92 protein-coding genes and 1 pseudogene (1 of these 93 cut by a window edge) are annotated in these 113,892 nt (G+C 44.5%); 59 read left to right on the top strand and 34 right to left on the bottom strand.

Going from position 1 to position 113,892, the window contains the following annotated elements:
* The first annotated feature begins 809 nt into the window (after positions 1 to 809).
* Entirely contained in the window at positions 810 to 1,340 is a 531-nt protein-coding gene (locus C7H79_RS00650; RefSeq protein WP_106705359.1) for an FxDxF family PEP-CTERM protein, read from the top strand.
* A gap of 327 nt (positions 1,341 to 1,667) precedes the next feature.
* Here the strand turns inward: C7H79_RS00650 and C7H79_RS00645 are convergent, their stop codons facing one another.
* The 3 genes from C7H79_RS00645 to glk form a co-directional block, all read right to left on the bottom strand.
* Positions 1,668 to 1,898 (bottom strand): VOC family protein, encoded by a 231-nt coding sequence (locus tag C7H79_RS00645; protein WP_242447065.1) that lies wholly within the window; start codon positions 1,896 to 1,898, stop codon positions 1,668 to 1,670.
* 170 nt (positions 1,899 to 2,068) lie between these two features.
* Positions 2,069 to 4,621 carry an alpha-glucan family phosphorylase gene (gene glgP, locus C7H79_RS00640; RefSeq protein ID WP_106705358.1) on the bottom strand — a complete coding sequence of 851 codons (2,553 nt, stop codon included), beginning with the start codon at positions 4,619 to 4,621 and terminating at the stop codon, positions 2,069 to 2,071.
* 81 nt (positions 4,622 to 4,702) lie between these two features.
* On the bottom strand, positions 4,703 to 5,701 hold the full coding sequence (gene glk, locus C7H79_RS00635; RefSeq protein ID WP_106705357.1) for a glucokinase: 999 nt from the start codon (positions 5,699 to 5,701) through the stop codon (positions 4,703 to 4,705).
* Between the two features lie 167 nt (positions 5,702 to 5,868).
* Between glk and C7H79_RS00630 the strand changes: the two genes are divergently transcribed.
* From C7H79_RS00630 to C7H79_RS00525, 24 genes are all read left to right on the top strand, one after another.
* Positions 5,869 to 7,368 carry a helicase HerA-like domain-containing protein gene (locus C7H79_RS00630; protein ID WP_106705356.1) on the top strand — a complete coding sequence of 500 codons (1,500 nt, stop codon included), beginning with the start codon at positions 5,869 to 5,871 and terminating at the stop codon, positions 7,366 to 7,368.
* 40 nt (positions 7,369 to 7,408) lie between these two features.
* On the top strand, positions 7,409 to 7,978 hold the full coding sequence (locus C7H79_RS00625; RefSeq protein ID WP_106705355.1) for a Pvc16 family protein: 570 nt from the start codon (positions 7,409 to 7,411) through the stop codon (positions 7,976 to 7,978).
* Between the two features lie 163 nt (positions 7,979 to 8,141).
* Positions 8,142 to 9,002, top strand: coding sequence for a hypothetical protein (locus C7H79_RS00620; protein ID WP_106705354.1), 861 nt, complete (start codon positions 8,142 to 8,144; stop codon positions 9,000 to 9,002).
* A gap of 249 nt (positions 9,003 to 9,251) precedes the next feature.
* The gene (locus C7H79_RS00615) at positions 9,252 to 10,760 is read left to right on the top strand and encodes a phage tail sheath family protein (protein WP_106705353.1); all 1,509 of its coding nucleotides are present in this window, start codon (positions 9,252 to 9,254) and stop codon (positions 10,758 to 10,760) included.
* Positions 10,761 to 10,831: 71 nt separating this feature from the next.
* The gene (locus tag C7H79_RS00610) at positions 10,832 to 11,290 is read left to right on the top strand and encodes a phage tail protein (protein ID WP_106705352.1); all 459 of its coding nucleotides are present in this window, start codon (positions 10,832 to 10,834) and stop codon (positions 11,288 to 11,290) included.
* A 31-nt stretch (positions 11,291 to 11,321) separates the two neighbouring features.
* A complete protein-coding gene (locus tag C7H79_RS00605) occupies positions 11,322 to 11,792 on the top strand; it encodes a phage tail protein (RefSeq protein WP_106705351.1) in 471 nt (156 codons plus the stop codon).
* 18 nt (positions 11,793 to 11,810) lie between these two features.
* Positions 11,811 to 11,975, top strand: coding sequence for a DUF5908 family protein (locus tag C7H79_RS17790; protein WP_172592314.1), 165 nt, complete (start codon positions 11,811 to 11,813; stop codon positions 11,973 to 11,975).
* On the top strand, positions 11,976 to 12,680 hold the full coding sequence (locus tag C7H79_RS00600) for a CIS tube protein (RefSeq protein WP_106705350.1): 705 nt from the start codon (positions 11,976 to 11,978) through the stop codon (positions 12,678 to 12,680). It abuts the gene before it with no gap.
* Positions 12,681 to 12,689: 9 nt separating this feature from the next.
* The gene (gene vgrG, locus C7H79_RS00595; protein WP_106705349.1) at positions 12,690 to 14,480 is read left to right on the top strand and encodes a type VI secretion system tip protein VgrG; all 1,791 of its coding nucleotides are present in this window, start codon (positions 12,690 to 12,692) and stop codon (positions 14,478 to 14,480) included.
* A 49-nt stretch (positions 14,481 to 14,529) separates the two neighbouring features.
* Entirely contained in the window at positions 14,530 to 14,829 is a 300-nt protein-coding gene (locus C7H79_RS00590) for a PAAR domain-containing protein (protein ID WP_106705348.1), read from the top strand.
* A gap of 22 nt (positions 14,830 to 14,851) precedes the next feature.
* The gene (locus C7H79_RS00585) at positions 14,852 to 15,271 is read left to right on the top strand and encodes a GPW/gp25 family protein (protein ID WP_106705347.1); all 420 of its coding nucleotides are present in this window, start codon (positions 14,852 to 14,854) and stop codon (positions 15,269 to 15,271) included.
* Between the two features lie 30 nt (positions 15,272 to 15,301).
* Entirely contained in the window at positions 15,302 to 19,120 is a 3,819-nt protein-coding gene (locus C7H79_RS00580) for a baseplate J/gp47 family protein (protein WP_106705346.1), read from the top strand.
* A gap of 2 nt (positions 19,121 to 19,122) precedes the next feature.
* The gene (locus C7H79_RS00575) at positions 19,123 to 19,950 is read left to right on the top strand and encodes a hypothetical protein (protein ID WP_106705345.1); all 828 of its coding nucleotides are present in this window, start codon (positions 19,123 to 19,125) and stop codon (positions 19,948 to 19,950) included.
* 5 nt (positions 19,951 to 19,955) lie between these two features.
* Entirely contained in the window at positions 19,956 to 20,282 is a 327-nt protein-coding gene (locus tag C7H79_RS00570) for a hypothetical protein (RefSeq protein ID WP_106705344.1), read from the top strand.
* Complete coding sequence (locus C7H79_RS00565) at positions 20,269 to 23,382, top strand: baseplate wedge protein (protein ID WP_106705343.1); 3,114 nt, start codon at positions 20,269 to 20,271, stop codon at positions 23,380 to 23,382. The genes C7H79_RS00570 and C7H79_RS00565 overlap by 14 nt, the downstream gene beginning before the upstream one ends.
* On the top strand, positions 23,366 to 28,774 hold the full coding sequence (locus C7H79_RS00560; RefSeq protein ID WP_106705342.1) for a contractile injection system tape measure protein: 5,409 nt from the start codon (positions 23,366 to 23,368) through the stop codon (positions 28,772 to 28,774). The genes C7H79_RS00565 and C7H79_RS00560 overlap by 17 nt, the downstream gene beginning before the upstream one ends.
* A 3-nt stretch (positions 28,775 to 28,777) precedes the next feature.
* A complete protein-coding gene (locus C7H79_RS00555) occupies positions 28,778 to 30,154 on the top strand; it encodes an ATP-binding protein (RefSeq protein ID WP_197714562.1) in 1,377 nt (458 codons plus the stop codon).
* A gap of 7 nt (positions 30,155 to 30,161) precedes the next feature.
* Entirely contained in the window at positions 30,162 to 32,798 is a 2,637-nt protein-coding gene (locus C7H79_RS00550) for a class III extradiol ring-cleavage dioxygenase family protein (protein ID WP_106705341.1), read from the top strand.
* Between the two features lie 20 nt (positions 32,799 to 32,818).
* On the top strand, positions 32,819 to 33,445 hold the full coding sequence (locus tag C7H79_RS00545; RefSeq protein WP_172592313.1) for a class I SAM-dependent methyltransferase: 627 nt from the start codon (positions 32,819 to 32,821) through the stop codon (positions 33,443 to 33,445).
* A gap of 36 nt (positions 33,446 to 33,481) precedes the next feature.
* Positions 33,482 to 33,700, top strand: coding sequence for a hypothetical protein (locus C7H79_RS00540; protein WP_106705339.1), 219 nt, complete (start codon positions 33,482 to 33,484; stop codon positions 33,698 to 33,700).
* A 23-nt stretch (positions 33,701 to 33,723) separates the two neighbouring features.
* Positions 33,724 to 34,278, top strand: a complete 555-nt coding sequence (locus C7H79_RS00535) for an eCIS core domain-containing protein (protein WP_106705338.1) — start codon at positions 33,724 to 33,726, stop codon at positions 34,276 to 34,278.
* A gap of 568 nt (positions 34,279 to 34,846) precedes the next feature.
* Positions 34,847 to 35,308, top strand: coding sequence for an eCIS core domain-containing protein (locus C7H79_RS00530; RefSeq protein ID WP_197714561.1), 462 nt, complete (start codon positions 34,847 to 34,849; stop codon positions 35,306 to 35,308).
* Complete coding sequence (locus tag C7H79_RS18295; RefSeq protein WP_197714560.1) at positions 35,272 to 37,263, top strand: glycerophosphodiester phosphodiesterase; 1,992 nt, start codon at positions 35,272 to 35,274, stop codon at positions 37,261 to 37,263. The genes C7H79_RS00530 and C7H79_RS18295 overlap by 37 nt, the downstream gene beginning before the upstream one ends.
* 181 nt (positions 37,264 to 37,444) lie before the next feature.
* Positions 37,445 to 38,305, top strand: coding sequence for a transposase (locus tag C7H79_RS00525; protein ID WP_106705371.1), 861 nt, complete (start codon positions 37,445 to 37,447; stop codon positions 38,303 to 38,305).
* Between the two features lie 60 nt (positions 38,306 to 38,365).
* Here the strand turns inward: C7H79_RS00525 and C7H79_RS00520 are convergent, their stop codons facing one another.
* Entirely contained in the window at positions 38,366 to 41,278 is a 2,913-nt protein-coding gene (locus tag C7H79_RS00520) for a S8 family serine peptidase (protein ID WP_106705337.1), read from the bottom strand.
* A 486-nt stretch (positions 41,279 to 41,764) separates the two neighbouring features.
* Positions 41,765 to 42,649 (bottom strand): DUF6279 family lipoprotein, encoded by an 885-nt coding sequence (locus tag C7H79_RS00515; RefSeq protein ID WP_106705336.1) that lies wholly within the window; start codon positions 42,647 to 42,649, stop codon positions 41,765 to 41,767.
* Between the two features lie 308 nt (positions 42,650 to 42,957).
* On the opposite strand from C7H79_RS00515, the gene sdhC reads away from it, so the two are divergent.
* The 9 genes from sdhC to C7H79_RS00470 all read left to right on the top strand — a co-directional run bounded on the left by sdhC (position 42,958) and on the right by C7H79_RS00470 (position 53,437).
* Positions 42,958 to 43,347: a succinate dehydrogenase, cytochrome b556 subunit gene (gene sdhC / locus C7H79_RS00510; protein ID WP_106705335.1), complete on the top strand. Its 390-nt coding sequence runs from the start codon at positions 42,958 to 42,960 to the stop codon at positions 43,345 to 43,347.
* A complete protein-coding gene (gene sdhD, locus C7H79_RS00505) occupies positions 43,341 to 43,694 on the top strand; it encodes a succinate dehydrogenase, hydrophobic membrane anchor protein (protein WP_106705334.1) in 354 nt (117 codons plus the stop codon). The genes sdhC and sdhD overlap by 7 nt, the downstream gene beginning before the upstream one ends.
* A 1-nt stretch (position 43,695) precedes the next feature.
* Positions 43,696 to 45,459 (top strand): succinate dehydrogenase flavoprotein subunit, encoded by a 1,764-nt coding sequence (gene sdhA, locus C7H79_RS00500; protein ID WP_106705333.1) that lies wholly within the window; start codon positions 43,696 to 43,698, stop codon positions 45,457 to 45,459.
* Positions 45,460 to 45,528: 69 nt separating this feature from the next.
* The gene (locus tag C7H79_RS00495) at positions 45,529 to 46,215 is read left to right on the top strand and encodes a TIGR04211 family SH3 domain-containing protein (RefSeq protein WP_106705332.1); all 687 of its coding nucleotides are present in this window, start codon (positions 45,529 to 45,531) and stop codon (positions 46,213 to 46,215) included.
* 1,163 nt (positions 46,216 to 47,378) lie between these two features.
* Positions 47,379 to 48,671, top strand: a complete 1,293-nt coding sequence (locus C7H79_RS00490; RefSeq protein ID WP_106705331.1) for an alpha/beta fold hydrolase — start codon at positions 47,379 to 47,381, stop codon at positions 48,669 to 48,671.
* 117 nt (positions 48,672 to 48,788) lie between these two features.
* A complete protein-coding gene (locus C7H79_RS00485) occupies positions 48,789 to 49,127 on the top strand; it encodes a cupin domain-containing protein (protein WP_106705330.1) in 339 nt (112 codons plus the stop codon).
* 9 nt (positions 49,128 to 49,136) lie between these two features.
* Positions 49,137 to 49,511 carry a Spx/MgsR family RNA polymerase-binding regulatory protein gene (locus C7H79_RS00480; RefSeq protein WP_242447063.1) on the top strand — a complete coding sequence of 125 codons (375 nt, stop codon included), beginning with the start codon at positions 49,137 to 49,139 and terminating at the stop codon, positions 49,509 to 49,511.
* 174 nt (positions 49,512 to 49,685) lie between these two features.
* Positions 49,686 to 52,214 carry a 3-hydroxyacyl-CoA dehydrogenase/enoyl-CoA hydratase family protein gene (locus C7H79_RS00475; RefSeq protein ID WP_106705328.1) on the top strand — a complete coding sequence of 843 codons (2,529 nt, stop codon included), beginning with the start codon at positions 49,686 to 49,688 and terminating at the stop codon, positions 52,212 to 52,214.
* A gap of 23 nt (positions 52,215 to 52,237) precedes the next feature.
* A complete protein-coding gene (locus C7H79_RS00470; protein WP_106705327.1) occupies positions 52,238 to 53,437 on the top strand; it encodes an acetyl-CoA C-acyltransferase in 1,200 nt (399 codons plus the stop codon).
* Positions 53,438 to 53,528: 91 nt separating this feature from the next.
* Here the strand turns inward: C7H79_RS00470 and C7H79_RS00465 are convergent, their stop codons facing one another.
* Complete coding sequence (locus C7H79_RS00465) at positions 53,529 to 54,542, bottom strand: COX15/CtaA family protein (RefSeq protein ID WP_106705326.1); 1,014 nt, start codon at positions 54,540 to 54,542, stop codon at positions 53,529 to 53,531.
* 53 nt (positions 54,543 to 54,595) lie between these two features.
* On the bottom strand, positions 54,596 to 55,039 hold the full coding sequence (gene smpB, locus C7H79_RS00460; RefSeq protein ID WP_106705325.1) for an SsrA-binding protein SmpB: 444 nt from the start codon (positions 55,037 to 55,039) through the stop codon (positions 54,596 to 54,598).
* An 88-nt stretch (positions 55,040 to 55,127) separates the two neighbouring features.
* Between smpB and C7H79_RS00455 the strand changes: the two genes are divergently transcribed.
* From C7H79_RS00455 to xth, 4 genes are all read left to right on the top strand, one after another.
* Positions 55,128 to 55,565: a type II toxin-antitoxin system RatA family toxin gene (locus C7H79_RS00455; protein ID WP_106705324.1), complete on the top strand. Its 438-nt coding sequence runs from the start codon at positions 55,128 to 55,130 to the stop codon at positions 55,563 to 55,565.
* The gene (locus tag C7H79_RS00450; protein WP_106705323.1) at positions 55,562 to 55,864 is read left to right on the top strand and encodes an RnfH family protein; all 303 of its coding nucleotides are present in this window, start codon (positions 55,562 to 55,564) and stop codon (positions 55,862 to 55,864) included. Before C7H79_RS00455 ends, C7H79_RS00450 begins: the two co-directional genes overlap by 4 nt.
* A gap of 189 nt (positions 55,865 to 56,053) precedes the next feature.
* The gene (gene yoaA, locus C7H79_RS00445; RefSeq protein ID WP_106705322.1) at positions 56,054 to 57,982 is read left to right on the top strand and encodes a DNA repair helicase YoaA; all 1,929 of its coding nucleotides are present in this window, start codon (positions 56,054 to 56,056) and stop codon (positions 57,980 to 57,982) included.
* Positions 57,983 to 58,048: 66 nt separating this feature from the next.
* Complete coding sequence (gene xth, locus C7H79_RS00440) at positions 58,049 to 58,816, top strand: exodeoxyribonuclease III (protein ID WP_106705321.1); 768 nt, start codon at positions 58,049 to 58,051, stop codon at positions 58,814 to 58,816.
* Between the two features lie 681 nt (positions 58,817 to 59,497).
* Here the strand turns inward: xth and C7H79_RS00430 are convergent.
* From C7H79_RS00430 to glnA, 3 genes are all read right to left on the bottom strand, one after another.
* A complete protein-coding gene (locus C7H79_RS00430; RefSeq protein WP_106705320.1) occupies positions 59,498 to 59,947 on the bottom strand; it encodes a DUF4124 domain-containing protein in 450 nt (149 codons plus the stop codon).
* 1 nt (position 59,948) lies between these two features.
* Positions 59,949 to 60,488 carry a DUF4124 domain-containing protein gene (locus tag C7H79_RS00425; RefSeq protein ID WP_242447061.1) on the bottom strand — a complete coding sequence of 180 codons (540 nt, stop codon included), beginning with the start codon at positions 60,486 to 60,488 and terminating at the stop codon, positions 59,949 to 59,951.
* 99 nt (positions 60,489 to 60,587) lie between these two features.
* A complete protein-coding gene (glnA, locus tag C7H79_RS00420) occupies positions 60,588 to 61,997 on the bottom strand; it encodes a type I glutamate--ammonia ligase (protein WP_106705319.1) in 1,410 nt (469 codons plus the stop codon).
* Between the two features lie 276 nt (positions 61,998 to 62,273).
* Here glnA and recQ point away from each other — a divergent pair, with 276 nt between their 5' ends.
* Together recQ and C7H79_RS00410 are read left to right on the top strand one after the other, a co-directional pair.
* Positions 62,274 to 64,073: a DNA helicase RecQ gene (recQ, locus tag C7H79_RS00415; protein WP_106705318.1), complete on the top strand. Its 1,800-nt coding sequence runs from the start codon at positions 62,274 to 62,276 to the stop codon at positions 64,071 to 64,073.
* A 128-nt stretch (positions 64,074 to 64,201) separates the two neighbouring features.
* Positions 64,202 to 64,384, top strand: coding sequence for a hypothetical protein (locus tag C7H79_RS00410; protein WP_106705317.1), 183 nt, complete (start codon positions 64,202 to 64,204; stop codon positions 64,382 to 64,384).
* Positions 64,385 to 64,799: 415 nt separating this feature from the next.
* On the opposite strand, the pseudogene C7H79_RS00405 reads toward C7H79_RS00410, so the two are convergent.
* Positions 64,800 to 65,132, bottom strand: a pseudogene (locus tag C7H79_RS00405) (hypothetical protein); the annotation flags it as partial.
* Between the two features lie 994 nt (positions 65,133 to 66,126).
* Between C7H79_RS00405 and C7H79_RS00400 the strand changes: the two are divergent.
* Positions 66,127 to 66,699 (top strand): NADPH-dependent FMN reductase, encoded by a 573-nt coding sequence (locus tag C7H79_RS00400; RefSeq protein ID WP_242447060.1) that lies wholly within the window; start codon positions 66,127 to 66,129, stop codon positions 66,697 to 66,699.
* Positions 66,700 to 66,735: 36 nt separating this feature from the next.
* Here the strand turns inward: C7H79_RS00400 and C7H79_RS00395 are convergent, their stop codons facing one another.
* The 3 genes from C7H79_RS00395 to C7H79_RS00385 all read right to left on the bottom strand — a co-directional run bounded on the left by C7H79_RS00395 (position 66,736) and on the right by C7H79_RS00385 (position 70,016).
* Positions 66,736 to 68,346: an MFS transporter gene (locus tag C7H79_RS00395; protein WP_242447059.1), complete on the bottom strand. Its 1,611-nt coding sequence runs from the start codon at positions 68,344 to 68,346 to the stop codon at positions 66,736 to 66,738.
* A 583-nt stretch (positions 68,347 to 68,929) separates the two neighbouring features.
* Positions 68,930 to 69,730, bottom strand: coding sequence for a carbonic anhydrase (locus C7H79_RS00390; protein WP_106705313.1), 801 nt, complete (start codon positions 69,728 to 69,730; stop codon positions 68,930 to 68,932).
* Between the two features lie 31 nt (positions 69,731 to 69,761).
* Positions 69,762 to 70,016, bottom strand: coding sequence for a hypothetical protein (locus C7H79_RS00385; protein ID WP_106705312.1), 255 nt, complete (start codon positions 70,014 to 70,016; stop codon positions 69,762 to 69,764).
* A 709-nt stretch (positions 70,017 to 70,725) separates the two neighbouring features.
* Between C7H79_RS00385 and C7H79_RS00380 the strand changes: the two genes are divergently transcribed.
* The 5 genes from C7H79_RS00380 (at position 70,726) to C7H79_RS00365 (ending at position 76,658) form a co-directional block, all read left to right on the top strand.
* A complete protein-coding gene (locus tag C7H79_RS00380; RefSeq protein ID WP_106705311.1) occupies positions 70,726 to 73,260 on the top strand; it encodes an acyl-CoA dehydrogenase in 2,535 nt (844 codons plus the stop codon).
* An 80-nt stretch (positions 73,261 to 73,340) separates the two neighbouring features.
* Complete coding sequence (locus tag C7H79_RS00375; protein WP_106705310.1) at positions 73,341 to 75,173, top strand: AMP-dependent synthetase/ligase; 1,833 nt, start codon at positions 73,341 to 73,343, stop codon at positions 75,171 to 75,173.
* A 200-nt stretch (positions 75,174 to 75,373) separates the two neighbouring features.
* Entirely contained in the window at positions 75,374 to 75,523 is a 150-nt protein-coding gene (locus tag C7H79_RS17785) for a hypothetical protein (protein ID WP_172592312.1), read from the top strand.
* 202 nt (positions 75,524 to 75,725) lie between these two features.
* Positions 75,726 to 76,079, top strand: a complete 354-nt coding sequence (locus C7H79_RS00370; RefSeq protein WP_106705309.1) for a YajD family HNH nuclease — start codon at positions 75,726 to 75,728, stop codon at positions 76,077 to 76,079.
* A 147-nt stretch (positions 76,080 to 76,226) separates the two neighbouring features.
* Complete coding sequence (locus C7H79_RS00365; RefSeq protein ID WP_106705308.1) at positions 76,227 to 76,658, top strand: helix-hairpin-helix domain-containing protein; 432 nt, start codon at positions 76,227 to 76,229, stop codon at positions 76,656 to 76,658.
* Here C7H79_RS00365 and sixA read toward each other — a convergent pair.
* Positions 76,653 to 77,165, bottom strand: coding sequence for a phosphohistidine phosphatase SixA (sixA, locus tag C7H79_RS00360; protein ID WP_106705307.1), 513 nt, complete (start codon positions 77,163 to 77,165; stop codon positions 76,653 to 76,655). The genes C7H79_RS00365 and sixA overlap by 6 nt on opposite strands.
* A 65-nt stretch (positions 77,166 to 77,230) precedes the next feature.
* Between sixA and ppx the strand changes: the two genes are divergently transcribed.
* On the top strand, positions 77,231 to 78,715 hold the full coding sequence (ppx, locus tag C7H79_RS00355; protein WP_106705369.1) for an exopolyphosphatase: 1,485 nt from the start codon (positions 77,231 to 77,233) through the stop codon (positions 78,713 to 78,715).
* Between the two features lie 10 nt (positions 78,716 to 78,725).
* On the opposite strand, the gene ppk1 is transcribed toward ppx, so the two are convergent.
* From ppk1 to C7H79_RS00320, 7 genes are all read right to left on the bottom strand, one after another.
* Entirely contained in the window at positions 78,726 to 80,804 is a 2,079-nt protein-coding gene (ppk1, locus tag C7H79_RS00350; RefSeq protein ID WP_106705306.1) for a polyphosphate kinase 1, read from the bottom strand.
* A gap of 119 nt (positions 80,805 to 80,923) precedes the next feature.
* A complete protein-coding gene (locus tag C7H79_RS00345; protein WP_172592311.1) occupies positions 80,924 to 82,036 on the bottom strand; it encodes a PQQ-dependent sugar dehydrogenase in 1,113 nt (370 codons plus the stop codon).
* 63 nt (positions 82,037 to 82,099) lie between these two features.
* Positions 82,100 to 83,260, bottom strand: coding sequence for a glycosyltransferase (locus C7H79_RS00340; RefSeq protein WP_106705305.1), 1,161 nt, complete (start codon positions 83,258 to 83,260; stop codon positions 82,100 to 82,102).
* A 36-nt stretch (positions 83,261 to 83,296) separates the two neighbouring features.
* Positions 83,297 to 84,109 carry an aldolase/citrate lyase family protein gene (locus C7H79_RS00335; RefSeq protein ID WP_106705304.1) on the bottom strand — a complete coding sequence of 271 codons (813 nt, stop codon included), beginning with the start codon at positions 84,107 to 84,109 and terminating at the stop codon, positions 83,297 to 83,299.
* 49 nt (positions 84,110 to 84,158) lie between these two features.
* Entirely contained in the window at positions 84,159 to 84,671 is a 513-nt protein-coding gene (locus C7H79_RS00330) for a cupin domain-containing protein (protein ID WP_106705303.1), read from the bottom strand.
* A 212-nt stretch (positions 84,672 to 84,883) separates the two neighbouring features.
* Entirely contained in the window at positions 84,884 to 86,944 is a 2,061-nt protein-coding gene (locus C7H79_RS00325; protein ID WP_242447058.1) for a TonB-dependent receptor family protein, read from the bottom strand.
* A gap of 211 nt (positions 86,945 to 87,155) precedes the next feature.
* Positions 87,156 to 87,632, bottom strand: a complete 477-nt coding sequence (locus C7H79_RS00320) for a PepSY domain-containing protein (protein ID WP_242447057.1) — start codon at positions 87,630 to 87,632, stop codon at positions 87,156 to 87,158.
* A gap of 357 nt (positions 87,633 to 87,989) precedes the next feature.
* Here C7H79_RS00320 and C7H79_RS00315 point away from each other — a divergent pair, with 357 nt between their 5' ends.
* From C7H79_RS00315 to C7H79_RS00290, 6 genes are all read left to right on the top strand, one after another.
* Entirely contained in the window at positions 87,990 to 88,781 is a 792-nt protein-coding gene (locus C7H79_RS00315; protein ID WP_106705300.1) for an SGNH/GDSL hydrolase family protein, read from the top strand.
* A 413-nt stretch (positions 88,782 to 89,194) separates the two neighbouring features.
* Positions 89,195 to 90,292, top strand: a complete 1,098-nt coding sequence (locus tag C7H79_RS00310) for a D-alanine--D-alanine ligase family protein (protein ID WP_106705299.1) — start codon at positions 89,195 to 89,197, stop codon at positions 90,290 to 90,292.
* Between the two features lie 8 nt (positions 90,293 to 90,300).
* On the top strand, positions 90,301 to 90,780 hold the full coding sequence (locus tag C7H79_RS00305) for a GNAT family N-acetyltransferase (protein WP_106705298.1): 480 nt from the start codon (positions 90,301 to 90,303) through the stop codon (positions 90,778 to 90,780).
* Positions 90,781 to 90,802: 22 nt separating this feature from the next.
* On the top strand, positions 90,803 to 91,639 hold the full coding sequence (dapF, locus tag C7H79_RS00300) for a diaminopimelate epimerase (protein WP_106705297.1): 837 nt from the start codon (positions 90,803 to 90,805) through the stop codon (positions 91,637 to 91,639).
* A gap of 117 nt (positions 91,640 to 91,756) precedes the next feature.
* On the top strand, positions 91,757 to 92,053 hold the full coding sequence (locus C7H79_RS00295) for a hypothetical protein (protein WP_106705296.1): 297 nt from the start codon (positions 91,757 to 91,759) through the stop codon (positions 92,051 to 92,053).
* Between the two features lie 571 nt (positions 92,054 to 92,624).
* Positions 92,625 to 92,822, top strand: coding sequence for a type I restriction-modification enzyme R subunit C-terminal domain-containing protein (locus C7H79_RS00290; protein ID WP_242447056.1), 198 nt, complete (start codon positions 92,625 to 92,627; stop codon positions 92,820 to 92,822).
* Between the two features lie 60 nt (positions 92,823 to 92,882).
* Here the strand turns inward: C7H79_RS00290 and ahr are convergent, their stop codons facing one another.
* Positions 92,883 to 93,887, bottom strand: a complete 1,005-nt coding sequence (gene ahr / locus C7H79_RS00285; protein ID WP_106705294.1) for an NADPH-dependent aldehyde reductase Ahr — start codon at positions 93,885 to 93,887, stop codon at positions 92,883 to 92,885.
* Positions 93,888 to 94,377: 490 nt separating this feature from the next.
* On the opposite strand from ahr, the gene coxB reads away from it, so the two are divergent.
* The 5 genes from coxB to C7H79_RS00260 all read left to right on the top strand — a co-directional run bounded on the left by coxB (position 94,378) and on the right by C7H79_RS00260 (position 99,755).
* A complete protein-coding gene (coxB, locus tag C7H79_RS00280) occupies positions 94,378 to 95,376 on the top strand; it encodes a cytochrome c oxidase subunit II (protein ID WP_242447055.1) in 999 nt (332 codons plus the stop codon).
* Positions 95,377 to 95,382: 6 nt separating this feature from the next.
* Positions 95,383 to 97,383: a cytochrome c oxidase subunit I gene (gene ctaD, locus C7H79_RS00275; RefSeq protein ID WP_106705293.1), complete on the top strand. Its 2,001-nt coding sequence runs from the start codon at positions 95,383 to 95,385 to the stop codon at positions 97,381 to 97,383.
* A complete protein-coding gene (locus tag C7H79_RS00270) occupies positions 97,380 to 97,979 on the top strand; it encodes a cytochrome c oxidase subunit 3 (protein WP_106705292.1) in 600 nt (199 codons plus the stop codon). The genes ctaD and C7H79_RS00270 overlap by 4 nt, the downstream gene beginning before the upstream one ends.
* Positions 97,980 to 98,031: 52 nt before the next feature.
* On the top strand, positions 98,032 to 98,418 hold the full coding sequence (locus C7H79_RS00265) for a hypothetical protein (protein WP_106705291.1): 387 nt from the start codon (positions 98,032 to 98,034) through the stop codon (positions 98,416 to 98,418).
* 86 nt (positions 98,419 to 98,504) lie between these two features.
* Complete coding sequence (locus tag C7H79_RS00260) at positions 98,505 to 99,755, top strand: c-type cytochrome (RefSeq protein WP_242447054.1); 1,251 nt, start codon at positions 98,505 to 98,507, stop codon at positions 99,753 to 99,755.
* A gap of 67 nt (positions 99,756 to 99,822) precedes the next feature.
* Here the strand turns inward: C7H79_RS00260 and C7H79_RS00255 are convergent, their stop codons facing one another.
* A complete protein-coding gene (locus tag C7H79_RS00255) occupies positions 99,823 to 100,647 on the bottom strand; it encodes a cytochrome c oxidase assembly protein (protein WP_242447053.1) in 825 nt (274 codons plus the stop codon).
* A 90-nt stretch (positions 100,648 to 100,737) separates the two neighbouring features.
* Complete coding sequence (locus tag C7H79_RS00250) at positions 100,738 to 101,331, bottom strand: SCO family protein (protein ID WP_106705365.1); 594 nt, start codon at positions 101,329 to 101,331, stop codon at positions 100,738 to 100,740.
* A 432-nt stretch (positions 101,332 to 101,763) separates the two neighbouring features.
* On the opposite strand from C7H79_RS00250, the gene C7H79_RS00245 reads away from it, so the two are divergent.
* Entirely contained in the window at positions 101,764 to 104,115 is a 2,352-nt protein-coding gene (locus C7H79_RS00245) for a glycoside hydrolase family 15 protein (protein ID WP_242447052.1), read from the top strand.
* A 12-nt stretch (positions 104,116 to 104,127) separates the two neighbouring features.
* On the opposite strand, the gene tkt is transcribed toward C7H79_RS00245, so the two are convergent.
* The 9 genes from tkt to C7H79_RS19190 all read right to left on the bottom strand — a co-directional run.
* Positions 104,128 to 106,191 carry a transketolase gene (gene tkt / locus C7H79_RS00240; RefSeq protein WP_106705288.1) on the bottom strand — a complete coding sequence of 688 codons (2,064 nt, stop codon included), beginning with the start codon at positions 106,189 to 106,191 and terminating at the stop codon, positions 104,128 to 104,130.
* Entirely contained in the window at positions 106,184 to 107,005 is an 822-nt protein-coding gene (locus tag C7H79_RS00235; RefSeq protein ID WP_119983654.1) for an ROK family protein, read from the bottom strand. The genes tkt and C7H79_RS00235 overlap by 8 nt, the downstream gene beginning before the upstream one ends.
* 43 nt (positions 107,006 to 107,048) lie before the next feature.
* Positions 107,049 to 108,473, bottom strand: a complete 1,425-nt coding sequence (gene zwf, locus C7H79_RS00230) for a glucose-6-phosphate dehydrogenase (RefSeq protein ID WP_106705287.1) — start codon at positions 108,471 to 108,473, stop codon at positions 107,049 to 107,051.
* 2 nt (positions 108,474 to 108,475) lie between these two features.
* Positions 108,476 to 109,498: a phosphogluconate dehydrogenase (NAD(+)-dependent, decarboxylating) gene (gnd, locus tag C7H79_RS00225; protein ID WP_106705286.1), complete on the bottom strand. Its 1,023-nt coding sequence runs from the start codon at positions 109,496 to 109,498 to the stop codon at positions 108,476 to 108,478.
* Between the two features lie 1,104 nt (positions 109,499 to 110,602).
* The gene (locus C7H79_RS00220) at positions 110,603 to 111,949 is read right to left on the bottom strand and encodes an ATP-binding protein (RefSeq protein WP_106705285.1); all 1,347 of its coding nucleotides are present in this window, start codon (positions 111,947 to 111,949) and stop codon (positions 110,603 to 110,605) included.
* Positions 111,946 to 112,632: a response regulator transcription factor gene (locus tag C7H79_RS00215; RefSeq protein WP_106705284.1), complete on the bottom strand. Its 687-nt coding sequence runs from the start codon at positions 112,630 to 112,632 to the stop codon at positions 111,946 to 111,948. The genes C7H79_RS00220 and C7H79_RS00215 overlap by 4 nt, the downstream gene beginning before the upstream one ends.
* 72 nt (positions 112,633 to 112,704) lie before the next feature.
* On the bottom strand, positions 112,705 to 112,977 hold the full coding sequence (locus C7H79_RS00210; protein ID WP_242447051.1) for a PepSY domain-containing protein: 273 nt from the start codon (positions 112,975 to 112,977) through the stop codon (positions 112,705 to 112,707).
* A gap of 111 nt (positions 112,978 to 113,088) precedes the next feature.
* Complete coding sequence (locus tag C7H79_RS00205; RefSeq protein ID WP_106705282.1) at positions 113,089 to 113,424, bottom strand: hypothetical protein; 336 nt, start codon at positions 113,422 to 113,424, stop codon at positions 113,089 to 113,091.
* A gap of 445 nt (positions 113,425 to 113,869) precedes the next feature.
* On the bottom strand, positions 113,870 to 113,892 hold the 3' end of the coding sequence (locus C7H79_RS19190) for a hypothetical protein (protein ID WP_258577617.1). The gene runs 103 nt beyond the window's last position; 23 of the gene's 126 nt are visible here — the last part of the coding sequence; the start codon falls outside the window, past its right edge; it ends in the stop codon at positions 113,870 to 113,872.

Here is a 113,892-nt window from a genome sequence, read left to right as displayed (position 1 = left end):
TTAAATGGTAGTCAGAAACAAATACTTATATAAGTTACAATTGAACTTTTTTTCTGGGCTTTTTGTCCTGAATTTGTCCCTGTAAGAAATGAGCAAAACTCGATTTTGTGTGCGAGCAAGGTGATATATTTAATTTTTTGGCCAGGAAAATCCATCAAGCCAGTTGATGGATAATATTTCTGGGTTAGGTAAGCAGTATTAATCAAGCAGAAAAAAACTCTAAAACGTGAATCTGTTTTCAGTCAGACAAATGACTTACGTTCAGAAAGTTTTTAATTGGCGTGAGTCAGTGTGAAGTTTCAATTTTGATGAGCTTAATTATGATTAGGGATCGTCAGAGTATTAGAGATAACCTCCTGGCAAGTTTCAGTCTGAGCTAACCAAACGCTGTAGCCCGACGAGTTATGCGGTACTGGGCTATCTCACGGCATAAGATCAAATTGAAATCTGGCCGCGTTTTCGTTGAAAAGATAATTCAATACGTTACAAAATCATCATTGATTGGCAAGAAATAACAATCGGAGTTGTAAATGCCAGAGTGACTGTTAATATTATTTGATGATTATTGATTCCAACAACTCGTTGAACGATATTTTGTATCTGATTGATTAATCTAATATAGACTAATAAAGTCAGGATGATTGTACTAAACAAGACTATACGGATATAGTAGTAAATAAGGAAGAACTTCCTATAGATTCAATTAAATAATGAACCTAGAATGGCATCTGTGCTGCATTAAATTCTAAGTAAGTCCAAGACGGTTGATTTCTTAATATATTTCTTATTTTACTCTATTGGAGATTCAAATGAAAAACAGCTTTAAACTGAAACTATTAGCAGCTGCAGCTCTGATGGCTAGTGGTGTTACTCACGCAGCACCGACTGTGATGGGCAATTGGGGTGTTCACGACGATCCTGTTGAGCATGCAAGCGTACTGCTGGGATCCAGTGCTGGTTCGTTTGATCACATATTTACCTTTAACTTGGTTAGCTGGAATGATCTCGTGTCTATTGCAGTCACTAATGATTTCGGAAAATTTAATATTAATGGCTCTTCCTTACAGTTATGGAAGGAAACCAGTGTAGATGGTAACTACACTAATGACGCCTCTTTAGGTTCTTTTACATTTGACTCTTCATCAGTAGGTATGGATTTTGGCAGTCTGGGACCCGGTAACTATTATTATGAAATTACAGGCACTGTTTTAGGATCGAAAGGGGGCTCCTATACAATAGATTCCTATATTTCCCCAGTTCCAGAACCTGAAACCTATGCGATGTTATTAGCCGGATTAGGGTTAATTGGCTTTTCATTGCGACGCCGACAACCAGTATAATAATTATAATTAGTTTCTAACTCGTAATTTTGAGTCACAGGTGAAGTTTTTCCTGTGGCTTTTTTATTGTCGGGATCGTGATTCGAATACAACTAAGCAATATTTATCGGAATGGGTTAAATATCCTGCCATTGCAATGGGTTGCGCATTGGTAGGGATTGATGGGCTTAGCTCGACAATGCTGAATTTCAATAAATCGGAAGAATAACTGATCGGACACAATGAAAATGCCACTTCGTAAAAGCAAGATTTGGTGATCAGAAGTCATATCCTTGCAGTCTGATTATGCGATTATCATTGCATGAAGTACAAGCCGATCTTATTGCCTTACGTATCAAGAATCAACGCAATAAAACCATATTGTCCAATCGGCATTTTCACACGCACAATGTGCCCGCCGGTAGCGACTGCGCGTTCAGCTTCAACATTACAATCCGCACCGGTAAAATAGATGAGTACGCCGTTTCCACCACCGGGGCCATTTTTCATTTTAACCAGCGCTCCAGGCGCTCCCATCTGGCCATTTTCATCGGAAAGCTCCACAGCTCTATTTTTCATCTCTGCAGCGCTGTTTAAACGTTTCAACTTTACTTGAAAAACCTATACATAAAAATGCTTGGCCCGGTCCATATCTTGCACATAAATTTCAAGCCAGTCGACGGGGTTATGATTCATCATGTTTGCTCATAAAGAATCTAAATGGCAAGTAAATGCTTTGAATTAACATCTTACAGCCATACCATCAAACCCATTTCGAGGGGGTGAGTGAGCAACGAATGGTAAGGGTGAATGCGAATGAAATATTCCTGTTTGCCACATAATTCCGGAGTCAGTTTAAGTTCGAATATATGTTCGTGCGAATCCTTAGTGCCCGTGAATTCAAACTTGAAATGATTGAAATTGCCTAGCTTGGTCGTTTTAAATTGGCGACATATCAGCAGCTCAACGACGACGTCATCCGGGGACAGATCGTGAAGATTTGCGGCTACCTTGAAATTCAGATTTTCATTAAAATGAATGCGCTCACAAGGCGTGTCCAGACGGCGTAATGTAACACCATGCCATGCATGTTTTATTTTGGTCTTCCACTTGGCTAATATTTTTGCGTCTGAAAAGTCGTTTGCTGCATAGGACATGCCCTTGCGACTGGCCGAACGATAAAATTTTGTCACATATTCGTCGACCATGCGAGTTGCGCTGTAACGAGGTAGTAGAGACATCATCGAATGCTTGGCCATTCTTACCCACTCTGGCGAATAGCCGAGCTTGCCATGGTTGTAATATTGAGGAATTACCTGGTCCTGGAGGATTTCATAGAGTGCCCGGCTTTCTTCCTGATCACGCAATGCTCCTTCCATATTTTCGAGTCCCGGTTTGATTGCCCAGCCATTTTTTCCATCGTAGCCTTCTCCCCACCAACCATCCAGTACGCTAAGGTTAATCGCACCATTAATTCCGGCTTTCATGCCGGAAGTGCCGCTGGCCTCCAATGGATATATTGGGTTGTTAAGCCAGACATCGACTCCGGAGACCAAGCGTCGGGCGAGGCGCAAATCATAACCCTCTATCAATAAAAGACGTCCTTCAAATTCAGGAGAATGTGCAATCTGACTGATGTCCCGGATCAGGTCCTGTCCTGGAACATCTGCGGGGTGTGCCTTGCCAGCAAACAAAAGTAGTACGGGTCGTTCCTGATCATGAATAATTTTTCGCAGCCAATCGAGATTATGGAATAACAATGTGGCGCGCTTATAGGTGGCGAAACGTCGTGCAAAACCTAATGTCAGAATGTTCGGATTGATGGGGTCGACAAATTTCAACAGCCGATCAAGATGCGCATCTGAGCCGCGATTCCTGGCGTTCTGCTCGCTAATACGTGAACGGATGCCATAAAACAACTGCGATTTCAATGATTGTCGTACGCTCCAGAACAAATGATTCGGTATTTCGTCAATGCGCGACCAGTAGTCAATATCGCACAATTTGTTGCGCCACTCATGGCCCAGATATCGATCAAACAAATCAGACCATTCCTGCGCAAGAAAGGTAGGAACATGAACACCATTGGTAACATAGGAGATCGGATTTTCTTCCGGCTCAATTTGTGGCCACAAATCCCGGCAAATGTTTGCAGAAACATCTCCGTGTATCTTGCTGACACCGTTATGAGTACGTGAGCCGTGGATTGCCAGCGCTGTCATATTGAAATCCGGACTGCCGGGTATATGGCCCAGCGCCATGAATTCTTCATGTGTAATATTGAGGCTGCGGTAAAAATTGTCAAAATAGGTATGCATCATTTCTTTGCTGAAATGATCATGGCCTGCAGGTACCGCTGTGTGAGTCGTGAAAACCGTATTGACTGCGACACTTTCCAAGGCGCTGGCGAAGTCGAGTCCTTGTTGTACCAGTGAGTGAATGCGCTCCAAAATCATAAAAGCAGCGTGACCTTCATTAATATGCCATATCGTGGGTTTGATCCCGAGAGCTTGTAGAATGCGCACTCCACCCATACCCAGAATAATTTCTTGCTCTATACGCATGACTTTGTCACCGCCATAGAGGTTGTGCGTAATATAACGGTCCTGTGGAGAATTTTCCGGCAAATCGGCATCCATCAGAAATAATGTGACATGACCTATTTTTGCCTGCCATACTTTAAGAGTGACATCGCGATGCGGCAAGGGAACTTTGATTTGCAAACTCGAGCCATCCTCTCGCGATACCGGGGTGACTGGAAAATCATCAAAGTTCGAAACAGTGTAGGTGACTTGCTGATTACCCAGACTATCGATAGTTTGAGAAAAATATCCTTGTCGATACAGTAAGCCAATCGCTACAAATGGAAGGTGTAAATCACTGGCTGCCTTGCAATGATCGCCTGCCAGGATACCCAGGCCTCCCGAATAAATGGGCAGGCTTTCGTGAAAACCGAATTCAAAACAGAAATAGGCAATCTGTTCTTGCGGATCTAATCCTTCATTACTGGGTGCTGTCGATGCATCGTGATAAGAGTCATATGAGGACAAAATGCTATTGTAAGTAGTAAGAAAAGAACGATCTTCTGCGGCCTTGATGAGCGCTGATTCGTCCACGCGCTTTAGAAATGCTTTTGGATTATGGCCGACGGCTTCCCATAAATGCGGATCAAGTCGGGAAAACAGTGTACGCGTGGACCGATCCCAGCTATACCAAAGGTTATTGGCCAATTCTTCCAGACGTTTAAGGCGCGGTGGAATTTTAGGATTGACAGTGATGGTAAAAGCAGTACGCGGAAACATTTATGTTCTCCTTAAAAAGAATTATCTTTGTGTTGATCAGCAGAATCTGGAAGTTAAAATAAACCTGAAGCTGTAAAAATTTCAACTATGACTATTGAGCAAGCGACGAGCCTCCTGTTTTGCACCAAGCAAACTGACTTCCGGGTTTGTAATTATAAACACAGGGAATTCGAGCATTAAATCAGAAAATCTACCCTTGGCCCGGAATGCCTGCATAAACCCGTCAAGCTTCAGAATACTGATAATCTTAGGAGCAATGCCGCCAGCAATATATACGCCACCCCGGGTGAGTCCTGCCAATGCCAGGTTACCCGCATAAGCGCCATAAATCTCGGCAAATAGCTGGATGGATTTTATCGCGATTGGATGATGATGGGTGAGTGCGAGCGTTGTGATCGTGGCGCCACTATCATCTTCAAGATGGATAGGTGCAAGGTTTGAAGCTGTCGGAGAACTCAATTGCAGAAATTTGAAAATATTTGTTAGTCCTGACCCTGAAAGCAATCGTTCTACGGATACATGGCCGAATTTGTTGTGCAGTGTTTCAAGTAATTGAATTTGTTGTTCGCTGGTTGGAGCAAAATCCATATGTCCGGCCTCAGTAGGCACTGCAAAATAGCGACCTTCCAACCAGGTAAGCCAAGCGACACCCATCCCGGTACCCGCGCCCAGTACTACACGCATCGAATGTGCAACTGACTGGCCCGCTTGCAGTGTTGCCATATCGCCAGATGACAGGCTCTCAATGCCCAGAGCGGCAGCCTCAAAATCATTAATCAGCTTGACAGAAGGGATTGAGAATTCGGTGGAAATGTCATTGCTACTGATTTGCCAGGGCAAGTTTGTTAGCTTTGCCTGCTGTGTAACAACGGGTCCAGCTACCGCAAAGCATGCTGAAAGCAGAGAATTTCTCTCTCCAGTTCGGTTCAGAAAGTCTTGTAAAATTTCAGAGAAGGTTGCAAACTTGTGATTGTCATAACGGCGAGAGAATAACTCCCGTGCTTGACCATCACGTATTTCTGCTGCTTGCAGAAGAGTTTTAGTGCCGCCGATATCACCACAGATCAATTGCTTGTTCAAGTGTTTTTTATCTGGAAATTAATCAGAAGACTTGTTACGAAGCTGACAAATAATTTTAGCCAACTAATATGACAGTATACATCGATACGCACGTTTCCAATTTCTTTCCCATTAATTGACATACAATAAGTCATTCAATGCTTATTTCCGGTATTTCTTAATTAAAAATGATAGAACCGTTGATTATTGCCAAAACTAACAGAGTTGACATAGCGCTTTTGCCTGAAATGTCTACGCGGCATGGCTGTATTACAGGTGCCACGGGAACAGGTAAAACGATTACTTTACAGAAGTTGGCAGAAAGCTTCTCGAATATCGGTGTGCCGGTATTTATGGCCGATGTCAAAGGCGATTTAACTGGCATCAGTAAGCCCGGTTCGTTAACAGACAAAGTAAAAATCCGTCTGCATATGATGCAAACGGATGTTCCGGAATGGCAAGGCTTTCCAGTAACGATGTGGGATGTGCTGCAGAAAAATGGACATCCACTGCGCGCAACAATTTCCGACATGGGACCGCTGCTACTGGCTCGTCTGTTGAATCTCAATGAAACGCAAGAAGGTGTATTAGCGCTGGTTTTTAAGGTAGCCGATGATTATGGATTATTGTTGCTTGACCTAAAAGACTTACGCGCATTGCTGCAATTTGTAGGCGAAAACGCTGATAAAATTAAAACTCAATATGGTAACGTTTCATCTGCATCAATCGGTGCCATTCAGCGCAGTTTGTTACAGATAGAAGAGCAAGGCGGAGACCGATTCTTTGGTGAGCCCATGTTGAACATTGAGGACTTATTGCAGACTATTGATGGTAAAGGTGTTATTAATATTCTGGCTGCTGATAAGTTGTTAAACTTTCCGAGATTGTATAGTGCCTTTTTGCTGTGGATGTTATCCGAGTTTTACGAAAATTTACCTGAAATCGGAGATCGTGCTAAACCTAAACTTGTATTCTTTTTCGATGAAGCGCACTTATTGTTTAGCACAGCGTCCTCGGCTTTATTGGAGAAGATCGAACAGGTTGTGAGATTGATACGTTCCAAAGGTATCGCTATTTTTTTTGTAACGCAAAATCCCTTTGATATTCCGGAGAAAGTATTAGCTCAACTGGGTAATCGCATTCAGCATGCATTACGTGCATTTACTCCGCGTGATCAAAAAGCAGTGAATTCTGTGGCTGAAACTATGCGACCTAATCCGGAACTGAATATCAAACAAGCTATCCTTGAGCTATCCGTGGGCGAAGCATTGATTTCTTTTCTTGAACGCGACGGTGCTCCGGGTATAACTGAGCGCGCTTATATACTTCCGCCGATGAGCCAGATTGGACCGATTACTCTGAAAGAACGACAGCAGCTATTGCAATCTTCTATTGTGGCTGGAGTGTATGAGCAGGAAATTGATCGTGAGAGTGCGTTTGAATTATTGCTAGCGCGGACTGGCACTGGAAACATGCCTGATAATGAGAGCTTGAAGCGACCGGCAGAAGCAGGTGTTCTGAAAGATTTGGTTGATTTATTCTCGAGTTCGCCGGCAGTACGGGGAGGGCGGCGCGAAGGGGTAATTGATGCCATGGCAAAAAGTGCTGCTCGTTCAATTGGATCGTCTATCGCACGCGAAATTACTCGTGGTCTGCTTGGATCGTTATTAGGTAGAAAGCGACGCTAGCAGGCCAAATACATCAAAACATACCGGATCATTATCTTCCATGATTAATCTAGCCGTTCAACTTCTTGCAACCCAATTAAATCAATATCTGCGGCGTACATACAATTTGGGAGAAGATGTGGTTGTGGTGTCCAATTTACTGGAAATGGATGGCAGCATGGCCGCGAATGTCAATAACAAGTTGGTTATTTTTCTAGTTAATATCGAAAAGGATGCGATTCCTTTTCGGCAAGTAAAATCGCACGAAGTGCGTCAACTTGAGATGCAGAGCGTTGCACCGTTTTATTTCAATTTGTACTTGATGATGACCGCTAATTTTACCGGCAACCATTATTCTGAGGCACTTAAATTCCTATCAAGCACCATTAGTTTCTTTCAAAGGAACTATGTGATTAATCGTCAAATAGCGCCGGAAATGGATGCTCGGATTGAGAAACTTATTCTGGATATCGAAAATCTTTCGATTCAGGATTTGAGTAATTTATGGGGTGCTTTGGGAGGGAAATATCTGCCCTCGATCCTATATCGAGTGCGAATGGTTGCATTTGACGCAGAAGATATCGCTGGTCGCATTCCACTCGTGAGCGAACCTAAACCTTCGGTGCAGTAAGCTCTTGTTCGCAAAAACAAGTAACTTGAGGGTGTTGAACATTTCTTATAGTTTATGGATGTGAAGCGGTTTTGTGGCGACGCTCACTTTATCGGTCTGAATTGTGTGTGACGTAATCACTGAGCCTTCAAGGTGCCTCGATAAAAAATTGGATTGATTAAATATGGGTGCGTATCGATTGTTATTCAGTGTTTCAGTGGAACATGCCTACTTTTCAGGTCAGGTTTGCAAAACACTCGAATTTATTCCTGCAGGACCTTCTGTTGCTGTACTGAATAATGCTGGGTTGCTGGTAAAATTTTCCGAAAGTGGCGTCTCGGTTTTTTACCAAGAAGGCACTCTGAGTCGATTGCGTCTTTATGCTGAGGACGGTTTGTCTTTAGTATTTAAAGTCTTTTCCAAAGATCCTAATTTTTTTCGCTATACAGTGCCCGGCGTTCCCGCAGAAAACAATCAGCTTTATTTTAACAATCAGTCAGTGACGAGGGATGCAATAGGCAAACAAATGCTGCATAGCGATCCCAGTGTTACTGATCAAGCATGGGCTTATACTAATGCTGACCCGTTTCAAGGAATGTTGGATCGCAAAGATTATTTTGCGAATGTGGCTTTTGTGTTGCAAATGTTCATTGCCGATGACGAGCAAGGTTTGTGTTCTGAAAGACTGGCTGCATCAGCCCGGAAGTTTTATATTCGCTTCTCAGCCAATCAAACCTATTGGAAATATTACATTCTGGGTGAACTGTCGAAACGCAATGTGTACATTGCCGATTTGGACAATACAATCCAGTTCAACAATGCAGGGAGCATCCTCATGCCAGGAAACCGTGCAGCAGTCCTACTTCAGTCGTCAACAGCTATTCCGATGGAAGAACAATCTTCCTGCTGTCTGCAATTACGCGAATCGGGCAGCATGGGAGATAAAGTGCTCATCAAACGTTTGCCGAATGCAAGCATTAATCAGATAGTTGGAGAAATGATGAATGGAAAGATGGAGAATATTTCGGAGATTTTTATTAACTAAGGCGGTATTCCTGGCATCAGAAACGAAATAACTAGCTTACTCGGCGCTGTCGGAGTTCTTGCTTCTCAGTTTTTTCCGAATTTTCCTACATACTCGCTTTGTAATTCTCGGTATGCTGCATAACAATCGAAGAAACTTTATTTAATCTGCTATATATCAATTTTAAACAGGGTAATAGAAAGCTTTGTTAAAGTTAATTGGTAAGATCGCTGTTGACCGCTGTTGTTTCAATTTTAAGGGGAACTGATTATGGGGCAATATAAAACGCCGGGTGTGTACATTGTTGAAAAAAATGCATTCCCTAATTCTGTTGTAGAAGTAGCTACCGCAGTACCCGCATTTATTGGCTATACAGAAAAGGCCAGCAATAAAGGAAAAACTTTATTGAATAAGGCGTGGCGCATATCATCCATGTTGGAATTTAACGATTTCTTTGGTAGACCGCCTAAAACGCAATATGAAATTGCTGATTTTGACTCGACCAATAAAGATGATGAATCTGACTTCTCCAGTAATAATAAGGAATACACTCTAAAACCCGAGGGATCAAGATATTATTTATATCACAGCATGATGCTTTTCTTCTCGAATGGCGGAGGTGCTTGTTATGTTGTCTCAGTGGGTAGCTATGAACAAGCTATTGATAAAAATATACTGAGCACAGGGATTGATGTTTTGTTAAAAGAGCAGGAACCAACCATGGTTGTGATTCCTGATGCCATGTCTTTGAAGGATTCTGATTGTATCGCTTTACAACAGGATGCACTGCGCCATTGTGGACAGGTGATGAGGAATCGCTTTGCAATCCTGGATATTTTTAATGGCTATAAGGAAGCGCAGGATAGTCAGTGCATCGAGAATTTCCGCAATCAACTTGGGACCAATAACCTTGACTTTGCGGCGGCATATTATCCTTGGCTTAATACGTCTATTGTGCAAGCCGGTGATCTTAGTTTTGCTAATATTTCAAATCTAGATAAATTACAAGAAGTATTGAATGAAGAAATAGGCACTGCCGATTTGGATGAAAAGAAGAAAACTGAAATTACTGGCAAGATTAAAGAAATCAATGTGACTCCAAAGACGGAGGAAATGTCTACAGATGATGACCTGCACAAGATACTAACGGCAGTTTCTCCTGTCTATAAAGCTATTATTGAAAGTATCAAGCTCAAACTCAATTTACTACCACCGAGCGGTGGCATGGCTGGTGTTTACACTACGACTGATAATTCGCGCGGAGTATGGAAAGCGCCAGCCAATGTGAGCTTAAATGCGGTTATTTCCCCTTCGGTGGAAATAACACATGCACAACAGGAAGACTTGAATGTGACAACCGCAGGTAAGTCGATTAATGCCATTCGTACTTTTATTGGGGAAGGCACGCTGGTGTGGGGTGCACGTACATTGGATGGAAACAGCTTGGATTGGCGATATGTGAATGTGCGTAGGACCATGATTATGTTGGAAGAATCTATCAAGCTGGCAGCCAAAGCTTCTGTTTTTGAACCTAACGTGTCAACGACTTGGGTGACCATCAGAAGCATGATCAGTAATTTTCTGACCAGTATCTGGAAACGCGGTGGTTTGGCTGGTGCATCTCCAGAAGATGCTTTTAGTGTGTTCGTGGGTCTAGGTGAGACTATGACACCACAGGATATTCTGGATGGTGTTCTTCGGGTAACTGTGATGGTGGCATTGAGCCGTCCTGCAGAATTTATCGAAATTACATTCCAGCAACAGATGCAGAAATCCTAACTTGAGAATTTGTGCAACTAAATGAGGTTGGTAAAGGCGTTTGTTTCTTAATCATATAATCGAGGTAAGTTATGGCAGATGATGGATCAAGTCAATCAACGACAGTTTGGCCCGTACCCAAGTTTTATTTTGAGGTTAAGTGGGATTCTCAAAAGATGTCATTTCAAGAAGTAAGTGGACTAGACATTCAGTCTGAGGAAATAAAATATCGTCATGGCGATAGTCCGCAGTTTTCGGTTATCAAAATGCCAGGAATGAAAAAATTTGGTAATGTCACCATGAAAAAAGGTGTCTTCAAAGACGATAATAAATTCTGGGATTGGTTTGATCAGATCAAGATGAATAAGATCAAACGGTTGCCGGTTACTATCACATTGCTGGATGAAGGCGGTGGTGCAGTGATGGTGTGGAAGCTGGCAAATGCCTGGCCGACAAAGATTACCGGTACGGATCTAAAATCAGAAGGTAATGAAGTGGCGATTGAAACCATAGAAATCGTGCACGAAGGTTTAACAATTGCCCTTAAATAAAACAATTTGCAAACAGAAAGACCGGATTTAAATGACTGATAATGAACAATTAGCAGGAATATATCCACCTTCAGCATTTTATTTTAAAGTAAAGTTTGGAGACTGTAATGAAACAGTCGATACTTCCTTTCAAGAAGTGTCGGGGATTTCTTCTGAAATCGAAGTGGAATCGGTGATTGAAGGCGGAGAAAATAGATTTGTTCATCAATTACCTAAAGGTGTGAAGCACCCAAATCTTGAAATGAAACGTGGTATAGCTTCATTGACATCGCCATTGGTTAAATGGTGCAAAACTGTTATGGAAATGGATTTCATAGAGTCAATTGAATCAAAAGCCATTCGAGTTTTTTTGATGAATGAAAATAAAGAAGTTATTCGTGGGTGGTTATTTGATTCGGCGTATCCGGTGAAATGGGAGATTGAGAGCTTTGGTTCCACTAAGAATGAAGTTGCCATAGAAAAAATAGTTTTCAGTTATACATTTTCAAAGCGTATTGTTTAGGATATTAAAGAGTATGAAATGACAATAGAAATCAAGCAATTATTAATTAAATCAAATATTGTGCAGCGCGCATGCCAAGAGGAACTGGAGTTGTCAGAGGGCCGTGATGTATTAAAAGTAGAAGTTCTGGCAGAGTGTCGTCGTTTGATAGTTGATATTTTGCAAGAAAAAGAGGAGCGCTAGATGGCAGCTAGGGGTGGTGCTAAAGCTCTGCTAACAATTTCTCCTTGCTCCGTCAACAATGGAAAAATAAGTATTGATGGCTCGAAGAAGCAGTTTAAAGCATTAATAAATCCTGCGGGATATGAGCACGCATTTCAGTTGTATTATTCTAAAAATAAAGTCCTGGGTCAGCCCGGAGCCGAAACTAAATATGATGTAAGCCTCCCTGAAAAAATTACTCTAAAAGATCTGGTTCTGGATGGAACCGGTGTTGTCAAATCAGGCAGGAGTTCTTCTAATAGCATTCCGATGTCTGTCAAGGATCAGATTGAATTATTAAAAAATGTCGTTTATACCTATCTGGGTAATAAGCATGAGGCACCAATCGTTCAATTAAAATGGGGGAAATTGTTATTTTACGGCCGGCTAGAGTCGCTTAAATTTGACTATACCTTGTTTAAGCCCAATGGTGCACCATTACGAGCAAAGGTTGCACTTTCATTTATTGAATATCAGAGCAGTGAAGAAATATCCAAAGAAGCAGCAATGCAATCTCCCGATTTGACCCATTTGGTTGAGGTGAAGGCTGGAGATACTTTACCTTTGCTGTGTTATCGGATTTATCAGGACAGTACTTATTATTCTGAAGTTGCAAAGATCAATAATCTGACAAATTTTCGTGATTTAAAACCAGGGATCAAGCTTCAATTCCCTCCATTACGCTAAGGCTTGTCTATGGCAGATTCCCCCTTGATGGGTAGCACGGGCGTGTTATCAGTGATCATTTTGAGCAATGGTCAAACCATTGCCGATACGATTCAAATAGTTTCGATTGAAATCTTATATGCAGTTAACAAGATCCCCAGCGCCAAGATAATTCTGCTGGATGGGGATATGCCTAACGCGGATTTTCCAGTGAGTAATAAAAATGATTTTAAGCCGGGCGCTGAAATTACCATTAACGCAGGTTATGCAAATCAGACGGTTGAGGTTTTCAGAGGCATTATTATTAAACATGGCATAAAAATAGATGGTGATAATTTTTCCCGTCTGATCATTCAGTGTAAAGACAGTGCCGTTGCTATGACAGTTGGTCGGAGGAACGCCAACTTTATCGACTCAAAAGACAGTGACATTATCGATAAAATAATCAGTACTTATAGCAAATTATCGGTTGATGTGGATGCTACAACGACTCTCTACAAGGAATTAGTGCAATACTATTGTACTGACTGGGATTATGTTGTTACCCGAGCAGAAGCAAATGGGTTTTTGGTGACTATTCATGCGGGTAAGGTCAGCGTCAAAGCACCTCAGGTAAGCGGGGAAGCTGTGCTTTCGTTAACCTATGGTACTGACTTGATGGCTTTCAGTGCAGATCTTGATGCGGCATCGCAATTTTCGACGGTCAAAGGTGTCTCGTGGAATCTTGCCGAACAAGCTGCACAAACAGAAGAAGCGGGTCCGAAACATTTAACCGGACAAGGTGATCTTGATGCCGCAGATTTGTCTAGTGTCATTGCGCCCAGCTATTTTCGCTTGCAGACGCATGTGCCTGTAGAAAGTGCGGCGTTAACGGATTGGACTAATAGCCAACAAATTAAATCAGGGTTGGCGAGAATCAGAGGTTATGCTACTTTTCAAGGAAGTGCCAAAGTAAAAATCGGCGACTTGGTTGAACTGAATGGCGTAGGTAACCGGTTTAATGGCAATGTGCTAGTGACTGCGGTAAAACATGAAATCAAGCATGGAAATTGGGTGACAGAGATTGAGTTTGGTTTGGCATCGCAATGGTTTACAGAGCAACACCGAACCGAAGCACCGCTTGCGTCAGGTCTGGTTCCGGGAGTGAATGGACTTCAGATTGGGTTGGTTAAAAAATTGGACGCGGATCCAGATGGTCAATACAAAATTCAGGTATCCGTTCCGATTATGCAATCAGAGGCGGATGGTGTTTGGGCTCGACTTGTCAGTTTCTATGGTTCAAAGGAACTGGGTGCTTTTTTTATTCCAGAAATTGGTGATGAAGTCGTGCTGGGGTTTTTTAATGCGGATCCTTCATATCCGGTTATTTTGGGTAGTTTGTATAGCAGCAACAAGAATCCTGCTTATGAATTGACAGCAGATAATTTTATCAAAGCAATCGTAACGCGCAGTAAGCTTAAGCTTGAATTCGATGATGAGAAGAAAGTGGTTACGCTGATAACACCAGATAACAACAAAATCGTAATAAGTGATGATCAGAAATCGATTTTACTGCAAGATCAAAATGCCAATAAAATTGAGCTTAATCCCAATGGTATTGTGATAGATAGCCCTAAAGACATCAAAATTAGCGCTAAAGGCAAGATAACTTTTGATGCGATTGGAAACATTGAATTGACGGCGCAGGCAGATATTAAGAATCAGGGTTTGAATATTAATCAGCAGGCAAATGTTGGTTTCAGTGCAAAAGGCAATGCCACAGCCGAATTGTCCGCAAGTGGGCAAACAATGGTTAAAGGCGGCATTGTAATGATTAATTAAACTGCAGCTTGTACTATTAAGTTTTTGATATTTTCTCAGGAATTTAGCTATGCCCCCTGCAGCAAGAATTACCGATATGCACATCTGTCCGATGCAGACACCCGGCATTCCGCCCATCCCTCATGTGGGCGGGCCGATTAGCGGTCCTTGCGTGCCCAATGTATTGATTGGGAATTTACCGGCGGCAGTTATAGGGGATATATGTGTCTGCGTTGGGCCGCCTGACAGTATCGTCAAAGGATCTGCGACCGTCATGATCAGCGGCAAACCAGCAGCCAGAATTGGCGATACAACGGCACATGGAGGAACAATTGTTGTCGGTTTTCCGACCGTGATGATTGGTGGATGATGGTGCAATAGCCTAAACAATAATGAATGATAAATCTTTTCTTGGCACTGGGTGGGGGTTTCCACCAGAGTTTGATAATCAGGGATTGGTGAGGAAAGTTTCTGCGGAAGAAGATATTCGTGAAAGTTTGTATATCTTGCTGTCGACTAACCCTGGAGAGCGGGTGATGCAACCCACCTATGGCTGCGATCTGAAGACTATGGTTTTTGAAGAACTTAGTGAAACAAATGTAACCGTCATTGTTGATTTGGTAAAACGCGCCATACTGTTTTTTGAACCCAGGGTCACGGTGGAAAAAGTCAGTGTAAATTCAGATGATCTTGAAGATACCTTGTATGGCCTGATTAATATTGAAATCACCTATATCGTGCGAGCAACAAATAATCGTCATAATATCGTCTACCCTTTTTATTTTACGGAAGGCACTAATGTTGAATTGTAAGATTTTTCTGATATATAGAAGATATTCAGCATGCACTTGCCAGTAAATTGCCTTCTGCATATTAGTGACGGGAAGAGCCAGACAAAAAGATTATTGCAACCGTTGGAAAATGATTATTTCAATTTGGCGGATATGCGCTTTCATACCTTGTTGACGATGGTGATTGATTATGCGCAGATGATGAAGTTTTATAATTTGAGAAATGAAGAAGAGGGTACCTGTGAGAAATTCTTTTCTCTTGATGAAACAGTTGTTATCGCAGCAATATTAGCAATAGATCTAAGTAAATTAATGGCCGGCGGTGTGGTATACAAATCTTATGCTACAGATCCCAGTAGTCGACTATTTGAAGCATTGTACGCAGCAACTTCCAAAGAGATTGGTCAGCATATGGTTTCTGCCTGCACCGTGATCAGCTTACTGGATAGATGGCTTCAATTGCTCGCTCATTCAAAAAATGAAATAGGAACAGAGTTACGCAAAGTATTAGAAAGTGTAATTATTGGCCTCAGAAAAGATTTAAACACACTCTGGAAATATTTTTCCGAGCATCTTGCTCCCGAGACGTTGAAAGAGGTTTTTCCAAATGTTTTTGCTTTGCCCGTTGAATCGTATGTCGACAAAACAGAATCCGCCTTTACTAATGTTGAGATCGATACAAGTGATGCGATGCCGATTCAATCAAGTTATTACGCACTTATTAAAGCCATAGAAATGATGCAAACTAGTGCGGCAAGGCTATTAGCCGCGTCTTTACTCAGCAAAAAACATGACCCTGCTGCAGGGTTATTATTTGCTTTTTTGCAGTTATTTCAAAAACTACAAAATAAAATTAATCGCTTTACTCTGAATTATGTGGATTTTTATTATGATCAGGTGTTAAAAGCTCAGACACTCGATTTAGTCCCTGATCATGTCTATTTAGTAATTGTTCCAGCCCAAAAATATCATAAGGTATTGATACCGAACAATACGGAATTTCTCGCAGGAAAGGATCAAAACAAGCAAGATATTGTTTATGCTTCGCTTCATGACACTTTAATTAACGATGCCAAAGTGAATCTGATTTATACCCTATTTTTCAAGCGAGATGCATTAAGTTTTCCAGAAAATAAATTAAATGCACCAATGGTGTTGAATGATCATACAGATAACCCGGAGCGTCAATTTGCTAGTGGTTGCTGGCAAAATGTTGTGCCCATTCAGACTGAATTGAGCGCGGATGATCAAGAAAGTATCCAAGATAATCCGCTATTTGGCGCCTCGCGAGAAGGCGAACAGAACATAATAAAGCAACATGCACGCATGGGATTTGCGGTTGCCAGCAAGGCATTGTGCTTGCAAGAAGGGCTGCGGACAATCAAGATTACGATAAAATTTGTAGATTTTGCGGACGGTGATATCCCGATTACTTTGGAACAGTGTATCCAGAGAATTGCTGGCGTAATGCTATCAATCGAACCGAATGAAGTTGCAAAAGAAATTCAGCAACAGCAGATCTTTTTAAAGATCTTCAAAGAAATGTTTATTATAAGCGTGACTACTGAAAATGGCTGGCTCGATATAGCGGAATATCTTCCATCCTATAGTGGTATGGATGCGCAACAGGAAACCAATAGTTTATCCATTATATTTATTCTGCCTAGAAACTTTCCTCCGGTCACCTGCTATCATCGAGATATTCACGGTGATGGATATGAAACACGATTGCCGGTCGTCAGATTTATTTTGAATCCCAGAAATTATCTATACGCTTATGACTTCTTGAGCAAACTGGGATTGGCATGGATTAACATAGAAGTAGCAGTAAAAGGTTGCAGAACGTTACAGTTGCACAATAACAATGGTCAATTATCAGCCGCGACTCCATTCGCACCTTTTGGCCCGTTACCGGAAGTAGGGTCCTATCTGATTGTAGGTTCCCCGGAAGCTGCGAATAAGCAATTGACAGATTTTGATATTGAGATTCAATGGAGTGGTCTGCCGCCAGGTATTGGCGGTTTTAAAACGCACTATCAAGGCTATGAAGGATTCGAGAATGCCGATTTTTTAGTCAGCACCTCGGTTTTAAACCAGGGCAAATGGCAGCCCAAGCAAGTTAAATCAGCAGCGATAAATTCACTTTTTCAAATAAAATCAGGATTGGAAGGTGGTAATGCATTAAGTGAATACAGCACACTGTCTTGCTATTCAGTCATGCCTTATTGGAATTCCTTGGATTGCCAAAAACTTGGCACAGAACTAAACTTCACGCCAGCAACAACCGAAGGGTTTTTTAAATTTACACTTATTGCGCCAACCCAAGCATTTGGTCATCGTGATTATCCGAGTGCATTAACTGAAGCGCTGACTTTCAATGCAAAACAGAAGCACATCAAGTTGTTTAGGAAACTACCGAATCCTCCTTACACGCCGATCATTAGCTCGATTTCAGTCAACTACAAAGCAAGATCGAAGATAGCTCTTGGTCGATCGGAAGCTAACTGCATTGCTGCAACACAAGAGAAAGTGATTTATCTTCATCCGTTCGGTTGGGAAGAGCTGACTCAGAATGTAGCGCAAGTCAACACTTTACTGCCGAAATACTTGTATTCCGGCAACTTATTTGTTGGATTGAAAATGTCGCAGCAAGGGGGTGTTATAACGCTCTATTTCCATTTACGTGAAAATTCCTTACCGATCGAACGTTTTGATCTTAAAACGATTCGGTGGCATTATCTAGCTAATAATCATTGGGTAGCTTTAAATGATAAACAAATTCTAGCAGATTCTACTCAACGATTTATGAAGTCGGGTATTGTCACTGTGGATGTTCCAGCAGATATCACACAAGACAATACAATCCTACAAAAAGGTTATTGTTGGCTGAAAGTGTCTGCTGACCATGATTTAGAGAAATTTTGCAGTGTTTATTCTATCTATGCACAAGCAATTGAGGTCGGTAGATCTTCAAGAAATATTTTGACCGGTGATACCATAAGACTGCCTGTTGGAACGATAGTGCGCGCACGCAAATCAATTCCTGGCATCCAGGTGATCAAACAAATTCAACCATCTTTTGGAGGCAGACTGGCAGAACAGCGTAATCATTTGCGTATTCGTATGAGTGAGCGGTTAAAACATAAGAATCGTGCGCTTCTACCCGCTGATTATGAATTATTGATACTGGAACAATTTCCGCAGCTCTATAAAGTTAAATGCTTTCCTAGCATGGATCCGGGTTTCGTTGCCACCCAGAGATTTTCACCTGGCCATTTGCTGATTGTCGCTGTTCCCTATTTAACCCAAGATAAAATAAACACCCAGAAACCGTTGATAAATGGGTATTTAATCAATGAGATAAAAGATTTTTTGAAAAAACTTGTATCTTCATTTGTGACTATTCATGTGATAAATCCTGTTTATGAAGTAGTCCAGGTTCGATGCACAGTTAAGTTAAAGAACGCCTTGCTTGGTGGCATATACTTAAATCGTTTGAATCAGGCTATTTCCGATTTCTTATCACCTTGGAAAGATACGATAGGTTATTCCCGTCACTTTGGTTGGACTATCAATAAGTATGATATTGAATCCTTTATCCAGAATTTGGATTATATCGATCAAGTTACTAATCTTTCGATATTGCGGATTGCACCCAAGAGTGAAGGCTACTTTGATTTATTTGATAGTGCGGATAAGCAGGAGCTTAATACGGATGTCAAGGTTATTGCGCCTCTATATCCTTGGAGTATTGTGGTGCCTATCCGGCAGCATTTTATCGAACTCTATGATGGATATTATCTTATCAAGCCTGAGATTACTGGAATTGGGGAATTAGAAATAGGTAGTAATTTTATAGTTTCTGAATAAGAATGGCGAAAAAAAATAGAGAAACATTAAAGGCCAGATTTAAGAAAGGCAGAATGCCATCAGAAGATGCGTTTGCCGACTTAATTGATTCGGCGCTGAATTTGTTTGATGATGGGTTTGAGAGAACTCCGGAAGATGGATTTAAAATTTTTCAATTGGGTGATGGCAAACTGATAAGTTTTTATCAGAAAATATCGACGCTCAGTCCAATGTGGTTTGTGAGGATAGATAAGACAACAACCAACTTGAATTTTGGCAATGAAAATAACCCTTATATCCTGACACTAAAAAGTGTTGAAAATGTAGATACCGGATCTGATGAGCCATCCAAAGTGGGAGTGGGCATCAATATAAATAACCCGCAATTTGAACTGGATGTTGCAGGCACAATTGCTTCTTATGGAAGAATAGGGCGTCGTGGACAACTGGCGGTACCTGCGGATGGGGAGTGGCATGCGATTACCGAAACGTTGACGGGTTGCGAAGCATTTGAGGTTGTTGCAGGCGTCGGCGGTAAAGACGCAGATGGTAAGTTCGCACTGATGCATGCATTTGCGTTGAATGCTTATAACGCCAAGAATCATATTACTTATCATCAGGCGCATTATGGTGCGAAATGCAATCGCCTGGAATTGCGTTGGGAAAACGCAGAGAACACAGAAAACTTCGAATACACACTGCAATTACGTGTTGAATCATTCTACGGCGACAATATTTGGGTTAAATATCACGTCACCCGACTATGGCACGATCCCATGATGTTTGAGAGTGAGAAAGAGCCGGAATCTACTTATCCGAAAGTCCTGAGAAAAAGACAGGTAAAGAAATAAAGAAAATGTCGGCACAGATATTAACGATTCATTTAAATCTAAAAGAAGGTAATTTATTGCTTGAAGCCCTCGCTGAGTGTCCATTTAAATCTGTGTTTGAGTTGATTGGAAGTTTAAATCAGCAAGCCAATGATTTATTTGTGACCGGAATCGCAGCGAATGAACGACAACCATTTGTTTTTACTGAATCTGAGCTTTCGCTCGCCATGCAGGCGTTAAGCAAAATGCCTTACCATCGAGTAAATCAATTGCTGACAGAAATAAATCAACAAATACACCACCAATTGAATCTCCATTTGGCGGTGGTTCCAACAGAGCATGTCGACATCTGAGCACATTCAACGCATCAAAATCGATCCTGATGGGCTTGATTTTGAAACGCTAAGACAAGAAGCGATTAGTAAGATCCAGGGTTTATGTGGGGATGTCTGGACCGACTATAATTTGCATGATCCTGGAGTTACCATTTTGGATCAGCTCTGCTATGGATTAACAGATTTATCTCATCGATCCGAATTTGAAGTCCCAGATTACTTGACAAATGAAAAGGGTAGCATTGATTATCAGCGGCATGCTTTATTTTCACCCGAGGAAGTTTTTCCTAGCTCTGCGGTTACAGAGATTGATTATCAGAAAATTCTTTACGATGAGATTCCCGAGATTGATTATGTCTGGCTTGAGTCCTGCTCAGCAGAAGAAAATACGGCAATAAATTGTTTGTATACCGTATTTGTTAAGATTGATGATGAACTGAACCAGAATCATTCGAACAATTCAAAGCGCCATGGAAGTCTGGATCGATTATTCAGCAGACTGAAACAAATAAGTCGTGCCTCGGATCAAGTTCGCGGCCTTTTTGATCAGCTGGGCGATCGTTTGAATATATGGCACGAAAACTTGGAAAAAGAATGTGAGATTGTTGAAAATGACAGTTTGCCAAGATCAGAGCCAGAGGTACTCATTGATCAAGTAAAAAGAACTCTGCGCCTATTAGTCACGAATTTATCGTATGTGGATAGTGTCTGGAGCCAGATTAACGCTATTTGGTCTATCATTCACGACTCATCACCTAATGCAGAACTCAGCTCTAGATTGAGCGAGATTTTGTTTAAGCTGGAAGCAGTATTTAGTAATGCAAATCTGAAGAGCTCGGTAACATACATTTTAACAGCGATAGGCTCTGATCCTGCTGACAAAGTATCTATCGAAACAGATTGCCTGACTAGATTGATCACTTCTATGACTGGATTTGAGCATGCATTACAGAAGCTGAATTACGTAATGCTTGAGATGGGAAACGGGCTGTTTTCGCCAATTGTCACTACAGACCAAAGTACAGAGAAACTCAATGATACGGCTATTAAACAAAAAATTCTGTCGGTTTTCTTGAAGCATCGCAATCTTTGTGAGGATATTCACCGTATTGAGATTATTCAAACAATACCCTATTTTCTGGGGGGGGAGGTCGAAATTCAGCCTTCTTATAAGAAGGCTAAGATTTATGCGGAAATTTTTCTAAAATGCGCTCACTATATTTCTTCCGGAATTCAGATTGATCGCTATGAATCTGTGTTTAATCAAACGGGTAACTATGAGCAGATTTTTTCAGGTCCTTTAACAAGGCATGGGTATATCAGCGATCAATGGTTCGAATCAGCGCAAGAAGTAGTATTGAGTGTAGTCGATTTAATTACACTGGTGAATCAAATAGAAGGTGTTATCCAAGTACGCGATCTGTATCTGATTGATCAATATAACAAGAAATCTACTGCGATTGAATACAATTCATTAAAATATATTTTTCCTGATTTATGTTTTCCAAGACCTGGAAAACCACAGCAAATTTTGCAACTGGTGCTATCACAGAATGCAAGTCGTAAAGATTCTGATCGGCATGCCACAAGTTTTGTGCCACCCAAATATCCACAAGATGAGGCATTGTTAAAAGAAACTTACTTGGAACTCAAAAAATTAATTTTTGAATACCGCGCTTTTAGAAATAACGATCAATCGTTTTCGCAATTCATTCGGTTACCCAAAGGGCGGCAGCGCGCATTAGCCGATTATTTTTCAATCCAGAATCATTTTCCTGATGTTTACGGAATTAACCGGTATGGTATTTCTCATTCAGAATCAGCAGATGTCAAAGCAAGAGCGAAGCAATTAAAAGCATATTTGTTTCCTTTTGAACAGTTAATGGCAGATTATTTGCAAAATCTGCAAGAGATTCCAAGGTTATTCTCGTTGGATTCTGAACTCAAGCAATCTTATTTTGCTCAATTTCTCAGTGACCAGAATATCCCAGGCATTGAATCACTCTATGTAATTGGCAAGGAACATTGTAAATCCTTACTGATTGAAATTCAGGCGCATTATGATCACTTTGCTGAGCGGAGAAATCGCATCTTGGATACATTGTTGGCGCTATATGGAGAAGAATATCCGCAAGATCTGCTATTACAATTCGATTGTTACCGGCGTTCGGATTTCGATCATTGGATTATTGAAAATAAAATTAATTTCCTGAAATGTATCAGGGAGATTACACGTGATAGAGCGGCAGGTTTTAATTATTTACAGCCTGCGATGTCGGGGCATCATGAGGTAAAGGCAGGAAATATTGCGGGTGCTCATAAACGAATAAGCATTTTATTGGGCTGTAGTCAGTTTCATAGCATTCCATCCATCACTGATATATTAATTAAAAGAAACAGCCGTCTGATCCCTGACCAAACGCTGATCCAGGAAGATTTGACTGAAGAAATGCAGCACGCAGCGATTTCTGTAATTTTCGAAAAAAATAAATTTGAAAGCATTACCATTCCATTAGAGCTTCCGCCTTTTGGGTACTCTCTCTTTAAAAAAGGGACTGACTTAAAAAACTATAGGCTTATCACTTCCGGTGATAAAACGGTTGTATATATAAAGACCGAGCAGGATAAAATATTTTGGCCGCTCGGTAGCAAACAGAGTGTGAATGAAGCAATAAGATATGCACATGATTATTGCAGCGTAATAACACAACTGAATATGGCATGTGAAAATTTCCACATGATTGAACATGTGCTATTACGGCCTCGAGGGCAAGGCTCATTTGATAATATTCCGGAATCCAAGTTTTCTTTTGATTTCCGCATCAGCGTGATTTTTCCATCCTGGACAGCAAGATTCTCAAGTGCTGCGTTTAGGAAATTCGCGCAAGAAACGGTGCTCAAGAATCTCCCGGCACATGTGTTTGCGGAATTCTATTGGCTTGATTTTGGTTATATGCGGGATTTTGAACAGTGCTATAAAATTTGGTTGTTCCGTATGCGACATGCGAGCCAGAATCCTGATCACAACGACTTTGAAAAACTCAATAGAGCATCTGAACGAGTGATTTCCTGTTTGCTAAAGAACAGAAGGGAAGCTGTGAATGAGCACTGGATTTAACAACATGTCGATAGTGCATCGCATTGATGAGCTCATCTTTGATTGGTCTTGCAATTCCATGATAATGGTTCAACAGCACGAAGCGGAAATGAGTAACTGGGTAACAGAAAAATTGCTGCCTGCGCTGGATGAAATCCTAAACGAGTTTGATGAAAAAGGTTCAGTGTGGCGTATAAATCAAATTGAGATTGATCTGGGAGATATTCTAGATAGTGATTCTTATATTGAGTTGATGCAATGTTTTCAAACGAAACTTAGTGATGAGCTTCGGGCGCTGCAACAAAAATATCAATTCTCCGGATCAGAGCGCACGGGTAATTTACCCATACAACAATTCAGTAAAACACAATCTGATTTGATGAATTTGTATGGTTTTCTGAGAACAGGTCGTATGCCCTGGCATATAGATGCAACAGACAGCTACGCACATGAAAAAATGCTGCTGCAGGTATTGCAAGAAGAACTGATCGCTGAAATCGCGTTGGCTAGGATGCTTAGAAGCCTGCCTGCAACTGACAGAACTGCAATTATCAAACGACTGGTATCTCAATTCTCGCAACAGCACCTGGAAAAAATCTTACTCAAAATTGAATCCACTTATGGACATTTGATACTGGAATTTCTGGTGATATGTCATCAGGTGATTCTTAAGACAGATGCTATTTTAGGTACTCAAACTGAGAAAAGAAACTCGATCTGGATACAGTTGCTTGAAATTTTGTTTGAAGATGCTCAGCCTCTAAATAATCCTGCGCGACTGATTGACCAATTAATCAATCGGCAGCAGATGTGTGCGCCGCATTTTCTGTTACAAAACATTTTGCGCACTGCCGAGCAACATCAGAATGAGGGAAAGATCAGTAGCGCACTGTATGATTTGTTGAGAAAATGCAGTGAATTCTTGCTCGAGCCTCATTTGATTTCCGAAGAAAACTCGATTGCAGCGATACATCGGAAGGAGGGTAGCAAATCACTAGGCGACAAGGCCAGTAGTTTAGTAGAAGAAAGCGAAGAAGCGAAAATAATATACATTCCTCCGATCATGCAACAACTCAAGCCGGTGTTATTGAGGCATGGATTGTTATATCAGAGGATCTTCAAACAGCTACGTAAGGCAAAGTTAACAGAAGAAAGTGTTGCGCTTGTGGCGACTGAGAGGAAACCGGATGAATTCAGGCAACAACTGAGAGAATTGCTGCGATCGCCGGCAATGCTTGCCCGGTTGATTGATTTGCCGCAATCGACCCTGCTGGAAATCACGTACTTATTGACACCACAGGCTGCTTTTCTGATGGAACGCGTACTGGCTCTAGCAGATCACCTGTATCGATCATCCAGTTCAGATCGACGCGATACTCAAGCGCAATGGCAGCAAAGATTATGGACGAGCAGTCTGGCATATTTACTGACGGAAACGGACGCTGAATTTGAACCTGCGACGTATTTGTTAGCCTTGGTTCGTGGCGTATCCGATGAAGCGGATTTGCAGAGCAGTCTCCGATCCTGGCATGACCAACTGAGTCAAAGCAAAGCCTATGGCACGCTATACACCCTGCTGCAAACACTTATTATTGGCACCCCTGAAAGAAACCCAACAATCGGAAGTGCGGCAGATTCTACAGATGAAGTATTTGAAGAAAGCATTGCATCCCAGAGATTACGTCGGCATTTTACGGCAGGTAAATCTGAGTTGGACTCCGGACAGCAGGATTTGCAGACAATTCTGGAGGCGTTGGCTGCGGACAATCCAACTGAACTCAAGCGCATCTATCAGAATTTGCGTGACGGACGATACGCTTTAACAGTCGCGCAGTTGCAAGCCCATGAACTGCGAAATCTGGTTGAAATGCTGCTAAAGACAAAAACTTCCATTACTGGCAGCGACCGGATGATTTTCCAGCAAGCAATAGAAAATCAGGCAAGCCAGGCAACGGATCAGAAAATTTACTACCGTCGATTGCTGGACGACTTGTTGCATGATCGCGAAATTGACCTGGAAGCGATTGCAACAGTGACGCGACGAACCGAATTCCGAAATGTTAGTGATGGCGCGGCCGAGCACGAAGAGACGAAATCAGAATCGATCGACACGCAATCGGTGGATAAATCGAAAGAGCCGCGGCAGCTATCCGATGAGATGCAATATGAGCGGATATTAACCGCCCTCAGAAAAGCTCAGCTGGTAGAAGCAGGTACGGGAACAGTTCGCAGCGGAATGCGCCTGGATGAACTCAGGCAACAGCTGTGCGAAGTGCTGCGAATGAAAGAATTACGAATATTTGTGGATAGGCTTCCGCAATCAGTGTTGTTTGAGATGGTTTGTTTTTTATCGCCACAAGCGGCTTTGCTGATTGAACACTTGTTGATACATGCGGATAAGCTGCATCGAACATCCCAAATTACCGCATCTGATTCACAACAACAATGGATAAATCGTCTATGGTTAGCCGGATTGGATTATCTGCTGACTAAAACAGACTCCGATCTTAAATCCACAACCTTTTTGCTTATCCTGGTTCGTGGCGTATCCGATGAAGCGGATTTGCAGAGCAGTCTCCGATCCTGGCATGACCAACTGAGTCAAAGCAAAGCCTATGGCACGCTATACACCCTGCTGCAAACACTTATTATTGGCACCCCTGAAAGAAACCCAACAATCGGAAGTGCGGCAGATTCTACAGATGAAGTATTTGAAGAAAGCATTGCATCCCAGAGATTACGTCGGCATTTTACGGCAGGTAAATCTGAGTTGGACTCCGGACAGCAGGATTTGCAGACAATTCTGGAGGCGTTGGCTGCGGACAATCCAACTGAACTCAAGCGCATCTATCAGAATTTGCGTGACGGACGATACGCTTTAACAGTCGCGCAGTTGCAAGCCCATGAACTGCGAAATCTGGTTGAAATGCTGCTAAAGACAAAAACTTCCATTACTGGCAGCGACCGGATGATTTTCCAGCAAGCAATAGAAAATCAGGCAAGCCAGGCAACGGATCAGAAAATTTACTACCGTCGATTGCTGGACGACTTGTTGCATGATCGCGAAATTGACCTGGAAGCGATTGCAACAGTGACGCGACGAACCGAATTCCGAAATGTTAGTGATGGCGCGGCCGAGCACGAAGAGACGAAATCAGAATCGATCGACACGCAATCGGTGGATAAATCGAAAGAGCCGCGGCAGCTATCCGATGAGATGCAATATGAGCGGATATTAACCGCCCTCAGAAAAGCTCAGCTGGTAGAAGCAGGTACGGGAACAGTTCGCAGCGGAATGCGCCTGGATGAACTCAGGCAACAGCTGTGCGAAGTGCTGCGAATGAAAGAATTACGAATATTTGTGGATAGGCTTCCGCAATCAGTGTTGTTTGAGATGGTTTGTTTTTTATCGCCACAAGCGGCTTTGCTGATTGAACACTTGTTGATACATGCGGATAAGCTGCATCGAACATCCCAAATTACCGCATCTGATTCACAACAACAATGGATAAATCGTCTATGGTTAGCCGGATTGGATTATCTGCTGACTAAAACAGACTCCGATCTTAAATCCACAACCTTTTTGCTTATCCTGGTTCGTGGCGTATCCGATGAAGCGGATTTGCAGAGCAGTCTCCGATCCTGGCATGACCAACTGAGTCAAAGCAAAGCCTATGGCACGCTATACACCCTGCTGCAAACACTTATTATTGGCACCCCTGAAAGAAACCCAACAATCGGAAGTGCGGCAGATTCTACAGATGAAGTATTTGAAGAAAGCATTGCATCCCAGAGATTACGTCGGCATTTTACGGCAGGTAAATCTGAGTTGGACTCCGGACAGCAGGATTTGCAGACAATTCTGGAGGCGTTGGCTGCGGACAATCCAACTGAACTCAAGCGCATCTATCAGAATTTGCGTGACGGACGATACGCTTTAACAGTCGCGCAGTTGCAAGCCCATGAACTGCGAAATCTGGTTGAAATGCTGCTAAAGACAAAAACTTCCATTACTGGCAGCGACCGGATGATTTTCCAGCAAGCAATAGAAAATCAGGCAAGCCAGGCAACGGATCAGAAAATTTACTACCGTCGATTGCTGGACGACTTGTTGCATGATCGCGAAATTGACCTGGAAGCGATTGCAACAGTGACGCGACGAACCGAATTCCGAAATGTTAGTGATGGCGCGGCCGAGCACGAAGAGACGAAATCAGAATCGATCGACACGCAATCGGTGGATAAATCGAAAGAGCCGCGGCAGCTATCCGATGAGATGCAATATGAGCGGATATTAACCGCCCTCAGAAAAGCTCAGCTGGTAGAAGCAGGTACGGGAACAGTTCGCAGCGGAATGCGCCTGGATGAACTCAGGCAACAGCTGTGCGAAGTGCTGCGAATGAAAGAATTACGAATATTTGTGGATAGGCTTCCGCAATCAGTGTTGTTTGAGATGGTTTGTTTTTTATCGCCACAAGCGGCTTTGCTGATTGAACACTTGTTGATACATGCGGATAAGCTGCATCGAACATCCCAAATTACCGCATCTGATTCACAACAACAATGGATAAATCGTCTATGGTTAGCCGGATTGGATTATCTACTGACTAAAGCTGAACGCGAATTTGAGTTAACCTCCTTGCTGCATGCACTGATTAGGCATGTTTCAGTGGAGGCACAGCTATCTGCGGCCTTGCACGTATGGCATGCGGCGCTGATGCAAAATAATGCTGAAGGAACGTTATCTACTCTTATAGAGACAGCTATTTTTGATGCAGTCGTTTCGGAATCGATTCAAGCTGAGAAAAATGTGTTCGATGCAAAGCAATCTATGCCTATAAAAGCGGCGCAATCTTTGATTGATTTGAATACGTTATTTAACAGACTGGAGTCCGATTTGGAGGCAAACCAGGAAATCTATATCGAGAATGCTGGGCTGGTTCTTGCAGCGCCATATTTGCCTCGGCTTTTTTCGCTACTCAATTTGATCGAAGAGGGGCAATTTGTTGATTATCGTGCGGCTGAGCGGGCAGTACATCTGTTGCAGTTCATGGTCAATGAGCAGATGTCATCTCCTGAATATCAGTTGACGCTGAATAAGATTTTATGTGGAATATCTATCGGGACTCCAATTTGCAGCCAGATTGAAATCAGTGTGCATGAACAGGAAGCAATTGAAGGTTTGATTCATGGCATGATTCACAACTGGAAAACAATTGGTAACACATCGATCAGTGGTTTGCGTGAAACATTCCTGCAACGCAAAGGTCGTTTACAATTAACTGAGGAGGGAATGTGGTATCTAACGATTGAGCCCGGAGTTTTTGATATGTTGCTGGATGGTTTGCCGTGGAGTTTTTCGGTGATTAGGCATACTTGGATGGATCATCCTGTTCATGTATCTTGGCGGTGATCCGTGGATAGTTCAGATGCGCATTCAGTAATGACAGAAAGTGCCACTAACGCGGCAACATTGATGCAGGAAATTATCTGGTTTAAGGCGGTTCTGGCTGCGCGTTTGGATATTTATTTCTGCAGAGAAAGTGCTATCGATGATATTCGTAAAATAACTGCGCCAGATCTGACTGCGGACTCATCAGAATATGCACAGTTGATGCGTCATCACACAATGGGTTTTGATGAGCGCATAATAATTATCCTGGCGCTATTGCCCCATATCCAGCCTCATGTATTGGACACTTTTCTGCTGAATAATCAAAATACCGCACGCGGATTTACCGAATTTGGTGGATGGAAGGGAAAAGGGCATGGCGGATTTCTGCCTACTTGTGAAACAGCTGTTTTTATTCTGGCCGGAGATGATCTTGTCAAACGTTTTGAAGTATTACGCTTGTTTCAAACCGATCATTATTTGCTGCAACAACAGATTATCAGGATCGAGCACAATGCTAGCGGCGAACCTTTTCTAAGTGCCATGTTGCTAATATCATTCGAGTATCTGAACCGATTGACGCTGGGGCGATGTGATAAACCCGATTATGGTATTCATTTTCCGGCAAAACTGATAACTACATCCTTGACATGGAATGATTTGGTGCTTGATGCGGAGGTGATGGATGAAATCGAGAACATTAATACATGGTTGCAACATTCACAAACAATCTTGCACCAGTGGGATTTGGGTAGAAATATTAAGCCTGGTTATCGCGCGTTATTTTATGGCCCGCCTGGGACGGGAAAAACGCTGACGGCAACATTGATTGGTGTAAGCATCGGTGTTGATGTTTATCGTATTGACTTGTCAATGGTGGTATCGAAATACATCGGTGAAACCGAAAAGAATCTCGCCAATGTTTTTGATCAAGCGGAGAATAAAAATTGGATTCTGTTCTTTGATGAAGCCGATGCTCTGTTCGGTAAAAGAACACAAACCAGCAGTTCGAATGATCGCTATGCTAATCAGGAGGTTTCATATTTATTACAGAGAGTTGAGGATTATTCCGGTGTGGTGATTCTAGCAACTAATTTGAAAGCTAATATCGATGACGCTTTTGCCCGGCGGTTTCAAACCTCCATACATTTTGCCATGCCCGATGCTGCGCAACGTTTAAGATTATGGCAGGGTATGTTTGCCAACAACCCGTTGTTGTCGTCGTCAGAGGTTGATTTGGTAAGGTTGGCAGAACGCTTTGAACTTTCAGGGGGGGCGATTACCAACGCCGTGCGATACGCGGCGATTCAAGCAATCCGCATGAAGCGAAACAAGATTATTCAGAATGATCTGATAAAGGGTGTGACCAAAGAGCTACTAAAAGAAGGACGAACATTGTGAGCGCGCGATGAAAAAAAGTTTTCTCATGTGGATGGTGCTTGTTTTTTACTGCTGGTGCATTTCAGCGGTATCGGCACGCGATTACTACTACGATCGATTATTGAATCCCAATGAATTCAAAAAACTGGATAATTACACCGTTTCTCAAATGCAGCAGAATTTGGCGACAATTTATCAAAATAACCGGCATTGGATGCGTGATGTTGCACAAAGCCGACATCCATTGACCGATGGCAGGATGGGACCGGTAACACTATTCTGGTTGCAGCGGTTTATCAAGGATTTCAAGATTGAACCAATTGGTTCGTATGTTCATGAAACAATTCTACGATTGGAGGATATAGCATCGTTTGCAAATATGTTCCCGGAGGAGACGAAGATACTGATCAGTCATGATTTCTCTTATTGGAACGATGATCGACCTGAGTTACAAATGTACCATTATTACAGCGTGCGACGTGATGGTACACACCAGGCATTATTGGATCTGGTGCATCTGTACCAGCAGATAATCGATCCTTTGCCGGATAGCGCAAAAATTAATAAAAATAAGTTCATTACCTACTATTATCAATTAACTGCTGAAGATTTCAAGGTTTTACAAGATAAAAATCAGATTCATGAGCAATTATCAAAATTGGAAAATAAACAATTTGATAACATCTCGGCACTGAAAGAAGCAGTAAGTGCGGCGTTGAAAGATTATCCTGATCAATTGGATCAATTGATGTCAGTGATCCAGCGCTACTATCGCTATGCAGATCCCGTAATTAGTCAGAGTTTTATCGATGTGCTCAAAGGGGACCCGCTGTTTACTTCTCTGAATAGTGTACTTGCGGATTTATTGGATAAAACGATAAGCGATGTGGCGTATCCTGATAAGCATTTGTTCGAGCAGGCGGTGAAGTCAAAAATTTACGCAGGGATCGGTGCTTGTCAACACGATGATCAACAGAACGATTATGTGTTGAATTTGAAAATCAATGATAAAAATTTCAAGAAATTGATTGAAGATTTGCTAACAGGTCCTTATGAAGGTATTCATGATTTTTCAAATCGATTAAAAATAATTGATCAGTTGCGCATGCCCCAGAAAGACAAATGTAAGGAAGCCGATCTCGAAAGCATCGACAAGTTTGTTACCGATCTGTATGTAAGTGTCGTGCACCCAGCAATTGCATCTTTATATAAGAAGAATCCTATCTATAGTGAAGCAATGCCAGTGCAGTGGGATGGTCGCGGTTGTGGTTGCGTGCTGAATGATTTATCCGGTACGGTGTATGGTTTCTATCCATTCTGGCTGGCAAACGGGGAAACGCAAACAGTTAACTTTAGTGTGTTGTCAAGAGTGGCTTATTATGGACTTTCGTTTGATGAGAATGGCGCGATTATGCAAGCGAATAGCCAACATAACCAAAAAACGGTGTTATCGACCGACGAGACGATCAGAGCATCTCAGATTGCATTTGTTCAGGTGGCTCGAAAATATACCAGCAAAGTGGATTGGGTGATTCATAATGACAAGCCGTATTGGAACTGGTGGAAAACGCAGTCCATCGAAACTAAAGCCACTATTTTGAAAACTTTGACCGAAGACATCGTGCACTTGCTGAATCGTCAAATAACCAATCATTTTTCCCAAATCGGGCAAAATATAACATTCGGCGCTGTGACTGCGCCCACGCAAGGCGATGGCATAACACTCTACTTTAACGATTTCCCCGGTGATCCGGACTCGATTGCGATTTTTAACCGTTTCTTCGCCGACTTACAGAAACGATTATTTGCAGCAAAGCACGATTACTTTGTCAATATTCTGGTTCCTCAGTCCGTGCTGGGTAAGGGCTTATACCGTTATTCCAATATTCTTTCATGGGTTGATGATACGAAAATATCTTCTGTTAACGCCGGTTCTTTGCTTTCAAGCAGTCAGAATGAAAATTTAAAAACTAAAATTCTGGTTTTGATCGAAGAGCCCACAACCAATGCTAAAAAGAAGTTACGGTTCGATATCGAGCATAGTGAGCTGCATGGCGTCGAGCGTGGTCTGTTACTAAGGAATATTATTCCAGTAATCCAATTCGATGGCAGGAACTGGAAACAACTGGAAGATGATGTGGTGTATTTCAAGGATAACTTTGGTGGAATCGGTTTCTGGCCTTTGATGATCGATAAACCGGAGACCGCTGAAAAAATGCCGTTGCGATATGATGATATCAAATCTGTCAGCGGTTACGTGGTTAGATTTTTTCAGGCATCTACTTGGCGTGGTGATGGTGATTCCTTTATCGATAAATTCGTATGCGAAAATCGCATCTATTTTCGCATGTCATTGAATTTTATGACTATTGTGTGCGTGCTGCTGGCGGGTCTTTATTTCTATTCTTGCCGGATTCGTTATCGAATCAAAAATTATTATGTGTTGTATCTGAGCATTCTGATTATTCCAACATTGATAATTGCCTTACTGTTATTGACTTATGATCCCGTATTGGAGCCTATTTCAAAGGGTAATTTACCTCTGATCCTGATTCTTTTTGGAGGTGCAGCCATTAGTATCATTTTTTATCAAAGTTGGAAGAAACAAATGAAGAAACCTTCGCGTCCTCGCATGCAGCTCTCATCAAATGGTCAGGTTGACTGACCCGTATCAATGATATGGACTTGATTGAAAAAGCGACGGTGATGCATTATCACCGCCATCGCATAACAGAATTTAAGCATGGCACGGTTGAATCACTCGGATGGCGCGGGGAGCATAGTCAGCAGGCTCGTTACCAGGCATTGATCAAAGTCGCAAACTTAAATGGACAATCGATACTGGATGTTGGCTGTGGATATGGCGACTTAAAAGCTTTTCTGGATCTGCATTTCTCGGATTTTGATTATCTTGGCATTGATCAAATGCAGGAATTTATCGCAGAAGCAAGGAACCGCTACGAAGGGATTGCGCGAACAACTTTTTTTCAATCCGATTTCAGCACGGCAGAATTGCCTCTGGTGGATATTGTTTTTGCCAGCGGTGCGCTGGGTTATCGTTGCAGAAACAAGAGCTTTTATATAGACATGATCTGCAAGCTGTATAACAGTGCGCAAGTTGCATTGGCTTTTAATATGTTGGATAAACGCCATTTCCCGCAGCATGATTTATTAGTTGCGCATGACCGTGAAGAAATTCTGGCATTTTGTCAAGTGTTGTCGTCTCGGGTAGAATGTATAGAAGGTTATCTGGAAGATGACTTTACGGTATTGGTACATCGGGATATAGTGAATAGCGACTTATCGGTATAAGGCTGTCAAGTCTTATCTCATAAAACGGAGGTTTGCATGAAGCAATCTGTATCGACTCAATTGGACCCGCAACAAACCCGACCATCACCAACCGTTAGTGGCAGCACACCGCAAAATGCCCGTGACAACCGCCCTGAAACCATCGCACAGCTGCAGCTCATCCACGCAATTCAGGCAAGTTCGCCGTTGATTACCCAACACAAGCTGGCGGAGTCAATGCATAACAGCCCACAGATGGTCGCGCAAAGAGCATAAGCCACTCGCTGCAAACCGCCAGTATGCGATTGCAGGCGAAACCCGGGGAGAAATTGCTGCAAGGCAGATTCGAGGCTACGCAACGGGTTGAGGAAGAAGAACCTTTGCAGGGTAAAGGAATCGCTCAGCGAGTGGAAGAAGAGCCTTTGCAAGGAAAGTTTGCAACTGCTCAGCGTGTTGAAGAAGAGAAACTGTTGCAGGGCAAATTTACTTCCGAATCCTCTATTCAACGAGAGCAAAAAAACGCCGTAGTACCCAACAACACCGGTCTGCCCGATAACCTCAAGTCCGGTATCGAGTCCCTTTCCGGCATATCCATGGACAACGTCAAGGTCCATTACAATTCATCCCAGCCCGCACAACTCAATGCCCTGGCTTACGCGCAGGGAACCGACATTCATGTCGCACCCGGGCAGGAACAGCATCTGCCGCATGAAGCCTGGCATGTGGTGCAACAGGCGCAAGGAAGGGTGAAGCCTACAATGCAGATGAAGGACGGGGTGTCGGTCAATGATGATCAGGGTTTGGAGCATGAGGCGGACGTAATGGGGGCGAAGGCGGTTGCCAGTGTTCCGTAAGCATTGAGGCATACGCAAGATCTGAAAATGCCATGAGCATTTCAGTTGGGTGAAACGTTGAATGGCGGTCATGACCAAAATTTTCAGAGTCGAAAAGACAGTGCATAGAAATCAGTCCCGCTTGAAACTCATATTTGATCCGGATGACAAGTTGAATCAACAAGTACGAGGAATCAGCGACTGCCGCTGATTAAAGGGAACGTGCCATCGACAAAACAAAGAAGACCGTTATCCCTCATCTACTACGAAGGATCTCTAAACCAACAGGGCGCTACAAAACGAGAAAAATATCTGAAGTCTGGGAACGGGAAGATCTACTTGAAGAACTTGTTAGCGAACTATCTGAATAACATGAAAGATGATGGTGGTTGATTGTTATTCGAGGGAAGTATTATTTTTTCGTAATATCAAAGAAGGTAGTGGATGAACGTTATAGGACGGGGTAAACGCGCCAGTGTTGTTAGCTGGTATTATTATAGTTCACCCTGTAGGTTGTTTATCCCGTAGCTCAGCGAGCATCGGGGAAAACCAACAGGGGCAATAGACTAAAACTGAAAAGAAATAAATTATGAATACTCACGCTGATAAAGCACAAGAAAATAAAGGCCAGTCGGTGGCGAATGAGCTTTCTCAAAAGCAAAGTGGTAGTGAGTCTTCTTTTAAGTTTGTGGATAATCGACCTGAAGCTATAGCGCAAAGAAAGCTTCAAGAAATGGCAAATAGTAGTCGGCAAGCTAAACAAGCTGCTCAATTACAGGCGATAGCTGCTAGTTATTCTGCTCAACGACAGCAGCCCATCCAAAAGAAAGAAAACAACACGGGTTTACCTGACAATCTAAAATCAGGAATAGAAAATCTTTCTGGTTATTCTATGGATGATGTAAAAGTGCATCGTAACTCTGATAAACCGGATCAATTGCAAGCTCATGCTTATGCGCAAGGCACTGATATTCATTTAGGGCCAGGACAAGAAAAACATTTGCCACATGAAGCTTGGCACGTGGTGCAGCAAAAGCAAGGGGGGGGGTAAAGGCTACCATGCAAATGAAGGGTAAGGTGCATATAAATGATGACGTAGGATTGGGGAAAGAGGCAGATGTGATGAGAACCAAGGCATTGAATATGAATAATGAGGATTTGGTTGTTCAAGGTGCGTTCTTTAATCAATTGAGTAGAGCGATTCTTTCCAATCAGGCCATAAGGCAATTGGTAAAAGAAGGCAAGACGCCCGGTATCAGCGTTGATAAAAAAGCGGTTAAAACTGCTGAAGGCCATGCTGACAATCCTGTAAAAGACGAATTACTGGAACATAAAGGTTTTAGGAAACTGAATCGAATTTGTGGACAGATCAATGTCATTCCTCATCTGGAAACTGTTGCCGCGTTACTAAATGCGGCCATTGTAAACATTAATCTCGAAGCCAATCCTGCAAATTATGCTGGAATTGGTGACAAGTACGACCCTATAAAAGCGGCTTCCGTTACCCGATTGGATGCCGCCATTGCTTTAGATCCACTTCCGCCTAAGATAGGAGATGAATGCTTACTACTCGGTACTTTGGATTATTGGGCTACAAATTGTAGCCAAAGTGATGAAATTAAAAAAAGAATTGAAGCGCTAAGATTGAAAATGCAGAAAAGAGCGAGAATGTCTATTATAGCCCATAGAGGGATGGGGGCAACCAACAAGTCATTTGGCGGGTTGATCCCTGATACCGATCCCGCACGAGGGAGGCCAACCGAAAACTCTCGAGCAGCATTTGCATCTGCCTTAAGTCATGCATCCACACCGACCAATCCATGGGGTTTGGATGGAATAGAGTGCGACGTTTTCCTATCACAAGATGGCGTTCCCATAGTTAGTCACGATAGAAACATTTCTGAACAAATGTCAGAAGTTAAAAGAGCTGCATATGCCAATGCCGATGCGACCATTGGAGCCACCAATTCTGACGTTCTTATGGGGCTGGCAAGGAAGGCTGCAGATGATCTCTCTCTTGCTCCTAAAGAATTATCAGAGCATACCGTTTTTATGAGCCTTCGACAACTTTTGGATATGACCGCACCTGTGGCCACTGTTTATGCCGCACAACATCATAAAGGGTTTAGATTTGAGATTGAAATGAAAGGAGGAGATGAAGGAGTCCATAACATCGTTGACATTACCGCAAAAACCGTGAGCAAATTTAAAAAAGGTGACTTAGCACTTCAGGCAGCAGATATGGAAATTGTAATGTTTAATGGAGATTCGGGTCAAGTAGCAGCACATCTTCGAAAACGAATGACCAAGACAAAATTAGGAGGTTTGGTTGTTGGATTAGGGGCACCGCATCCTACTGCAGCGAAAGTTGCGGGAGTGGATGAATACAGAATGTCACTCTCTGATTCAAAGCAGATCAAAGCTCCAGGGGCGCTTACGGACAACTATCTTTCAACCTATGTTTTAGGAGGCGAACAACACATTCTAACGGGTGTTGCACCTACTCTATTAGAATGGGGCAAAGGCCCTGAACTCCAGAGCTTTGTCGCGGCAAATGTTGGCGCTGCACAAAGTGTAAATAAATTATGGGCCGCCTTTCAGCGTGCCCATCCAGTAGCAGCCAAAGCTATGGACAAACGGGATTTTACTTATCCCATGGAGGTGGAAAAAAAGCGGGCCGATACAGCGGGTTACAGAACAGCACAAGGGCAACTTCATGTAGCCGACGGGACTAGAACACACCTCTTAACAGATTACCCCGAGCATGTTCATACTACACGAGGCGAATTGGGTCCTGAAGGAGATCGGATTGCCACTGCCATTCAGCATCTTCTAATGAACCATGACTGGGCAGCCAATCCTACGAAGGGAAACAAAAATAAAGCGGCCTGGACAGCACTACTGGCTACCGTTCAATCACGTGATACTTTTAGCGATCGTGGTGTTAGGCTCAATGCCACTCCACTAGAGATTATCACAGATTTGGGCGCACAAATTCGAGCGTAATATTTCGTTAAAAACCAATAGAAAAAAGCCTATGAAGGGAGTCAAGCATGAGTATTGACTTATTGTAGCCGAAGAGGACCCCATAGCCGCACATCCAATAGCAGTAAACACAAGCAATACGTGAAGCAATACGTGGGGTCAGGTCTAGATAAGATGCTTCATGTTTGCTATTATCGGGCTCATGAGTAGACCGATAAGAATTGAGTTTCCTGGTGCTTTTTATCATGTAACCGCTCGCGGCGACCGGCGTGAGAATATTTATGATGATGATATTGATCGAGAAAAATTTCTTGCCATTTTGGGGCAAGTCATTGAAGACTTTAATTGGATTTGTCATGCTTATTGTCTGATGAGCAACCACTATCATTTATTGATTGAAACGCCAGATGGCAATTTGTCGAAAGGTATGCGCCAGTTGAATGGCGTGTTTACCCAGGCATCGAATCGTCGCCATCAACGCAGTGGTCATTTGTTCCAGGGGCGATACAAGGCAATTTTGGTTGATGCGGATACTTATCTGATGGAATTGATGCGTTATGCTGTCCTCAATCCGGTAAGGGCGGGGATGGAGGATCACCCAGGGAAGTGGCCATGGAGCAGCTATAATGCAACGGTAGGGAAAACTTCGGCGCCGCCATGGTTGGCAACAGACAAACTACTTGCACAATTTGCAGGTAAACGAAATGAAGCAGTGCAAGGATTTAGTCAATTTGTTGCGCAAGGCATTGGACAAGAATCAATATGGCGATATTTAAACCAGCAGGTGTTACTTGGTGATGATTATTTCGTGCAACAGATGCAACAGAAAAACAAAGCATTGTCTGAAGATCTCAATATACCCAAAGCCCAGCGCCGCCCACCTGCACCGCCGCTGGAAAAATTAGCGCAGGCTCATGCCAATCGTAATGAAGCCATTGTGGCGATGTATATGACTGGCGAATATAGTTACTCACAGATTGCTGCGTTCTTTAACATACATTTCACAACCGTTGGTAAAATTGCTAGAGAAGCGAAAGCAAATAATGGTAAAAATTGTGGGTAGTCTGGCGCCCAAAGTGATGTCTTAATATAGACCTGACCTTAATGCTATGCTAATGCTATGTCAAATCATTTGAATATCACTGTAGATCAGGTTTGGATGAACAGTAGTACCCATTAATGCAACCTGCAAAGCGGCGGAACCGCCCAGACCATCGGCATCATAATACAGGATACCTGTTGTGGTGTTGTAGATGAGCCGGTCGTTGATATCCTGGGCAGCGATTGCGCCCGCACCTGACCAGAATTGCTGAGTATTCAGAGTACCCGGACTGACACCCAAACCGGTGAATATGTTTAAACTGAATTGCAGTATATCAACACCGCTTTGGAAGTCGATCAGCGTGTCCCGGTTGGATGTGCTGTTTGGACTATAATCGAAGACAAATTTATCTGCACCGCTACCACCGGTGATGATGTCATTGCCATTATTGCCGCTGAATGTGTCGTTAAATTCGGTACCGATTAATATATTGGCGCCATTGTTGCCAATTATGGACAATCCGTTTGTGACTGCTGCGGCATTAATGTTGATAGCGGTTGTGCCTGTAGTAACTGCGTTTTCTGCATAGCCTGTTCCAATCACAACTCGCTCAATGCCAGTATCGCCGGCATACAGGACCAAGGTGCTCTTAGCTGATGCAGCAAATCGTATTTCGTCAGTACCGCTAATACCGGAGTCACTTATTTCTGCGGCGACATGTTCCGAAGCTGCATTAATTAAATAAACATCCGAATTATTCCCTCCATCCATCACATCAGTGCCGGCCTTACCATCGATCATGTCGGCTTGTGCTGTGCCGGTAAGAATGTTTGGGCCAGCGTTGCCAATGAGTGTTAGTGCATTTGTAACATTCGCTGCATTGACATTGAGTGCTACAACTCCGGTTGAAACAGCAGTTGCAGCCGTGCCGGTGCCGATAACGATGCGTTCGATCCCGGTATCGCCGGAAAACAACGTTAAAGTGCTGGATACAGTGGCAGCAAAACGAACTTCGTCGATGCCATTGAATCCACTATCAGAAAATTCTGCAGCCGAGTGATGGGTGGCTGAGTTGATAATATAGATATCGGAGCCGTCACCGCCATCGAATTGATCGGTGTAGGCAGTGCCGGTAAGAACATTGTTGCCGGCATTGCCGATGATAGTCAGCGCATTTGATACCGCGCTCGCATTAATATTTAGTGCGGTCGTGGCGGATGAAATCGCGTTGATTCCAGTCCCGGTGCCGATCACCACGCGTTCGATGCCAGTGTCTCCTGCGTACAGTGTCAAAGTACCCTTAACCGTTGCCGCAAATCGCACTTCGTCAGTTCCTGAGGTACCCGAGTCAAAAAACTCCGCAGCTTTATGATCTGTAGCTGATTGTGTCAGATAAACATCGGATCCTTCTCCTCCATAGAGCTTATCATTGCCTGCTCCGCCGTCCAGGATATCGTTACCAGCTAAGCCCCTCAGCGTATCATTGCCGGATAAACCATAGAGAATATCATCACCTGCGCCACCGTTCATAATGTTGTTGGCAGTTGTGCCGGTATATGTTCCGCCACTGGCAACAACGCCTGGCGGTAGCGGTGCGCCGGCAAGCAAGGTGCCAACATCTAAACGTCCACCGGTAACTGTGGTCGTCGTCAAAGCGCTGGTTGGGATGACTGAACTCAGTAAAGCTTCACGCAATTGTGGTGCGGTAAGTTCGGGAAGAGCAGATGCGTAGAGCGCCAAAGCTCCTGTAACATGTGGCGCGGCCATGGAGGTGCCTTGGAAAGAGGCATATCCGCCTCCCGGCACAGTAGAATAAATGCTTTGCCCCGGTGCTGCCAGGTCAACGGTAGATTTGCCATGATTTGAGAAAGCAGCCAGTGATCCAGAGCTGGTTAAGGCCGCAACCGATATAACCGCATCGTATCCGGCAGCTGCTGTTGTGTTAAAGTTGGAAGGATAACTTGAATAGGTATCCGTATTGAAACCGCTATTTCCTGATGCAGCGACAAAAAGATTGCCCGCTTGCGCTGAGCGTACAATAGCATCAAAGTTACTCTGAGAATATCCGCCTCCTCCCCATGAATTATTGGTCGCCACGAAATTCTGGCCAGTACCAGAAGCTTTGCTGGCGTTGGTGTAATAATCGATTGCCGCTGTGGTAGATAAGGAGGTGCCTCCAGAGGGGCCTAGTGCTTTCAGCGCCATCATTTGAACATTCCAGTTTATCCCGGAAACGCCGTTACCATTTCCGCCAGTGGCGCCGATAGTCCCTGCGACATGAGTTCCGTGATTTACATCATCAAAAGGATTGTTGTCATTATTAACAAAATCCCAGCCGACAATATCATCAATATAGCCATTATGGTCCAAATCATCGCCGTTTTTCCAGCGTGAATCGGCCAGCAAATCACCGGCGTCGATGCGATCATTTTTGTTAACATCAGAGACATAAGCGACATTTGCTGCATGATTCAAATCGATAAAACTGATAATGCCATCATGGTCTACATCGGTTAGTCCCGAACGAAGCGCATTGCTGATTTCCTTTTGGTTGATCCAGATATTTAAATAAAGATCTGGATGGGTGTAATCAATACCCGTATCAATCACACCCACAACGGTTTTTGTGGTTCCTATAAAACCGTTGTTCCAGGCTTTACTGGCTTGGCTTCCGTAAATATTCGCTGGTGAAGATGAGTCGCCGTACATGCCCCAGAGGTTTCCGTTAGTGTAGTAGGGATCATCACTTGCGAATTGATTGGAAACAATCCAGTTGTGTTGTACAAACTCGACCCCGGGTTGCATGGATAAAGAATGCATAACTTTGTCCAGTGACTTGGAGGAGCTAATCTTGACCAGCGTTGGCTCTTGACCGAATGATGTTATATCGTGAACAGGTTCAGCACCGTTTTTGCGTAATAGTGCCGATTTTTCCTTCTGAGTGAGGCTCGGAGAAAATTGAATCAAAAACTCGTTATTTACGAACTGGCTCATAACATACTCCTAATATTTACTGACTCAATAACACTTAATTTAAGAACCAATCCCAGGTTTTTCATTTTTTTATTCTGCATTTACTGTGCGGTAAAGAAACCGCTAGCAAGGTAATGATCACTCGATAGCATCGCTTTACCTACCGCGACTGTTTACTATCGACGAAGATGATGCGTTCTTTAGATTAAAGAAGGAAAATAAGGTGAATTTCGCCTCTTTATCCGAAGATCAAAGAATGTGAAAGTAGGGGATGAGAAACAAATCAGCTATTTATTGGTAATACGTGAGAAGTATTAGTTATTGTGGGTAGTCATTGAATTTATTGCTATGCAGCTTGATTGTCCAGCAAAAAGTCGTGTAAGGATGGTGATAAGGAAGATTTTATGCAGAGAATGGATATATAAATGCTGAAGAAGCAGCGCACTTTCCAGGGATTGACTATCAATCCAGCGGTGTTTCAGGTTGCGCAGATGGTACCTGACATTGCTACTCCAATGCAGTATGCATACGGTTATCAACCAGTAGCGCACGTAAATCCGTTTCCCACCCTTTTAACTTGTCATGTGCATGTTGGCGCTGGGCTGGGGTGGCGCTATTGTGCATGCGCGCGATAAAGTCGCAAGTGTATTCGGATAATTTCAATTGGTAAGCACGGTAATCCGGGTCATCCGAACGATGCGTGTATTCGATGAGTTGTCTTAACGAGGCAATGATCGAGTCAGGGACGGTGGATTCGCTGGCGAGTTGGCGCAGTGTTCGCAGAGTTTCCTGTTGTCGGCGCTGGCGTTCGATTATCCAGACCTCGGGATTGAAAGGAGATGATTCAATACCGACAGCAATTAATTGCTGTTGAGTTTTGTCTATGTCGCCATATAAATTTTCGATGCGCTTTACAGTTCGCTTGATCGATGCTTGCCGGCGATCTCCAAGATCTGGTTGCAGGTAATCGCCGCGCAGTTCATCATTACTTTTGACATAACGTTGTTCGAGATGACGCCATTGCGCTTCGCCTAAACGCAAAATCACAGGGGCGCTCAGTTGCGCGGCTTGATCGAAAGCAGGTGCGATGATGTTTTGTAGTTCGTCGGACCACTTGCAAATTTGTGATGGCGTCAGCGGACCGTCGATCTGAGTGCGCACTGCGACTAGCCAATCAACATATTCCGGAAGCTGGGTCGAGCGATGCCAGCCAAACCACTGATGAATCGCTTGTTTTGCGTGCGGCGCTTGTTCGCGATTAAAACCGACATAACCATCCAGCCACCACCAAGTCAGTTGCGGCCCGTGATCATAGCTCAGACGCACAATGCTGCAACCACTCAGTAAAGAGAATAAAATGATGAGCGCAATTCTTCGAGAGGTGGACTGCATGATGGTCCTTGCCAGTTTTAGGTGAGCAAAAGGAATGTTGCTACGCTACTAGCAACAGTATTCAACGTACTCGTTTATTATACATAATCCGTGTGTTATCACTCGTTTATTCGTTATTTCGATTAATAGCAGTCGTTCGTTTGTCGTGCGCTGTTTTGATAGGATGTCCATTCATTTCAAAACAGAATAATCCAGCTAGATTGTCTATATGGCTTGTATCGGAAACCATAACAGACTACACTTGGCTTCAATTTTCAGCGCGTAAGCTTAACTTTGGCGACAGTATCTTCTACCCTAGAATTTCTCGCATGGAAGCAAAAGTACATCATAAACGCCCCAAATATCTGAATCTCCTAAAGATCAGGCAGCCCGTTCCGGCTGTGGTTTCTTTTGTGCATCGTGTCAGCGGTGTATTGTTGTTTTTTCCTGGCATCCCGTTGCTGCTGTGCGGTTTTCAACTATTACTGAAATCTCCGCAAAGTTTTGAGATTTTACGAGATTTTCTCATTAGTCCGATCATCAAGCTGGTGCTATTGCTACCGCTCTGGTTCTTTCTGCATCATCTATGTGCCGGGATCCGTCACTTGTTGCTGGATATGCAAATAGGAATCGCGTTGACGCAAGCACGCACAGGAAGCAAACTGGTGTTGGTTGCAGGAGTTGTGCTAACCACACTGACGGGGTTGATGTTATGGTAAGGCAATCCAAGCTTGCCGTGACGGGCGCGCACTATGGTTCGAAGGATTGGCTGGCTCAGCGAGTGACCGCCATTCTGATGACGATTTATCTTATTGTGCTGATGGGAGTACTTTTTGTTGTCGCTCCACAAGATTACGCGGGATGGAAAGGTTTATTCCAGTCTCAATGGCTGCGCATCGCGACTTTTGTATTTTTCATTTGTGTCTTTTTGCATGCTTGGGTGGGTGTGCGCAATGTTCTTATGGACTATGTCCATCCCGTGTCGGTTCGCTTAATGATGCAAATCACGGTAGTAACTGCCTTGCTGTTTTATCTGGTTTGGACTGCAGAAATATTGTGGAGTTAATGTGGCGTTAATCATAAGAAAGTTTGATGTGGTCATTGTAGGGGCAGGAGGAGCCGGAATGCGGGCGGCGCTGCAGTTATCTGAAGCTGGTTTAAAAGTAGCGGTGTTGTCCAAAGTATTTCCCACGCGTTCCCACACTGTTTCAGCGCAGGGTGGAATTGCAGCGGCACTCGGTAATGTGACTGAAGACAATTGGCATTGGCATATGTACGATACCGTAAAAGGATCGGATTACCTGGGCGATCAGGATGCGATCGAATTCATGTGTCGCCATGCGAACGAAGTGGTGTACGAGCTGGAACATTTTGGCATGCCGTTTGATCGTCTTGAAAACGGCAAAATTTATCAACGCCCATTTGGCGGGCAATCGCAGAATTTTGGCGGCGCGCAAGCCACGCGCTCTTGTGCTGCGGCAGATCGTACCGGTCATGCATTATTGCATACGTTGTATCAGCGTAATGTCAGTGCCAACACGCAATTTTTTATTGAATGGATGGCGTTGGATCTGATTCGTGACGAACAGGGTGATGTATTGGGCGTCACTGCGCTGGAAATGGAAACCGGAGAAGTCCTGATCTTGCAAGCACGTGCAACCTTGTTTGCCACGGGTGGTGGCGGACGGATTTTTCAAGCCAGTACCAATGCGTTAATTAATACCGGTGATGGCCTTGGCATGGCTGCGCGAGCCGGAATCCCGCTGGAAGATATGGAATTCTGGCAATTTCATCCTACCGGAGTGTATGGCGTGGGGGTGTTGATCAGTGAGGCGGTGCGCGGTGAGGGAGGCTACTTGCTGAACAAGACTGGTGAGCGTTTCATGGAGCGTTATGCGCCTAACGCTAAGGATTTGGCTAGTCGTGATGTGGTTTCACGCGCCATGACCACGGAAATGAAGGATGGGCGCGGTTGTGGCGAGGAGAGCGATCATCTATTGTTGAAACTTGATCATCTGGGCGCTGAAATTATCAAAACCCGGTTGCCGGGTATCCGTGAGTTGGCGATTAAATTTGCCCATGTCGACCCTATCAATGAGCCGATTCCGGTCGTGCCTACCGTGCATTACATGATGGGTGGAATTCCCACTAATTATTTGGGGCAGGTGGTCGCACCCTATAAAACCGGACCGGAAGAAATAGTCTCTGGCTTTTATGCGGTGGGCGAGTGTGCCTGTGTATCAGTGCATGGTGCGAATCGTTTAGGTACTAACTCATTACTTGATCTTGTTGTATTTGGTCGCGCGGCCGCCGATCAGATAATTGAAGATTTAAAAATGAATTTGCATCATAAACCACTATCGGAGAATGCCGCTGAGATAACGCTGGAGCGTCTGGCAAGATTGGAAAATCAACAAGGTGGCGAGAATGTTGCGCAAGTTCATGCGGCTTTAACCAAGACCATGCAAACCTATTGTGGTGTTTTTCGCTTTGAAGACATGCTGCAAAAAGGCGTGGGGAAAATTCTCGAAGTGGGTAAGCAAGTCGAGCGTACAGAAATCAAGGATAAAAGCAAAGTATTTAATACCGCACGGATTGAAGCGCTTGAACTGGATAACTTGAAAGAAGTGGCCATTGCTACGATGATCTCGGCGGAAGCTCGACGAGAAAGTCGTGGCGCCCATGCGCGTAATGATTATCCGGAACGAGATGATGTCAAATGGTTAAAGCATACGTTATTTTTCAGTGAGGATAAGCGATTGGATTACAAACCGGTGCGACTCAAACCGCTCACAGTTGAATCTTTTCCGCCCAAAGCCAGAACCTACTAGATCCAAGCGCTTGTTTGGAACCTTGTTTAATCAGGCTTTGTATAATTTTTGAATCAACTATATAAATTCATGATGAAAACTAAATATGTTGTTTTGTTAATTTGGCTTATTGTCTGCTTTCCCTATTCTGCTTCAATTTCTGCTGAAACTCGTTACGTATCAGATCAATTGGAAGTGACCTTCCGCAGGGGGCCGAGTCTTAGCCATGCGGTTCTCAGAATGTTGAAAAGCGGTACTCCCGTGGAGGTTCTTGAAAATGATCCGGAGACTGGACATACGCGCGTCAAAATTTCCAATGGCATGGAAGGTTGGATATTGAGCCGCTATTTGAGTGTTGAACCTGATACCAGATCACAACTGATAAAAATGATCAAACAGATTGATCTTGCAGACGCGAATGAAGGCTCTGTGAGTGATCAGTTAAAGGCTGTCAGAGCTGAGTATGAGCGTACGCGGAAGCGCTTGCAAACACTTGAAAGTGAGAACAAACAATTAGTAGAGCAAATGGAGTCGATTAAAAAAACTTCTGCCAATGTGTTGCGCATTGATGGGGAAAACAAGGAATTGCATGAAAAATTAATCACAAACGAAGAGCGACTCATTTCATTGCAACTGGAAAATCGTGAATTAGAAAACCATAACCAAAAAGACTGGTTTATTGCCGGGGCTCTAGTATTATGCGGCGGAATAGTTCTGGGTGTAGTTCTCCCGATGTTCAGCAGAAGAAAACGTTCACCATATGGCAGTTTTGATTAACCAGCTAAAATTAATCGCATTGCATGCAAACGATTCATTGCATTGAACGTCAGTTCACGACACAACAACCCCTTCCCGGCACTTCGCCTACTTTTGCCTTGCACCAGTTACCATGAAAACGTTTTTCAACGGCCTGTTAGAAGCCGATTTTTATCACCAAACTGGGAGCACCATCTCGACGGGTGGGATGGCGATGCAAGCTGATCAGCCCATGTATGTGCCATCGTATGCAGCGCGCTGAATGAAGCGTCATACTGGCATATAACCACTTTAACCATAAATTTGTACCAGTAATTCTGCCTGGGTCTTGCGCGTGGCCTCGCGTTTTGGAACGGTTGGGAACATTTATGTTTTGGTTGCATTGTCACAGCTACGCTCAAAAGCGCTTACGGGTCTTCCATTGGAAGCCCGGTTAACGACTGAAATTAAGTTTACGTAATGTGGATTTGGCTATAATCAGTCTGGATACGGGTGATACATAACACGTGCTGCATGTTGGTGGAGTATTCGAAGGATTTTTTAATGCTGTGGTGTTAGTCGATGTGCATCAACACAGAGTGCTCGGCTTTCGGAATGAAGGTGTTATTCGCCTGGCTTCCCTCCCTGAATCAAGTGGATGAATGACTCGCTAAGCCGACCGCGAAATGCCCTGGGTTGAGTCAACCGACGCAGATGGTTAGTTTGCTACGAGTTGCACAACCGGTAGATTCGGAGGACATTGCTGCCAAATAAAAGAAAGTCTTTCATTTAGCTACAAAAAATCTATTGCACTGCGAAGCGATGATTTATCCGATCTTACAAAAGCGCGGGAAAATCCCATCACAGAGGGATTAAATTACTCGGTGCATCCGCATCGGTTGGAGGGCCCAATGATTATTGGGCTTGTCGTTGTGGAATATTGACAGAAAGGCGGACTGCGTCATACTGTATTACAGATCTTCGTATGTGCCTGCTTATCGGCAGCAAGCGCTTCAAACGCAGCAACTTAAATTGCTATCTTTAACGCAGCGGATTAACCCAGACGGATGAGGATATGGTGGCAATTTGATCTGGATTGCAAGCTTTTGCCGGATTTTTTGAATAAACAACGTGACCACCAATCAGAATAAAAGGGTAAAAAAATATAATCTGTTGATTTATAAAAATTATTTAATCTGTATTTGATGGTCATTCGTGGTATTTTGTTTAAAATTATTTGTGCACGCAGCCTATCCGCTGGAATAGGAAAGCAATGCGCATTGACGCAAAACACTTATTCATCTGACAAGCTGGCAGGTTTGATGGGGATGCTCTTGCTAGTGCTGATTTTACCCGGTTGTGTGCATCAAAAATTCGTCACTGAGCCTTATCCTCGCTGGGGGAAAGAAGTACGTATTGATGATATTGATGGTGATGAGACATTGATTCTGCGAACGCTTTCTCCACCAGATTCTGTTGCAGCGCCAGCGTGCGTGCTCCTGGTTCACGGTATGAACGAACATATCGGACGCTATGGCGAAGTAGCGCATTATTTTTCGCGGCAGTACATGGTAGCGGGTTTTGATCACTATGCCCATGGCCTTTCCAATTCAGTATTACAACGGGCGGATTCGGCGTTAACCAGTGGTTCGAGCAAGCAAAATGTCAGTAATGCCTATCTGGCACAATCCACATTAATTAATTTGGAGCCGCTTCGCCGCAATCTGAACCGTGCGCTGAGAAAAATGATTACGCTGTGCGACAAAGAGAGTGAGCAGAGACGTCCATTATTTATCGTTGCGCATAGCTTGGGCGCATTGGTGACCGCTTCTTACTTGATACAACTTCGAGAGGAAGATGATTTGATCCGGCGCGTGCGAGGAGTTATTTTTCTGGCCCCAGCGTTTGCTGTTAGCGAACCGCCTGGTTGGCGCGGTTGGGTGGCGAATCCATTGATCAAGCTATCTTTCCATGCCGAAACGCATTTCTTGCATCCCCAGAATGAACCTTTGCCATTGCTAATGTTTAATCAGACACTAGCATTAGTGACCGTGCCCATATTAGATAGCCTGTTTGAAATATTATCTTGGCCTGGTTTGCGCTGCATTCTGACACCCATTTCTCCAGATTGGGTGCAGAATTATTTGACCGATAGTGAAGAAGAAAAAGCACGCCTGCGTTTTGATGGCTGGATTGTTCGCCGTACCTTGTTGCGTTTTGTGAAAGGTATTGAAGCAGAGATTGTGCATTTCCGCCGTCAGATGACAAATTTCACAATACCTTATTTTCTGGTGTATTCGGAGCATGACCCAATTACGCCCGCGTGGGGCAGTAAGGATTTTGCTCATGCGACTGTACAGCATCAACCTGATAACGAGGTTCTGATATTTTCAAATTTTCACTATCATCAGCACTTATTTTTAAAAGAGCCTGCGCGTACCGAGCTTTTGAGGAATATTGTGCAATGGATGGAGCATCGGTTGCACGCGCCGGACTGATCATCAACATGCATTGTTAGTGCTCGATTGTCAGTATCAATTGCCATAATTCCTTATACTTGTGATATTGTTTATGTTTAATAGCGTGGTTTTAATAGGATGTAAGGTGATAGAGGCATGATGAAGGCAATATTATCGGAACTAATACGGAAAATACCCGGAAAAGCAAGTTCGGAATGGCCTACGGGCGAGCCTTTTACGCTTGCTTTAGCGCATGGCACCATGTCGGTTGAGGTTTATGCGCCCAAGGATACCGATATACAAACGCCGCATGATCAAGATGAGTTGTATTTCATTCAATCGGGTCAGGGTGAGCTGGTGGTAATGGGCGAGCGCCATAAATTTGAGCCAGGTATGGTGTTCTTTGTTGCAGCTCATGTGGAGCATCGTTTTGAAAATTTTTCTCCGGATTTTTGTACCTGGGTTGTGTTCTGGGGTCCTAAAGGTGGCGAATGAATGTTCTAAGTGACAGAATTTATAACGATTATGTACAAATTTTATGGCTATAAGAAGTGTGACACGTGCCGCAAAGCTGAGCAATTTTTACAGCAAGCCGGAATTGATTATGAATTCATCGATATCACCGAAAATCCGCCAACCGCAGATGAATTAGCTGCTATTGCAGAAAGCGCCAACGTTTCACTGAGCAAACTCTTTAATGCCAGCGGGGTGCAGTACCGTCAACTAAAAATCAAAGAACAATTGCCCGCATTATCTAACAGGGAGATACTCACGATGCTCGCTGGCAATGGCCGTCTGATCAAAAGGCCATTGATTACCAATGGGAAACGCGCAACCGTAGGTTTTGACGCTGAGAGGTTTGCGCTTATCTGGAATTAACGTTTTCACCTACAGGTTCTGTACTCAGGCATCCGCAGGGTGTAACGCTGCGCGTACTATTTCTAGTTCCAGAAATAAACAAGCTTGCGCTTTATGTGTCATGCTTGTACTCTTTCAGCCACGATCGATACGAACAGTGTGTTATTCCATAACCGGATCAAGCAGGAGGCGAAATTGAGAGATCAACGTTTTTTAGTGCGTAAGGCGGCGGTATTGGGTGCTGGTGTGATGGGAGCGCAGATTGCTGCGCATCTGGTCAATGCTAATATAGAAACATTGTTGTTTGAGTTACCGGGTGAAGAAGATAATCCCAATGTCAGTGTAATTAAGGCAGTGGAGAAACTTAAAAAGCAGGAACCAGCTCCGTTATCGATCAAAACCAAAGCTGCCTGCATTCAACCGGCGAATTATGATCAACATCTGGAATTGCTCAAAGATTGTGATCTGGTGATCGAAGCGATTGCCGAGCGTATGGATTGGAAACGTGATCTGTACGTCAAGGTTGCGCCTTATCTGGGTGAACATACGATTTTCGCCAGTAATACCTCCGGATTATCAATCAATCAACTGGCAGAAGCTTTTCCACAAGCATTGCGACACCGTTTCTGCGGCATACATTTTTTTAACCCGCCGCGTTATATGCATCTGGTTGAATTGATTCCTTGTCAAATCAGTGATGCAGCTATGCTTGATCATTTGGAAGAGTTTCTGGTGACCGATCTGGGCAAAGGCGTGATACGCGCCAAAGACACCCCCAATTTTATTGCCAATCGCATTGGTGTGTTTTCGTTGCTCGCGACGATGCATCATGGACGGGAATTTAATTTTGGATTTGATCAGGTTGATGCCCTGACGGGTTCCCTGATTGGACGTCCTAAAAGCGCAACATTCCGTACCGCGGACGTGGTCGGCCTGGATACTTTGGCGCATGTCATCAATACCATGCGCGATACGCTGCCGGATGATCCCTGGCATCGTTATTTTGTTGTGCCAGAATGGCTGCAAGGGCTGATTGAAAAGGGTGCACTGGGTGAAAAAGTCAAGCGTGGAGTGTATCAGAAAATAAAAAGTGAAATTCATGTGCTTGACCTGTCGACGCAAGCTTATCGTTTGTCCGCAAGTGACGTGAATGAAGAACTGAAGCGACTGCTCAAGTACAGCAATCCTGCAGAAAAATTTGCTGCGTTACACAATAGTCAACAGCCGCAAGCGCAGTTTTTGTGGTCTATTTTTCGCGATTTGTTTCATTACTGTGCGGTGCAACTGGAAGCGATTGCTGATAATACACGTGATGTTGATCTGGCGGTACGGTGGGGATTTGGCTGGAACCAAGGGCCATTTGAAATTTGGCAGACAGCGGGTTGGGGACAAATTGTCGAATGGATACAAGAAGATATATCTACAGGAAAAAGCATGAGCCAGGCGCCATTGCCGCAATGGGTAATGACAATTGCCGCAAGCGACAAGCAAAGCGTACATACTGACCAAGGTTCGTTTGCTCCTGCTTCCGGAGAACTGCAACCGCGTTCAGAACTGCCAGTATATCAACGCCAGCTCTTTCCTGATCGATTGGTTGGTGAAGAAGCGATATACGGTGAGACCATATTTGAGACAGATGCCGTAAGAATGTGGCAAAGCGGCGATGGTATCGCCATACTCAGTTTCAAGAGCAAAATGCACACTATCGGTGTCGATGTGCTGGACGGTGTGCAACAGGCGGTTAAAGAGGCTGAGCAAAATTGGCGTGCCCTGGTGATCTGGCAGACTGAGCCGCCGTTCTCTGCCGGTGCTAATTTGCAGAAAGCCACTGAGCGACCCAAGATAGATGCCCAACATGGCAGTGCGCCGTCTGCACCACCGCAGCCACCGACTGCGTTTCAGTCATTTATGAAAAAATTTAGAAAATCGGCGCAGGCTACAGTATTGCAAGTGGCGCGTGAACTTGATCTCGCCGATGCATTAATGGCCAAGAAACTAGCAGAAGTGGAAGGAATGATTAAGCAGTTTCAGCAAGCTTCGCAAGCACTACGTTATTCGATGATTCCGACCGTTGCTGCCGTGGATGGTTTGGCGCTGGGCGGCGGATGCGAATTTGTCATGCATTGTGATCGTGCTGTGGCAACGTTGGAAAGTTATATTGGCTTGGTGGAAACTGGCGTTGGATTGCTTCCCGCAGGCGGTGGATGTAAGGAGTTTGCCGTGAGAGCGGCGCACTATGCCAAAGACGGAGATCCTTTTCCTTCATTGAAATATTATTTTCAAACAGTGGCGATGGCAGAACTGGCGAGAAGCGCAGAACAGGCGAAAGAACTTGGCTATTTGCGCCTTGCCGATACCGTGGTGATGAATCGTTTTGAATTGTTGCACGTGGCTAAGGCACAGGCAATAGCGTTAGCCGAAACTGGCTATCGTCCACCTTTACGTTTGCGGGAAATCCCAGTAGCAGGCAGCAGTGGTATTGCAACGATCCAGAGTCAGTTGGTTAATCTGCGCGAAGGTGATTTTATTTCCGAGCATGACTATCTGATTGCTACTAAGGTTGCGCACGTAATGTGTGGCGGTGATTTAACACCAGGCAGTTTGGTCGATGAAGATTGGTTCCTGGAACTGGAACGTGCAGCATTTATGGAGTTGCTGGCAACCGAAAAAACCCAGGCACGTATTGCACATACACTGAAAACCGGTAAACCACTTAGAAACTGATATCACGATTCACGGAGAATCCTATGACTAAGCAAACTCAAGAAGCCTATATTGTAGCTGCTGCACGTACTCCGGTGGGAAAAGCGCCGCGCGGCATGTTTAAAAACGTACGTCCTGATGATATGTTGGTGCATGTGCTGCATGCGGTGATGAAACAATGCGAAGGTTTGGATCCGGCAGCGATTGATGATGTGATTGTTGGTTGTGCCATGCCGGAAGCGGAACAAGGGATTAATGTCGCACGTGTGGCGTTGTTATTGGCGGGCTTGCCCAATAGCGTAGCAGGTATGACGATCAATCGTTTTTGTGCATCAGGCCTTCAGTCGGTAGCTCTGGCAGCGGATCGTATTCGCCTAGGAGAAGCCGACGTGATGATTGCGGGAGGCACTGAAAGCATGAGCATGATACCTATGATGGGTAACAAAGTTTCCATGAACCCATTGATGTTTCAACATGAAGAAAATGTTGCGATCGCTTATGGGATGGGTATGACCGCAGAGAAAGTGGCCGAACAATGGAAGGTTTCACGTGAGGATCAGGATGAGTTTGCGCTGACCAGTCATCAACGCGCAATAAAAGCCATCGAATCTGGCGAGTTCCAGCAGGAAATTGCACCTTATCCGGTGGACGAAAAGCGCCCTGATTTGGTTACGCACAATGTGCGTGAAAAAGTGATCTTAAAAAATACTGACGAAGGGCCGCGTGCCGATACCAATCTGGATGTGCTGGCCAAATTGAGACCGGTTTTTGCTGCCAAAGGCTCGGTAACCGCAGGAAATAGCTCGCAGATGTCAGATGGTGCCGGGGCGGTGGTTCTGATGAGTGAGGCGGCGATGAAACGTTATAATCTATCCCCATTAGGTCGATTTATTGGATTTTCGGTAGCGGGGGTGCCGCCAGAAATTATGGGTATCGGTCCGATCAAAGCCATTCCCAAAGTGCTCGCACAAACTGGAATCAAGCAGGATGATTTGGATTGGATTGAACTAAACGAGGCATTCGCGGCGCAAAGTCTTGCCGTGATTCGTGAGCTGGGGCTGGATCATAATAAAGTAAATCCTCTGGGTGGTGCAATTGCCTTGGGTCATCCGTTAGGCGCAACCGGATCAATCCGGGTGGCTACATTGCTGCATGGGTTGCGGCGCCATAAGCAGAAATATGGCATGGTCACCATGTGTGTTGGCAGCGGTATGGGTGCAGCAGGAGTGTTTGAGGCGCTTTAACAAACCGATGCAGCGTAAAAACTGATGAAAAAACAGTTTTTTTACTAAATTCAAAAGCCGGTCAGTCAAGCTCGCCCGGCTTTTAAATGTATTACCGTAATCGGTGACTGACCCATAGCGATGCCGCAAATAGCAGCACTGCGCCGCCTTGATGGGAAGCTGCCAGATGAATTGGCACTACCTGCAATAGCGTTGTGATACCTAAGCTGATTTGCACTGCCAGCATTAATAAAAAAAGATTACATGCAAGGCGTGTAGTGTCGGATAGTTCAGCTTTGCGCGATTTGAACCAAAAGAGTGGTACTAAAAAAGCTAATAACCATGCAATCAACCGATGATCAAATTGTACCGTGGTAATATTATCAAAGAAATTTCGATACCATGGCTCCAGAATAAAGAGGTCTGGCGGGATTAAATGTCCGTTCATTAACGGAAAGGTATTGTAAGCTAAGCCAGCGCGGATACCGGCAACAAAACCACCGGACAGGATCATGATAAAAATTAATGAAGTGAGGCTATAGGAGAATCGCCGTAAGCTTTGAATTTTTTCATTGGGTTTGGGGTGCTCGCTTTGCGGCACAAGTAGACCTAATGCGACCCAGAACATTGCGGCGAAAATCACAAAGGCCAATCCCAGATGTGCGGTAAGCCGGTACTGACTAACATGCGGATCGTTAACTAATCCACTCATGACCATGTACCATCCCATAAAACCCTGCAATCCTCCCAGAATAAATATCCCCGTTAGCTTAATTCCCAAGGATCGATCAATACTTTTTTTAACCAGAAAGTAAACAAAAGGGACAAAAAATACTACTCCGATAAGCCGCCCCAGCAAGCGATGAAAGTACTCCCACCAGAAAATATTTTTAAATTCACCAACACTCATGCCCTTATTGATTTTCTGATACTGTGGTGAAGCACGGTATTTTTCTAGTAGAACATCCCAATCTTCCTGTGTGATTGGAGGCATGGTACCCACTATGGGTTGCCATTCAACAATCGAAAGCCCTGATTCGGTTAATCGCGTAACACCACCAACTACTATCATGGCAAACACCATGACACAACAAATAAGTAACCAGATTGCTATAGGTTTTTGCATAGTCGTAAAAAAATTATTTCAGAAAATAAATCAATGAATCATGATGGATTGTTTTACTTGGCACGCATCAAACGATGCTTAGTGCGTTCCCATTCTTTTTGCTTCTCGGATTCGCGCTTATCATGTTGTTTCTTGCCTTTGGCCAAACCGATTTCCAGTTTAATCTTGCCTGTTTTATAATGCATATCCAATGGGACCAGAGTATATCCAGAACGCTCGACTTTTCCGATAAGTCGCCTGATTTGTTCTGCGTGCAACAACAATTTGCGAGTACGTATCGGATCAGGGTTGATATGCGTGGAGGCTGTATTAAGTGGACTGATATGACAGCCTATGAGATATAATGCGCTGTTTCGAATTATAACATAAGCTTCTTTTAGTTGAACTCGACCATCACGTATGGCTTTAACTTCCCATCCTTCCAGTACCAGGCCTGTTTCATACTTCTCTTCGATAAAATAATCGTGAAAGGCTTTTTTGTTTTGTACTATACTCATACTGGAACTAAGCAGTGGGAATGGCTAAAATTTCACGTATTTTATCAGTTTTTCGGTGTTTCCTCATTGATACGGATTGATTTACTTTATGGCAGAAATAGAAAAATCAGTTTTGGTTGAATACTCAGCAAGTCAAATGTTTGCATTGGTTGATAATGTCGAGGAATATCCAAAATTCCTTCCATGGTGCGGCGGTACTTCGGTTGACCCTCAGGATGAAGTAACTACACATGCTACAGTCAAGATTGACTATCATCATATCCGACATAGCTTTACCACTGAAAATAAGCGCTACCCACCTGATTTGATTGAAATGAGTCTGTTGGATGGTCCATTCGAGCATCTGGATGGTTATTGGCAGTTCGTTTCATTAGCAGAAGATGCCTGCAAAATAAAATTTCGTTTGCACTACACTTTTTCGAATAAAATCCTGGAGAAACTTGTTGGACCGGTGTTTCACATGATCGCGAATAGCTTCGTGGAATCCTTCATTGAGCGGGCGCAAGTAGTTTACGGCAAGCGATGACTACAGTTTTTCAAATTGAAATTGCTTATGCACTGCCGGAGATTCAAATTGTGAAAAAAATTAATGTGCCAGATGGTTGCACAGTTGAGCAAGCGATAGCAATTTCAGTAATTCTGGAGCAATTCCCGGAAATTGATCTGACTAAGAATAAGCTCGGTATTTTTGGAAAATTTGTGCAACTGGATACGAAATTGCGACCTGATGACAGGCTCGAAATTTACCGACCACTGATAATCGATCCGAAGGAAGTCAGAAGAATGCGTGCTAAACGTTCAGTATGCTCAGAAAATCGACGATAATCGTCATTACTGAAAGATATTTATAAGACTAATTTATCATCAGGTTATCCTGCTAAAATTGAATTTTGCGTTTATTTTTATTCTGAGTTTTGATTGTTACTTCTTAGCTATCTCAATCTTGCCTGAAGATCACGCTTCCTACAAATTGTGATGTATCGATAGCCTTGGAATTTCCACAGATCTGATTTTATGCTTGATATTGTATCCATTTTTTCATCTGGTGGCGCACTTTCCAATCACATCACAGGATTTCGCGCGCGCTCACAGCAATTAGAAATGGCGCAAACTATTGCGACAACCATAGCCAAGAATCAAGTATTGGTTGCCGAAGCAGGTACTGGAACCGGCAAGACTTTCGCCTATTTGGTGCCAGCTTTGCTGGCGGGCGGTAAGGTGATAATTTCAACTGGCACAAAAACACTACAAGATCAATTATTTAAGCGCGATATTCCGACGATACGTGCAGCCCTTAAAATACCGGTTACGACTGCATTATTAAAAGGGCGTGCCAATTATATTTGTCATTATCATTTGGAAAGAAGTCTGCAAGATACTCATCTAAGCTTTATCGATCATGACGAAATTCAATATCTGCAAAAAATTAAACGCTACGCTAACATCAGTAAAAGCGGAGATAAAAGTGGTCTTAGTGAAGTGCCCGAAATGGCTGCCATTTGGCAGCATGTAACTTCAACCCGAGATAACTGCTTGGGTTCCGAATGTCCCAGCTATAAACAATGTTTTGTAATGGAGGCGCGCAAGCAAGCATTAGCGGCAGATATTGTAGTGGTTAATCATCACTTGTTTTTTGCGGATGTCATGTTGCGTGATGAAGGTTTGTCTGAATTGTTGCCTGCCTGTAGTACGGTTATTTTTGATGAAGCACATCAATTACCGGAAACGGCCAGTTTGTTTTTTGGTGAATCGATCAGTACCGGACAGTTGCTGGATCTTGCACGCGATGCAAAATTGGAGGCCATCCAGTCCGCAGGTGATTTTGTGCCGCTGCCTGACGCAATTGCTGCTATGGAAAAAGCTGCGCGGGATTTGCGCCTGACCATCATAGAAGATAACACGCGGCTATCGTTATCGGCGATAAATCAACAGCCGAATTTTAATGTTGCATTGAATCAACTGCTGGAGCAGTTGATTCACTTGGTCAAGTTGCTGGAGAGTCAGGCTGAACGATCCGAGGGGTTGGAAAATTGCCGCCAGCGAGCAACCAATCATCTGTATTTGATTCAACGCTGGTGTGATGAAACAGAGATGCAAGATTATGTTCGCTGGATTGAAGTTTACCATCAAGCATTGCAACTCAATGCGACTCCACTATCGATTTCTGAAATCTTCCAGAAACAAATGCTGGCATCGCCACGTGCTTGGATTTTTACTTCAGCGACGTTGTCGGTCAAAAAGGATTTTTTTCATTACAATAGTGAAATGGGATTGATCACAGCACAAACCGCCTGTTGGGATAGCCCATTCAACTTTTCTGAGCAGGCGCTGCTCTATGTGCCGGTTGGGTTGCCGGAACCGCATCATAAAACTTATATCGATCAGGTTGTTCAATCGGCATTGCCGGTTTTGCGCGCCAGTCGGGGACGCGCATTTTTCCTGTGCACCAGTTTACGCGCGATGCAGCGGATTTATGAGTTATTACAGAATTCCGATGATTTCGACGATTTTCCGCTATTACTGCAGGGGCAGGGGTCGCGCACATATATGCTGGAGCGTTTCCGCGAATTAGAGAATGCAATCCTGGTGGGCAGTCAATCTTTCTGGGAAGGGGTCGATGTGCGAGGTGAGGCATTGTCACTGGTTATTATTGATAAACTTCCGTTTGCCCCTCCGGATGATCCTGTTTTATCAGCACGAATTGAGAAGATTAATAGCGCAGGTCGCAATGCTTTTATGGAGTATCAATTACCTCGCGCTATTATTAATTTGAAGCAAGGCGCTGGCCGATTGATCCGGGATGAAACGGATCGTGGTGTTTTGATGATTTGTGATCCGCGTTTGACAACAAAAGCTTATGGCAGGCAAATATGGCAGAGTTTGCCTCCCATGAAGCGAACGCGTGATTTGGCAGAGGTTGAACGCTTTTTCGGTGTTGCTTAGACAGGGTTGACTGAATCTTTCTCCGCAGTTATCAAAGAATTAACTAAGGTATAAATAGTTAGGATTATGAAATTAGCAACATGGAATGTTAATTCACTCAAAGTGCGTTTGTCACAAGTCATTGACTGGTTAATGGAAAATCAACCTGATGTGCTATGTTTGCAGGAAATTAAATTAATTAATGAAAACTTTCCTGTAAATGAAATAAAAGTTGCAGGATATGAATCAGTATTTATTGGGCAGAAAACTTATAATGGGGTTGCGATACTCAGTAAACAAGCAGCAAGTAAAGTCATTACCGCAATACCCGGTTTGGCGGACGAACAGAAGAGAGTAATTGCTGCAACTTATGGTGATCTACGTGTCATTTCTGCATATGTACCGAATGGGGAACAGGTTGGATCAGAGAAATATAGTTACAAACTACGCTGGTTGCCGCACTTTACACAATGGCTGCAGCAGGAATTAATAGATTATAAGAAATTGGCAGTGTTAGGCGATTTTAATATCGCGCCGGAGGATCGCGATGTTTATGATCCTAAGCTCTGGGAAGGGAGGGTGTTATGTAGCGAACCGGAACGCACTGCTTTCAGGAATTTACTTAGCTTGGGATTGACAGATAGCTTTCGCTTGTTTGAACAGCCAGAAAAATCATATACTTGGTGGGATTATCGTATGATGGCTTTTCGCCGTAACCAGGGGTTGCGGATCGATCACATATTACTCAGCGGCGAACTCTCCAGTGCATGTGTGGCATGTACGGTTGATAAAGCGGTGCGCAAATTAGAACGCCCATCGGATCATGTGCCCGTTATAGTTGAGCTATCTCTCTGAACCGGATACTAAGGTTGTTGTACATCGTTATTGATGGAGTCGATGCAAGTAATTTACTGGCGATAGAGCGTAATTTATGTCGAAACAAGATATTTTGAGCCTGATTCAAACGTCGCAATAGCAACCCATATTATTTTGTTTAAGAATATCTGTTAAGTTTGAGATTTATCTCATGTATTTAAAAATAGAATTAAATAAATTTCGACTATTGGCATCACCCAGTTACTGTTATCTCTAGACTTTATCCTTCAATAAATATTTGATAATTAGGTAAAATTTCATGAAGTAACTATAAACACCATTTTTACTAAAACTTTATATCGCTCCATATAGGATGGAATAAAGTAAATAATTAACCACATAAATATAATAGCTTTATTGCTGTTAATGCTAAAAGTCTGACCGATATGTGAAAGCCATATTTTTACTTGTTAAGTATTATAAATCATCTGCTTAAATCACACATAACTGTACCGCAGGAGAAATCAATAGCAAACGAAAGTTATCACAAACCATTAGAAGAGCTAACAGATGAAACTAGAGATATGCACCGACCGATAAGCTCGCACAATAAATTTCCCTCTATTTTGTTATCTGCTTGGTGTCGAATTCAGTCAAGCGATGTCAGATTCAATTCGGAGTAATTGTTGAAACTGTCAGAATCAAAAGTGGGTTAGTGTATTATCTAATTTTACTCGGTATCTTTTTCAGATCATCCTTCATTAATTCCAGATTTTTTTCGCGAGTACTGATTTCCTCTCGTAATCTATCTACCCGATTGAGATATCTTTGGTAATTGCGTTCACTTCCCAGGCGATCCGGCATGCCATCTTTATATTCGTTTTTTACCTCATTGAGCTGATTCTCTTCCTCGGCAATTTTATTTTGCAGTTGTTCGCGTTGGGTTTCGACTTTCATCGATTCTCTTCGCTTCTCAATACGCTCTTCAACTGCTCCCAAATCTACAGGTGGTACGACAATAATCGATGGTAAATCAATGCGCTTGGCATCGTTGGAAGGGATATTCGAGTAAGTTACGTTGCCATGCTCATCGATCTGTTTATAAACATCCGCATAAGATAAGCTAGAGAAGAAAATTAAAGTAATGAACAAAAGATTGTTTCTTGACATTTTATCGGTTGAGTTCTTTTTTTAAAGCCGCAACGTTTCTTTGATGCTTGAACAATTTATTTCGCAACTGTACAACCTTTTCCTGAGAACTATTGTTTAATTCGGGCTTATTGCGGATCTCATCCAAAAATTTCTGCGTATCATTAAATAGCTTTTCTTCAGCTATGAGCTCTTGCTTGAGAATTTGGTGACGCATGCCATCACGATCTTTCTGTGCTGTTTCTTTTATGCGCGGAAGATTTGAGTTTAGGCTTGTTTTTGGTTGACTGGATATTGTATTTCTGGAGAACGAGGTAATAGAAATTTTTTCTGCATTTGAAATGCGGCGATTTGTGAATGTGATATTGCCGTCTTTATCTACAAATTTATAAATTTCTGAACCGGCTATTGCCTGAGGGAAGCCAACCGGAAGTATAAAGATCAATAAAATCAATAATGTTCTAGTTTTCATATTTTTCTGAAAGAATATTGATGACAGTTGCAACCGACTGATAAGTTTATCAAAGTTTTCTTTAATGAAAAGCAAAAAAAGAACTACCAATTCCTCCTTATTACTCTACTTAATATGTATCAGGTATACGTCAATCTTATGGGTTATTAGTGTTGCTCAGCGTATTCTATTTTGCTGAATTTGTAAAAATTATAAGCTGTAATATAAATCGAATTCAATTGGATGTGTAGTGGCGCGTAATAATTTCACCTCATCCATCTTAAGCTGAATAAATGCGTCGATCAGATCATTGGAGAACACGCCACCACGAATCAGAAAATCCCGATCTTTATCCAAGCATTCCAAAGCTTCATCTAACGAGGCACAGGCATTAGGTACTTTGGCGGCTTCTTCTGGCGGTAAGTCATAAAGATTCTTATCCATTGGATCACCAGGGTGTATTTTATTTTGGATACCATCTAAACCAGCCATCATTAATGCAGTAAAGGCTAGATAAGGATTCGCAGTTGGATCGGGAAAACGAACCTCAATGCGTCGCCCCTTGGGATTGCTAGTATGTGGAATACGAATTGCAGCCGATCTGTTGCTGGCTGAATAAGCCAGATTGATCGGAGCTTCAAATCCGGCGACCAATCGTTTATATGAGTTTGTGCTAGGATTGCAGATGCCATTAAGTGCTTTGGCATGCCGGAGGATGCCGCCGATATAATGTAAAGCGATCTCAGATAAGCCTGCGTAACCATTGCCAGAGAATAAATTTTTGCCATCTTTCCAGATCGACTGATGCACATGCATGCCGGAACCATTATCGCCCACGATCGGCTTGGGCATAAAAGTTGCCGTTTTGCCGTATGAATGCGCAACGTTATGTATGACATATTTAAGGACCTGGTTCCAGTCCGCGCGTTTTACAAGACTGTTAAAGCGCGTGCCTATTTCGCATTGACCTGCGGTAGCTACTTCATGGTGATGAACTTCCACGGCTACACCCATTTCCTCCAGAGTCAAGCACATTGCAGAGCGAATATCCTGTAATGAGTCTACCGGAGGGACAGGAAAGTAGCCTCCTTTGATGGCGGGGCGATGACCGACGTTACCGCTTTCGTATTTGATTGCCGAACTCCAGGCTGCTTCATCTGATTCTATTTTGACCGAACAACCCGACATGCCGGTATGCCAACGTACCGAATCGAAAATAAAGAATTCAGGTTCCGGGCCGAAGTAGGCAACATCTCCTATGCCAGTTGATTTTAGGTAAATTTCTCCACGCTTGGCTAATGAGCGTGGATCGCGGCTATACCCTTTGCCATCAGCGGGCTCGACCACATCGCAGGTAAGCAACAGTGTGGGTTCATCCATGAATGGATCTAAATTGGCGGTATCAGGGTCAGGGATTAATAACATATCTGAAGCTTGAATGCTTTTCCAACCACCAATTGATGATCCGTCAAAAGAGTGACCATCTTCAAATTTATCTGCATCAAAAGTGTGTGCCGGCAGAGTGACATGATGTTCTTTTCCATTGGTATCGGTAAAACGCAAATCAACGAATTTGATTTCATTGTCTTGAATCAATTTCAAAACATCAGCTACCACCATATTTATTTCTCCCAACTAACGTCACGTATTTTATAAAAGAAGCACACTCAGATAAGATTATACCAGCACAACAGCCGAATAATTTGAAACGATATTAACGATTATTATCAACCAAACTGAATGGGAATAGATCAGCATGTATCTGGCTGTGCATTCTATTGTAGTATCATGAACAATGTCGTTTTGGTTCGCGGGAAGTCAATTTGCAGGCAATGTGTATATCAATAATGCATTGTTCTGGTTAATCAGTGGGAATTTGCAGTAGTTCTATTCTGAATGTCCGAAGCACTTAACATACTAAAGGAAGTTTTTGGTTATCCAGCTTTTCGCGGGCAGCAAGCGGAAGTAATTGCGCATCTTGCCAATGGAGGCGACTGTTTGGTATTGATGCCAACGGGCGGTGGTAAGTCGTTGTGTTATCAAATTCCAGCGTTATTGCGTAATGGTGTCGCTATTGTCGTGTCTCCGCTCATTGCTTTGATGCAGAATCAAGTTACTGCATTGCACGAGATTGGAGTGCGTGCCGCGGTTCTGAATTCTTCACTATCACAACAAGAAGCTATGCAGGTTGAGCAGAGGCTTTTAGCAAACCAATATGATTTGCTGTATGTGGCACCTGAGCGCTTGTTGACTGCGCGGTTTCTGAATCTAATTGCACGCATTCCGCTTGCCTTGTTCGCAATTGATGAGGCCCATTGTGTTTCGCAATGGGGACATGACTTTCGTCCAGAATACATTCAGTTATCCATTTTGCACAAACGCTTTCCTGAGGTTCCCCGTATTGCATTAACGGCAACTGCTGACATGGAAACGCGTAAGGAAATCATTGAGCGGCTTGGGCTGGATATCGCCAAGATATTTGTGTCGAGTTTTGATCGGCCGAATATTCGCTATCAGATCGTCGATAAAACCAACAGCCGCTCGCAACTACTGACTTTCATTCAAGCGGAACATCCAGGAGATGCTGGAATTGTGTATTGTCTGTCGCGTAAAAAGGTGGAAGAAACGACTCTTTGGTTGAAGAAACAAGGCCTGCATGCGGTAGCCTACCATGCTGGGATGAGCATGCAACAGCGAAGCATGAATCAGGAAAAATTTTTGCGCGAGGAGGGTGTCGTGATGGTTGCTACGATTGCGTTCGGTATGGGTATTGACAAGCCGGATGTACGTTTTGTTGCGCATCTGGATTTACCGAAAAGCATTGAGGGATATTATCAGGAAACCGGGCGGGCTGGGCGCGATGGACAGGCAGCTAATGCCTGGATGGCATATGGTCTCGGCGACGTTATTCAGCTGCGACGTATGATTCAAGAATCCGATGCGCAGCTTAAATTTAAGCAAGTTTCCGCGCGTAAACTGGAGGCCATGTTGTCGCTATGCGAGACGACTAACTGTCGTCGTATTCGAATGTTAAGTTATTTTGGTGAGATAATCGACACAATGGGGTGCGGAAATTGTGACACTTGCTTAAACCCGCCCAAAGTCTGGGATGCTACAGTCGAAGTGCAAAAGGCTATGTCGTGCGTTTATCGTACCGGACAGATTTTCGGCGCAGGCCATTTGATTGATGTTTTGCGTGGCAATCTGACCGCTCGTGTAAAAGAATGGCATCACGACAGAATCAGTACTTTTGCGATTGGAGAAAAGTTGCCTGAAAAAACCTGGCGTGCGATATTTCGCCAAATTGTTGCGCTAGGCTTGTTGACAACGGACAGTGAAGGGCACGGTGCTTTGCATCTGACAGAGGCTAGCCGTGCTGTACTTAAAGGCCAGCAGAGCGTCTATTTGCGTCAGCAAACAAGAACAGAGCGATTATCTGGAAAGCGCAGTGATGATGATCCGATGCCTCTGGATTCAGCTGAGCGTTATTTGTGGGAGCAGTTACGTTTATGGCGGGCGAAGATAGCCAAAGAGCATGGTGTTCCGGCCTACGTAATTTTTCATGACGCTACTTTGCATGAATTGGTGCGTTTACGCCCACAAACGGAAGAGGAATTGAGCCAAGTGACAGGCGTCGGTGCACGCAAACTCGATAAATATGGCCATCACCTGGTGGAAATCCTGCGTGGGAGCTAAGAAAGCATCGCTTGACATGATTTAAGTTAAGGGGTGTTGATAACCAAGTGCTTGAAATTTTTTTCTGTTCTGTTATATACTCAAATCCTCAAAATAAATATGGTAAATATAAATAAGGAAATTATGTGATGAAATTATCAATTTTTACTGTAGCGCTTTTAGTTTTTTTAACAGCCTGCGGAAGCGCTGATATGGGCGATCCAAGCGCTAGCGCCGATGACTGCCAATTTGGAATAGATGGTAATGGTAATTGCCTGAAAGAGGGACAAGATCCCCGCCCTTACGGTGGAACCAGCAAACCTGGACATTAATTGTCAAAGATTTTCATAGCACAATAATCTCATTCAAACGTGAGACAAAAAAAGCCGCCTGAAGAGGCGGTTTTTTTTGTCTCTGTAATTATGCTTGTTTACAAGTTTGATAGAAGCCGTAAAAAATGGAATCCATGTGGTTAAGGTTCAGCAGTGACTAGATTTGTATAGTATCGTAGTGTATAAATTTTGATGGTGAGAAATAACACGGTTCTTTCTGCTTTCGTTGCCGATTATAGAAGTTTCCTGTGTATTCGGTATTCTCCTGAATTGCTGCTTGGTCGCGTCAAGAATTTTAAGAATACGCCAGTTCAGTTTTAAGTATGTTCCAGAAGTTTTTTTTCCATTGAAGCATTGTTATATCAATCGCTCTTGCAACTCATGGAAGTGATCATGCCAAACTTGCCTCAACAAGCTAAGCATAAGTATGAATAATTTTCAATGCATCTGAACGATTCCAGGTTCCCTGCGATTCTGCTTTGACCGCAGGCAGTTGATTGGACGCGCTCCTTTGCACGGTATAAACGCGCACGCTTCCCTGATCATCAGGAAGTTTAGAGATAGGTATTCGGTTGTTCAGAATATTCTGGTAACGTGCTGGTGATATTCTATCTTTGGCAGGTAAATTCATCCATGGCCGCACTATTTCAAACAATCCATCGCGCTGTGCAATATCTCTATCATGAAATTCTTTGTGAACAATACCCGAAGCGACAGACATCCATTGCACATCTCCAGGGCCTATCTTTCCCCCTCGTCTGAGTTGTTGTGATGTTCTACTTCGCTACTATATTTCAAAGCCACGATGAGGATGTTCATCTACGCCTATGCGTTTAGTTGTCGGCGGAAATTCCAGCGGGTCTGCATAATCAAACAGTAAAAAAGAACTAATGGTTACTCCCGGCTGTGGCTAACTAAACAGGGAAGGAACAGGAAAGCTGTTGTCGATCCAATAAAGCTCATTACTACGCATTATATGTTGGAGTTTCTCGGCAGTTGACCCAAGTTTGGTTGTGAGCATCTTCTTTTTCCTCCTACTATAATATAGCCTTCGTAGGCTATACGTTCACACACTGTTGAAAACCTAGGTTTCTTCAAAAGTCGCGTTCGGGAATACAGAACAATGCAACATCAATTTGATAACATGAATGCCTTTCTACAGGCAATGGTAACTGGCAGTATCAGCGTGTGCAGCACAGCGTATTGGTCTGTCAAAATTCGTTGTCAGTAAACGTACCAGAGATCCCGAAACTGTCTTAAAGGTTGAGTGGTTGCATTGATCAGGCGTAGTGTGCCCTCGACAGATAAAGAAACTGCATTCTATCAGCGTGAGCGTGCAATAATGTTGCAGTTTGATCAGTCAACAGAAGCACTTATTGAACAAGACATAGGCTCCGTTCAAAGATTAATCGCAGTCGAATCGTCCTAATGATGGCTAGCCAATGCGCAATGTAGCGATTTCAGGGCTTGGAATTACTATTTTTCCAATATTTATAGCTGTGGGAGTCTTGATGGAAGGTCAGTTAATCAATGCATTGCCGTTCATCACCCGATGGCAGATAAAATCTACGAGATTTATTCACAAAATCGTCATCTGTTAAATAAAGTTCGTATGATCATTGATCATCTGGTTGCTTTGTCTGGCAGAGATCCTCATTGAGAAAGAGATTTGAAGATGTCGATTGTTTTTTGATAAGAAGATACTCATAAATATTTAGCCAGTTAAAACATAAGAGGAAGATATGATGATAAAAATTATCGGAATTACGGGTAGTCTGCGGAGTGGCTCATTCAATACTGCACTTTTACGTGCAGCCAAAGAAATGGCTCCCAACAATGTTGCATTTGAGATCGAAACGCTCAAGGGTATCCCACTCTACGACGGAGATATTGAGAGTGCCGAAGGTATTCCCGAAACAGTAATTACGCTACAGGAGAAAATTGCGGCTGCTGATGGATTATTACTGGCTACGCCGGAGTACAATAACTCCATACCCGGCGTATTCAAGAATGCGTTGGACTGGCTGTCACGGCCACCGAGCGCGACTGCACGGGTTTTCGGTAGTCGTCCGGTTGCAATAATAGGCACCACTCCCGGTGGATTTGGTACAGTACTTTCACAAAATGCCTGGCTGCCTGTGTTACGAACATTAGGAACGCATCCGTGGTTCGGTGGACGACTATTGGTTTCTCGGGCACATCAAGTCTTCAATGAGTCCGGCGAGATGGTAGATGAAAAGGTGCGCAAACAACTGGCAGACTTCCTTATTGGGTTTGTCGAATTTATTCAAGTCAACGACAAGGTGCAGAAATAAAATACTCAGGCACTGAAAATGACGATGATACGATTCTTATCTTTTTGTCTTTGCAGCGGTGAATTTGGGCGCTACATAATGGGTGACTATAGGTTCGCTTCCGCTTACGAGTAATGTATGAATTTCTGTCTGTAAATCTCGATCCGCATGAGTTACGCGTTCGTGCTGACGAAGATGTTCGATCCATGAGTCGACGCAAAAGGATTCAATAAAGTGATGTGGCTTCTCGGTATGCTCGAACACGCCCCAGGCAAAAGCACCATCGCGACGACGGCGTTTACTGAGTTCACGTATCTTGGTTAAAAACTCACTTGTTTTGTCGTTCCGAACCGTATACTGAATCGTTATCAGGACCGGCCCGCGATCATGTGACACACTCTCATGCACTAATGGCGTCGGCCAATGCATTGAAGGTGTGAGATCAACATCATCAACGTCACCGATGTGCCAGCGCCAAGTGACCAGTACGGCTACTAATGTACCGATCGCTGCAAGCATCAATGATGTTGAAATGCTTGTCATTTCAGCAACTTTTCCCCACAGCAGGCTGCCAAGTGCCATAGAACCCATGAAGACAGCCATAAATACAGCGAGCCCACGTGAGCGCACCCAATTCGGAAGTGCCATTTGCGCCGTTACCTGGAGTGATGACAAGACAGTGATCCATGCAATTCCACTCACACTCATCGCCAAACACAGAAAAATCAATTGATCAAAGATTGCCAACGCAAACATGGTGCTTGCATACACGACTGCCGCTAACGCAACTAACATATCACGTGAGATTTTTTTACGAAGCTTGGGTAACACGAGAGCTCCGATGACAGCTCCAGCGCCGATGGAAGCTACCAGGATACCGAATGTCTCCGGCCCTCCAATTGTCATGCTCTTGACCAATAGTGGCAATAGAGCCCAGGAAGCACTGGCAAAAAGAAAAAATCCAAACCCTCGAATGATAGCTGCTTGAAGATCAGGTGCGTGACGTGCAAAACGAAAGCCGGAACGTAGAGCACTAAAAAATCTTTCGTTCGGCAATTCACTGATCGGAACCTCGCGTTGCCAGCGTGCCAGAGCTAAGATGACAAGTAAATATGAGAACGCATTTAAAATGAATACTGGACCCGTTCCAGCAAAGGATACAATTATTCCGGCCAGTGCCGGACCAATTGTACGTGCCATATTGATACCGAGGCTATTCAAAGCGATAGCAGACTGTAACTCAGTGCGCGGCACAAGTTCCGGCGTCATCGCAGCCCACGCTGGCATCATCATTGCTGTCCCGATTCCCATCGCAAAAGTCAATGCGATCAAAGTCCATGCCGAGGTAATACCACTCAGCGTCATAAATCCTAGTAGCCCAGCTACCAGTGCCAACCATAACTGCACTACGATAAGATAGCTGCGTCGATCAACGATATCAGCCAAGGCGCCCGCGGGCATGGCCAATAAAAAAATGGGCAGAGTGGTAGCGGTCTGGATCATCGCTACCATTATCGGTGTTGGCGACAAAGTGGTCATTAACCAGCTAGCGCCGATATCATGCATCCAGGTTCCGATGTTTGACACGAGGGTGGCCACCCATAACATACGAAAAACAGGAATCCTAAGCGGAGACCATGTCGATGTCGTATTGATTAAGTCGTTCAAGTTTTTGCCTGCATACTGAAAGACCAGATTCTTCCAAGCTCCACTATCGTATCTTCATAAGTATATGATAGAAGCAGAAAAATTTATATTCTTGGCTGCGAAGGTTGATGTTTGTTGTGGAAATTATCCTTGCTATATTGGACTGCAATCCTGGTTGTCCCCAGATGTGCTCGTATTCTTGTCATTATAAATCTGGTTCGTCTCATCCAGAAGGCATGTATATATCATACTACCAACTCGTGGTCATGAGCTGAGGTCTTTTGGACGCCGAGTTTCTGTCGATGCGCTATAGCGCATGACTAGATGTGGGAATGCGCAAGAAAATAACACTGCCGACGGTTGGTATCGCCGGCAGTGTTATAACAGATGCGCTGATTGAGTTTTCAAGACAATATCTTGTATATCAACACTGTTGAAGCAACAAGCAGTAATAGTTGAACAGGTTGTTAAAATCGCAGCACTTATCAAATCTTTAACTCATACTAAAAGCTAAATAAAATTTTTTTTTCGGTGTGTCCTGCGGTTGAGGTCCGTTCAACTCAATTATTACTGAGCGATGGTGTCAATACACTCACCATATTATTTATTGCGATGAAAGCAAAGATCGTCCATTCAAATCTTTAGCTTCTCTTGCATTATTGGTATAAAACCCTTTGAGCTGCTCAAGTTGTGCAGCTGAAACCGTGATTACTTTGGGCAGAAGATACCATTGTACGCCTTCGCTGCATGGTGGCGTAGTTAATGAACCTGCAATTGTATAGTAATCCAGGTTTGCGGGATCCAGATCAGCAGGAAGCAATTGTGCAGGATTGATCTGTATGCCGGCACTTGCGTTCTTACCGTTTTCTTCATGTGGAGTGTTTTCCAGAATGGTTCCAAATATTGGATTCTCATCACCAATATCAATTGCGACAGCCAGGACTATAATCCTTCCATCCTCATTGATATGAACATAATGCAGTTCGGCCGGAAAATTTTTGCCTTTCACGACATGTTCACTGGGTTCATGAAAGTGAAATTGAATCAATGGAAATGATTCCTCTCCTATCATCAACGCACCCTTATAATCTGTAGATGTATTTACTTGCACGCCATGCCCGCTATTGAAGAAAACCGGTGCAGTGTCAGTGCCATATAAAGCTGCTAGTTTACTGAGAGGTTTTGAGTCGTTGATAGTTGCAGCTCCAAGATCAATCGGGGATTGATGCTTGCCTATACCACATTCTCCAAAAGGATAGTTCAGTGGCACGTTTTGTGTTGGATCCTGAATTGCCCACCAAGTTGCCTGTTCATCATGGCTCCAGTGCGGTGAAGCAGAGACAGCCAGGGTTGCGTAACATGTAAAAATTGTAAAAGCCAAGTTTCTCAATATCTTTGTATTCATGAATTAACTCCGATTGCAAATAGTAATTGGATTAGCAAGGGTGATTTCTACAGTATTCAATCATTGATGGCTTATTATCCTGATTGGAGTCTTGAGATGATTGAGAGCTTGTGCTCTCAGTTGACGCATTGGGTTGAGCGGATTGTTTCTGCTGGCTAGCGTCAGGCGATGATCTTTTTTGCTGACTAGGTTCAATCAGCAATTTTGATTTACTATCATCTGACTCAGCAAAACATGAAGCAATACTTAAACTTAATGACACAGCCAAAAATAGTTTTATAAGCATGATTTTCCTCTTTAATTAAAGAAAGATTTTTATTCACAATTTGCAAAATGTGGCTTGCACATTATCACAAGGAAGTTGAGAAAATGTTAATAGAATGTTATGAATGTGTTAATAAAGTGTCAACAAAAACAGCTGACAATATCATTTTTATTACAATTGAAGTTAAATTTGTTCTTGTTAATTACGAAAATTGTAGATTTATAAGCTCAATTCTGAGCTAACACATTTTTCCTAAACATCTTTTATTACAGAGTGTTATTCTGCGAGAAATTTAAATTCTCTTGAGAGATATTTCTTTGGTGCTCATAAATCAAGCGTATTGCCCCTTTCTATATTTCCGGTGCATATCAGGTTTTTTATAACTCTCTCCTCATAAGAAAAAGAATCTTCGGTAAAACTGGAGCAGTTCATTATTAAAATTCCGATTCAATGCCACCTTAAAAGTAGTTATATATCATGCTAATAGCCTAGAATAATAATTATCAAGAGAAAACAAACTCAGCATATAAAAAATATGAGTGTATGAATTACACAACAATATAAAGTCGAAACTTCGGTGTTACAGTAGGGATTTGAAGGATTATCATGTAAATTTGAAGCTGAAAGCTTTTTTTTAGGAAGATGCAGGATTTTGCACGTCTGGATCAGGACTTATGTAATTGTCATGTTATAGCTTGATCGGACTTAACTCATTAAGGGGAAAATCACCATGCTCGCGTTTCTCTTCTACGTCATTTTGTTCGTGGTTGTCATCGTTGGTCTGATTCTGGCCGTTCCATTGATACGCCGTCATTTGGTTACCAATCAAATATTGAAAATTTTTCGCAAAATGCTGCCGCAAATCTCGCAAACGGAGCAGGAAGCATTGGATGCCGGTACGGTGTGGTGGGAAGGCGATTTATTCAGCGGAAAACCCGATTGGAAAAAATTACTGGCTTATCCTAAGCCGCAATTAACACCAGAGGAGCAAGCATTCCTCGATGGTCCGGTAGAGCAGTTGTGTGTGATGCTGGATGAATGGAAGATTACGCATGAATTAAAGGATTTGCCACCGGAGGTGTGGCAATTCGTCAAGGAAAAAGGTTTCTTTGGTTTGATTATTCCCAAGCAATATGGTGGTTACGGTTTTTCAGCGTTGGCCCATTCAGAAGTTGTGATGAAGATCGGCTCGCGTAGCGGTACGGCGGCGGTGACGGTAATGGTGCCAAATTCACTCGGGCCGGCTGAACTTCTATTGCATTACGGCACTGAAAATCAGAAGGAATATTATTTGCCGCGTCTTGCCAAAGGATTGGAAGTGCCTTGCTTTGCGCTGACTTCACCGGAAGCGGGTTCCGATGCCGGTGCGATGCCGGATTTTGGTGTCGTGTGCCGCGGCGAGTATGACGGTAAAGCAGACATCCTGGGTATGCGGGTAACCTGGGAAAAGCGCTATATTACGCTGGGACCGGTTGCAACTATTCTGGGATTGGCTTTCAAACTATATGATCCGGATCGGTTGTTAGGTAAAGAGGAAGACCTGGGCATTACGTTGGCTCTTATTCCCACGAATACGCCGGGTGTCAATATTGGTCGTCGTCACTATCCATTGAATGGCGCATTCCAGAATGGTCCAAATTCTGGTAAAGAAGTATTTATTCCAATGGACTGGATTATCGGTGGACAAGAAGGTGTTGGGCAAGGATGGCGTATGCTGATGAATTGTCTGTCCGTAGGGCGAGCCATTTCGTTGCCAGCGACCAGTGTGGGTGCGGCTAAATTGGCTGCCCGCACCTGTGGCGCCTATAGCCGGGTACGTACGCAATTCAAAACTCCGATCGGTTACTTTGAAGGCGTCGAGGAAGCATTGGGTCGTATTGGCGGTAACACCTACATGATGGATGCCGCGCGTGTCTTGACAATCGCTGCAGTTGATCTGGGTGAGAAACCTTCGGTGGCATCGGCAATCGTCAAATACCATTTGACCGAGCGTGGACGATTGGCGATCAACGATGCCATGGATATTCACGGTGGTAAAGGTATTTGTATCGGCCCAAGAAACTATCTGGGACGCACTTATCAGCAGATTCCTGTCAGTATCACCGTTGAAGGTGCCAATATTCTGACACGTAACATGATTATTTTCGGCCAGGGTGCATTACGCTGCCATCCTTATCTGTTAAAAGAGGTGAATGCTGCGCATGATAAAAATCAAGATAGTGCGTCGCTGGCATTTGATGAAGCCTTAATCGGGCATGCAAAGTTCATATTGCGGAATACCGCGAACAGTTTTGTGTATGCATTGTTCGGCAATCACATCAAGGACAATGCGCCGGAAAACTGTACGCCGGAGACGGCTGCCTATTATCGCCAATTGGCTCGTTTTTCCGCCAGTTTCGCCTTTATTGCGGATATCGGACTTATACGCTTGGGTGGATCACTTAAACGCAGGGAAAGGTTATCAGCCCGGTTAGGTGATATTCTGAGTATGTTGTATTTATGTTCGGCGACGCTGAAGCGCTTTGAGGATGATGGCCGTCCAAATTCTGATTTACCATTGCTGCACTGGTCCATGCAGGATGGCATTTATCGTATGCAACAAGCATTCGATGAATTCCTGGCCAATATTCCGGGACATTTTACCTTCGTTTGGTTGCTGAGAGTCTTGGTCTTCCCGCTCGGTAAGCGTTGTAGACCGCCTCTTGATGTGCTGGCACATGAAGTTGCCAGGCTAATGATGGCACCCGGTGCTGTGCGTGATCGATTGACTGCCGGCATTCATGTGCCGACTGCAGAACATGAACCGATGGCTGAGTTGGAGCAGGCATTGCAATGCGTTATCGAATGTGGAGCGATCGAAGCTAAGCTGCGGGAAGCTGTCAAGTTACGCAAAATTTCCGACCATGGTGATGGACAGATTGATCAGGCAGTGCAATTGAACGTGATCACCGAGGTAGAAGCAAGCCTGCTGAACAAATTGAAAGATTTACGCAGCAAGGTAATAAAAGTTGATGATTTTAAACAGGATTTTGAAAGAGAGGCAAAATCTTCTAATAACGAAAGTATTAGTGCAACCAGAAGCATTGATGCTGTGATGAGCGCTAAAGGCGCTATCAACGCTAATTATGTTATCGATAATGATATTGTGGATGAGACTGATGACACAACTACCACTGGTAAAGTTAAAAATAGTGCCAAAACCACGAGCAGAAAGAAAAGTAATCCTGTGACAGAAGATACTGAGATTGTGGAAACAGTTAAATGAACTGGTATGTAAGATATCAGTGAATACGATGACGCAGTATCGGTAGTCAAAGTTGGAGTGTGCGCATAAGAGGGAATGCTATGCAAATCGAGCAAGACGCAATGACCAGCGTTATTCCGGTGGAAAAAGCGAAAACACTGGATGGTCTTTTCAGAGAGCGCGTGCAGCGCTCGCCGCAGTCAGTCGCTTATCGGTATTTTGATCCGATCAGTGAGCAGTGGTGCAGCTATACCTGGGAGCATATGAATCAACAAGTGGCGCGGTGGCAGGCGGCTTTGCTTAACGAAAAAGCTCTGGTTCCTGGGGACCGTGTCGCGGTAATGATGAGAAATTGTCCGGAATGGGTGATGTTCGAGCAGGCAGCAATGGGTCTGGGGCTCGTTGTAATTCCTTTATATACCGATGATCGAGTTGAAAATGCGGCTTATGTTATTAATGATGCAAATGTAAAATTACTGTTACTGGAAAATTCACAACAATGGCGGCAATTTGTAACTCTGCAGAATGAAATAGAGGAGTTGCAAAGGATTATTATACTCCGGCCTTACGAATCGGATAATGCTGGCGCTTGCGATAACGATCGCGTCGTTTCCGCAGTGGAATGGCTGTCAGTGCGCGCCACCGAGGTGAAGCATATTAACAGCAGTCCGGATTCGCTTGCTACGATCATCTATACATCCGGCACATCAGGTCGTCCCAAAGGTGTGATGCTCAGTCACCATAATATTCTGACCAATGCATATAGCTGTCTGAAAGTTATCCAGGTGATACCCGAGGATATACTGCTTTCTTTCTTGCCTTTATCACATACCTTTGAGCGCACTGCTGGTTATTATGTGCCCATGATGACGGGCGCCACAATTGCTTACGCACGTTCGATTCCGCTATTGCAGGATGATCTGTTGATAATCCGGCCAACAATAATGATTTCAGTGCCGCGTATCTATGAACGGGTTTATGCGGGCATACAGGCAAAACTGGCTGAAGGCTCCGGTTTTGCGCGCTGGTTATTTAATCTTGCCGTCGATGTGGGTTACAGTCGGTTTGAGTGCCAGCAGGGCAGAGGATATAGGCGACTGTCACATGTGTTGTGGCCATTATTGAAAAAATTGGTGGCTGATAAAGTGATGGGTAAACTGGGTGGTCGATTGCGTATGGTGATGAGCGGCGGTGCCGCATTGTCGCCAGAAGTTTCGCGTGTTTTTATTGGGCTCGGGCTACCGATTCTGCAAGGATATGGAATGACTGAGAGCAGTCCTGTCGTCTGTGCCAATCGACTCGAAGATAATGTGCCGGCTAGTGTCGGTTTGCCGATTCCCGGTGTAGAAATCAAGCTGGGAGAAAATAACGCATTGCTGATTCGTGGGCCGAACATAATGCTGGGTTATTGGAATAATCCTGACGCAACGCAAGCGATTATATCACCGGACGGCTGGTTGAATTCTGGCGATATCGCATCGATTGACGTTCAGGGCCACGTGACCATCACCGGACGATTGAAAGAAATCATTGTGTTGTCTACCGGAGAAAAAGTGCCCCCGGCTGATATGGAAGCGGCGATTTTGCGTGATCCGCTATTTGAGCAAGTCATGCTGGTTGGTGAAGCGCGCCCCTACTTGAGTGTTTTGGTTGTCTTGAACCCGAAGCACTGGCAAAGTTATAGCACACAGCATGGTCTGGAGGAAGTTCTGGTGCATGAGCAATCAGGGCAACGGATTGAAGAAATTTTATTGGAAAAAATTGCACATCAAACCAGTGGATTTCCAGGCTATGCCAAAATACGCCGTGTTGCAGTTGTGCGAGAGCCATGGAGCGTTGACAATGGCTTGCTGACACCGACGCTGAAATTGAAGCGCGCCAAGGTATTTGAGAAGCACAAGGCGGAAATCGATGGGCTTTATGCAGGGCATTAACAGGTCGTGTGATGGCACGATCAGAATAAGTGACCTTAAATTCGAGTTAGTGGACGGCGCAATACCGGCTTGATCCACTTAAACTGGATTGCAGATCACTTGGATCTTGATCGGGCCAGTGAGCGTGGCAGGATCAGCGTGATCGAAGTCATTGCGATGAATGGCAACGAGATCATACACTGATTTTAACCGCATTGGACGTGTTCAATCTGTCGAGCACCAGCAATATCCTGCAAGTGGATGGCAATAACAATGATATTGTCGTCGGACTCAGCAGCGATTGGACCGATGGCGGCATTGCTGGCCATTATCACATTTTTACCAATGATGAAGCGATGCTGCTGGTTTGAGTTCAGGTGGCAGCGGATTTCGCATAACGAAATGACAAATGTGAGTTATTTGAGGCTTTCCTATATAATCTGTTGTTAAAACAATACGGTTATTCTTTACAGCAAAGGTGGAGTGTGGAGATACTAATCAATCTACTGTATGTCCGATTCTATAAGGAAAATAGCTGCTTAACTTGACCCTCAGCATAAAGGAAACACATCAATGGCAAAAGAGCCCGGTAAACTGGACAAAGTGGTTCTGGAAGCACGCCAGAATGCAGAAAAACGCGCGCAGGGCTATCGGGCGCAGGCGCTCAAATTGTTTCCTTGGGTATGTGGCCGTTGTGCCCGTACATTTGACCATAAGAATTTACAATTACTGGAAGTGCATCACAAGAACAATAATCATGATGATAATCCGTCGGATGGCAGTAACTGGGAATTGCTTTGCACCTATTGCCATGAAAATGAACATTCCAAGTTGAAGGATTCGATGGGCCGTGATAATAACGGGCAAGCTGAATCGGTCGCTACTTATAATCCTTTTGCCAATCTTAAGGATATGCTGAAGAAATAGACGTAATGTGGAAAATAAAGTGAGCTGACTTGCTTATTGCAGGATGTTCGTTTGTATTTTTTATCGACAAGTGGGCTTCATTGAAGCTCGTTGTATTTAATGAATAGACCGTTATAATGCGATTTTCAAGCCAACAGGAGACTAGTCATGGTTAAGTTAACTGATGTAACTGGTATCGGCCCTGCCACAATCAAGGTTTTAGCTGAATATAAAATCAAAACAGTCGAAGCATTGGCCGCTATCAATTTGGCAGAGTTGCAGAAGATACCTGGATTCAGCGGAGCGATACGAGCGCGAGCAGTCAAAAAATCGGCTGCTGATTGCTTACAGGCTAAATCAGCTAAACCACTAACGACTGTTATCGAAAGTGCGCAGGTAAAGGATAAAAAAACTCCAGTCAAGAAAACTGTGACGAGTCAGATAGTGAGTCAACCTGAACCAGTCAGTGTTAGCAGTGAAAGCAAGAAAAAGAAACGTAATATCGATAAGCACAAAGACAAGCAAAAACTTAAAAAAAAGAAAGATAAAGATAAAAAGAAAGATGGCAAGAAAAAAGGAAAGAACAAAAAGAAGTCATAACTCCTTGGGTCTGATTAAGTATCGCAGTTGTGCTTCATGAGAGGTAGCTGAAATTGCACTGCTACCATAATTCAATACAGCCAAGGCAGCGGTTGTCAACAACTTGCCGGAATTGTTAACGGGTGGCGGTTCTCGAGATAAATAACAGAGTAATTGATCGAGGCTTGGGTTATGCTCAATGATGAGCAATGAATGTATTCCCTTGCTGTATTGTTTGATCAGTGCCGTCAAGTCATAACGTGATGCATCGTAGATTCCGGATTCGAAGCGTACGGCTTTTTCAGACAAGTTCAACGTATTCGCGACTAGCTGACAGGTTTGTTTTGCTCGCAATGCAGGAGAACAGATGATACGATCTATGTGATATTGCTTGTGCTTTAGCCATTTAGCCATTTGCTTTGCAGCTTTTATTCCACGGATTGTCAAAGGGCGGTCGAAATCCGATCTGCCTTCTTCAGACCAGTCTGATTTGGCATGTCGCATAATAAACAATTGATATTCAGGCATGACGCTTACTTTTATTATGAGATTAATTAATTGGACCACAAATTTTATTTTCGGTGTACCCCGATATGGATGAATCCTACGCTGCTGTTGATTTAGGTTCAAACAGTTTTCACATGATCGTGGCAAGTCAGGTGGATGGACGTTTGCAGATTATCGATCGCATGAAGGAGATGGTCAGACTGGCTTCAGGATTGAATGATAAGCAAGAGCTATCGAAAGAATCCATGCAACTGGCCCTGGAATGCTTGCAGCGATTTGGCCAGCGCATTCAAGAAATTCCACATCTGAATGTACGCGCTGTGGGTACGAATACGCTTCGCCTGGCTCGAAATGGCAATGTTTTTTTGTCGCAGGCACACAGTGCTCTGGGGCACCCGGTAGAGATCATTGCAGGACGTGAAGAAGCAAGACTGATCTATTTAGGCGTTGCGCACAGTTTATATGATGAGGCTAATAAACGCCTGGTAATAGATATCGGCGGCGGGAGTACGGAGTTAGTCATTGGTCAGGGTTTTGATACCTATGCTACTGAAAGCCTGCATATGGGCTGCGTCAATATCGGCCAGCGCTTTTTTGATGATGGCAAGATAAAAGCCAAGAAAATGCGCAAAGCCGTATTGTTTGCGATGCAGGAACTGGAATCGATAGAAACGGCTTACAAAAAAACAGGTTGGGACTCTGCTTTGGGTTCTTCCGGCACTATTATAGCAGTACGGGATGTAGTACAAGCCAAAGGTTGGTGTGATTCAGGCATTACTCTATCTGCATTGACGAAACTAATGGAAACTTTAATTGAGATTGGTGATAGTTCGTCGATTGATTTTGCAGGTGTACCTGAGCGCAGAAAACCGGTCTTTGCCAGTGGTGTGGCAATATTGTATGGTGTTTTTGAGGCACTTAATCTGGAACAGATCAATGTATCTGAGGGGGCATTGCGCGAGGGCTTGTTGTATGACCTCATAGGCCGGATGCACAACGAGGATATCAGGGACAAAACTATTGAGGTTGTTGCGCAGAGGTACTGCATTGACATGGAACAAGCAAATCGGGTCAAAGTTACCGCTGAAAGATTTTTCCATCAGATAAAAGCCGATTGGGAATTGGATGAAAAAACGGATTTGAAATTGTTGGTGTGGGGAGCTCTGATCCACGAAGTTGGTCTGTCAGTTGCGCATAGTCAGTATCACCGGCATGGCGCATATTTAACCGCCAATTCTGATATGGCAGGATTCTCCCGCCAGGAGCAAATCAAGCTGGCGATGCTGATACGGAGTCATCGCCGTAAATTTCCACTGGAAGAATTTGAATCGCTGACCATTTCAATGAAAACGTCAGTGATCAGACTGTGTGTCCTGTTAAGGCTGGCAGTAGTGCTGCACCGCAGCCGTTCCAATAACGACTTGCCGGAAATTCACATTAAAGTGAACAAGAACCGCATCACTCTGGATTTTCCTTCAGACTGGTTAGACCAACACCCTTTAACACTCGCTGACTTGAATACTGAGCAAGGCTTACTTCAGAATACTGATATGAAGCTGGTATTCAGTTAAGTATTTTGCATCAGAGATCGCAATAATGCTCCAGTATAAGCTGTTGTGCGGAGCGTGGTTTAGAAGTACCCGGTTTTAAGCGTTTATACGAGCCATCACTTTGCAATAGCCAGGCCTGAGTGTTATCGGAAAGATAGCTTAATAGTCCATACTCAATGACTGTATCGCTGGTGCGTTTTTCTTCTATCGGAAAGCATACTTCTACCCGGTGATGCAAATTGCGTGTCATCCAGTCAGCGCTGGAACAAAATACCAATTCTTCGTCATTGCCGCCATTCTGGAAGTAATAAACGCGAGTATGTTCCAGGAATCGACCCACAATGGAACGTACGTTTATATTCTCTGATACATTCTTTACTCCGGGACGCAGACAGCATATGCCACGAATGATCAGGTCGATTTTTACACCGGCTTGTGATGCCTTATATAACGCTGCAATAATCTCAGGGTCAACCAATGCATTCATTTTTGCAATGATCCAGGCTTTCTTTCCTGCACCTGCGGCATTTATTTCTTTATCAATATAACTCAATATACCTTTATGCAGCGTGAAAGGTGATTGCAAAAGCTTTTTTAATTTGCCTGCTCGTCCCAAACCGGTTAATTGGTGGAACAATTTGTTGACGTCCTCGCCGATGGCCTTGTCACAAGTCAGTAGTCCGTAGTCAGTATACAAGCGCGCAGTTCGTGCATGATAGTTACCGGTCCCTAAATGCACATAACGCCGTAACGTGCGGCCTTCTCTTCTGACGACCAAGATCATTTTGCTGTGGGTCTTATAATTAACCACGCCATATACAACATGTGCGCCAACTTGCTGTAATTCACTAGCCAGTCCAATATTGGCTTCTTCATCGAACCTGGCTCGCAACTCAATCACTACCGTGACTTCTTTACCTGCACGTGCAGCTACCTTGAGTGCTTCAACAATCGCTGAGTCAATGCCAGTACGATATAGCGTTTGTTTGATCGAGAGCACGCCCGGATCAACGGCTGCCTGTCGTAAAAAGTCAATGACAGGAGCAAACGATTGATAGGGGTGATACAGTAGAATATCGCCGTTATGCAATGCGTCAAAAATATTGGTGTTCTTGACCAGACGTTTGGGGATATTGGGTGTGAAGCCAACAAACTTTAATTCCGGACGATCAACCAGGTCGCAGATCGCATGCAGGCGATTCAAGTTGACAGGCCCAGTTACCCGATAAAGATCATTTGACTGTAACTCAAATTTCTGTAATAAAAAAGAGCTCAGCAAATCCGGGCAATTATCCGCGACTTCCAACCGGACTGCATCGCTAAATCTTCGTGAAGGCAATTCACCTTCCAGTGCGCGTAACAAATCATCTATTTCATCATCGTCGATCAGTAAATCGCTATTGCGCGTCACTTTGAATTGATAACAACCGATGACATTCATGCCAGGAAACAGATCGGTAACATGCGCATGAATAATTGAGGAAAGCATCACAAAGTCATGGTTTTCATCACTAAATCTGGTCGGTATGGCTACCACTCTCGGCAATGAACGTGGCGCTTGAACAATCGCCATACCTGAGTCGCGCCCGAAGGCATCTTTTCCTTCTAATGAAATGATGAAGTACAAATTCTTGTTAAGAACTTTGGGGAATGGGTGAGCCGGATCCAAACCGATTGGACTTAATACCGGCAACACTTCTTCTTTAAAATAACGATGAATCCAGCGACTAGTTTGAAGCTTCCATTGCGAGCGGCGCAATAGCCTGATCTTATCCTTGGCCAGTGCAGGTATGATCATGCTATTCCATACGCTATATTGTTCCAGTACAAGCTGATGTGCAGTTTCACTGACACGCGAGAGCACTTCTGTCGGAGACAAATTATCCGGGCCTGTTTGCATCGAGGCTAATTTAATCTGCTGTTTTAGCCCAGCTACGCGTATTTCAAAGAACTCGTCAAGATTGGTGCTGGCTATACATAAAAAACGTAACCTTTCCAGTAATGGGACAGTTTCATCTTTAGCTTGCTCGATCACGCGACGGTTGAATTCCAGCAGGCTCAGTTCTCGATTGATATAAAGCGCAGGGTCTTTGAGGTCGACAATATCCATCTGTGTTAATTACCCGAATAAATTATTGTAGCTGGCCAGTCGAACCCTGTTTGAGTGTGGTAGGCGGATAAGGAATTAATTAAGCTTCATTCTAGCTCATTAGGTGCAGAACTGAATTGTTACTTCGGTGTTAGCTTTAGAAGTTTGCCGTTTTCTTCATCAGTCAGTAAATATAATGCATCATCCGGGCCTTGCTCTACATCGCGGAAACGCAATGTATTGGTGAGCAATCGCTCTTCGTTGAGAACTTGCTTGTTGTCTGTGGACAGTCGAACCAGATGCCGCCCTGCCAGCGCGCCGATAAACAAGCTGTCGCGCCATCCCGGAAATTGCTTTCCAGTATAGAACACCATGCCGGAAGGAGCAATCGATGGTGTCCAGTAGTGAATAGGCTCTTCAAATCCCTGTGATGCATGTTCATTTTTGATCGGCACGCCATTGTAATGATTACCATAACTGGCCATAGGCCAGCCGTAATTTTTACCTGGCTGCGGAATATTGATTTCGTCGCCACCTTTCGGGCCATGCTCGTGAATCCAAAGTTCTCCTGTTTTGGGATGAATCGCCGCGCCCTGAACACTACGGTGTCCATACGACCATATTTCGGGTTTCGCTTTCGGGTCGTTGACGAAGGGATTGTCAGAAGGCACTGTTCCGTCAGGTCGGATACGGATTATTTTACCGATATGGTTGCCCAGACGCTGGGCTTCTTCCATTTGATCACCACGATCACCCAGTGTGATAAACAGATTCCCGTCCGGTGAGAATATCAGGCGTGAGCCAAAGTGCACACCGCCTTCAGTTTTTGGCCACTGGCGGAAAATCACTCGTAACTTTTCCAGGCTGCCATTGTTCAGTTCAGCCCTGGCTACTGCGGTACTGGCTTTTGACCCTTCTGGCTCAGAATACGATAAGTAAATCAATCGGTTCTTGGAAAAACCCGGATCCAACGCAACATCCAGCAAACCACCTTGTTGTTGCACCAGCACGGCAGGGACGCCTTTTATCGGGTCTGAAATACGGCCATTCGGTGTGACAATACGTAATTGGCCAATTTTTTCTGTTATCAGTATATTACCGTCCGGCATAAACGCCATGCCCCAAGGGAATTGCAAACCCTCAGCCACAAGGCGGACATCAAACTCAGTTTGAATACGCTGGGCTTGTGCAGCAGGCAGTATAAAAGAACTGTAAATCAGAAGCACAACGCTTATGTTAATTATTAAATTCATTTTTTTAGGTAGGTGTTACACAATAGCTTTCAAATGTACCATTGTCGCCAGTTCATCTCAACATTACTGGGTATCGCCCACTGAATGATGCGGCTCGAGAAAATGATATTTTTGTAGTGCCTGGAGTATATATTCCGCTGTCGGACGAGGAGCCATTTGACTATCGAACATGGCTGCATTCAGCGCGCCTAATTTTTCTGCCTGTTGCGGATTTGTAGCGAGTTGGATTGCGTGCTCAATAATATCATCCGGATCTAAGTAGGAGAACTGCTCTTTTAAATGTGGATTTGCAATTAACAAATCAGGATTATTTCCTAAAGGTTCACCGATAACGGCAACCCCAAGCGCCATGGCTAAGCCGAATTTGGATGATAAGCAACCTGCAATACCTTGCGTATATATGACGACTCTAGCACGCGCCAGAATTTCAAGATATTTTTCTTGGTTCAAACGAGGGTAAAATGCGTGGGCATATTTTTCCGGAAGCGCTTTCTCGCATGAGAAACCTATAGCCGTGTTAAGTGAAGCTATACTGGAAAGTTTATTGATAATCCGATATCGGCGTTCCATGACCGCTTGATGACGGAAATTATGCCGAAAACTGGTTACAAAGAAAATATCGATATCCTTTGGAGTCTCTCGGTGAGCCAAAATTCGTTCAAGTGGCTGGAAATTTTTCAGGTCGCGCAAGCGAAACTTTGCATCCGTCACGTAACCCTTGTAGGGTACGTTATAATTAATGCCAGGCTTAAATCCAAACAGTGCTGGAGTCAGCAATAATCTGCGGCAAAGCGATACAAATGATCCGGGTCTTATTGGAAAAAACTGCGAAATGCTGAGAATTTTTTTGTGAAAATCTTTAAGTGCCGGTGTGAACTCGATCTGGTCCGGGTTATAGTTAACCTTGAAATAAACATCCACGCTTTGCAGCAGTGGTAAATGATATCCACCCGTATGATTCGTAACGTTGACTGAATTGACATCATGCGTATCAATGCAAAAATACCATTCGTGATCCCCTTGCTGATATTTAAAAAGCGCCATTGCAAACAATAAATGCTGCCAATCAGCATCTTGAATGGCTGATTTCAGGCGTGGCGGAAGCGAATGAGCAACTCTGACTTGCAGTTTCCCACTTTTTGCTAACTCACCGAGCCCTTGTAGATAATAGCTCGCATAATAAGCGCGCGACGTGTCGTAAAAAGTTAGTTGCGCGTTGGTCATTTCGAATAAATTTTTTGCAAAACGAATATGAGTGAATCAAGCAGCCCATTCAGTTACTTTGGTGGTTAAAAGCGTCAAAGCGGTGGTTTGCTTTTCTGCGCCGGCCTGATGCCATTGATCCAGCATCTTGCGTGCGGTGTTGACTTCATGCGTGAGATTCAAGTCACGAAAATCAGGCGTATAGAATACTCGCGCAACCAGTGCGCGTGTTGCGCCAAGCCGCGGATACTGAGCATAAATTAAATCGCTGGGTATCGGCAAACGACTATCGTTAAGCCGCCCAATGCCGGCAAAACCATAGGGCACCCCGGCCGTCGCTGTGATATCGGTGAGCCGATCCAGAAATCCGGAGGTCAACACCTCGAAATGATTGGATAGTTTCATATCCAGATACATATCGTTTAAACCGAAGTGAATCTCGCCAATGCCTGGAAGTTTGACAATTTCACGCAGACGAATGGCAGCTGCAGCCGTTTCAACCAACAAAGAAACAAAGGCGCGGCCATCCACCAGTTCAATAAAAGTAGCCGCTTCCTTAATCGTGCGAAACATCGGCAACATCAGCACCGTTACTCCCTGATCGATCAAATGATTGATTTCATCGCGTGAGCCGGCGTGAATGGGATTGATGCGAGTAAATAAAGCCGATTTTGTTAATTGATCGCGAACAGCTTCCAGCTCATGTATTTGATGATCAGAAATCCATGCTTTCTTGGCGTCCTGACGATGCTCCTTACCAATTCGTTCCAGGTCTAGGCCAATACGATTAATGCCAGCTGCATTGCCAGCCCGAGCCAGATCCGGGTCGTTGGTGAACAACGTGAGAACAAAGTCGCTGCCAAAACTCATAAATTGGGTTCCTGATAAGGAATTGAATAAGCTTTCGGCTTATTATAGTTTATTCAAAACGATATGGAATTTTATCGGTGTCAAATGGTAACCGCCATTCATCCGGGTCGGTATAAATATAGGCGTTATTAAAATAGTTAATAAAACTACTTTCGGAATTATCCATATTCTGCAAACCATGCCAGATACCTGGAGGAATAGTGATCAATGTGGGTCGCAGACGACTAAGATGAAAGACGTTGATTTGGCCTTTTGTCGCTGAATCATCGCGATCATCAAACAAAACCAGTTTAATCGATCCATTGGTCACAAAGATCGTGTCAATTTGGAAGTCATGCACATGCCAGGCGCTGAGAGCATTGGCTCGCATTATGACGTGAATCATATGCTGAATCTGCTCGGGGCCGACTTCCCATTCCGGACGATAAAGCTCAGTGGTGGTGCCGTTGGCCGTAATGATATTGGGCACTTCCTGTCGTTTGACCCCCGTCAACAGAACACTGGTCGGCTCGCCTTCTGCAGTTACCGTTTGATGATCCTTGATGGCTTCTTCTTTTAGCATGATTCAGTCTCCTGTAGCTTTGCCGATATCGACATTATGTGTGCATGCAAGAAAGGACGAAATAGGCAACTATTTTTATTATTATCATGCTTGAGAATTATACTGGATTCTGAAGTGTTAAGCTTTAAGTATTGAGGGTAAGTATATCAAATAGAGGGTAGTTAATATTTTGAAAAAGAGCAGGAAAAATAGATCATTTATTAAAACTCCCACTAAAATACCACAACGCGCATTCGTATTCCGCCAAACAGATTGAGTGGTGGCCCCGGCTCATAATAGCGACCAAGTGCCGCATTAACGCGAGTATTGGCATTATATTGCGCATCGAATAAATTGTTGACGCCGAGAAACAACGAACCATCGAACCCGTTCCGTTTCAATTCCCAGCCGAAGAGTAATTGCCCCAGGTTATACGCCGGATTGGTCGCGGTATTGAAGTCGTTGACATAAAATTCGCCGACACGGTGCACATGCAACTGCCCGAAGAAACCGAACGGGTGTGAGTAGCGCAGCAATCCTTCCCAGCGATGCGTGGGGATGCCCGGAAAAACATTACCTTTTAAATTTATGTCATTGACTACGTATTTATCGAACGCAAAATCGGAGAAGGTGTAACTGATTTCCCCACGCAGACCTTTCCATTCTGGCGTGGCGAGACGTGACTCCACACCGACGCGTCTTGATTGGCCGGCGTTGCGGAAAAATGCCCGGCCGGGCGACGAGGTCAATTCAAAGGGCGTGATTTCGTCCCAAGTGCGGATAAAGAAGAGCGCGGTGTCGTACTGAAATCCCGCTGTGTTACCACGAAATCCAGCCTCATTGCTGAGCGATGTCTGTGCGTTCAGATTTGGATTAAAACCGCCTCTGCCAGCCGGATTGTTGAGCAATTCGGTGGTGGTCGGCGCTTCAAAGACGGATGTGACATGTGCGTAAAGTTGCTGTTGATCGTTTAGATGGTACACCAGCCCAGCGGAACCACTACCTTGGGATACTGTGCGCGAACCGGATTCATTACCATCAATTTTAAATTGATCTTTGACTTGATACTGCAACCAATCCCATCGGCCGCCAAGCACCAGATCAAGCTTGTCCGCAATATTCCATTCGTTACGTACAAATGGCCCGATGCTTTGCACACGCTCGATCTGGCTCAAATTCAGTGCGCTGCGCACGCCAAAATTGTTATTGAAGCGCTGCCGATCATCATTCTGTATGCCGTAATCGACGCCGATCAGAAAACGGTTGGGGCGATTGAACAATTCATGGTCGTTGACAAACTGCATCATCAATCCACCCACTAGGCGGTCAAACTGTACTTGTCCACCGTCGAAGAATGGTTGACGGCTTTGGAAATCGCGGTGCAGCATGTGCGCTGTCACTGTAAATTCCTTTCCGGCTGAGAGTCTTTGACGAAATCGTATGCCCACTTCTTCCTGGCGGATTTCCTCACCGGCGTTGTATTGCACATTACGTGTCGAAGCCTGACGTGGATTGGTCTGTACCTCCGCGCTGGTCAAAGCGCCCGGATCCTTGGCCAGCGGTGAATAGAGTTCCCGTAAAACCAGCATCAGGTCGGAATGTGTGCTGGTTTGAAAATTCAATTTGACCTGAGAAAACGTATTTTGCATCGCGCTGTGATTACGCCAGCCGTCTTGCTGCAAGTGAGAGCCATACAGGCTATAGCCGAAATTTCCGCTGCGTCCGCCCATGAACAACTCGGATTTCAGGTAACCATACTGTCCGAACACTTGGCGCGGCATCACAACGAATTTATCCGCCGGCGCTTCACGCGTAGTGATGTCGATCAAACCGCCGGAAGCATTACCGTACAACGCTGCCGATGGTCCGCGTACAATATCCATACGCTCGATTAATGATGGATCGATCGAATCCAATTGCGTTTGCCCGTCCGGCAGCGTCTGCGGAATTCCATCCACGCGCATTTGTATCCCTCTCACACCAAATGGTGAGCGTGCGCCAAACCCACGAATGGCAATGCGTAAATCCTGTGTGAAATTAAACTGGTTCTGAAAGAAAACTCCCGGTGTGCCGCGCGCAAACTCATCCAAAGTTGCGCCCGGTTGAAAATTCTGCTGCGGGTCACGTCTGATCTGCGTAATACTGTTAGGGATCTGCGCGGGTGAGCGCTCGCTGCGAGTGGCGGAAATGTTGATCGGGTCCAGAATAACGGACTGAGTAGTTTGATGGTTTTGCGCCCAACCAGGGGTTGTCAGCAGCAATAAAACAGGCAATGCAGCTCGGAAATCAGGCAAGAATCGCGTCCGCGAAAAAAAACCAAGACAAAAAAAGTGAGTGATAAGCACGGTGATAATAAGCATACACGCTAGTTTATCACTCCGCAGATCAGCAAATAAAATGCGGATAGCCTATTAATCAATTTTAACGGGTCATCAGTCGGTTCATTTTTCTTGCCCATCGCTTACGCAACAAGTTATTGAAGCCTCATGCACGACCCGACCGGATTTAATCCTTTTCGGTTTTTAAGATCTTTCCGAAAGTATCCAGTTCAACTTCAAATTTCTTTCCTTCTGACTTGATTTCAACTTCGTAGCCGGTAACTGTTCCATCGGGTTTCATCACCTTCTCTGCTTCGTCAATAATGGCGTTTGGATATGCCATGGAAATGGCCTTGGCGATAGGCTCAGGCAATGCTTTGATCTCAATCGATTCTTCCCTCTGCAGAATCTCGCCACTGGAGTCATACAGAATTTCGTACTCTCGGCCGTTTTCTTTGTATTCAACTTCAAAGACAGCTTTGCCTTCGATCATGTCCTGCTCGTATTCTACCTCTTTAGCGTTTGGATAAGCCTTTTCAAAAGCTTCGAGCACTGCTTTCGGTACTTGATCTTTGCTCACTTCTTTATCACTGGCCTGTGTTGGACCGAATGCGATCAAAAGGGTGACCACTAACGCTGAAATCAAGAATTGATTTTTCATCATGCCTCCTTTGGCTGAAGCCAAATATATGCTAATTAAAGTGCATCGATTCAATCATATTTTTTGAATCTGATTGAAAAGACCATAACGGAAAAATTCCGCCATCTTCTGTCTACTCTCTGATAGAAAGATTGTCAATATTTCAATGTATAAGAAACGCAAGCATTTTTAATCAGCTTGTAAAATTAAAGTGATCAACCAACTATCACGCATCATGAAACCAAGCCCGATTCATCGCATAGGCGATAGCTGGAAACCGACATGTCAGTTCATTGCCTGGACAGAAAGTCAGTAAGATGATTGTATGAAAGATCAGGCACAAGCATACTCTGCAATTGATCAATTTTTCAGCCCATCATAATGGATCGTTATCACGATGCACCTAGAAACCGCTTCATTCTGCTTGGAGCAAGCAATCTGACCTTGTCACTGCGTCTTGCCATTGATCTAATGCAACAGCGATTTGGCGGGCCGAGTGAGATTTTTACGGCGCTCGGACATGGGCGTGCATATGGAGTGTGCTCTCAAATGCTGCTGCGCGGGTTGCCGGGAATTGCCGACTGCGGGCTGTGGCGGCAATTAGATTTGGCGGAGAAATATCCGACCTATGCGCTGTTGACGGATATTGGCAATGATATTTTGTACGGATTGCCGCCGGAACAGGTTTTGCGAGCGCTGGAATGGTGCATTGGTCAGTTGCAGAAACACGCGACGCACTTTGTGGTGACTAATCTACCGATGACTTCGATTGAAAGCTTATCCGAGCGGCGTTACATTTTCTTTCGCAATATTTTTTATCCATCTTGCCGATTATCCAGGAATGAAACCATCAGTCGTGCGCGGGTAGTGCATCACGGCCTGATGGGTATGGCCATGCAACGGCGTTTTAAACTGCATGAACAGAAACCGGATTGGCTTGGCCTGGACGGTATCCACGTGAATTATTGGCAGCGAAAAGCGTTTTATCAGGATCTCCTGGATCAGTTTCACGTTCCTGGCGATAAACCTGAAGCAGTGGAAGGTAAACGAAAGTTTCTACTGACTTGGCAGCAACGGCCTGAATTTGCTTATAAAACAGTTTTTGGACGCACCGTGTACTGCCAGCAGCCGAGTGGACAACTGGCAGATGGATCGCAGGTCTGCAAATATTAAGCCGTACCCGTTGACGTGATATGAGTTGCGGTCGCGATAAATAATCATCGCGAGACGTTTCATGACCACCGTAAAACAGTGTTTACCATCTTCAAGGAAGCAGCGCATATTGCGTCCGTGACGTCGTACTTAACGAACCTTTGAGCGACCTCATTGGTTATTCCGAACCAAGTGAGGAATCTGCTTTAATCAACAGCACAGATTTCTCTTTGCGCTCGAAATGGCAGTTATCTGAGCATCCTGCAATAATCATCCTGATTAAAACAAGCTAAAACAAACCTCCGTTCCAAAAATATTACTCAGCGATATGTAAACCGAACATTCGGACTGGCGTTAATGTGCATGGTTTCGCTTTAATTTTAAGCTTCATGGTATCAATTGATTGAATTTTCAGGAGTTCTATAAAATCAGCCATGCAAAGACTCAATATCGTTTATACCTGTAATATCAGAAAGCCTGGCATGGAAGGCGAACGCTACGGCGAATTCGAAAGTCTGGATACCATCGCGGCAGTGACTGCAGCGCTTGAACGTGCAGGTGCGAATGTGGCTGTGATTGATGTGGGCGCGGATATCTACCATCAGCTTGAAAAACGCAAAGATAAAACTGATCTGGTATTCAATAACGCGGAAGGTCTGGATGAGAAGGAACTGCGCGAAGCCATTGTTCCTTTCTTTTGTGAGCACTTGGGCATTCCTTATACCGGCAGCAGCCCCAAGACCTTCATCAACAAAATGGATAAGGCAACGGCAAAGCGGATTGTTGCGTATGAAGGCGTGCCAACGGCGAAATTTCAACTCATGATGCCGGGCGATCAACTCAATGATTTAAATTTCCCTCTGATGGTTAAACCCTACAGCGAAGGAACCAGCATCGGCATCAGTCAGAAAAGTAAAGTGCATGATGAAACAGAGCTCAATGTAGCCATTGCAGCGATTTATTCCCAGTTTGATCAAGCTGCGCTGGTCGAGGAATTCCTGCCTGGAAATGAATACACGATTGGTTTAATTGGAGACTATGTGCTGCCGATTCTGGAAATTAATTTTGCGAAGATTCCAGGACATCCGCAACTGCGTGATCCGCACGTAAAAGATATGGAGAATCCCTACCTTTCTCATCTGGCTTGGACCGATCAGGCCAAAGGCTTTGCCAAGATGGCAATTGCAGCCCATGAAGCGCTTGAGGTGCGCGACTATAACCGTATGGATTTTCGCATGCGCAAAGGTAAGCTATATTTTCTCGAGGCCAATGTCATTCCCGGTATACATCCGACTGAAGCGGATCTCACCAACATGTGCCGGCATGTGGGTATCGCGCACCAGGATATGGTCGCATTGATCCTGGATAAGGCGGTGAAACGACTGGCTGTACGTCATCCCGAACGCTTTTGCGGAAAGATCGAATTACTCGAGGAATTAGCGATTTCAGCCATCAACAAAGTGCCAAAAGCCGGTTTTCTTACTCATCATGGGCGGATGTATAGTCTGCTCGGAAGATCAACCCATCAATAAATGAAATCATGATTGTACCCATTTCAAAAGACTTGTTTCCTGACCTTGTAAAGATTGCCTTGCAAGATATCGGCTCGATGTACCAATCCGCAGTTCATGATGAACTGGAGGATATTGCGCGTGGACGGTGTTTTGGGCTTTGTGCCGTGAGTGAGGGCAAGCCGATTGGTTATGTGATTGCAAAAAAAACGGTTGATACCTATCACTTAATGACCATTGCAGTGGATGAAAGTCATCGCGGCAAGGGATATGGCTCTTTGTTGCTGGACGGCATTTTTGCTGAAATCGCGAAGCAGGGAGGAAGAATACTGAATGTCATTACGGACGCTGATGCAAGCGAAAGCCTGCGTTTTTATCTCAAAAATGGTTTTTTTTTGACTGGCATTGTGCAGGATGAGTTTATCTCGGGAGTGGCCCAGGTGCATCTGACCAGAAGGATGGGCTATCGGCCTGAGCTCGAAACAAGACCTGTTTTTTCTACTACTTAACATTGAAAAAGGGCATAAAGCAATGAGAATCATGGCGACAAAAATGGACGGTTGCGGCAATTCGTTTTTACTGGTTGATGAAGTGAAAAATCCTTTGCCCGGATTCGATCGGGCGCGGATTTCAAATGCCCTGGCAACGCAGCATGATACCGATGGGATTCTGTATGTCGATCAACAGCAAGGCATGCCTACGATGAAGATTTTTGATCGCGACGGCACCGAAGAAACCATGTGCGGAAATGGGCTGCGCTGTGCAACACGGTATTTCCGCGATACCTATGTAGGCAATGACGTGTTTAACATCATCACGGGCGATGGCACGAAGGAAGTGGTGGTCGATAACGAAAGTGTTGAGGTCAATCTGGGTGCCGCGCGGGATTACCGGAAAATCGATCAGAATCTGCATTATGTGTATACCGGCGTGCCGCATGTCGTGGTTATCGGCTCCGAGATCAGCTTGGAAGCGGCAAGAGCACTCGGACAATTGTTACGCAACGACAAATCCCTGTGTGAATTTGTCGGTCACCCGGAAGGCGTGAATGTTAATTTCATCTGGCGTACTGCGGAAGGGATTGCTTTGCGTACTTTTGAGGTGGGTGTGGAAGACGTGACGCAAAGCTGCGGCACTGGCAGTGCGGCAAGCGCTTATGTGGCAGCCAGGGTGTTTGGAATCGACTTGCCGATCATGGCGAGTTCACTGGGCGGCAGGCTGCGCGTTAGAAACGATAACGGCGGGTTGTCGATCAGCGGCCCGACGCGTTACCAGGGAAAAGTGATTGGATTTGCCAATGCCGTCTTTGCCAGATCCGTCGAACCGGTCGGTTACTGGCAACGCAATTATGCCTGGCAGGGGATGTGAATCGCCTTTCAACAGCCTGTTAATCGTTTTGAGTTGAATCGTTGTATCAGGTTTTTGCCGGGGTTGTTACGCTTGCGGCATTGTTAGTGCTGGATTGTTTTTTTATGAGGCAATAGTATGGAATTTTCATTGGTTACTTTTTTTCTAATCATGGCTGCCATGATGGTGTCTGATATTTGTTTTACACTTTACTTTATTGACGTAGAAGAAAGAAGAGCGCATGGAGCCGCCTTCTGGTCAGCGATGATCATTCTGGTGACCGCTTTTGCCGTCACCAATTATGTCGAAAACAAGATTTATATCGTGGCTGCATTTATCGGGGCATATGTAGGTACTTATGTCACGATCGAGTGGAAGAAACGAGTTGAATCAAGGTTGAAGCCTGAATTGGCTGAAGGAGCTTCACGGCAATAATTCGATGCCCCCGCCGCGGTCAATCGAATCATGAACCGCGGCGCTTCTGAACAATCGTAAATTTTTGTTGTAAATTCAAACTTAAAAAACCGCACCACGCGCAGATTGATCGGATAATCTGCGCCATCGCATTTCATTCTGTTCCGCTATCTCGGTATTTATATCGCGTACAGTCTTTGCGGTAATTCGCCAAGGTTTGCCTTGCGCAGGTTGCAGACTCTTTTCTTTCCCATATCAGTTAGTGTACGCTGCTGCTTAATGGAATGGTCTGCCCGATCTTTTATCGTCGAACTGTTCGACAAGAATTACCTCCATTAGGCGGGCAAGTTCTGCCAGAAAATCGATTTTTCGGTGAAATACGCGCAAAACCTGATGGATGAATTTGCCTCAAGCATAAATTTCCGCAGATTACGGCTTCGGTCGACATGCCGGTATCCAGCATGGACGTGTCGGAGATCGTTAATCGGGTGTTTTTCATGCTGGTGCGCTCGGTTGTCGGTCTGGATCGCAACGCCGCCAAGGTGGTGTTTGCCGAGTTTTTAGCCAGATCTCCGCGTTAAATGCGGATCAAATGGCTTTTTTGAATGAGATTGTTGAGTATCTGGTGAGAAATGGCGTCATGGAACCGCGGGTGATTTTTGAAACGCCGTTTGACCATTATCATGAATTAGGCGTAGTCGGCGTTTTTGGCGATGAGCTAAGCCAGCAGATTGTCGAACGCATTCATGGCGTGAATAGGAATGCGGGAATTGTTGCCGCTCTGAAGTGACGAAATTCCGCTTTGTCTTTGTGGTTCGGTCAGTGAAGTTGTATTCCGGCCAGTTCTTTGTTACAGATTGCTCAAAACCACACGGTACTTGGCATTGCCGCTGGCCAATCGGGCGATAGCTTCATTGACCTGATCCATGCGGAAAATTTCCACGACGGGTTCGATCTTGTGCTGTTGTGCAAATTGCAACATGGTGGCAATACTGGCGGGGCTGCCGACGGGGGAGCCGGAAATCGAGCATTGGCTGGCAATCACTGGAAATACATTGATTTCAAGCGGTTCAAGAGGGACACCCAGGAGATGCAAGCGGCCTTTGGGGCGCAGGGTTGCGATATAGGCGTTCCAGTCGAGCTTTACATTCACGGTTGCCAGGATCAAGTCAAAACGGTTTGCCGCGGCTTCAAGCTCGGCGGGGTTTTTGGTATCCAGTACGTCATGCGCGCCCAGTGTCAGGGCTTCTTTCTTCTTGGCTTCGCTGGAGGTGAAGGCGGTTACCCGGCAACCCCATGCCTTGAGAAATTGCAACGCGATGTGGCCCAGTCCGCCGATGCCGATGACGGCAACGCTGGCAGTGGATGGAATATTGAATTGCAGCAGCGGGTTAAAAACGGTGATGCCGCCGCAGAAAAGCGGTCCTGCGCTTTGTGCATTCAAGCCATCCGGCAGTGCCACGATGCTGGTCGATTTGGCACGCACGAGGTCGGCAAAGCCGCCGTGACGGCCGACAATGGTGGCTTCAGATTGGGCGCAAAGGTTATGATCGCCGGACAGGCAACTGTGGCAGGCCATACAGTAACCGGCGTGCCAGCCCAGGCCGACGCGCTGTCCCAGCGTGAAATTTTTAACATACGCGCCTTTGGCCGCAATCGTGCCGATGATTTCATGTCCTGGTACAAATGGATACTGCGTGATTCCCCAGTTGTTATGCAGCATGCTGAGGTCGCTGTGGCACAGGCCGCAGTACTCAATCGCGATTTCCACATCGTTCCTGCCCAATGGTCCTGGATTGTATTCGAAAGGCTTAAGTTTTCCACCTGACTCGGATGCGGCGTATGCTTTAATCATATTGATTCCTTTACAACAGCATGCTGACTGTTATTTATTACTACCGTTTCTTGAATAGAAGAACGGTTGATATGATCTCAAAAAATGGAGGAATTATTAAACATTCGCCCATCCCCATTGTTCATAGTTTACTGAGTTCATCTATTAAATGCCAGAGTGATGGCTGATGAGACTATGATATAACTTGATTTTACAATAGGTTAATGGCAGTCTTAGATTTAAACGCAAACCATAATGAAATTGTGCTTTGCCGCGAAGAATCTGTGTTTTTAAATGAAAAGTATTCCCCTCTGCTGAATTCGGGCGCATTATACGGGAAAATCATTCTATTAAAGAAAATCTAGATTGTTGGGTTATATAATAAAATAATCTATATTAAAGATGCAGGATTAGTCATTCCGCTTTTTGCGGGCGTATGCGGCGTATCGTCAGGGCATAAAAGGATTGCTCTAAACAATAGACAATTAAATGTGTGGTCGAGGATGTAATCGTGAATCATATATTCTTCTTGGGAGCATCGAATGCAATAGTGGCAAGTGCTGTTGAAGCACCGCTGAATTATTTTTTGCATAGCTATGGCCCCGCAGCAAAACCGACCATGTATTTAGGATGGGCCCTTGCAGGGCTGTCGGTTGCCATCTGTTTCATTATTGCGCTGTTGCTATTGACGGCAATATTTCGCAAACGAAAAACATCAAATCCACACAAAATTGAAAGTGAGGGCAAAGGCCTGCAATGGGTTTATATCGGTACAGGAATTTCCACCGTTATTTTATTTGTATTGGTGATTTATTCGCTGACGGTTCTGAACCAAGTTGCCAAACCTTCGCAGACGCCAAGCATCACCATAACGGTTACTGGATACGACTGGTGGTGGAAGGTCGAGTACGAACACGATGATCCCGCTAAACGCTTTATCACTGCAAATGAAATTCATATTCCGGTGGGTCAATCTGTATTGATTAAGTTAAAAAGTGCGGATGTTATTCATGCATTCTGGGTGCCAAAGCTTGCCGGAAAAACCCAAATGATTCCGGGCTTGATAAATCAGCAATGGATTCAGGCCGATGTGCCCGGAGTTTATACTGGACAATGTACTCAATTTTGTGGCGTGGGTCATGCACATATGAGTCTGGAAGTAGTGGCTGAGAGCGTCGAGGATTTCGAGAAATGGCAGAATGCTCAACGACAGCCTGCAACGCAGGTTCTCAGAGCGGAACAGGACTCAGGCTACAAATTATTCATGGATCGCTGCGCAGGCTGTCACGCTGTAAGAGGAACGGATGCGAAAGGTGAGCATGGCCCGGATTTGACGCATCTGAACTCGCGCCGTCGTCTAGCTGCGGGGGTATTAACCAATACGCCTGATCATTTGATGGAGTGGATTGGCAATGCACAACTACTCAAGCCAGGATCACGTATGCCCAGCTTTAAGTTGTCAGAAAGCGAAATTTCCGCGCTCGCATTATTTTTATCAACATTGGACTAGCAGTGTATGACTTTCTCTGACACGAAACAGAATCATCCGGATAGTCACCTGGAACGCGTGCCCGATTTTGGCTGTGCTCCAGTGGGTTCAGATGCCGAAGTGCGACTTGCAGAAATATGGGAAACAACACCAGGCTGGCGTGGTTGGTTTTCCACAGTCGATCATAAAACAATTGGTCTGCGCTATCTCGTTACCGCATTTATTTTTTTGTTGATAGGTGGCATCGAAGCACTCATCATGCGTGCGCAACTCGCTCTGCCGGAACAGTCCTTACTGACACCTGAACAATATAACCAGCTATTCACGATGCATGGCGTGACGATGATATTTCTTTATGCCTTGCCGATATTGTCCGGCTTCTCCAATTATCTCTGGCCATTGTTGCTGGGTTCTCGAGACATGGCATTTCCACGCCTCAATGCACTTTCGTATTGGATTTTTCTGTTTGCGGGCATTTTCATGTATGCGAGTTTCCCGTTGGGGCAGGCGCCCAATGCGGGCTGGTTTAATTATGTTCCTTTTTCAGGACCTATTTACAACACAGGCCCCAACATTGATGTCTTCGCTCTGGGAATGGTCCTTTTAGGCATTTCAACCACTGTCGGATCAATCAATTTTATTGTCTCGTTATTCAGAATGCGAGCACCCGGCATGACCATCAATAAGGTACCGATTTTGGTCTGGGGCACACTCACCGCGTCTGTAGCCAATCTTATAGCCATCCCTGCAGTCAGTCTGGCTTTTTTTCTGCTGTGGCTGGATCGTCAGGTGGGCACGCAATTCTTTGATGTGGCTAACGGGGGTAAACCGCTGTTGTGGCAACACTTATTCTGGATGTTCGGCCATCCATGGGTTTATGCAATCGTGCTGCCGGCAATGGGCATTGTTTCTGATGCGCTACCAACATTCTGTCGTCGCCCTCTGGTGGGGTATACAGCGGTGGCGCTGGCCACCATGGCAACCATGCTGCTTGGTTTTCAGGTATGGATCCATCATATGTTTGCCACCGGTCTGCCGACTGTAGCCTTGTCAATTTTTGGAGCTGCCAGCATGATCATCTCGATCCCGAGTGCAGTTGCTGTTTTTGCCTGGATTGCGACCATCTGGTTGGGTAAACCTGTTTTCAAAACGGCGTTTCTGTTTTTCGCCGGATTTATCTTTTTGTTTGTGGTCGGGGGATTGTCGGGGGTAATGACAGCAGCTGTGTCACTTGATCTGCAGTTGAACGAAACCTACTTCATCGTTGCCCATCTTCATTATGTTTTACTTGGCATCAATGTGTTTCCGGTGATTGGCGGCATTTATTATTGGTTTCCTAAATTCACTGGTCGCATGATGAGCGAAACACTGGGTAAATGGAGCTTCTGGGTTATGTTCATTGGCTTTAATATCGGGTTTTTTCCAATGCACATAGCCGGCTTACTGGGCATGCCCAGGCGCATCTACACATATTCATCTCGTATGGGGTGGGATAGTGTCAACATGATTACATCCATTGGCTCTTTTATCTTCGCCATTGGAATTCTGATTTTTTTGGCCAATATTCTGATCAGTCTCAAGCGCGGCGCATTAGCTGGCTCCAATCCCTGGGATGCAGCGACACTCGAATGGTCAACGCCTTCACCACCACCTGCTTATAATTTTGCTGTTATTCCCGTTATCGCGAGTCGCCATCCATTATGGGAAGATCGCCTTAACGAAAACTCTAAACGTTCCAGTCTTACGCAAGGTTATTTACTTATGGAAGGTCATGAAACACTGGGAACTTCGCCTATTGACGCTGAGCCAGTAACTATCCTTAAAATGCCGGGGGATTCTTACGCACCCTTTTTCGTCGGATTATTTGTTTCATTATTTTTTGTCGGTTTGCTGCTTCATTGGTGGTATTTCGCAGGGATGACAGCTGCAGCATGCTGCATTACTTTAGTGATTTGGATGTGGCCACGCAAGTCGCTGGCTCAGAGAACAGCACCGAAAACAGCTCACCTCAGTGGGAGGAGTCCATGAACAAAGTTATTCACTTCGAACAGCAGCCTTTGCCAGTGGGCAGTGACGGCAAACTTTCAACGGGCTGGTGGGGTGTTTTAGCGTTAATTGTGACCGAGGGATCCCTGTTTGGATTTCTGCTCTTTACCTATTTCTATTTGTCAGCTCAGACCGAACAGCAATGGCCGCCGGAGGGGTTGCCAAACCTGCTTATGCCCATTATAAATACAGCGATTTTACTCGCTAGCAGTGTTTTTGTTTGGGTTAGCGAGTATGGAATTCGACATCAAAAGAAATACTGGAGTATTGGTGGGATGTTAATAGCGGTCGTGCTTGGTTTTTGTTTTTTAAAAATTCAACTCATAGAATGGGGCGAAAAATCTTTTGATATCACGTCGAATTTATATGGATCGCTGTATTTTACGATCACGGGGTTCCATTTGTTCCATGTCATCATTGGATTGGCGATTTTGTTGCTACTATTGGTCTGGACCTCGCTTGGTTATTTTGATGATAAACGATATGCGGCTGTGACGATTGGTGGCGCTTACTGGCACTTTGTCGATGTAGTCTGGTTATTTGTTTTTACTACTTTGTACGTGTTTCCTTATCTCTAGAATTCGAAATAAGCCTCATTAATTAAAGGTGTTTATAGAATTTTTTGATGCCATGAGTACATACAAAATATTGCTAGCGTTATTGGGAGCACCATCAGCGTGGTTCATCCAGATGTCTTTAAGCGAGCCACTTGCAGCATACGCTTGTTATCCGCATCAGGTTCCGCTTACTGCACCCCTTTGGGTTGATTTGTCTGCAATACTCATTGCGATTAGTTTGATTTGTTTAGCGGGTGGGCTGATTTCTGGATATGTCGCATGGGATTCATGGCGAAAATTAACCAAGTCTGGTTCGAATGGGAAAATCTTTGTAGTTGATGAAGGACAAACTCAATTTCTAGCAATGCTGGGAGTCATGTCGAGTTTTATATTCATCGCTGCAATAGTATTTACGTTTTGTGCTGTTTTATTAGTATCACCCTGTAGCGCCTGGACGTGACTCTGATGATTTCAGTAATTTTATTCATCAATAATCATACTATGAAGCTAAGCAAAGTTAGTCATTATTCATTGGTTATAGTATGCATGTTGGCAGCAAATGTGCTTGCTGCCGATCGTGACTTGATCGCTCGCGGCGCTTATCTTGCCAAAGTCGCTGATTGTGAAAGCTGTCATACAGCGGGACCAGATCATGAAGCTTTTGCGGGTGGTTTGCCAATCAACTCACCATTTGGAATAATTTATTCAACTAATATTACCCCCGATCCGATCACGGGCATCGGGCAATATAGTTACGATGATTTTAGCCGCGCGCTTCGGCAAGGCATAACCAAGAATGGCAAACACCTTTATCCAGCAATGCCGTATGCTTCGTTCGCGGCGACGCTGGATAGTGATATCCTGGCGCTATACGTTTACTTCATGAAAGGGGTTAAGCCAGTCAATTACACCCCACCACAAACCAAATTGCCTTTTCCGTTTAATCTGCGCTGGACATTAATGTTCTGGAATGCGGCATTTGCAACCCAAGATATATTCAAACCGCGTACCGATCGCGATGCACAGTGGAATCGGGGCGCCTATCTGGTACAAGGTCTGGGTCATTGTGGTGCTTGTCATACGCCGCGAGGGCTGGCTTTCCAGGAGAAAGCATATTCAGAGTCATCGCCCGATTATTTGAGCGGTGCTATGGTGGATAATTGGTACTCTGCCAATCTGACTGGCAATAAGGCATCTGGTCTGGGCAGATGGTCTAAAGCAGAAATTTCAAAATTTCTGGAAACAGGCCATAGTGGACATGAAGTGGCATTTGGCAGCATGGTGACTGTGATTGAGAACAGTACCCAGCATTTCTGTAAAGAAGATTTGGATGCTATTGCGCACTATCTTAAATCTCTTCCAGGGCAAAACGGCAAATCATCATACAAACCTTACGAACCTCCTGCTAGTCAGGAGCAAAAACTCTTAACAGAGGTAAATATTGGAATCAATAAATTTGAACTTCCTGGTGCAGGCCTATATTCTGGATTTTGCGCTAAATGCCATGGAGATAGTGGCACAGGGGAATCTCCAAGAATTCCAAGGCTGGGGGGAAATTCGATGGTTCTTTCAGAGAATGCTGCATCCATAATTCGTCTTGTGTTGGAGGGAGGTAAAGGGCCACTGACAATAAAAGGCCCCAAACCGAAAAAGATGCCAAGCTTTGCGAAGAAATTTACTGATCGCGAGATTGCGGATGTTCTTACTTTCGTACGTACAAGCTGGGGCAATTCAGCATCTCCAGTCACACCACGCGAAGTGTCATTAATACGGCAGAAATGCTGTATCAAGAATTAGTATTTGTCGTAAAATAATTATTGATATTTGAATTGACTTTACCTGCTTCTGATTTAAATGAGAGTGCTTAACTCGCTGGACCCTTAATCGGTGAATTCTGTGGCATCAATTCCTTCCGTACTACAATAAGAATGCCAACAGCGCTCATCATCGCTCCATGTACCCAGAGAATTATCCCTCCAATTTGTTGGTCTTCAATAGCATTTAAACCTCCAATAGCTCGACCACAAACAGTATAAATGGGATAAAGCTCATGGGAAGCAAAAAAAATCATTGCTCCTAAAATGATTTGTGGAGGAATGACCGCAAACATCATGGCAATGCGAGTGCCAGCTGATAAATGCGTAAAAAAACCAGTAGCTGGATTTAACACAAGACCCCAGAAAATCAATCCGTTTATGAACATGCTCCAGTTCATCAGACGATATAGACGCCAATCAATCATCGCTGTAAAGTGAATCGGGGGCAATAACCAGAAGCCGACAAGGCCACTAAAAAATATAACGGCTATAACAGGATTACACAGGAATGAGACAAGAAACTGCAATGGTTTCCAACGAGCTGCCAGTTTACCCCAATACCTTCCTTTTTCGGGTACACCATTAAACAGTATAGGTAACGGGCTGCTCAATACGATTAAAAAGGGCCCGAGATGATGCAATACTAGATGTTGAAGTCGATGAATAAAAAATTGATGCTGGGAATAATAATCAAACTGCGTATGAGAAACGAGATATATTGAGATAAGGCCAATCCAAAAATACAGTTTTTGGTTAAATGATGGCTTGCAATTGACACAACCTCTTAAGAACAAGATAGCAACGATGCTTATCGCAGCCACGACTATAATTGACTCTTCCCAGGGAGTAAACCAATAAAGTACATCCAGCATATTTAGGCTCTATAAGACAGCGCTTTTGACAGAATCGCGACTGGAAGATTTTAAATTCTTGGAATAATGTTTTGCATGGTCAGTTATTATCTAATAAACCATATCCAGCAGACGCCGAATATCCTTCGCTAAGTTCTCAACGGGGTCGGTGGAGGTTGCCAACAGACGTGCGTGGCCCAGTGAATCAAAAATATAGATAGCATCCCCATGGACAATACCGCTTTGTACGATATTTTTTGACCGAGGACGGTATGCAGCTCGATATCGTTTTGTTAAGTTCTGGATATCTTTCGTTGTGCCCGTCAATCCGATTACATGTTCAGGATCAAATTGCGCGATATAGCGGCGCAACACTTCCGGGTTATCATGTCCAGGGTCAAGGGTAACAAACAAAACGCGTATGCGGTCAGCATCTTTTCCAAGAGTCTGGATGACATGACTTAATTTTGCCATTGAAACCGGACATTCAGCCTGGCAGTTGGTGAATCCGAAGTACATTAATAGTACGTAGCCTGTATACATTTCTGCTGTTACCAGATGCTCGCTATCTGATGTCAGTGAAAACTGCAGATCGGGCAAATGTCCGGCTACTTCTTTGACATGCCAGTTATTTTCGGAAAAGCATCCGCTTAGTGCGAATATCACCAAGTATAAAACAAAATGGCTCAGCCCAGAGTTTCGCATTTGATAATATGCATGCGCATTGTAAATACTTTGCGCAAATGTGTAAGTAACCGAGAAATAATATATCACTGAGGCGCGTTGTGCCAATTAATTGAGGTAAGTGATTTTCATGGAACCGAACGTTGCATAACACGAAGTTATGAAATGGAGAGTGATTTACCTTTGACCACCCTGTGTCTTCCTAATCTCCCCGGCCTCTGCCTAGAAAAATCAGATGTTTTTCGGCCATTGGATCAGTTCCTATTGATCGATTGTTGGACTGAATGTGAAACTTTCATTTGCGGAACCCGCAATAAGATTTATGCCTCTCAATCAAGAAATTATTTTCAGTTACAATTGACAGTATTTAGATTCGTGCATTAGATTAGTCGAATTATCTTTTACAGTTTTCATTAAAAAAAACAATCTCGCCAACGTTGTGTGGCGATCTGTGTGAGTCCGTCTATGCAAGCTCCTCGATCTGCTTTATCTCACCCTACCTGGGCTCCCGCCAGGAAGGATATGGTGGGCACCAGTCTCGGATCTTCACGCCTCTGGTTTACCGTCGCTGAGGGCATTGTTACCGAAGTTTATTATCCTCGTGTCGATATCCCACAGATTCGGGATCTCGGCTTTATTATTGCTGATGATCAGGGATTCTGGGTTGAGCTGCGTCGTCTCGGGAACTACGAGATTAATTTACCGAAGCCGTATATTCCAGCGGTTGAGGTTATCCACCGACACGCGCGCTTTACTTTTATTTTAAAGATTTGTCCGTCCCAGCGACGAGATGTACTTTTGTTGCACTATCAGTTGCAGGGAGATACACAGAATCTGCGCCCTTATGTGCTTTTATCAGCACGTCTGGGCGGTGATGCGAAAAACAACCAGGCTTTCGTCGCAGAACATAACGGACACAGAGTCTTATGGGCGAATCAAGGGCCTTTTGGTTTGGCGCTGATGGCAAGTAGTGAAACAGATGAGGTTACATGGGGGCGTTGCTCAGTGGGTTGCCTGGAACAGAGCGATGGCTGGCAGGATTTCAATCGACATGGGCGTATGATATGGCAGTATGACAGCGCGGGTCCCGGCGCTGTTACGTTGATGGGTGAATTGTCAAGTCAGGCAACACTCGCTCTTGGCTTTGGATCCAGCATGGAAGCGGCGGCAACGTTGGCAATGTCGAGTCTGAATGAAGATTTCTCATCAGTATGGAATGCCCAATGCCGCGTCTGGGAGGAATGGTATAAAAGTTGTAATTGCAATGTTTCTGATTTATCTCGTGATCTTCAGCAAAAACTGGCACTCTCCAGCATGGTTCTCAAAGTTCATGAGGACCGTACCTATTGTGGTGCTACGGTCGCAAGTCTTGCCGTGCCTTGGGGGGAGAATAATCATAATCGTGGAGGTTATCACCTGGTATGGTGTCGTGATCTGGCTGAAACCGCAGGGGCAATGATCGCCATGGGCGCAGTTGAAGATGCGCGTAATGTGCTGCGTTATCTGATTGCTACACAACAGGCGGATGGCCACTGGCTTCAGAATCAATGGCTTGGTGGTGCAAGTTTCTGGCAAGGAATTCAGCTTGACGAAGCTGCGTTCCCTGTCCTCCTGGCTTCTGCATTGCGTGATCGTGGCGAGCTCGGAGGCATTTCTTGCAAGGATATGGTCAGACGGGCATTAGGCTTCATTGCTCGCGAAGGTCCGGTTACCGGTCAGGATAGATGGGAAGAAGACTCGGGCGTCAATACCTTCACGCTGGCAGTAGCCATTGCAGCACTTGTTGAAGGCAGTATTTTTCTCGATGAAGAAGCGCGGGGATTTGCGCTGCAGCTTGCTGACAGCTGGAATGCCCGGCTTGAGGAATGGACATTTGTAGCAGATACCTCACTCGCCAGGAAATTAAAGGTGTCCGGTTATTATATCCGCATCACTCCAGAAGATGCGCTGGTTCATGAAGGCGCCCAATCCGAACATGTCCTGATTAAAAACCGTGCATGTGACCCGAATCTGCCCGCCAATGAGCAGATCGCGACCGATTTTCTGCAGTTGGTGCGCTACGGGCTGCGTAAAGCAGATGACACTTGTATTCTCGATAGTCTGAAAATCATTGATCAAAAGCTTAAGACTGATACTCCCAGCGGACCCGTCTGGCATCGCTATAATGGAGACGGCTATGGAGAGCATGAAGACGGCAGCGCTTTTGATGGCTCGGGGCGTGGACGAGGCTGGCCGCTTCTGACTGGAGAGCGAGGTCATTATGCACTTCTGTCAGGAAATGATCCGCTACCTTATCTGGAAGCCATGGCTGCCATGACCGGCGTCGGCGGTCTTATCCCCGAGCAGGTATGGGATAGCGAGCCTGTTCCCGAACATCATCTGAATCCAGGCAAACCGAGCGATTCCGCTATGCCGCTTGTTTGGGCGCATAGCGAGTTTATCAAGCTGTGTTACAGTCGTATACTCGGTTATCCAGTCGATCGCCCTGTCGCTACCTGGAAACGCTATCAAGGAATACGTCCTGAAATTACCCACGAACTTTGGGGGCCACGATATCTCCCGCGACACATACGTTCCGGTAACACATTCACCATTGCACTCAGAGCCCCTGCACGGGTACATTGGGGTATCAATTCCTGGCACGATGCTCAGGATATAGACACCAGAGATACAGGACTCGGTGTATATGTGGCAGAACTTCCGGTCGTCGGACTCAAGCCTGGAGATACAATACAATTTACTTTTTATTGGCTGGATCAGGAAAAATGGGAGAGCACTGACTATGAAGTGTTGATTGCAGAATAATCATATTCCAGGTTATGTATTGAATCTTCCCAGTAATTCCTTAGCGACCGTTACAATGCGTTCAGACTCGAAACCGAATTCTTTTTGCAGTTCTTTCAAGGGAGCAGAAGCACCAAAAGTTTGCATTCCAATAACACGACCACTATTGCCCACATAGCGTTCCCAGCCAAAGGTGGATGCTTGTTCGACAGCCACTCGTGCTTTCACGTCGGCAGGCAATACACTGTCACGGTATTCTTGTGTTTGATGCTCGAAGATGTCCCATGATGGCATAGATACCACGCGAGAACTGACACCTTCAGCAACAAGTTTTTCATGCGCTTGCACAGCAAGGCTGATCTCGCTGCCGGTTGCTATAATTATAATTTCAGGCTTGCCGTCCGGAGAGTCTGCAAGTACATAAGCCCCACGAGCCACACCTGAAGCTGGGGCATATTTGTTGCGATTCAGCGTTGGAAGAGGCTGGCGTGACAATACAAGGGCAGCGGGACGATGACGCAGTTGCATGATCACTCGATATGCCTCGACCACTTCGTTAGCATCCCCGGGACGTAATAGTGTTAAGCCAGGAATGGCGCGCAAAGAAGCAAGTTGTTCAATTGGTTGGTGCGTCGGACCATCCTCTCCATCTCCCATGGCATCGTGAGTGAAAATAAGAATAGTCGGCAGTTCCATCAAGGCTGACAAGCGAATCGCTGGACGCGCGTAATCGCTAAAGATGAAGAAAGTGGCGCCATAGGGTCGCAATTTGGATAACGACATTCCATTTACAATTGCGTACATCGCATGCTCTCGAACACCGAAGTGAAGATTTCTTCCTCCCGGTGTTTCAGCCTGCATATCTCCGGTATCTGGAGCCGTTAACAAGGTTTTATTTGATGTGCCAAGGTCGGCGGAGCCACCGAGTAACCAAGGGATATTCTGCGCCAGTATGTTCAGTACCTTGCTTGATGCTTCCCGTCCTGCCAGTCCCTTTGAGTCTTCAGGGAATATCGGTAGATTTTGATCCCATTGTTCCGGCAGTTCACGGCGTTGCATTTGATCAATCTGAGTGGCGAGATCAGGATATTCGGTGCGATATTCGGAAAACAAGTCTATCCACGCACGATGCTCGGATGCACCGCGTGCGCCGACACTATCTGCGAAGTGTTGACGTACTTCATCTGGAACGAGGAATTGTGAGTCCTCCGGCCAATCATATGCGCGCTTGGTGAGGCGCACTTCGTCCGTGCCGAGCGGTTCTCCGTGGGCTGCGGCAGTATCATGCCGATTCGGCGAGCCGTAACCGATATGACTGTCGAGAATTATAAGCGTTGGCTGGCCTTTAGTTTTCCGGAACATTTGCATGGCGCGATCAATTTGTTCGATATCGTTTGCGTCATTCAGATGCAGGACATTCCAGCGATAACTGCGAAATCGTGCCGCCACATCCTCAGTGAACGTAATCTGCGTGCTGCCTTCGATCGTGATATGGTTGTGGTCATAAATCCAGCACAGGTTGTCGAGGGCAAGATGACCGGCCAAGGAAGCAGCTTCTGAACTCACGCCTTCCATCAGACAACCATCGCCGCAGACAGCGTAGATATTGTAGTCGAAGAGGTTGAAATTGGGTTTGTTATAACGACTTGCCAGCCATCGCTCGGCAATTGCCATCCCGACGCTGGTGGCTACACCTTGTCCGAGCGGCCCCGTAGTGGTTTCCACTCCTGAAACCCAATGGTACTCAGGGTGACCGGGAGCCTTGCTGCCGAGTTGACGAAAACGACGAATATCCTCCAGTGTTACTGCAAGTTCTCCCAGCTTCTCGTAGTCTGCATTGACTGCACGCGTTCCAGTCAAATGTAACACTGACCACAACAGCATCGATGCGTGACCGTTCGATAGCACAAATCGGTCTCGATTGGGCCAGATCGGATCCTGAGGATCGAATCGCATCACGCGATTCCAGAGTGTATAAACTAGCGGCGCCAATGCCATGGGCGTGCCAGGATGACCGGAATTCGCTGCCTGCACAGCATCGATCGACAGCGTGCGGATAGTGTTGATGGATAGCTGATCGAGTTCATCGTTAGTCATGGATTTTCTCTTGTACTGATTGAATTTTTGACAGTCGTTGGCGTACAAATTCATGAGCTGTTTTATGCTTTGGCAAGGTAAGATACGAGCAGGTAAGTGATCTGGACATTGTGTTTAAGACTAAGTTACAACTCTTATCCATCGCGGTGGTATCCCATAAACGGAAGCCTCCAAGAAATGCGTTGTCATTGTCACCCATGCGCAGCCCTTCAGGAAGTTTTTTAAGTTTCTTGGCATTTCCGCCTCCCAATACAACATAATCCGCTTCAAGGGCAGTTTTCAATTTGTTTGAGACTTCAAATACATATCGGCGCCATTTTTTCTTGCCCCGTTTTTCTAATCCGCGTCGACCAAGATAGTCTTCATATGTTTTTCCATGCTTGTAGGGAAGGTGGGCCAGTTCCATAGGTTCTAGTATCCCATCGACTATCAGTGCCGATCCGAGTCCCGTACCCAAACCGAGAAAGAGCATGCGTCCCTGACAGTAGCTTCCGAGTGCCTGCATCGCTGCATCGTTAATCAGTTTCACAGGACAACCGAATGATTTCTGGAAATTAAAACTTACCCACCCGGTGCCAAGATTAAATGGTTCATGGACCGGACAACCGCCAATAACAAGGCCGGGGTAGCCAATTGACACGCAATCATAGTTCCAGTCGCTCGTCGCATCCTTGATCTGTTTAACCATTTTTTTCGGACTCATGGTCGGGCCGGATGGTATCTTAAGAGGCTTATGGTGTCCGGTCATTAAGAGTTTGATGTTTGTTCCGCCCACATCAATCACTAAAATATTATGCGAAGTCTGTGTGTTCATGGTCGCTGGAAATCTCCGGTGTGGAGCAGGGTTCGATATTTATTCATAAGAACATCGCTCGAGTCACCGGATCGAGTTTGGGGTTATACCACTCACCATGGGTTGAAATCAGCGCATTAGCTTCTTCCGGTCCCCAGCTGCCTGGTTTATAAAGGTTGACTGGCCTATGTTTTTTCAATACTTTATCAAGTACTGTCCAAGCAGCTTCTACCGTGTCTTGCCGGGTAAAAAGTGCGCCATTACCTGCCAGTGCGTCGCCCAAAAGTCGCTCATAAGGCGCTTGCTCGTCTGGCTGAGTATTCAGGAGATATAGCTCTTTTTGATCGCCGATGAATTCCTCTCCTGCGCGCTTGACACGCGCGGATAATGCAATAGCAGGACAAGGAGATAATTTGAAGCGCAGATAATTCGCTCGACCAGCCGTCGGCCAGGCATCTTCGAAAAGTTTTTGAGGCGGAGTCCTAAGCTGCACCAGAACTTCTGCGCCACTTTCGGCCAGACATTTACCTGAGCGCAGATACCAGGGTACTCCTGCCCAGCGCCACGAATCGATAAAGAGCCGTAGGGCGCAAAAAGTCTCTGTGTCAGAATTCTTTGCAACCCCTGGCTCCTGAAGATAGCCTTCAAACTGACCTCTAACTAAATCTTCAGACTTGAGCGAATGCATTGCATGAAATACCTTGGCTTTTTCACTTCTCTGAGCTTCAAAATTCCGACTGGCAGGAGGCTCCATGGCCAAAAGAGCTACTATCTGGAAGAGATGGTTTTGAACCACGTCGCGTAAACAGCCTACTTTGTCATAGAAGCTGCCTCGGCCTTCTACCCCGAAATCCTCTGCCAGGGTAATTTGGACACTTGCCACGTAGTTACGATTCCAAATCGGCTCCAGAAATGAATTAGCAAACCGAAAATAAAGGATGTTCTCAATCGCTTCCTTGCCCAGAAAGTGATCGATGCGAAAAATCGAACTTTCCGGAAACACTGAATGTGCAGCACGATTAAGTTCTTGGGCCGAAGCTAAATCCCGGCCGAAAGGTTTTTCTACGATGACACGCCCGTGCTCAGCCAGACCGGCAGATCCAATATCCTTAATGATGGCAGCAAAGAAGGCGGGTGGTATTGCGAGATAAAAAGTCGGATGTCGGATTCCGTCAAGAGCATTTTTGAGTGTTTGAAACGTCTCTGGATTTTTATAGTCACCGTCCACATAACGCAATAATGAGAGTAATTGATTTAGCACGTTTAAATCAATGTTTTTTACCGCATTTTTTATGCTGTCTTTTACTCGTTCTTGCAATTGCGTCAAGGCCCATCCCGAAAAACCGACGCCGACGATAGGTACCTTTAAAGCGTTTCGCTTGACCAGCGCGTAGAGTGAAGGAAAAATCTTTTTGTGCGCGAGATCGCCTGTCGCGCCAAAAAGCACTAGCGCATCGGATGGTGCTAATTCAGGATTGGATTTATCCATAGTCACTTGACATCCTTTTGTTTTTCATCATGGCCACCAAATTGTTTGCGCATGGCCGACAGTATACGATCGGCGTAATCAGCTTCGCCCTGAGACTCAAATCGTCCGAACAATGCGGCGCTGATGACCGGTGCTGGCACACCCTCATCAATCGCAGCGAGCGTAGTCCAGCGCCCCTCGCCCGAATCCGATACATGTCCAGAGAATTGCTTAAGCTCTGAATCTCCTGCCAGCGCGGTTGCTGTCAAATCGAGCAGCCACGATGAAATTACGCTGCCTCGACGCCATACTTCCGCAACTTTAGCGATGTCGATTTGGTATTGATACGCTTCCGGATCGCGCAGAGGAGTAGTCTCTGCGTCTTGTGTTCTTGAATGTAGCCCCACGTCCGCGTGTTTGAGAATATTAAGTCCTTCAGCGTAAGCCGCCATCAATCCATATTCGATACCGTTGTGAACCATTTTCACGAAGTGGCCTGCGCCGTTCGAACCACAGTGTAGATAACCATGTTCTTCAGGGCCAGGTGTATCGTTCCGACCGGAAGTGCGTGACGCAGCCGCAACCCCTGGCGCGATGCTTTTAAAAATTGGCTCAAGATAATGGACTGTGCTATCTTCGCCACCAATCATCAAACAGTAACCTCGCTCAAGTCCGAATACCCCTCCGCTGGTTCCACAATCTACGTAATGGATGCCGCGTGTCTTAAGTTCTTTGGCGCGCATTTGATCGTCGCGATAATAGCTGTTGCCGCCATCAATGATGATGTCGTCGGGAGCAAGTAATGTTGCCAGATCCGAGACCGTCTTGCCGGTAACAGCGGCGGGCACCATCACCCAAATCACACGCGGCTGGGTGAGCTTGGCAATAAAATCATCGAGTGAATCGGCGCTTTGTATCCCTGGTCCTGCTAATGCTTCGACGGCGACCCTATTGACGTCATAGGCCACGCAGGTATGACCATCTTTCGTTAAACGCCGCGCCAAGTTTGCTCCCATTCGTCCAAGACCGATCATTCCTACTTGCATATTAAATTATCTCCATTTTGATTACGCTCAGAAAATTTCGATCAGCTCCATCGCTAAATTTCGTAGTATTTGAAAACAAAACGCAACGAAACCAGAGAAAGATGGCTTTAGGTGCAAATGGTGAATGATTCGAAAGCCAACCGCTGGATGATTCGAGTCAGTCAAATAATGCGCTTTCGAAAAATCGCCGTCAAATGATTTATAGATTAATGAGTTTCTGATTAACAGTCATTTCGAGCGTTGCAAAAGCCCATATCGTCGATTCCAAAACATCCAACACTAGACTAGGAATGTCAAATGAAGCTGTTCTGAGGTTCCTTAAGTTAGCCTTCCGTTATGTAAGAAGCCTGATAAAGGCTTGATCGAGAAAGATGCTGCCTGTTTATAAAGAAGGTGGACGAGTATTATGATCAGAACAAGCATTGATATTAAATGTTGTTTTTAGGCAGCATAAGCTTTCAAATCTTTGAAGAATTAACAAATAAATTTCTTGAGCAATGTCGGCAGTGATTTAATTTTGTGGAGCTCGCGTAAAGATTCTGCAAATATGCAGATATATAAGGTCTTATTCTTACGTGTCAGCACGAATATTATGATCTGTTATTTTTCCGTATGATTTGAACAGCAGGGAATTTAGTATAAGCTTTTTGTTCATTTTTCACGTTTTGACTTACTACCAAGCACAGGTTCACGAATTCGAATCGGACTTGAATTAAAGACTGGCAGGATGCAGAAGAACAAATAAATCCGTAAGTGCATATTCTTAAGAAACAGAATTATCCTCGCTCTGGATAGTCTGCAGTGGCGATGAATCATTGTAGACTATCTTTTTTTGGAGTCTTGGAACAATATACATCCAGTATGTATGGAGTTTTTTTAGAGAAGAACTGAAGTGCATAATTAGTAGGCTAGGATAAAACAGATCTAGTAGGCCGTCGAAAAACTATCCGAGTTGTAGCTACGGTTTAAAGCAGACTCAAAATGCACATTTATTATGCATGAACTGCGTTTTTCGGTTTTTTTGCCTTGTACCAGTTGCCTCGAAAACGTTTTTCAACAGTCTGCTAGTGGTGCTGAAGTTTCCGTGAATTACTGTGAACAGAATCAGTGCTGCTTGCTTCCTTTTAGACGTAAAGTGACGCAGAGGCCGCCGGCTGGGTGATTCTCAATCGAGAGTTCTCCATCGTAAACCTGGATGATATCACGCACAATGGCCAGGCCGATTCCGTGACCAGGCGTGGATTGATCGGCGCGTACGCCGCGTTCTAAAATTTTAGCAATTTCATGAGGTTGAATGCCGGAGCCGTCGTCTTTGACTTGAATGACTACCTGGTTCTCTTGATTGTATGCGGATAAATGAATACTCTGGCGGCACCATTTGAAAGCATTATCAATCAGATTGCCAAGTAATTCCATCAAGTCTCCTTCATCCATTTTTAAACCGATGGTTTCGTCGATTTCGATGGTAATGTGTGGATGCTTGTTCCGATAGGCTTTAGTGACGGTGTTGACAACTCGGTCGACCATCGGGCGTAGCACAATCAGCCCCATGCCCGGCGAACTACCGGCAGTTGCGGCACGGCGTAACTGATATTGGATGGTGTTATCCATGCGGTCTATTTGCTCTCGAATTGTTTTGCGTCGAATGGTCTCATCTTCTTCGCCATGGATTGCGCCCTGCAAAACCGCGAGCGGTGTTTTAAGACTGTGGGCCAGGTCAGCAAGACCATTACGATAACGTTTCTGCTGCTTATGTTCGTGATTGATTAAAGAATTGATGCTATCGGTTAAGGCTTGTATCTCATTTGGATAACTCCCTTTTAGGTTTTCTTGTTGACCGGATTCTATAGCGGCAAGCTCCGTTGATACTTTGCGAAGCGGCTGTAATCCCCAGTGTAGTACTAACATTTGTGTTGTTAATAGAAAGATGGCCATACTGCTTAGCCAGCCCCATAAGTCTTCTCGATAGCGTTCAATTTGTGCTTCAAACAACACGGTATCCGTGATAACAATGAAAGTCAGCGGATAATCTCCGGCAGGGGTTTCCCAGGCAACACCGTAGCGAAAGATGAAGTAAGGCTCATCATTGAGCATGATTTGGCTAAATTCTTTTCTACCTTTCTCCAATAATGCGATAGGTGGCATGGGCTTGTTAAGAGATGAGTTGGAGCGCCAGGCAATAGTATTGGTCGGATCGACGATAAACGCATAGGTATCTGAATTGACGTGACCGAACTCAGCATCCAGCAAATTGGTAGGCACATCCAGTTCGTTGGAATCTTCCACTTCAGCATCACCCATGAGCATGAGTAATTTGGCGAATAGCCGATCTTTAACACCTAAACGTGCACTGTCATAAAAAGCACGGTCTAGTGTCAAGGCAATTCCAACGATAAAAACCAGCAAAACCAAAGTTGCACTGAGTAGAATACGCCGGTTTAATGACATCATGACGATTTATTGCACTCTAGGGTAAAGCGATAACCGCGGCCACGCATGGTTTCGATCGGATTCAAGATGCCATCGGGATCGAGTTTGCGGCGCAACCGGCCGATCATGACTTCAAGCACATTACTGTCGCGGTCTTCGTCGTGCGGATAAAGGTAGTCTGATAAAGTTTGCTTGGAAAGAATTTCGCCACGATGGCGAACCAGTTCTTCCAACAAGCGATATTCAAACGATGTGAGCTCGATATCTACACTATTGACAGTAACGGATTGGGCATTAACATCCAATGTGACAGGGCCACATGTTAAAAATGTCTGTGATATGCCGGTTGCGCGACGCAGAAGAGCTTTTACTCTGGCTTGCAGTTCTTCCATTTGAAATGGCTTGGTCAGATAGTCATCCGCGCCCATTTCCAAGCCTTGCACCTTGTCTTGCCAGCTGCTGCGGGCGGTTAGTATCAGAATCGGCAGCAGGCTTCCACGTTCACGCAGCGTCTTGATAATTTCCAGGCCGGATTTTCCGGGCAAACCGATATCTATGATGGCAGCATCCAGAGGGTATTCCGAGGCAAGAAATAACCCTTCATCGCCATCGCTACAAGTATCAACCATATAACCTGCAATCTCCAGTTGCTGTCGAATCTGGCTTTGTAATCTGAATTCATCTTCAATGACCAGAATGCGCATTGAATACTCCTGAGATACTGAATGAAAAAAGATTGGGCTGATTTGAGGCAGTGCACTTCATGAAGTTTAGAGTTAGTGAGTGGATATCACAGAACCATCCAACGCATTGATTAGAATTGTGTGGACTGTACCTTGTTGGCTGAGTATTTTGATGCGATAGGTATGTCCTTTCTGGTTAATCGCCAGTACCCGGCCTTTGAAATGTTGCTGTGCAATCGTAATCGCTTTTTGTTCTGTAATCTCAGCAACTGGGCTGGTGCTGTTTTCGGTGCCGGTACGATGATGGTTTGCCTTGTTGTTTTGCCCGGCTGCAATTAATAGAGCATTGGGGGCAATAAGGGTCATTAAAATCACTAAAATTTTCCATCCTATATTCATACCGACCACTCAAAACGGAGGAGATAGAATCAAGCTGCAACAGGTAAGGCGTTTAATACCTGTTGCGAGCCATGCTTGTCAGAAGCGTATCATAAAATCCACATTTCCGGTGCCAATACCCATTACCGTTTGAGGTGGAGGGATATATACCGGCGCAGGATAGTTATTGTAGTTATAGATGTATCGTGGTTGTGGGTAGTAAGGCTGGTAATAACCACGAGGCTGGCTATAAATATAACCATATCCACCGTGATTGTTATAATGGTGATGGCCATGGTGATGTTTGTGATGATGGCCATTATGATGTTTGTGATGATGGCCTTTACCAGCATTTGCTAGTGATGGGGTTACTAAACTGATTGCTAATACTAAGCTTAGCAACAGACGGATCAGTTTTGTTGGTTGTGTATTCATAATATTTCTCCTTCAATTATTCATTTCAGGTTTATTCCTGATGATGTGAATTTACACAGAACATAATGAATGAAAGCTGAATGAGAAATTAGGCGTATCGTGCATCAGCAGGTGCTGTATATGCCAAGTGGGAAATTGCTTGAGAGGAGCATTGGATGACACGTTAATCTGTGGAGAGTCATCATAAGAGGTGGAATATCAACGAAATTGCTGTCGGGTTTTTTGATCAGAGTCCGGCTGAAGAATGTTGTCGGGTTAATTTCTGAATAAGGGCCCTGTATATTCCACCAGGGCCCTATTGAAAACAAGTTTTTAAAATTTCTGATAGGATCTTCGCATCAAAAATAGAGAGCTAATCACTTGTTTTCTCATTTATCCTGCAATTTTATTATTAGACTCTCTCGTATCTACCAGAGAATCAATGGCAGGAAAATTTTAATGAAAGTCAATCGCCTTCTTTATTGTCTT

It is taken from the genome of Nitrosomonas supralitoralis (assembly GCF_003011925.2).
In the GTDB taxonomy this organism is placed as follows: domain Bacteria; phylum Pseudomonadota; class Gammaproteobacteria; order Burkholderiales; family Nitrosomonadaceae; genus Nitrosomonas; species Nitrosomonas supralitoralis.
Note: the sequence above shows the minus strand (reverse complement) of the source record. Positions and strands in the feature narration are given on the sequence as shown.

Bases quoted from the DNA above. Each gene is read 5' to 3' on its own strand.
- C7H79_RS00385 (WP_106705312.1), bottom strand. From the start codon at position 70,016: ATGCTTATAAAACTATTTTTGGCTGTGTCATTAAGTTTAAGTATTGCT.
- C7H79_RS00380 (WP_106705311.1), top strand. From the start codon at position 70,726: ATGCTCGCGTTTCTCTTCTACGTCATTTTGTTCGTGGTTGTCATCGTT.
- C7H79_RS00295 (WP_106705296.1), top strand. From the start codon at position 91,757: ATGGAATTTTCATTGGTTACTTTTTTTCTAATCATGGCTGCCATGATG.
- C7H79_RS00430 (WP_106705320.1), bottom strand. From the start codon at position 59,947: ATGTCAAGAAACAATCTTTTGTTCATTACTTTAATTTTCTTCTCTAGC.
- C7H79_RS00495 (WP_106705332.1), top strand. From the start codon at position 45,529: ATGATGAAAACTAAATATGTTGTTTTGTTAATTTGGCTTATTGTCTGC.
- recQ (WP_106705318.1), top strand. From the start codon at position 62,274: ATGTCCGAAGCACTTAACATACTAAAGGAAGTTTTTGGTTATCCAGCT.
- C7H79_RS00345 (WP_172592311.1), bottom strand. From the start codon at position 82,036: ATGAATTTAATAATTAACATAAGCGTTGTGCTTCTGATTTACAGTTCT.
- C7H79_RS00375 (WP_106705310.1), top strand. From the start codon at position 73,341: ATGCAAATCGAGCAAGACGCAATGACCAGCGTTATTCCGGTGGAAAAA.
- C7H79_RS00470 (WP_106705327.1), top strand. From the start codon at position 52,238: ATGACTAAGCAAACTCAAGAAGCCTATATTGTAGCTGCTGCACGTACT.
- smpB (WP_106705325.1), bottom strand. From the start codon at position 55,039: ATGAGTATAGTACAAAACAAAAAAGCCTTTCACGATTATTTTATCGAA.
- C7H79_RS00205 (WP_106705282.1), bottom strand. From the start codon at position 113,424: ATGAATACACAACCAACAAAACTGATCCGTCTGTTGCTAAGCTTAGTA.
- ctaD (WP_106705293.1), top strand. From the start codon at position 95,383: ATGACTTTCTCTGACACGAAACAGAATCATCCGGATAGTCACCTGGAA.
- C7H79_RS00565 (WP_106705343.1), top strand. From the start codon at position 20,269: ATGTCGACATCTGAGCACATTCAACGCATCAAAATCGATCCTGATGGG.
- C7H79_RS00260 (WP_242447054.1), top strand. From the start codon at position 98,505: ATGTTGGCAGCAAATGTGCTTGCTGCCGATCGTGACTTGATCGCTCGC.
- C7H79_RS00645 (WP_242447065.1), bottom strand. From the start codon at position 1,898: ATGAAAAATAGAGCTGTGGAGCTTTCCGATGAAAATGGCCAGATGGGA.
- C7H79_RS00365 (WP_106705308.1), top strand. From the start codon at position 76,227: ATGGTTAAGTTAACTGATGTAACTGGTATCGGCCCTGCCACAATCAAG.
- C7H79_RS00315 (WP_106705300.1), top strand. From the start codon at position 87,990: ATGGATCGTTATCACGATGCACCTAGAAACCGCTTCATTCTGCTTGGA.
- vgrG (WP_106705349.1), top strand. From the start codon at position 12,690: ATGGCAGATTCCCCCTTGATGGGTAGCACGGGCGTGTTATCAGTGATC.
- C7H79_RS00250 (WP_106705365.1), bottom strand. From the start codon at position 101,331: ATGCGAAACTCTGGGCTGAGCCATTTTGTTTTATACTTGGTGATATTC.
- sixA (WP_106705307.1), bottom strand. From the start codon at position 77,165: ATGCCTGAATATCAATTGTTTATTATGCGACATGCCAAATCAGACTGG.
- C7H79_RS00560 (WP_106705342.1), top strand. From the start codon at position 23,366: ATGAGCACTGGATTTAACAACATGTCGATAGTGCATCGCATTGATGAG.
- C7H79_RS00530 (WP_197714561.1), top strand. From the start codon at position 34,847: ATGAATACTCACGCTGATAAAGCACAAGAAAATAAAGGCCAGTCGGTG.
- C7H79_RS00255 (WP_242447053.1), bottom strand. From the start codon at position 100,647: ATGCTGGATGTACTTTATTGGTTTACTCCCTGGGAAGAGTCAATTATA.
- yoaA (WP_106705322.1), top strand. From the start codon at position 56,054: ATGCTTGATATTGTATCCATTTTTTCATCTGGTGGCGCACTTTCCAAT.
- zwf (WP_106705287.1), bottom strand. From the start codon at position 108,473: ATGGATAAATCCAATCCTGAATTAGCACCATCCGATGCGCTAGTGCTT.
- C7H79_RS00590 (WP_106705348.1), top strand. From the start codon at position 14,530: ATGCCCCCTGCAGCAAGAATTACCGATATGCACATCTGTCCGATGCAG.
- C7H79_RS00535 (WP_106705338.1), top strand. From the start codon at position 33,724: ATGCGATTGCAGGCGAAACCCGGGGAGAAATTGCTGCAAGGCAGATTC.
- C7H79_RS00290 (WP_242447056.1), top strand. From the start codon at position 92,625: ATGGCTTTTTTGAATGAGATTGTTGAGTATCTGGTGAGAAATGGCGTC.
- C7H79_RS00575 (WP_106705345.1), top strand. From the start codon at position 19,123: ATGGCGAAAAAAAATAGAGAAACATTAAAGGCCAGATTTAAGAAAGGC.
- C7H79_RS00605 (WP_106705351.1), top strand. From the start codon at position 11,322: ATGACTGATAATGAACAATTAGCAGGAATATATCCACCTTCAGCATTT.
- C7H79_RS00520 (WP_106705337.1), bottom strand. From the start codon at position 41,278: ATGAGCCAGTTCGTAAATAACGAGTTTTTGATTCAATTTTCTCCGAGC.
- C7H79_RS00615 (WP_106705353.1), top strand. From the start codon at position 9,252: ATGGGGCAATATAAAACGCCGGGTGTGTACATTGTTGAAAAAAATGCA.
- C7H79_RS00310 (WP_106705299.1), top strand. From the start codon at position 89,195: ATGCAAAGACTCAATATCGTTTATACCTGTAATATCAGAAAGCCTGGC.
- C7H79_RS00485 (WP_106705330.1), top strand. From the start codon at position 48,789: ATGATGAAGGCAATATTATCGGAACTAATACGGAAAATACCCGGAAAA.
- C7H79_RS00265 (WP_106705291.1), top strand. From the start codon at position 98,032: ATGAGTACATACAAAATATTGCTAGCGTTATTGGGAGCACCATCAGCG.
- C7H79_RS00400 (WP_242447060.1), top strand. From the start codon at position 66,127: ATGATGATAAAAATTATCGGAATTACGGGTAGTCTGCGGAGTGGCTCA.
- xth (WP_106705321.1), top strand. From the start codon at position 58,049: ATGAAATTAGCAACATGGAATGTTAATTCACTCAAAGTGCGTTTGTCA.
- C7H79_RS00620 (WP_106705354.1), top strand. From the start codon at position 8,142: ATGGGTGCGTATCGATTGTTATTCAGTGTTTCAGTGGAACATGCCTAC.
- C7H79_RS00490 (WP_106705331.1), top strand. From the start codon at position 47,379: ATGGTCATTCGTGGTATTTTGTTTAAAATTATTTGTGCACGCAGCCTA.
- C7H79_RS17790 (WP_172592314.1), top strand. From the start codon at position 11,811: ATGACAATAGAAATCAAGCAATTATTAATTAAATCAAATATTGTGCAG.
- glgP (WP_106705358.1), bottom strand. From the start codon at position 4,621: ATGTTTCCGCGTACTGCTTTTACCATCACTGTCAATCCTAAAATTCCA.
- C7H79_RS00390 (WP_106705313.1), bottom strand. From the start codon at position 69,730: ATGAATACAAAGATATTGAGAAACTTGGCTTTTACAATTTTTACATGT.
- C7H79_RS00450 (WP_106705323.1), top strand. From the start codon at position 55,562: ATGACTACAGTTTTTCAAATTGAAATTGCTTATGCACTGCCGGAGATT.
- sdhD (WP_106705334.1), top strand. From the start codon at position 43,341: ATGGTAAGGCAATCCAAGCTTGCCGTGACGGGCGCGCACTATGGTTCG.
- C7H79_RS00515 (WP_106705336.1), bottom strand. From the start codon at position 42,649: ATGCAGTCCACCTCTCGAAGAATTGCGCTCATCATTTTATTCTCTTTA.
- C7H79_RS00270 (WP_106705292.1), top strand. From the start codon at position 97,380: ATGAACAAAGTTATTCACTTCGAACAGCAGCCTTTGCCAGTGGGCAGT.
- C7H79_RS00550 (WP_106705341.1), top strand. From the start codon at position 30,162: ATGAAAAAAAGTTTTCTCATGTGGATGGTGCTTGTTTTTTACTGCTGG.
- C7H79_RS00585 (WP_106705347.1), top strand. From the start codon at position 14,852: ATGAATGATAAATCTTTTCTTGGCACTGGGTGGGGGTTTCCACCAGAG.
- C7H79_RS00305 (WP_106705298.1), top strand. From the start codon at position 90,301: ATGATTGTACCCATTTCAAAAGACTTGTTTCCTGACCTTGTAAAGATT.
- C7H79_RS00330 (WP_106705303.1), bottom strand. From the start codon at position 84,671: ATGCTAAAAGAAGAAGCCATCAAGGATCATCAAACGGTAACTGCAGAA.
- C7H79_RS00320 (WP_242447057.1), bottom strand. From the start codon at position 87,632: ATGATGAAAAATCAATTCTTGATTTCAGCGTTAGTGGTCACCCTTTTG.
- dapF (WP_106705297.1), top strand. From the start codon at position 90,803: ATGAGAATCATGGCGACAAAAATGGACGGTTGCGGCAATTCGTTTTTA.
- C7H79_RS00340 (WP_106705305.1), bottom strand. From the start codon at position 83,260: ATGACCAACGCGCAACTAACTTTTTACGACACGTCGCGCGCTTATTAT.
- C7H79_RS00630 (WP_106705356.1), top strand. From the start codon at position 5,869: ATGATAGAACCGTTGATTATTGCCAAAACTAACAGAGTTGACATAGCG.
- ppx (WP_106705369.1), top strand. From the start codon at position 77,231: ATGGATGAATCCTACGCTGCTGTTGATTTAGGTTCAAACAGTTTTCAC.
- C7H79_RS00525 (WP_106705371.1), top strand. From the start codon at position 37,445: ATGAGTAGACCGATAAGAATTGAGTTTCCTGGTGCTTTTTATCATGTA.
- C7H79_RS00210 (WP_242447051.1), bottom strand. From the start codon at position 112,977: ATGACCCTTATTGCCCCCAATGCTCTATTAATTGCAGCCGGGCAAAAC.
- glnA (WP_106705319.1), bottom strand. From the start codon at position 61,997: ATGGTGGTAGCTGATGTTTTGAAATTGATTCAAGACAATGAAATCAAA.
- tkt (WP_106705288.1), bottom strand. From the start codon at position 106,191: ATGACTAACGATGAACTCGATCAGCTATCCATCAACACTATCCGCACG.
- sdhC (WP_106705335.1), top strand. From the start codon at position 42,958: ATGGAAGCAAAAGTACATCATAAACGCCCCAAATATCTGAATCTCCTA.
- C7H79_RS00610 (WP_106705352.1), top strand. From the start codon at position 10,832: ATGGCAGATGATGGATCAAGTCAATCAACGACAGTTTGGCCCGTACCC.
- ahr (WP_106705294.1), bottom strand. From the start codon at position 93,887: ATGATTAAAGCATACGCCGCATCCGAGTCAGGTGGAAAACTTAAGCCT.
- C7H79_RS00335 (WP_106705304.1), bottom strand. From the start codon at position 84,109: ATGAGTTTTGGCAGCGACTTTGTTCTCACGTTGTTCACCAACGACCCG.
- C7H79_RS00220 (WP_106705285.1), bottom strand. From the start codon at position 111,949: ATGATGTCATTAAACCGGCGTATTCTACTCAGTGCAACTTTGGTTTTG.
- C7H79_RS00600 (WP_106705350.1), top strand. From the start codon at position 11,976: ATGGCAGCTAGGGGTGGTGCTAAAGCTCTGCTAACAATTTCTCCTTGC.
- C7H79_RS00410 (WP_106705317.1), top strand. From the start codon at position 64,202: ATGAAATTATCAATTTTTACTGTAGCGCTTTTAGTTTTTTTAACAGCC.
- C7H79_RS00370 (WP_106705309.1), top strand. From the start codon at position 75,726: ATGGCAAAAGAGCCCGGTAAACTGGACAAAGTGGTTCTGGAAGCACGC.
- C7H79_RS00465 (WP_106705326.1), bottom strand. From the start codon at position 54,542: ATGCAAAAACCTATAGCAATCTGGTTACTTATTTGTTGTGTCATGGTG.
- ppk1 (WP_106705306.1), bottom strand. From the start codon at position 80,804: ATGGATATTGTCGACCTCAAAGACCCTGCGCTTTATATCAATCGAGAA.
- C7H79_RS00570 (WP_106705344.1), top strand. From the start codon at position 19,956: ATGTCGGCACAGATATTAACGATTCATTTAAATCTAAAAGAAGGTAAT.
- C7H79_RS00215 (WP_106705284.1), bottom strand. From the start codon at position 112,632: ATGCGCATTCTGGTCATTGAAGATGAATTCAGATTACAAAGCCAGATT.
- gnd (WP_106705286.1), bottom strand. From the start codon at position 109,498: ATGCAAGTAGGAATGATCGGTCTTGGACGAATGGGAGCAAACTTGGCG.
- C7H79_RS00650 (WP_106705359.1), top strand. From the start codon at position 810: ATGAAAAACAGCTTTAAACTGAAACTATTAGCAGCTGCAGCTCTGATG.
- C7H79_RS00625 (WP_106705355.1), top strand. From the start codon at position 7,409: ATGATTAATCTAGCCGTTCAACTTCTTGCAACCCAATTAAATCAATAT.
- C7H79_RS00235 (WP_119983654.1), bottom strand. From the start codon at position 107,005: ATGAACACACAGACTTCGCATAATATTTTAGTGATTGATGTGGGCGGA.
- C7H79_RS00540 (WP_106705339.1), top strand. From the start codon at position 33,482: ATGAAGCAATCTGTATCGACTCAATTGGACCCGCAACAAACCCGACCA.
- C7H79_RS00580 (WP_106705346.1), top strand. From the start codon at position 15,302: ATGCACTTGCCAGTAAATTGCCTTCTGCATATTAGTGACGGGAAGAGC.
- C7H79_RS00455 (WP_106705324.1), top strand. From the start codon at position 55,128: ATGGCAGAAATAGAAAAATCAGTTTTGGTTGAATACTCAGCAAGTCAA.